This is a genomic window from Emticicia fontis (genome assembly GCF_054779675.1).
The window spans coordinates 1-115343 of the sequence record NZ_BAAGXU010000002.1 but is presented as its reverse complement, the minus strand read 5'-3'; the positions used below and the strand labels follow the sequence as shown (position 1 = coordinate 115343).

Genomic DNA, 115343 nt, shown 5'->3' with positions numbered 1-115343 from the left:
TTTCTTTTACTTCCTCATTCAGGCTTTCAATGTGTTGAATGTTTACAGCACTAATCACATTAATACCTGCTTCCAGAATCTCCAGTACATCCTGCCAGCGCTTTTCATTTTTACTGCCTTCAATATTGGTGTGGGCTAATTCATCAATTATTACCACTTCGGGTCTAAGATTGATAACAGCCTGCACATCTAATTCTTCGAGTTCTTTTCCTCTGTAAAAAATCTTCCGGCGTGGGATAACTGGCAAACCATCTAATAAATCATGTGTTTCTTTACGGAAATGGGTCTCAATATAACCTATTTTTACATCAATGCCATTCCTTAGCAAAGAATGGGCTTCTTGCAGCATACGAAAAGTTTTACCTACACCGGCACTCATACCAATATAGACTTTAAACTTCCCTTGCCGTGATTTTCTGATTAAATCCAGAAAATGCTGTACGTTTTCTTCTTTGTTATCGGTTGTTGACATGATTGTAATCTGGCTGTTTTGAGGCCTTCTCAAAAGTTTTTCTGACCAAATAATATTTGGCTATGCTTCGACCCCACACCCCAACCCCTCTTCATTGTTGGGGAGGGTTAGGGTGGGGTAGACGCCACGTGGTCTTTTCCAAATATTATCGCTATGGCGCACCGTTTGGTCAATTTTACTTTTGAGACAGCCGATATTGAGAATTTTATTAGAAACTAAAACATAATGCACTAGTGAGATAAAAATTCTGGTTTTTATCGGCAAATATTTTGTCTTTGCTATCGAAAATTCTTGCTTCTGTGCGCCATAATAGATTATCCATAATGGTGTAATCAAGATTTAAAGAATAGCCAAATGTCTGGAAACCGTTTGGTGTGCCAGTGGCAATAATCACTCCGTTTTTATCCTGATAATATTCAGCACGGGCGGCGATTCTGAAATTATCATTAACCGAATAACGTGCAATGATTACAGGCGTAAACCAGGCATTGTATTCAGAACTTTTATACGTTTTTTGTTCATATCCAAAATCAAAACCTGCTAACAATCCAAACTTTTCATTCAACTGAAATTGGCCGTAGAGATTATTAAAGTATCTCCATTTGCTTACACTGTCCGGCTGTTCATTACCCATGTAAGTACTCCAGTTAAGGCTTATGTTCGAATTAGGTTTATAAGTCAGCTGTGTGCCGAAAGCAGGCGTTTGATTACCTGACAACCTTTGAATCCGTTGCCAGCCATTTAAAACCAACCCAGCCAGATACCATTTTTCATTGGCTGAGGTATAAGATAATCTAATACCTGATTCATAATAAGGTGAATTTTCAGCCAACAAACTTCTCGTAAGATTCCAGTCGTCTTTGCCGATGGCACTTTCAAAACCAATATGAGATGACATGATTCCGGCATCAATCCATAGATTGTTTTTCCTTGATATTTTCACTCCGGCATTGGCTTCATACAAATTTTTCAATAACCCCTGTTCAGCCGCCAAATTATATTGGGCGTACGTTCCTACCATTACGCCTAAATTGGCTCGTATTTTATCCCTATTATAACTGGCTTTTAATAAGCCTAAATTCAGATTTAATTCGTTGTGTCGGTTGTGGTTATACAAAAACGGTGATTTCTCATGATTTCCCGGATTACTGAAATCATAGCTATAATACGTTTCTATATAACCTGAAAATGTAAGAGGTTTTGTTGTTTCCTGAGCATTTGCTTTCAAAACCATGAAAGCAAATGCAGTTAAAATTAGTTTTTTCATTCTATTTGGCCTTAAAAAGGCTGTTGTTGTACTTGATTAATTTTCTTTGGTTTTTGTCTTTGTCTTTGTGATTAACCACGGAGCAACTCAGAGTTTGGCACTGAGTTTCACTGAGCTTTTTATTTAAACGTGTGATACTCCATGATTAAAAGTTCCAATTATTTCAAAGCATCCAGAGCCACATTCAACTCTAACACATTAATGGTTTCAGTACCAAATAAGCCCAATAAAGGGTTCTGCGTATGTGAATCAATCAGCGCCAGAATTTTATCTTCTGAAATTTTTCTTGTGTCCGCAATACGTTTTGCTTGTATTTTAGCTGATGCCGGAGAAATATCAGGATCCAAGCCACTACCCGAAGCCGTTACCATTTCAGATGGAATCTGTGATTTGGCCGCTTCAGGATTATGTACCATAAACGTGTCTATTCTTGCCTGAACAGTTGCCAGATAATCAGGGTTTGTTGCGCCTTTGTTACTTCCGGCCGAACCTGCAGCATTATAACCAACTGCTGAAGGACGACTCCAGAAATATTTATCATCCGTAAAAGATTGTCCTAATTTCTGATAACCAACGATTTTACCGTTTGCTTGGATAGTTTCTCCTTTTCCCTGATTAGGTGCCAGCCGAGCAATACCTGTAATAAGAAGAGGATAGATGACCGCGAATAGTACCATACTTGTCAAGGTAAGTCTGATAGCTGAAAATAATGTTTTCATGATTGTATTAGATAAAAAGTGAGACAGCAAGGTCGATGATTTTGATACCAATGAATGGCACAACTATACCGCCCAGGCCGTAGATTAATAAGTTGCGGCGAAGAATGGCGCTTGCACCGATAGGTTTATACGCAACGCCTTTCAAAGCCAGTGGAATTAATAATGGGATAATGATTGCATTAAAAATGACAGCCGAAAGAATCGCACTTTCAGGACTATGCAGATTCATGATATTCAGACCCTGCAATGCAGGTATTGTGGCAATAAACAAGGCCGGAACAATGGCAAAGTATTTGGCTACGTCGTTCGCGATTGAGAAAGTAGTCAATGTGCCACGAGTCATTAATAATTGTTTGCCAATTTCCACAATCTCAATCAGTTTGGTGGGGTCATTATCCAAATCAACCATATTTCCTGCTTCTTTGGCAGCTTGAGTACCACTATTCATTGCTACACCCACATCGGCTTGAGCCAGGGCAGGAGCATCGTTTGTACCGTCACCCATCATGGCTACCAGTTTGCCCGATTGTTGTTCTTTACGGATGTATTGCATTTTATCTTCCGGTTTTGCTTCTGCAATGAAATCATCAACTCCGGCTTTTTCTGCAATATATTTAGCAGTTAAAGGGTTGTCACCGGTTACCATCACGGTTTTTACACCCATTTTACGCAAACGTTCAAAGCGTTCCTGTATACCGGTTTTGATAATATCCTGCAATTCAATTACGCCTAAAACCTTTTCATTTTCTGATACAACCAGAGGTGTACCTCCATTGCTTGAAATGCTTTTTACTCGTTCGGCGGTTTCATCAGGAAAAACATTTCCGGCTTTTTCAACCAGCTTTTTAATCGCATCATAAGCCCCTTTCCGAATTCTTGTATTTTCTAAATCAATACCTGAGCTACGGGTTTCAGCAGTGAATTTGATAAAAGTAGGCTTGGTGATTTTATAGCTGGATGGATTTACATCAGCCAGTTCAATAATTGATTTACCTTCAGGCGTTTCATCGGCCATCGAACTCAACACCGCGGCTTTAATAAAATCTTGTTCGTTTATACCTTTAATAGGATAAAAGTGTGTGGCTTTACGGTTACCGATCGTAATTGTACCGGTTTTATCCAAAAGCAATACATCAATATCTCCGGCGGTTTCAACGGCTTTCCCTGATTTGGTAATTACATTTGCTCTTAAAGCTCTGTCCATCCCGGCAATACCGATGGCAGAAAGTAGACCTCCGATAGTAGTTGGTATCAGACATACAAAAAGCGAAATAAAAGCCGCAATCGTAATAGGTGTCTGAGCATAATCTGCGAAAGGTTTTAAGGTTACACAGACAATAATAAAGATGATGGTAAAAGCAGCTAATAAGATTGTCAAGGCAATTTCATTAGGTGTTTTCTGGCGACTCGCTCCTTCAACCAAAGCAATCATTTTGTCTAAAAAGCTTTCGCCGGGTTGGGTAGTAACTACTACCTTGATTTTATCAGACAATACCTTTGTGCCTCCAGTAACGCTACTTTTATCTCCACCTGCCTCACGAATTACCGGAGCAGATTCACCCGTAATAGCACTTTCATCAATTGTAGCCAGACCTTCAATGATTTCACCATCAGTCGGGATAATATCGCCGGGCTCACATACAAACACATCTCCTTTTTTTAATAAAGATGAAGGAACAATTTTAACTTCGTTTAAATACATTTCACCAACGGTCTGAACCACCTTGGCAGGTGTTTCTTCACGGGTTTTGCGTAAACTATTGGCTTGTGCTTTACCACGTGCTTCGGCAAGCGCTTCGGCGAAATTGGCAAAGAGCAAAGTAATCAACAGAATCAAAAAGACAATAATATTATAGGTCAGACTACCCTGATTCGTAGCGCCTAAAAAGATAGTAACACAGACAATGAACATCACAAGAGTTCCGATTTCGACGGTGAACATAACAGGGTTACGAAACATCAATCGAGGGTTCAGTTTGATAAAAGACTGGCCGATGGCTTCTTTTACCAATTGTCTGTCAAATAGCGAGATTTGATTATTTCTGGTCATGAGAGTACTTATTTAAATAGCGTAAAATGTTCTGCTAATGGGCCTAGTGCCAAAGCAGGGAAAAATGATAAGGCAGCAATGATGGCTATCACGGCAAAAGTCATGATGGCAAAAGTGGATGTGTCAGTTTTTAATGTTCCTGCACCTTCAGGAATATACTTTTTGTTGGCAAGTAAACCAGCAATGGCAACGGGGCCAATGATAGGAATATAACGGCTTAGCAAAAGTACAATACCAGTTGTAATATTCCAGAATGGGTTATTGTCGCCTAACCCTTCAAACCCGCTACCATTGTTGGCTGCACTTGAAGTATATTCGTAAAGCATTTCAGAAAACCCATGATACCCCGGATTGTTTAACCAGCCACTGGCATTTCCATTAAACCACCAACCCATAGCAGCATCTCTGGCAGCCAGGTATGAAGATAAAGCAGCACCAACCAGAATTAAAAATGGGTGAAGTATAGCAATAATCGCAGCAATTTTTACTTCTCTGGCCTCTACTTTTTTGCCAAGAAATTCAGGCGTACGACCCACCATCAATCCTGAAATAAATACCCCCAGAATGATAAAAATAAAATAGTTCAGAATCCCGACACCACAACCACCATAGAAAGCATTTATCATCATAGCCAACATCTGCATAGCACCTGAAAGTGGCATACTGCTATCGTGCATACTATTAACTGATCCTGTTGAAATAACCGTGGTTGCGATACTCCAGTAACCCGAAGCTGCCGTACCGAGCCTTGCTTCTTTTCCCTCCATACTTCCGGTTGGTTGCGAAACGCCTAAGTGTTGGATTGCAGGACTACCATTTATCTCGGAAATAACAGTCGGAATTGTGAGGAGCAAGAACCCAATTGTCATGACTCCAAAAATTGACCAAGCTAGTTTTTTGCGTTTTAAGTAATAACCCAAAGCAAAAACAAAAGCGAAAGGGATAATCATTTGAGAAATCATTTCCAAGGCATTAGTAAAGTAGTTTGGATTTTCGAGCGGGTGGGCTGAATTTGCTCCAAAGAAACCACCACCATTCGTGCCTAAGTGTTTAATGGCAATAAATGCTGCCGCAGGTCCTCTGGAAACCTGCACCGAATCACCTTGCAGCGTAGTTATCGTATCTTTCCCTTCGAATGTCATAGGAACACCATTGAATACCAAAAGCGTTGATACTACAATCGATAGCGGTAATAAGATGCGTGTACAGCTTTTTAAGAAATAATTGTAAAAATTACCCAGTTTCTCGGCCTGACGTTCACGTAATGCATTAAAAACAATTGCACCGGCGGCCATACCAGTAGCTGCCGAAACAAAATGCAGGTACATCAGACCGATTAATTGTGTGAGATAAGAAACACCAGTTTCACCTGAATAGTGTTGTAGATTACAGTTAACAATGAATGAGATAGCTGTATTAAAAGCCAAATCAGGCGACATGGAAGGATTGCCATCAGGATTAAGCGGTAACCAGCCCTGATTCATCAAAATAAACATACTCAGAAAGAACCAGATGAAGTTGATGCCTAGCATGGCAACCAGGTGTTGTTTCCAGTTCATTTCCTGAGTAGCATCAATACCGCTGATGCGGTAGAAAAGCTTTTCTATAGGATTAAAAACAGGGTCTAAAAAAGTTTTTTCGCCTGTGTAAACCCTTGCAATATATTTTCCGAAAGGAATGGCTAGCAGAAGCGTAACCACAAATAGGGCAATAATGCCTGATATTTCAGTATTCATAAGATTTAAAATTTTTCAGGTTTAAGCAATACGTACACGAGGTATCCGAAAACCAGAATCGATAAAATAAGTAATGCTGTCATGGGTTTATATTTTTTCAAAAAAGTGAATTGATTTATAGCATATTCCGAAAAGGATTACACCAACAATAATTAGAATGATCGTTACCATCGTTTTTAAAAATTTAGTTCTGGTAACTATATGCCAATGTTTATGCCGTTTCGAAAAGGAATTTTGCAAGTAGTTGATAGATAGTTGATTGTGGTTGATATGCCAAGATATAGACAAAAAAAAAGCCTATCAAAATGATAAGCTTTTCTCAAAATGGAGTAGTAATTGTTAGATGATTTAATTGAGAAGAAACGATTCATCGCTCGATGAATTACGTTTTCATTAATCTATCAAAACCATAAATGTATTTGAGATAAGATTTATAGGGAGTAAATAATTATTTTTCAACTACAACCCATACTCCTCAATCTTCCTATAAAGCGTGGCAATCCCAATTTCTAATAATCGTGCTGTCTCAGCCTTGTTGCCTTTGGTATAATTCAATACTTTCTGGATATGGAGTTTTTCTACACTTGCCATTGAAAAGGCAGAAAGTGTACCTTTATTTTGTTGTCTGGGCTGCTGAATATCAAATGGCAATAAATCGGCAATTAAAGTGTTGGTATCAGCCAAAATAACGGCTCTCTCAATGATATTTTTCAATTCACGGATATTACCTACCCATTCGTAGCTTTCTAATTTTTCCAGACACTCATCATCTATTTTTTCAACCCGTTTATTGGTTTTCGCTGAAAACTGTTGCATGAAATACCGGGCTAGAAGTTCAATATCCTTTACTCTTTCACGCAGAGGTGGTAAATGAATCTCAAATACACTTAAGCGGAAATAAAGATCAGAGCGGAAATGATTGGCTTCATACTCCTGTTTTAAATCTCTGTTGGTAGCAGCAATCAACCGGAAGTTTGATTTGGTAGGTTTGGTATCGCCCAATTTAATAAACTCACTGGTTTCCAATACTCTAAGTAATTTGGCCTGGAGTTCTAAAGGCATTTCTCCGATTTCATCCAATAGGAGAGTGCCGCCATTGGCTTCTTCAATCAGTCCTTTTTTATCTTTGATTGCCCCTGTAAACGCCCCTTGTTTATGCCCGAATAACTCGCTTTCCAGAATATCTTTGCTGAAAGTACTGCAATTGAGTGTTACAAAAGTCTTGCCGGCTCTTGAACTCGCCTGATGAATGCCTTGCGCGAAAACCTCTTTGCCTGTTCCGGTTTCACCAGTCAATAAAACAGTGGTATCAATCGGAGCAACTTTCTTGGCTAAATCAATGGCTTGTTGAATGGCTTTAGACTTACCAATAATGGCATCAAAAGAAAACTTTTCACCTACCCGCTTTTCAAGGTCTCTGACTTTCTTTTGTAATTGTACTTTCTCAATAGCCCGATGGAGTAGGGGGATAATCTTTTCATTATCATCACCTTTCACAATATAATCAAAAGCCCCATTTTTCATGGCCTGCACGCCGTCAGTGATATTTCCATAAGCTGTTAATAAAATTACCTCTACCAATGGGTGTGAGGATTTGATTTTAGGTAATAAATCCACCCCATTGCCATCTGGTAGTTTCACATCTGAAAGTACTACATCAATGGCAAATTGCTCCAATTTCTTTAAACCTATTCTGCAATCTCCTGCCTCTACTACCTCAAACCCTTCTGACTCAATAATCCGGGCCAGTAAGTTTCTGAGTTTTTCCTCATCATCTATTATTAATATCGTTTTCATTATTTTTCTGATAGTTCACTATCATTTCATCTACCTGCAGCCCAGAAAATAGCATTTTTAAACAAAGTCGTATAAGCCTCATTATCAAATAATTCGGGAGAGTGCCCCATGAAAATATACACGTTCCGGGCTTTTATTTTTTCATTCGTCCAGATTACCGGATGGTCACCCATTTTAATTTGAGTATCAGGTGTATACGAATTTTCATCAACACTCGCTATGACATGCACATTGGGTCTCGGACTTTTATTATAGATATACCATTCTTCTTTATTAATCTTAAAAGGTATGGGTACCCCTTTCATGATCGGATGCTGTTTGTCTTCCACATTTACAGTTCCGGCCACAAATGTAGCAATGTAATTTTTATATCTGATACTACCCATAAAATCAGAAAACCAGTTCCACATCGGAAACCCATCAAATTCGCCAAGCAAGGTAGCATGATGAAAACCAATCCATCCACCTTTGCCTTGCTCAATATATTTAATAAATGTTTGTGACGCTTTCTCCTTCCAACCATAAGGAGGATAATCTAACTGGATAAATAATTGATATTGATTCAGATAGGCTTCGCCAAGGCTATCAATCACATCTGTATTCTGAATGTAATCAATCGAAAAACTACTATCCGCTGCCAGTTGATTGAGCCATACCTTTGCACGAGTTGAATACTGAATATGATGCCCTCCTTTTTCAGCAATGGCTAATATTTTAAATTTGCTTTGTGCCTGAGCAATGAGGCAAAAAAGAATTAGAAAACAAGTTAAAAATATGGTTCTCATTATAATTTCATTTTTTAGTTCCAGCCCATAAAACCGCGTCACGCACCAGCGTCGTATAATCTTTATTCTCACAAAGCGAGGCATCATGCCCGATACCAATATAAATAGTGCGAGGGTATTTCTCATTACACCATATAATCGGATGGTCTCCCATTGGTTTATTCTGTGTATAAGTCGATTCATCTGCAGTAGCTAATACCCTTACATTTCCTCTCGGACTTTTGTTAAATTCATACCATTCATCCGAAACCTCTATTCGCTTTGGTAAATGTTTGGTGGCAGGATGCGTTCGGTCTTCTATCACAAATGTACCTTTCTGAAATTTTGGATGAGGCGAGTAAGCAATCCCTCCCATAAAATCCTCAAACCATTGCCAGTATACTCTTTTGGGAGATTTAAACATATCACCTGTTAAGCCGGCAGCATGAATACCTACCCAACCACCTCCGTTTTCAATATATTGCTGTAAGGCTAACTGCTGGGCAGGAGACATATCAAAAGGTGCCAGATGTAACTGGATAAACACTTTATATTGCATCAGATTCACTTCGTTTACTTCACTTGTATCATCTGTAAACTCCAGGTCGAAATTATTTTCAGTAGCCATCTTTTCGAAAAAAGGTCTGGCAGCGGCAATCATTTTAAGATGGTCTTTCGCACGGGAGGCAACAACTAAAGCTTTAAATTTAGGCTTACGATGAAAAGATAAAAAGATGGTGAAGACAGCACCTGAGAGCGCAAGGAGACAACAAAATTTTAACAGACGATTCATAGGTTTTCTGGTTAAAAAATGCCATTTTATATGGATAAATATCGACGTATAGGCAATATTTTAAGGAATTATTAATTATAATGTACTGGTAAAAGTCCCTGATAATGATTATCTTCGCTTTTACCCACCAAAGATAAAACTTATGCGAAAAGAAAAAGAAAATGTTTTCCTCCGATTACCTAAAATTATTTTAAATGCGCTATTAAATCTACTTAAAGACGACGATGAAAAATATGCTGACCGTTCCAAATATCAGATTGCCAAAGAGGTTCGTGAGATAAAGGTCACTATCAGACGATTGATTAAAGACTTTTTTTTAATCTCAGTTGGTGTACTTTCAGCCGGTTTTGGATTGGATGGTTTTCTTTTGCCTAATGAATTTATAGATGGTGGCGCTACTGGTATTTCGCTCCTTATTACAGCCGCTCAGGACGTACCCCTGTCTTTGATGCTTATCCTTGTAAATATACCCTTTGTTATTATAGGTTTAAGAGTAGTAGGCAAAGAATTTGCCATTAAAACTGCCATAGGTATTACCGCCCTGGCACTAGCGGTAGCTTTTATTCCCTATCCAGAAATCACACACGATAAATTATTAACTTCTGTTTTTGGCGGTTTCTTCCTTGGGCTAGGGATTGGTATGGCTATGCGAGGCGGCGGAGTGATTGATGGAACTGAGGTATTGGCTATTACCCTTAGCCGTAGAATGGGGCTAACCATCGGTGATGTAATCCTGGTTATCAACGTAATTATATTCTCAGTAGCTGCTTATGTACTATCTATTGAGACCGCTTTATACTCAATGCTTACCTATCTTTCAGCTTCTAAAACGGTAGATTTTGTAATCGAAGGGATTGAGGAATATACCGGAGTGACGATTATTTCCTTAAAGGCCACTGAAATCAAAAAAATGATTATTGAAGAATTAGGACGTGGCGTAACAGTTTATAAAGGCGAAAGAGGCTTCGGCAAAACAGGTTATACAGAAGGTGAAATGAAAATAATCTATACAGTTATTACCCGTTTGGAAGTAAGTAAACTGAATCTGGAAATTGAAAAAATAGACCCTAATGCCTTTGTAGTCATGAACAGCATTAAGGATACCAAAGGCGGTATGATTAAAAAACGCTCAGTGCCACACTAGGAGCAGATTTAGTGAATGAGTGATTTAGTGAATGAGTGAATGAGTGATTAATTTCTTTGATTTTTGATTTATCACTCTGGCGTCAATTAATTAGTGGATTTCGTTGCTATTAATTACTCACTAAATCACACATTCACTAAATCACTCAATAGATTCTCCCAACTCTTCACTACTTTTGTGCAAATACATTCATGCACAATATTATCAATCAAGATGCCGCTTATATTACCAGTAAAAGGAGTTAGCCCGACCTGGGGCGAAAATTGTTGGTTTTCACCTAATTCAACAATCGTAGGTGATGTAACTATGGGAAAAGATTGTACCGTCTGGTTCAATGCCGTAATCCGGGGCGATGTGAATTCGATTATTATGGGGGATAGGGTAAATATTCAGGATGGAGCCGTGATACACTGTACTTATCAGAAAACCAAAACTACGATTGGCAACAATGTAAGCATTGCCCACAATGCCATCGTTCATGGTTGCACGATCGAAGATAAAGTGTTGGTAGGCATGGGCGCAATCATCATGGATGGAGCCGTGATAGGCACAGGTTCAATCATTGCAGCAGGAGCTATTATTACCCAGAATACAGTTGTTCCACCTAACTCTATTTATGCCGGAAATCCTGCAAAATTCTTAAAAGCAGTAAGCCCCGAATTAGAAGAAGTATTTATGCGCACAGCCAACAATTATGTGATGTATGCAGAATGGTTTAAAGTGTCAAATTGACAGGTTTTCAAAGGCTTTTTAGCTAAAACGCTTAACTATGCAAATTTTGACCTAAACTGATACAAAATAGCTGAAACTGTATAAAAACGACTGTTTTTTGTCCTGTTTTTCTTTAAAAAAGCTATATTTGTACCTAAAAAAAGGCTCAAATAGTGGAGTACGCAAGTTTAGGTGATGACATATTGGTCAAACTGATGAGTTTGGGAGACAAAGAGGCCTTTGGCGAGATTTATCGTCGATATTGGCGTAAATTATTCCAGAAAGCTCACCGAAAAATCTATGCAAAGGAAGAGGTTGAAGAGTTGGTTCAAGACCTCTTTGTAACTCTTTGGGAAAAGCGTGCTACTCAGAAAATCCAGACCTTAGAGCCTTACCTTTTTACGGCACTCAAATATCAGATTATCACCCATATCAAAAAGCAGGTGCTGGAAGAAAAATTCGTTGCTTATGCCACTACCGAAAGCGACGAAGAAGAGAATAGTCTGGAAGAAAAAATAGCTTATGACGATTTAACCCAGTCTATTGAGCAGGCTATTGAGCAACTGCCAGAAAAAACACAACATATTTTTCGCCTCAATCGGCTAGAGGGTAAATCTACTAAAGAAATCGTAGAGATTCTCAATATCCCTGAGCGCACAGTCGAATATCATATCTCACAATCTCTCCGTTTCATGCGCGAGCATCTGAAAGAGTTTTTGACCTGGTGCTTAGTCATTTTAATGAATTAATAGGTTTTGGAGAAAGAAAACCTTTCTCCATTCTTCATTTTCCTCTCTCCAAAGCGCATTGCATTTTTTTAAGAATTTTTTATAAAAACCCGTTTTTTGTGGTATTATTCATAGAAATTACAAAACTATTTGCGGTTTTCTGTGGCTTTGTTAGACATAGTTAATAAAGACAAGAAACGAGACCCTATTCTGATGAAAAGCCGTAAAGCGTTTGGTAAACTTCTTCAAAAATATCTGGAAGGAAAATGTAGTGAGTCTGAAGTGGCTTTGGTTGAGCAGTGGTATGAACTGATTGACGAAGAGCCCAGACAAAACTATACCGAAAGTGAATGGCAGGAATTGGAATATAAATTATGGCGAAAAATTGAGGAGCAATCATTAGAACCTGCCGATCTATCGCCTGAAACCGCTCCAGGTTTTAGTATCTGGCGTTCGTACCGAATTGGTATTGCTGCATCTGTTACCCTTTTATTAGGGGTTGGTGCGTGGTGGTACCTTAATAAATCAGACGGCCAATCCACTATTGTATCTACACAACAATCAAAAAATGAATTAACTTCCATGGGCAACACTTCAGCTAAACCTATCAGGATAGCTTTAGAAGATGGAAGCATCGTAACACTAAGTCCACACAGCCAACTTCAGTATCCCAATCACTTTGCTGCGAACAAAAGGGAGGTGCAACTCAAAGGCGAAGCCTTATTTGAGGTGAGTAAAAATCCCGAAAAACCATTTTATGTAATCACAGAAAAACTCGTTACCAAGGTTTTAGGTACCAGTTTTTATGTACGAACCGTTGAAGCTACCAAAAAGGTAGAGGTAGAAGTACTGACCGGAAAAGTATCAGTCTATGAAAAAGAAAAAGTAAATAATGAGAATCCGGGAGTAGTACTAACCCGTAATCATAAAGTAACTTTTTTTATTGCTGAAAAACATTTCATTACAGGATTGGTACAAAAACCACTCCCTCAGATTCAGACGATTACCAACACGCCTGAAACCTTTGAATTTGATGATGCACCAATCGGAGACGTATTAGATAAATTAGAAAGAGTATATGGAATTGATATTGAGCTCGAAAACGACAAACTGAAAACTTGTCCGATCACAGCCAATATTACGCAACAGCCATTATATACCAAGCTTGACATAATATGTGCAACCATCAACGGCAAATACGAAGTGAAAGGAACGACGATTTTAATTAGTGGAAAAGGATGTGAGTAAGAAAAGCCGGATTACCCAATATAGTATCTATTCAACCTTAATAAACTAACCATCTATTCAGCTACGGGAGTATGTTTAAATGTATGTAGCTTAGCTATTGGCAGGCAGGCGTACTCCCGATTTAACTAAGCCATCTATTTAACTTTGACTATATAAAATAAACGCTAAATCTATTTAACGCTAACCCAACTGTATGTATATGATTAAAAAATAAAAAAGTGTATTCATCTTACTAATAAAAAAAGCTGACAATGGTACCAGCATTGTCAGCCCTAAAATGCCCTTAAAACTTTTCGCTGCGCGTGAAAACCAGGGCTTCTTTTGTCAAATTCTTACCTCTAACAAAATTGTTCAAATGTATGAAAAAAAGATTACAAACAAGTAAAATCTTGCTACTTGCTATGAAAATTTCTGCTGTTCAGCTTGTATTGGCAATGATTTTCGCTTCTGTTTCGTATGCTTATGATTCGAGAGCACAAGAGTTCTTGAATAAGTCCGTTTCATTTAAAGCCGAAAATCAAAGTCTTCGCATAGTATTGGGAATGATTGAGGAGCAGACTGATGTGAAATTTGTGTACAGCTCTAAAGCCATTCATGCCAATCGTAAAGTGAGTTATACAGTCTCTGAACGTAAACTATCAGATGTATTAGAGTCCTTATTAAAACCAATGCAGGTAAACTACCGTGTTATTGGCGGGCAGATTATTCTTAACTCAGAAGATAAACAGGCTTTTTTAGAAAATATTGAAGCCGCACCCAATCCTGAAAACGAAAGTACTGCAATCGCAGTTGTTGACCAACCTATCAAAGGAAAAGTTACTGATAAAGATGGTGGAGAAGGATTACCGGGTGTAAGTGTTACGATTAAAGGCACAACAAAAGGTATAACAACCGATGCGCAAGGTAACTATTCAATCACGGTTCCAAACGATAAATCAGTATTGGTATTTAGCTTTTTAGGCTACGAAAAACAGGAGATTACTGTTGGAAACCAAACGACAATTGACATTGTGTTAGGCTCTGACCTGAAATCGTTGGAAGAAGTAGTGGTAGTAGGTTACGGTACACAGAAAAAAGCGAATATGACAGGTGCCGTATCAAGTATTGATGCAGCAGCTATTGAAAATCGCCCTGCAAGTAATCTGGCAACTGCTATGCAAGGGATGAGCCCGGGTTTAATGATTACCCGTACAAGTGGCCAGCCTGGTAGTGAAGACATCGGTATTCAGATTCGTGGAGCCACTACTGCCAATGGTTCAGTAAGTCCATTATTAATATTAGATGGGGTAGCAGTTCCAAGCAATACTTTGCAAACTATGAACCCGAATGATGTAGAAAGTATCAGTATCCTTAAAGATGCTGCTGCAGCGGCTATCTATGGTGCTCAAGCAGCAGGTGGAGTTATTTTGGTGACAACCAAAAAAGGGAAAGCTGGCAAAATTTCTTTCGATTATTTAGCTCAACAAGGAACCGACTGGTCTATCAACGTACCTGAAAGAATGAGTTTATTGCAGGAAGCAGAATTTGCTAACCTGGCTCGGGCTAATTCAGGTAGTGGACCTGAGTACTCGGCTGACGATATTCAACGTATAAAAGATGGTGTTCCCTACGTAATAAATCCGGCAGATACAAGTACTTATCTTTTCTATAACCAGGTTCCATTAGCTGATCAGATTTTGAGAAAATACTCATCAATGCGTACCCATAACCTGACCATAAGAGGTGGAACAGAGAAGTTGAATTTCTTGCTTTCAGGTGGGTATTATGGCAAAAACGGGGTGTTTAAAGTTGGGCCAGATAGCTATAACCGCTATAATCTTCGGTTGAATCTGGGTGCGCAATTAAATAAAATCTTCTCTATCGATACTCGTCTTTCTTATACAAACGATAAACAAGAAGCATCGTCTGCCGGATTGAACGGACAAGGATTGATTTATCAGATTTATCGCTTACGTACGCGTACGCCATTCTTTACGCCGGAAGGCCGTTATAATGGTGCTGGTTCTGCTGCTACTGCTTATGCCTCTTTAGAATCAGGCGGGTATAATGAATATAAACGCAATTTCTTTGACGGCGTATTTACCTTAAAGGCTTCTGAAATCATCAAAGGTCTGAACCTGAGAGCAGTTTTAGGAACACAATACCGCTTGGGCGATAGAGAGACATTCTACCGTACTGTACCACTTTGGGGTAAATCAAGAGTTCTCAGTTATTTGAATCAGGTTAATTCATTCCAGGTAACCAATGAATTGACGACTAATAATAACTTACAGTTTTTGGCTAACTACGACAGACAATTCGGTAAACATACCTTAGGCTTATTTGCAGGGTATCAATGGGAAAACCTACGTTTTTCATCAACTTATACTGCTGCCTCTAACCTCGTAAGTAACGATTTGCCAACATTGAACTTAGGTGATGATAAAACCAAAAGCAATAGCCAGAACATCTACGCTTATGCTTATCAATCAGTATTTGGTAGAGTAAATTATAGTTTTGCTGATAAGTATCTGGTAGAAGGAACTTTACGCTCTGACGAAAGTTCAAGATTGGCTCCTGGTTATCGGGTGAAAGTATTCCCATCAGCATCAGCAGGTTGGAACATCCACCGTGAAAACTGGTTCTCAAACTCTTTGAAATTTATTTCTGAATTAAAACTGAGAGCTTCATGGGGTCGTTTAGGTGGTGCCTTAGGTAATACATTGGGCTATTATGATTATTTGAATCAGTTAAGCCGTAATAATAACTTAGTATTAGGCGATTCTCGTACCTCATACATCTACCAAAGCTCTATTCCATCAGCACAATTATCTTGGGAAACCATTGAGACTTCAAACATTGGTGCAGATCTTGGGTTCTTTCAGAATAAATTACAGATTACAGGAGACTATTACGTAAAATATAACCGTAATATGTTGACTCCGCAACAATTACCGGCTACGATTGGTATCGGTACCCCTCGTAAAAATAATGGTGAGTTGAAATCGTGGGGATGGGAGTTAGAAGCACGTTATCGTGGCACTATTGGTAGTAATTTCTCTTATAACGTAGCGGCTAATTTATCTGACAACCAGAATAAGCTAATCAATTTCTCAGGCCGTAGAGTAATCTCTGCCGGAACAAACGGTTTGATTGAAGGTTATCCATTAAATACTATCTGGGGATACCAGACTGCGGGGTATTTCACTAGCGCTGATGAAGTGAAAGCCTGGGCTTTCCAGGATAACCGTGCAGGTGCTGGTGACGTGAAATATGTTGACAAGAATGGTGATAACAGGCTAACAATTGGTAATGGAAATATTGCTGACCATGGCGACCTGGTATTATTAGGTACTACCCAGCCTCGCTATCTGTTTGGTGTTACTTTAGGATTCCAATGGAAAAACATCGATTTCTCTGCTTTTATGCAAGGTGTGGGTGAGCGTAGCTATCGTCCGAATACAGAAAATATTGCTCCATTGTTGGTAACCTGGAAACAACCTTTGGCTGTTCACAGCGATTACTGGACTCCTGAAAACCCTGATGCGCTCTATCCAAGACCTTATGTGGGAGCTACACATAACTATGTATCATCTGATAAATGGGTACTAAACGCAGCTTATGCACGTCTGAAAAACTTACAAGTAGGATATACCCTACCTGTTGCCTGGACATCTAAAATTAATATTTCAAGAGCAAGATTGTTCTTCTCGGGTCAGGATTTATTCACAATCTCTGCCTTAGGCAAATTCAAAGGATTATTTGATCCTGAAGCACGGGATGGCGTTGACAACGACTATCCGTTCTTTGCTACGGCATCTGTTGGTTTAAATCTTTCATTTTAATCAGGGGGTATTAGTTTAATTATCCAAAAGAATTTTACATATGAAATCATTCATAAAATATATAACCTTAGGGGTCGCTGTTTTGGTGGGAGTATCGGCTTGTGATGTAAACCGACTGCCTGAAACAAATATCAGTGACGAAACTTTCTGGCGTTCAGAATCTGATCTGAAATCTGCTGCCAATTATTTGTATACGTTTTTACCGGCTTTCAATACGGAAGATGTGTGGTCTGATGATGCCGTTGGTCTGGCATCCAATAATATCAGCGATGGTTCCCGTCTGGCTCCGGCTACTGATGGAAATTATAGTAACCCTTATGTATTAATCAGAGCTGCCAACAATATCATTGAAAAAGCACCTCGTGCCACCTCTGCCGGACAAGCCGTAATTGACCGTTATGTAGCCGAAGCACGCTTTTTCAGAGCCTGGGCTTATTACTCATTGGTTCAGAAATATGGTGATGTGCCTTTAATTCTGAAAACACTTGAAGATAATTCACCGGAATTAACAGCCCCTGCTGCGTCAAGAGCAGAAATTTATACACAGATTTATCAGGATTTAGATTTTGCCGCCAGCAAATTGCCAACACCAACAACTTTGGGCACTGCAGATTATGGCCGTATCTCAAATACTGCGGCCAATGCATTCAAAGCAAGAGTGGCACTTTTTGAAGGTACACGCGCAAAGTTTCATAAATATGGCGATCCTAACGCGCATCTTACCTTAGCCGTAGCTGCCGCAAAAGCAGTAATGGATAGCAAACAGCACGATCTATTTGCAAACTATTTCAATTTGTTCCAATATGAAGGAGAAGGCCGTCAGAATCGTGAGAATATAATTGTAAGACAGTATGGTGTAACCGTAGCTGACCGTGTAAGTACACACGCATATTATAGAGGGAGTCTGGAAAATGGTAACCTGAGCCCAACCAAGAGTCTGGCTGATTCTTATCTGATGAAAGATGGTTTACCAATCACAAAATCGCCTTTATATAAAGCTCCAGTAGCATCTTTAGATGTATTTGCCAATCGTGACGAACGTATGTCGGCTACTTTTATGAAAAGAGGTGATGCTTATATGGGTACTAAACCTGTGTTTGATATAGCTCCATTGGTATTTAACAAAACCGGTTTTACTTTCCGTAAGTACTCAAACATCGATGACTGGACAACGCAGGCGTCTTTGATGGACCGTGATATTTTACGTTATGGAGAAGTTTTAGAAACTTACGCAGAAGCCAAATTTGAATTAGAAAACCAGATCAGCGATGCCGATTTAGATATTTCTGTCAATCTATTGCGTAACAGATCAAAAGTAGCTAAACTTACTAATGCATTTGTTGCCGAAAATGGTCTGGATATGAGAGAAGAACTTCGTCGCGAGCGTCGTGTAGAATTGGCACAGGAAAGTTTACGTTACTGGGATCTTATCCGTTGGAAAACCGCTGAAATTGAATTGCCAAAACCAGTTTTGGGTAACTATTTCTTCAAAGACGAATTCGGAACTACTACCACTGTAAACGTTACGCCTGAGAATTTTATTCTGGTGCAAGCCGCCAGCTTCCGTAAATTTGATCCTACCAGAGATTATTTATGGCCGCTACCAATCAATGAAATCTCATTGAATGGAAATCTGAAACAAAACCCTAAGTGGTAATGAAATGATAGGAATAATCCCGAAGCAATTCGGGATTATTCTTTATTCTGATTTTGAAGAAGTAGATTTGTTATTATAAGCAATCAAAGTAAGTAGTTATATACTATTTAGCCTTGTCCGATAAAATTACCACACCAGCAAAACATCAAATTCAACCCCAACCAAACAAACCAATGGAGAAAAGATTTTTCATTTTTCTGCTTTCATTGCTCTTTGTATTTAATGCCTCGGCGCAATTGGTTTATCTGAAAGAGGAGACAAAAATGCCGAATCACCCACGCCTCCTATTGCTGCAAGGTGAAGAAAAAACTATCCTTAAAAACATTGCTTCTGACCAGAACTGGACAAAGATTCATCAGGTTATTCTGGCAGAAAGCGACCGTCTTCTCACGCAACCAACTTTAGAACGTATTCAGATTGGCCGCCGCTTATTAGATAAATCAAGAGAATGTCTTCGAAGAGTATTTTATCTTTCGTACGCTTATCGAACAACAAATGATAAAAAATATTTCAATCGGGCAGAACAGGAGTTACTAAAAGTCTCACAGTTCACTGATTGGAACCCGACTCACTTTTTAGATGTAGCCGAAATGACTATGGGTGTTGCCATCGGTTATGACTGGTTGTTTAATGATTTATCCCAATCATCCAAAGACATAATAAAAGAAGCCATTCTTAAAAAAGGCATAGAACCCTCATTAGACAGTAAATATAACTATTGGTTAAAAGGCTCAAATAACTGGAATCAGGTTTGCAATGCCGGAATGAGTTATGGAGCTTTGGCTATTTATGAAGAAAACCCGACCCTGGCCCGACAAATCATTGACAGAGCCGTTGGCTCTATTCAACTCCCGATGGCTGATTATAAACCCGATGGTGCTTATCCCGAAGGATATAGTTATTGGGGCTATGGCACAAGTTTCAATGTGATGTTTATCAGTGCCATTCAAAAAGTGTTCAATACAGATTTTGCTTTATCACAAACGGAAGGTTTCCTGAAAACCGCTGGTTACTTTCAGAATATGGTGGGTACATCTGGTAAAAACTTTAATTATTCAGATGCAGGTAGTGGCGCTAGTCTGAGTCCTGCGATGTTCTGGTTTGCCAATCATAATAAAGATAACAGCCTTTTATATGTAGAGAAAAACTACCTGAATGACAGCAAATCTATGGGGAAAGACCGTCTGTTACCGGGGGCTATGATCTGGGGAAAAGATATGTCGCTCGATAAAGCCAGTACACCTAAGCAATTAGTCTGGGTAGGGCAGGGGAAAAACCCGGTAGCATTAATGCGTACCTCATGGACAGACCCCAACGCTATTTACGTAGGCTTCAAGACAGGGTCTCCATCTATTAGTCACGGGCATATGGATGTGGGCTCGTTTGTAATGGATGCCAATGGCGAACGCTGGTCAATGGATTTTGGGATGCAGGAATATGAATCGCTGGAATCAAAAGGCGTAAATCTTTGGGGCATGGCACAGAATTCTCAGCGCTGGCAAGTGTATCGATATAATAATCTCGCGCATAGTACTTTGGCTTTTGATAATGAATTTCAACGGGTAGAAGGGAAAACAGCCATTCAGCAATATACTACTCAGCCCAAATTCCTAAGTGCAGTCAGTGATATTAGTGCGGTTTATAAAGGCAAAGCCAATGAAGTAAAGAGAGGCGTAGCTATTATAGACCAGCAATATGTAGCTGTAAAAGATGAGATAGGCACTGCCGAAAATCCGACCACTGTTCGTTGGGCAATGCTGACACCAGCAGAGGTAAACATTGAAGCCAATGGTATGGCCACCTTAACGCAGAAGGGTAAGAAATTACAGATAAAAGTACTGGAACCTGCCAATGTTACCTTGAAAACATGGTTGACTCAAGGTTCACACGATTATGATGCCCCTAATCCTGGAACTACTCTGGTAGGCTTTGAATCATCCTTACCTGCCAATACAAAAGTGAATTTAACCATTTTATTAATTCCCGAAGGAGCGAAAACTGGCACTAAACAAACCATTCCGGCCTTGAAAGACTGGAAATAAAATATATTGAGTGATTGTTTGAATTAGTGATTGAGTGATTAGAAATAAAATATATTTGGTCAACACAATTTTAATCACTCAATCGCTCATTCACTCATTCACTAAATTCTTAACTTATGAAAACCTTCCTCTCATTTATATTCATATGCCTCAGCCTGTTTTGTCAGGCACAGGTAACACCACGAAATATTATTGGCACTAAATACTCAAAGGAATCTTATCAATCTGGTATCATTCCTAAAATTCAATGGAAGCCGTATCCTAAAACTCCTGAAGAATGGAAAGCAGCGTTACCTGACTCATTGATTCAGTCGATTATTAAAGCAGGTGAAGCAACTGCTAAGAAAGAAATGCCTCAGATGTCGGCAACCATTCTGATGAACTATGTACGCTCGGGAGACCGTGAAGAACATTCAAAAATATCCTTTGGACGTCGTGTCAATCTGATGGATTTGGTATTGGCCGAATCTGTTGAGGGAAAAGGACGATTCACAGAAGACATTATGAATTATGTATGGGCTATCTGTGAGGAGACCTTCTGGGGTGTTCCGGCTCACTTAGGTGTACAAAAAGCCAAAAATGGTTTGCCCGATTCTGAAGACCCGATTGTAGATTTATTTGCTGCTGAAACTGCTTCTGTCTTAGGATTAACAGATTATTTCGTTGGCGAAAAACTGGATAAGATTTCACCACTTATCCGCAAAAGAATTTATGCTGAAACCAATCGTAAAATATTTGAGCCAATCAAACAGGTAGAAAGATATGGTTATTTAAGCAAAAAGAATCCGGTTAATAACTGGAATCCGTGGATAGTCTCTAATCTGCTAATTGCTGATTTATTTCTGGAGACAGACGAAACCAAAAGAGCGTCCAATGCTTATACCTATTCTACTTTCATGGATGCTTATTTGAATAGCCTTGGTGATGATGGTGGTTGCGACGAAGGCCCAAGCTATTGGTTTGCAGCGGGAGCTTGTGTGTTTGATGCACTAGAAACTTTATCAAGTGCTTCAAATGGCAAGATAAATATCTACGACCAGCCCATAGTTCAGAAACTGGCAGCTTATATCTATAAAACGCATATATCCGACGACTACTTTGTGAACTTTGCAGATGCTGACCCAAAACTCCGCCCTGACGGACTCATGCTGTATCGCTTCGGACAAGCACTGAACGATGATAAGCTGACTCAATTTGGTTTATGGGCTTTTGATAGATTCCCCACTACGGCTACTTCAAATGGTAGTTTCCATCGCATGAGAAGAATCGCCAATATCCTGACACTAAACAAGATGCCAAAGACTACGGTAACGTATAAACCAAATGCCGATGCATGGTTTAATGATATTCAGGTATTGACAACCCGTGCTTCAAATGGCTTTTATCTGGCTACTCATGCAGGCCATAATGCTGAAAGTCATAATCATAATGATGTGGGCGATTTCCTGCTTTATGCCAATGGAGAACCAATTATTATTGATGCGGGGCGTGGCAATTATACTGCCCGCACTTTCTCATCAAAGCGTTACGAATTGTGGTTTACCCAATCGCAATACCATAACCTGCCTATCATTAATGGCAAAGGGCAATTAGCCGGACGCCAATACGAAGGGATAAATGTAAAAAGCACTGTAAACGACAAAGAAGCTACTTTGAATATGGATATTGCGCCATCGTACGATAAATCAGCAGGTGTGCAATCATGGAACCGTACGGTAAAATTGAATAAAACTAAAAATCAGGTTGAAATTACAGATGATTATGCTTTAGCCCAGAAACCAAGCTCTTTGGAGCAGGTGTTTATGACGGTTTGCGAAGTAAACACTGATACACCGGGTAAGATTATATTATCTACTCCCAAAAAACAGAATGTAACACTTTTGTATGATGTCAAAAACTGGACAGTCTCAACAGACCTGCCATCGACAGAAGGTATGGAGTATAAAAGTTTTAAAACCAAATGGGATAATCACCCCGTTCGTCGGATTATCCTGACAAACAAAAGCTTGTTGCAAAAAGGTAAAAATGCCTTTACTGTAATAATGAATTAGTACAATACAAATAATTATTCGCTATATATGCCGACTTCTTTTAGAATCGGCATATTTTTTTATATCATACTACTTCTCCTTAAAAGTAAAAGCTACTATCAACAACAAAATACTCACTAGCCCAAGAGCCAATGGCAATGAAGTAATTTCAGCAATAAAGCCAAGTAGGGCAGGGCCAGCCAATTGTCCTATATAGCCCAATGTAGTTACTCCTGCAATGGCAGCACTTGGTGCCATATCCGGTAGATTTCCGGCAGTACTGAAAAATACCGGAACAATATTCGCACAACCAATACCGACTAATACAAAACCAATAATTGTGGCAATGCCGATAGGAATAATGACTGCCATTAATAGACCTGAAGCCGCAATAAGCGCCCCATAAAGCACCACCGTTTGAGGATTGAATCGGTTAATTAACTTATCACCTGATATACGCATTGCCGCCATTGCCACCGAAAAGGCTGCAAACCCAATACCAGAGGTAGATTCCGTAAAATTTCTGTGAAATTTCAGAAATACTGCACTCCAATCTAATATGGCCCCCTCAGCCAGAAATGCCACAAAACACATTAAACCCAAAATCAAGACTCTGCCTTTTGGAATAATCAAGGTAGAAGTTTCCACTTGCTTCTCTTCTGAATGAGGCAATAAATTGCTGTATTGGCTAACTGAAATTAGCACTAATAAAGCAGAAATAGAGAAAATGGCAACAGTAGAAGATAAACCTAAGCCTAGGAAAAAGCCTAATCCTAAAGAGCCAATCAGTCCGCCCAGACTAAAGAATCCATGAAAAGAAGACATAATATATTTGCCTGTCCGCTCCTGAATAATTACTGCCTGTGCATTCATAGAAACATCAATGGCACCAATAGCCACTCCAAATAAATAAAGCGAAATTGCTAGTTCAATACTTGTGCTGGCAAATAGGAGTAAGGGTAATACAGAAGCAATCATTAATGCAGCTATGAGCATAATCAATCGGCTGCCATATCTATTAATTAATGAACCTGTAAAAGGCATTATTGTCATAGCACCCGCACCTAAACATAATAATATCAATCCAAGGGCAGCATCATTTAGTTGAAGCCGGATTTTAGCTAATGGAACCATCGGTACCCAGGTAGCTAAGCCAATACCGCAGACCAGAAAAATAGCCAGGGTGGAAATACGGGCATTACGGAGTTTTTTTTGTGTGAATAAATCTTCTGTTACGGAGCTTTTCATAAAAATAAGGTAAGGTTCAAGTATTCATTCGTCAAAGAAATGAACATTTTTAGAAACAAGCGCATATTTTAAAAAAAATTATTAATTGCTTTTTAATCTATGATTAAATTCTCAATTTTACGATGAGTATTAACTAGCCCGTGAAATCTAATTGACCCCGTCTGGTAAAATTTTCAGTGTACAAACTTTCCCGAAAAGTCTTGATTAAGTTTAATCTTTTTTAATTGGAATTCACACTTGTCAGAAGATTAGGCACAAACTGTCATCGATAGAATAGGATTATCCAAAGAATTTTTAAAATATTTTAAAAATCTTTATTCCTTTTTTTTCAGTATTCAAAAAAAAGCTAAGTGTTTGATTTTTAGAGAGTATCTTCTTGAAATTACCCTTTTCATTGAATGATTTTTTTAGAAATATTCTATGGTGGAAGAATTTGCTAAACCGTTTTTGTTTGTATTTTTCTAAGAATATTTAAAATGATTTAGGGATTTTTGCGAGTTAATTGACTATACATATTAGAATTCATACGTTGAAAACTGACCTACCTATAATGAAGTACCATAAACTTAGTGATGAAGAATTGGTGGATTTCCTAAAGAGCGATAATGAAACCGCTTTTGAAGAAATATATAATCGGTATTGGTATAAATTGTTTGGTGTAGCCTATCATGAAATTGGAACCAAAGAAGAGGCCGAAGAATTAGTGCACGATTTATTTGAGAGTCTATGGAACCGCCGTCAGTCAAGTACAATCAGGCATTTAAGTTCTTATTTAGTAGTTTCTATCAAGCATTTGTCAACAAACTACATCAAGTCGCAAATTACACAAAGAAAATACCAGGAGTATCTGATATTCAGTCAGTTACAACAATCATACTCAACAGACGAAACCATTCATTTTACTGACCTGTCAAAGGCAGTAGAGGAAGCTATGAAAACGCTCCCTGAAAAGAGTTGCGAAATCTTTAAGTTAAACCGTTTTGAAAACCAGTCAGTAAAAGATATTGCCAGCCGGATGAATCTCTCTGAAAAGGCAGTTGAATATCACCTGACCAAAACGCTTAAGGTCTTAAAAGAACAGCTCAAAGCTTACCATAGCGATAATTGATTTTTTGTTAAAATTAAAGATTCCGTAATCTACGGGCCCTAGGTCTATGAACCAGCACGAATTCGACAAACTCTTAGAAAAATATTTAGCGGGTGAATGTGATGCGGAGGAGGAAAAACTGATTTGGGAATGGCAGGAAAATATGCTTAAAAATAGTCAGTTACTTTTAAACTCGGAAGAAAAAGAGGCAATTAAAAAACGCTTGTGGAGCAGAATTTACAGTAATACTATTGGCCTATATGAAGAAGAGATACCTAGCACTAAAGGTAAAGTATTTACAGTTCTGAAATGGGGTATTGCAGCCATGCTTTTGATTGGGTTGGTTAATATTTTTCTGGTCATGAAAAATAAGAAAGAAGAAGCATTTGCAGATGCATCTTCTTCTCAACATACCAGTGGTATTGAGGTTAAAAATACCTCAGGCACCGACACCGAAATAAAGCTGGAAGATGGTACAGTAGTAAGACTAAAAAAGAGTAGCAGCATCAGCTATCCAAAGCACTTTGGAAAAGAAACGCGTGATGTTTATCTGAAAGGAGAGGCTTTTTTTAAAGTGAAGAGAAACCCTAATTCACCTTTTATTGTGCATACCGGCGATCTGGTAACGGAGGTTTTAGGAACAAGTTTCAATGTAAAATCGTATGATAACGCTAAAGCCATTGAAGTATCTGTTACCTCTGGTCGGGTATCAGTCTATGAAATGACTGAGAAGATATCAGATAAGAAAAACGGAGTTATCCTTACACCTAATCAGAAAGTAGTTTTTGATAAGAGTTCGAAGAAAATAACTCCGGGTATTGTAGAACACCCGATTGCTCTTACTTCAATTGCTGACAAGATAAGCTTTGTTTTTGAAGATACCCCTTTACCACTGGTATTACAGAAACTAAAAGATGTATACGGTATTGAAATAATTGTAGAGAATCAGGATCTGAATCAATGTGCTTTTACTGCCGATTTAAATGATTTACCATTAAGTACACAATTGGAATTAATCTGTCGGACAGTTAACGCAAGATTTGAGCAAAGAGGCACTAGTTTCTTTATTAGTGGCGAAGGGTGTAAATAACAAAGCGACCATCTATTCAACCTTAATAAATCAAAACAATCACCAAAACATTAAAATAACAAAACCTAAATGAAAACATGAAACGAAAAAAAGCCGACAATGTTCGCACATCATCGGCCTTGCTAAACTCTCAATCGAACGGCAATTCGGTATCTGAGAGCTGAGTTTTTACCTATCACAAGTATAAAAACAACCTAAATGTATGAAAAAAGACGTACGTAGAAAAAATTTTTTGCTCAAAGCAATGAAAATTACGTTTACTCAACTCTTGATGGTCGCCCTCTTTAGCGGACTTTCCTACGCCTACGATGTGAACGGGCAGGAAGTTCTTAAGACGAACGTTTCGCTAAGGATAGAGTCACTTGAAGTTAAAAAAATTCTGAGCCAAATAGAAAAACAGGCTGATGTGAAGTTTGTGTATAGTTCGAATACTATACGATTGAATCAAAAAGTATCAATAGTGGTAAGTAACAACTTAGCGCAGGTACTGAATGATTTATTTGCACCGCTTCAGATTTCTTATGAGGTTATAGGCGACCGCATTTTACTGCGTAAAAAGTCTGAATTGAAAAAAATGTCCCACATTGATGAATTAAGAATGCAGAATGGGGAGATAATTGAGCAAACAGTAAAAGGAAAAGTAACCGAAGCCGATAAGAGTGATGCGTTGCCAGGTGTAAGTGTATTGATTAAAGGTACTACAAAAGGAACTACTACCGATGCCGACGGTAATTATTCCTTGGTTGTGCCAGATAACCAGGCAGTATTGGTTTTTAGTATTGTTGGTTTTGAACCGCTTGAAGTAATTGTTGGCAACCGTACTACTATTGATATTGCTATGAAACCTGACGTAAAGTCTCTGGGTGAAGTAGTAGTAGTGGGTTATGGTGTTCAGAAAAAAGAAACTGTAACTGGTTCGGTTGTAAGTGTGAAAGGTACTGAATTGGTTAAATCACCTGCAGTAAACTTAAGTAACTCATTAGCTGGCCGTCTTCCGGGTGTTGTTGCCGTCAACAGAAGTGGAGAGCCAGGTGCTGATAACTCTACTATCCGTATTCGTGGGGCTAATACCCTTAATAATAGCGAAGCCCTTATTGTAATTGATGGTATTCCTAACCGTGCCGGTGGTTTATCTCGTTTGAACCCGGCTGATATCGAAACCATCTCTGTATTGAAAGATGCTTCTGCTGCTATCTATGGTTCACGTGCGGCCAATGGTGTTATCCTGATTACTACCAAAAGAGGTAAAACAGGTAAACCTGAATTATCATACTCATATAATCAAGGATGGGCACAGGCGACAGTTATTCCTAAACTGGCAAATGCTTCACAATATGTTCAGATGTTGAACGACCTTGATATTTATCAATTACCAGTAACTGAGTGGGCTGCGGCAAATCAGGCATACAAAACAAATGGTGTATTCAACAGACCTAATGGTGAAGTAAGAAAGGCTCCTTTCTCACCAACTGATATTCAGAAATATGCCGATGGTTCAGACCCTTGGTTATATCCGAATACAGACTGGTATAAAGCTACTTTGAAAGATTGGTCTCCTCAATCACGCCATAATGTACAATTGAATGGTGGTACAGAGAACATCAGATACCTGACTTCATTAGGTTATCAGAAACAAGATGCGTTCTACAAACAATCAGCGACTGCTTACGAGCAATATGACATCAGAGTAAATCTAGATGCGAAGATTAATAAATATATCAACGTACAGGTTGGTTTAATGGGTCGTGAAGAGTTCAGACGTTATCCAACAAAACCTGCAAGTGCTATCTTCCGTATGCAAATGCGTGGTAAACCGCATCAACCAGCTTACTGGCCAAATGGCTTACCAGGTCCGGATATTGAAAATGGTGAAAACCCTGTGGTAATTACTACTAACCAAACAGGTTATGAACATGACAAACAAGATTATTTCCAGACTAACGGACAAATAGAAATTAAAATCCCTGGTATTGAAGGTCTTAAATTTACAGGAACAGCTGCTATTGACAAACGTATCCGCTCACAAAGACGTTGGGAAACACCTTGGACTTTATATGAAAAAGGTACAACTAATAACCCTGATGGTACACCAACATTGGTTGCCAGCAAACGTGGTCCGGCTGAGCCTCGCTTAACATTAGGTAACGAAACACAGTTGAACGTATTATTAGGTGCTATTGGTACTTATGAGCGTAAATTCGGCGATCATGGACTTACTGTGTTAGCAGGTACAAACCGCGAAACTATTGATGGTACAAACTTCAACGCCTTTCGTCGCTACTTTATCTCTACAGCTATTGATCAACTATTTGCCGGTGGTGACTTAGAGAAAAACAACGGTGGTGGTGCTTATAAGACTGCCCGTTTGAATTATTTTGGTCGTGTGGCTTATAACTTCCGTGAAAAATATCTGGCTGAATTCTTATGGCGTTATGATGGTTCAGACATCTTCCCTCCACAAACACGTTATGGTTTCTTCCCTGGTGTGATGGCAGGTTGGGTATTGTCTGAAGAAAACTTCATCAAGAAAGCACTTCCTATGGTTAGCTATTTGAAATTACGTGCTTCATGGGGACAAATGGGTAACGACCAGGTATATCTACCAGGCACAACTACTGCTGCTACCTATCAGTACTTATCAACCTATGGATTCCGTAGTTATATCATCAATAATACAGAAACCAAAACTTTGTATGAAACACGTATCCCTAATAACAACATTACTTGGGAGATTGCAAACAATGCTGACTTAGGTTTAGAAGGTTCATTGTTCAATGGTAAATTGAATTTTGAATTCGATGTTTTCTCAAACAAACGTACCAACATCTTATGGTTCAGAAACGCTTCTGTTCCTCAATCAACTGGTTTGACACTTCCTGCTGAAAACATTGGTGAAGTATCTAACAAAGGTTGGGAGTTCAACATCGGTTACCGTAGCCAGGTTGGCGATTTCAAATATAGTGTGAGTGTAAATGGTGGTTATGCGAAAAACAAAGTATTGTTCTGGGACGAAGCTCCGGGAGCACCAGATTGGCAACGTACTACTGGCCGCCCGATGAATACCTACCTTGTTTATCAATATGATGGTGTATTCAAAGATCAGGCAGAAATCGATGCTAACCCAATTAATTACAAAGCTATCGTAAACCAGTTACGTCCTGGGGATATGAAATACAAAGATGTGAATGGTGATGGTAAAATTACGCCAGACGATCAGGTTCGTAACGATAACACAACATTGCCATTGTTTCAGGGTGGTGCTAATATCACAGCCTCATACAAAAACTTCGACCTTGCTATCTTATTTCAGGGTGCAGCAGGTGCGAAACAATATGTAAGTGCTGGTGAGTCTGGTAACATCGGTAACTTCTTGCTGGATATTTATGAAAACCGTTGGACAATTGATAATCCAAGTAGTGTACACCCACGTATTGCTAACCGCAGTGACCAATACTATTCAAATGGAAATACTTATTGGTTAAGAAGCACAGACTATATCCGTCTGAAAAACTTCGAGGTTGGTTATACGCTTCCTGCTACAATAGGTTCAAAAATTGGTATGACTAATTTTAGAGTTTATGTGAATGGACTAAATATGTTGACATGGGATAAACTGAAAGTGTACGATCCTGAAACTGATAACTCAACTGGTCAGTACTATCCGCAGTCAAAAGTTATTAACGTGGGTCTAACAGCAACATTCTAAAAAAATTAAATTGAACAGCAATGAATAAATTTAAGAAAATATTAACAGCGGCTGTTATAGCGGGATTTGCTGTAGCCAGTTGTAATGATGACTTTGTGAATACCAGCCCTCTTGATCAGGTATCGGAGTCAGCGGTATGGTCTGATGCTGCCTTGGCTGAGGCTTTCGTAACTGAGATTTACGGTGGTTTGCAGATGGGCGGATTTAGTGAAGAAATGCAGGCATCGTTAACCGATGAGGCTTCATTTACTCACCCTGGTCGTGGTATTACTACAATCACAGAAGCGCGTTCAAATCCGGCTGAAATCGGTTGGAATCAGGGTACAAGTGCTACTGGTAATAACCGTAGTATGAGCTGGGGTAATATCTATATCCGTCTGAGAGCTTGTAACCTTGCGCTTAAAAACCTTGAGACTGCCAAGTTTACTAATACTAATAAAATAGTAGAACGCCTGAAAGGTGAGGCAACATTTATGCGTGCATATTATTATCATCAATTAGTACGTGTTTATGGTGGTGTACCTATAGTTGACCGCCCTTATGCTTTGGGTGAGGCTGATTATCTGGCTCCTCGGAATACAATGCAGGAATGTATCGACTTTATCGTAAAAGATTGCGATCAGGCAGCTACATTACTTGAAGGTATGTCAATGGCAAATGGACGTGCTTCAAAAGCCGCAGCATTGGCATTGAAAGCTCGTATTTTAACCTATGCAGCTAGTGATTTGTATGATGCGACTACTGCTAAAGCAAAATCTACTGTCATGGCAGCATTCAGCAAACCTGAAATTCTTGCATTGACAAGCGGTAGCCGTGCTGAACGTTGGACAAAAGCTAAAGCAGCTGCTAAAGCTGTGTTAGATTTATCAGGTTATGGCTATAACCTGGGTCTGTCTGCTCCTGCCAGCAAAGAAGATGGTACTACTAACTACATGAATATCTCACTTGCAAGAAATGGTGGTGAAAAAGATTTACTTTTTGCCCGTTACTTTATCAATGCAAAACAAGAAGATGGTGGTCGTCAAGGTTTGTTCAATGGCCCTAATGGTTATCATAACTGGGCTGGTAACGCACCGATCCAACACTTTGTAGATGACTATGAAATGATGGATGGAACAAAATTCAGCTGGTCGAATCCACAACAGGCATCTAGCCCTTATGTAAACCGTGACCCACGTTTCTATGCTTCATTATTATATGATGGCGCACCTTGGAAACCGCGTACGGCTGACGTTGCGGCAAAAGACCCGGCTAACCAGATTCAAACAGGTCAATACGAGCTAGGCGATGGTTCTGGCACTAAAACACCTTACTTTGGTTTAGATACGCGTAAGAGTACAGTTGAAGACTGGAATGGTAGTTATACAGGTTATTATCTTCGTAAATTCATCGACCCAAGCCCGGCTATTGTTGACCAGAATACATGGCAACAAATTCCTTGGCCTCACTTACGTTATACAGAAGCCATATTTAACTATGCGGAAGCTTGTATCGAATTGGGCGAAGATGCTGAGGCTCGTACCTGGTTGAACAAAATCCGTTTCCGTTCAGGTATGCCTGCAATCACTGAGTCTGGAGACGCATTACGTCAACGTTACCGTAACGAACGTCGTATTGAGTTAGCATTTGAAGAGCACCGTTATTACGATGCCCGTCGTTGGATGATTGCCCCAACAACTTTGGGTAGAAAAGCAAACATTATTACCGTAATAGGTACATTGAAACCAGGTAAAACAGTTACATTGTATAAATATGACCCAACCAGTTATAATTATGAGTATAAAGTAACCGATATGGACCCTGGTAAAGAAAACCGTGCCTGGTTAGATAAAATGTATTTCTTACCAATACACCGTGACGAAATAAACCGTAACAAAAACTTGGTTCAGAACCCTGGGTTCTAATCAATTTTAATAAATTGGGTAGTTGAGCGCCTATTAGGTGTTTAACTACCCAAATTTTTTGTTTTAAAGCCTAATACCTATCCGATGAAATCCCTGAACCTAGTTCTGCTAAACCTATTGTTATTTTTACTGGCTTGCAAAAGCGACAAAAAAACTGCTGATGATCCTGCCTCAGATACTTCAAATGAACCTCAGCTTTTCACTTTGTTGACTCCCGAAAAAACGCACGTTGATTTTCAGAATATCATCAATGAAGGGCTTAATACCAATGTGTTGATGTATGAATATTTTTACAATGGGGGAGGTGTGGCCGTAGGTGATGTAAACAACGATGGTTTAGACGATATTTATTTTACGAGTAATATGCAATCCAATCACCTTTATCTGAATAAAGGTGCAATGGTTTTTGAAGATATAACACTCGCCTCTGGAGCAGCTGGCCGAGAAGGACCGTGGAAAACCGGAACCACAATGGCTGATGTGAATGGTGATGGCTTGCTTGATATTTATGTATGTTATTCCGGAAACTTATTACCAGAAAAGCGTACCAATCAGTTATTTATTAATCAGGGAAAAAATGCCAATGGCATCCCGACATTTATAGAAAAAGCACACGAGTATGGTCTGGATAGCCCAGCTACCAGTACACAAGCTGCTTTTTTTGATTATGACAAAGATGGAGATTTGGATATGTTTTTGTTGAACCATAATCCTAAATCGTTACCTGTACTAGATGAAGCCACAACTGCTGAGATTTTAAAAAAAGAAGACCTCGAAAACGGTATGCGTTTTTTCAGACACGATAAAGGAAAAAACGGAGAACCTGTCTTCAAAGATATTACCAAACAGGCAGGCTTACAAAGTTCTGCTCTTTCTTATGGATTAGGGATTGCCATTGCCGATTATAATAATGACGGCTGGCAGGATATGTATGTTTCCAACGACTACACCATCCCTGATTTTCTTTATATCAATAATAAAAAAGGCGGGTTTATTAACCAGATAAGTGAAGGTGTTGGGCATTTCTCGCATTTTTCGATGGGTAGTGATGCAGCCGATATAAATAATGATGCCCTGACAGATATTTTTACGCTGGATATGCTTCCTGAAAGCAATCAGAGACAAAAATTATTGATGGCACCTGATAATTACGAAAAATTTGATTTCAATCTGAAAGTAGGTTTCGGGCATCAGTATATGCGCAATATGCTCCAACTGAATCAGGGAGTACTCAATTCAAATTCAGCAACTAAATACCCTCAGTTTTCAGAAATCGGGCAATTATCAGGTATTTCTAATACTGACTGGAGCTGGAGCGCCCTTTTTGCCGATTATGATAACGATGGCTGGAAAGACCTTTACATCACCAATGGCTATCTGCGAGATTATACCAATATGGATTTTCTGAAATATATGAGTGACTATATTCAGAACAATCAGGCAAATATTCAGCGCCAGAATGTACTGGATCTGGTGATGAAAATCCCTTCGTCGAATCTGACCAATTATATGTATAAAAACGGTCAGAATCTGCAATTCAAAAATGTAGTAAGTAATTGGGGTATGAACCACAATGCCAATAGTAATGGAGCGGCCTATTCAGACCTTGACAATGATGGAGACCTTGATCTGGTAATCAACAATATCAATCAACCTGCTTTTATTTATCAGAATGATGCTGATAAACAACTGAAAAATCATTACCTGAAAATCAAACTGAATGGGGAAGGGCTGAATAAACTAGGAGTAGGGGCAAAGGTGTCTTTATACAAAAACGGAAAAGTACAATTCCTTGAGCAAATGCCAACCAGAGGTTATCAATCTAGTGTATCACCCATTTTGCATTTTGGCTTAGGCAATGATTCTGAAATCGATTCATTAAAAATAGTATGGCTAAGCGGCAAACAACAATTATTGGCTAAAGTGGCTGTTGACAAATTATTAATTGTTGAAGAAAAAGAAGCTAAATCAGCTAATCAGATAAATCAATCACCTGGGCCATTATTGAAAGAAACCAATACCGGTATTAAGTATATAGCAGTAAATAATGCAATCAATGATTTTAAGAGACAGACATTGCTCGTAAATCCTCTATCATTTAACAGCCCTTGCATGGCCAAAGCTGATATTAATGGGGATGGATTAGAAGATGTTTTCGTAGGTGGGGGAAGTGGAAAAACCGGAGAGGTATATATCCAATCTAAAGCAGGAACATTTACAGTAAAAGCTCAAACCTCATTCGAGGCAGATAAACAAAGTGAAGATGCAGATGCTATTTTCTTTGATGCAAACGGAGATACTTTTCCTGATTTATATGTGGTCAGTGGGGGTTATGGAAATATGATGCCGGATGATGCAGCATTGCAAGACCGTCTATATATCAATGATGGCAAAGGTAATTTTACCAAAGCGGCTAATGCATTACCGAAAATGCTTGTTAGTAAAAGTTGTGTAAGAGCTACTGATATTAATCAGGACGGAAAACCTGATTTATTTGTGGGCGGAAGAGTAATTCCGGGTCGTTATCCCGAAACACCTCAGAGCTATATTCTTATGAATCAAAGTAGTGCAGGAGTACCTCGTTTTGTTGACCAGACAGATAATATTGGTGCCGAAATCAAAAATATAGGCATGGTAACTGATGCTGCCTGGTATGATTTAAACAACGATAAAAAAGCTGAATTAATAATTGTAGGAGACTGGATGCCAATTCAGGTGTTTGCACTGAATAGTGGAAAATTAGCCAATGTAACTACTACTTATTTTGAAAAACAATATGCTGGTTTATGGAATAAACTGCTGGTAGATGATTTCAATAATGATGGGAAAGTAGATTTACTGGCAGGTAATCTGGGTTTGAATTCTCAATTGAAAGCCATTGAAAATGAACAAGCAGAATTATTCTATAAAGATTTTGATGATAATGGTTCTCTTGATCCGATTCTTTGTTTCTACATTCAGGGTAAAAGCTACCCTTATGTAACGCGCGATGAACTGTTAGATCAGATAAGTATCATGCGTACCCGTTTCCCTGATTATAAAAGCTATGCTGATGCGGGTATAAACGAAATTTTTACAAAAGAAGAACTGACAGATGCTAAAAAATTAACTATTAATACGCTCAAAACAACGCTTTTTATACGTGACTCCCAGGGCAAGTTCCAGGAAAAGAGCTTGCCTTTACAAACACAGTTTTCACCGGTGTTTGCAATGTCAGCGATAGACATTGATGCCGACGGAAAAAAAGATTTGGTATTGGCCGGAAACATTAATCGTGGGCGTTTGAGATTTGGTAAATATGATGCTAATTTGGGACTCATTTTAAAAGGAGACGGAAACGGACAATTCAGCGCATTGACCCAACAACAATCAGGATTATGCCTGAAAGGAGACGTGAGAAGTATATTATCGATTAATAACCTGGTGCTTTTTGGCGTTAATCAACAGGCATTGAAAAGCTATGCTTTTAAGAAATAACAACCTTAATACTATTTTGCTCCAATGAGATTTGCAGTAATATTAATAATTTGTGCTTACATAACTCTTGGTTGTACAAATAAAACCGGACAATTACCCAGGCTGAATAGTAAGGAAGTAAGCAACGTAATAAACCGAATGACCGACATCATGATACATGATGTATCTAATCCTCCCCTGGCTTCACGCTTTTTCTCTTATGCTTGCCTGGCAGGATATGAAATTGCTTCACAGAATAATGATTCTATCCCTTCGATGAAGGGTAAATTGAACGGTTATCCTGATATAAAGAAAATGAAGACTTCGGGTGCATTTTCTCCTGATGTAGCCTCAATTCTGGCTATGATGGAAACGGCAAAGAAAATGCAACCGTCAGGAAAACTATTAAGTGATTATGAGAAAAAATGGATGGATTCTTGTCAGACGCATCTGGGGTTTTCGCAAGAGGTCATAGAAAATTCTCTGAATTATGCGCAAGACATCAGCAAACAGATATTAGCCTATGCCAAGGCCGATAAATATAATCAGATAAGCAATTATCCACGCTATACGCCCGGTGGCAAAGACGGAGACTGGTTTCCGACGCCGCCAGCCTATTTCCCTCCGGTCGAGCCGTATTTTCACACTGTTCGCTCTTTTACGCTAGATTCCGCCAATCAGTTTGACCCTATCAAACCTATTCCTTTTTCAACTGATAAAAAATCTGAATTTTATCAGTTAATGCTTAATCTTTATAACGATAAATTATCAGAAGAGCACAGAGAAATAGCCGCATTCTGGGATTGTAATCCATTTGCATTGCAAGATAATGGCCACCTGATGGTAGGAGTTAAAAAAATTTCTCCTGGTGCTCACTGGATGGGCATTGTTGGGATAGTTTGCCAGCAAAAGAATCTAAGCCTTGCTAAAACATTACAGATTCATACGGCAGTGGCTATCGGCTTAATGGATGGTTTTATTGGCTGTTGGGGAGAGAAATATCGCAGTAATCGGGTTCGCCCTGAAACTGCCATCAGAAAATATATTGACCCTAACTGGCGACCAATTTTACAAACTCCGCCTTTCCCTGAATATCTGAGTGGGCATTCAACCATTTCAACTACTTCGGCAGTAATACTCACACACTTTCTGGGAGATAATTTTGCCTATACTGATACCGTTGAAAAAAGATATGGCTTGCCGCCTCGCGCGTTTCCTTCATTCAATGCAGCGGCAGAAGAAGCAGCTATTTCCCGTTTCTATGGCGGCATTCATTTTGTTGATGCCATTGAACATGGGCAAACCCAAGGAGCAAAGGTCGGTCAGCAGGTTTTAAAGCGTTTGAATTAAAATTGAATATTTTCAAGAAAAAATATTGACCTTTTGGTCGATTTTTAGAATATTTACACAGGAAAAAACGTATGATAGGTGTAATTAACCTTCAACCTGTTTTAACTAATAAACCCTAACCGAAATTTCCTGATGTCAAATCTGAATATAGACAGTGTAAAAGAACGCACTTTTGATGCCATCGTGATAGGCTCTGGTATGAGCGGTGGCTGGGCAGCCAAAGAACTTACTGAAAAAGGACTGAAAACCCTTGTTCTGGAACGAGGCCGAAACATTGAGCATGTAAAGGATTATCCTACTACTCTGAAAAATCCATGGGAGTTTGAGCATCTGGGACAGGTACCTAAAGCGATTATAGAAGAATATAAAATTCCGAGCCGACATTATATTTTTAGCGAGAGTACTTTGCATTTTTTGGTAAAAGATGCAGAGCAGGAATACATTCAGGAACAACCATTCGACTGGATGCGCGCGTATCAGGTGGGAGGGCGCTCTATGCTATGGGCGCGCCAGACCCAACGTTGGAGTGACTTCGATTTTGAAGGCCCTGCCCGCGATGGATATGCTACCGACTGGCCAATCAGGTATGCCGATATTGCTCCCTGGTATAGTTATGTAGAAAAATTTGCAGGAATCTCAGGTAATAAAGATGGTGTTCCAACTTTGCCTGATGGAGAGTTTTTGCCAGCGCATGAAATGAGTTGCGTGGAGAAACACTTCAAGCAACAGATGGCTACTCATTACAAAGATCGTTATGTGGTGATGGGTCGCGCAGCGCATCTGACACAACCTAAAGAGATACATTATAAACAAGGCCGTGCTCAATGCCAGAATCGGGTGATTTGTGAGCGCGGATGTCCCTATGGTGGTTATTTCAGCAGTGTGGCAGCGACAATTCCTTGGGCAAAACGAACAGGTAGACTTACACTTCGTCCGCATTCAGTAGTGCATTCGGTTATCTACGATGATAAAAAGCAAAAAGCAACGGGTGTGCGTATTGTAGATGCTAATAGTAAAGAGATGATTGAGTATTACGCTAAAATCATTTTTGTTAATGCTTCAACAGTCAATTCTAATCTGATTTTGCTGAATTCCATTTCCAATCGTTTCCCGAATGGCCTAGGGAACGATAGCGATATTTTGGGTAAATACATGGCATTTCATACTTTCAGAGGACGAATAACTGCCGAGTATGACGGTCTTCTGGATTCTACTACTGAAGGCAAACGTCCGAATTCTAGCTACGTTCCGCGCTTCCGCAATGTATACAAACAAGAAACAGATTTCTTACGTGGCTATGCCGCAGGTTTCAGTACTTCAAGAGGGTTAGTCCCTGAGGGTACGGGGATAGGAGAAGATTTGAAGAGTCGGCTAATGCAACCTAAATTAGGCTTATGGCAGATAAACTCTCATATGATGGGTGAAACAATCCCTAAAGAAGTAAGCCGTGTTTGGTTAGATAAAGAGTTGAAAGATAAATATGGCATCCCGCAATTGCATGTATCAGTTAAATATGATGATAACGATGATAAGATGCTGAAAGATTTCTGGGAACAATTTTCAGAAATGTATGCAAAAGCCGGATTCAAGAATATTCAGACACACGATACTAAACGGAATCCTGGAAGTGAAAATCATGAAATGGGAGGAGTACGTATGGGTAAAGATCCTAAAACATCTATGCTCAATAAATGGAATCAGATGCACCATTGTAAAAATGTATTTGTAACCGATGGCGCTTGTATGCCCTCAACTTCAACTCAAAACCCTTCATTGACTTATATGGCACTCACGGCCCGCGCGGTTGACTATGCCATGAAAGAAATGAAAGCACAAAGATTATAAATTAAGTATTTTTCAAAACCCAATAGATTAAGTATTCAAATTCTCATGAAAAAAAGCCTTTTGTTAGTATTAGTATTGGCATCCTTTTTTGCCAGCGCACAACAACGATGGACAGTAGAAAAAGCCAATGCCTGGTATGCCAAACAACCACAGTTTGTAGGTGCCAATTATATTCCGAACACAGCAATTAATGAATTAGAAATGTGGCAGGCAGATACATTTGACCCTGCAACAATTGATAAAGAATTAGGCTGGGCAGAAGGCCTGGGCATGAATATCATGAGAGTTTTCTTGCACAATATCCCTTACGATACAGATAAAGCAGGGTTTATCAGCCGAATTAATCAGTTTTTAGAAATAGCAGACAAGCATCATATCAAAATTATGTTTGTTCTATTTGATTCTTGCTGGAATGATAACCCTAAAGCCGGAAAACAAATGGAGCCAATCGTTGGCAAGCATAATTCAGGTTGGGCGAGATGTCCGGGTACAAAAATGTTATTCGATTCAAGAACATGGGGTAGCCTCGAAGCGTATACTAAAGGAATTATTGGTGCATTTGCTAACGATAAAAGAGTGATTGCATGGGATTTGTTTAATGAGCCAAGCAATTCAGGCTATAACGATGCCGTAATGCCTTTATTAAAGAAATCATTTGAATGGGCTAGAGCAGCTAAACCTTCTCAACCAATTACTGCAGGCTGGTGGACTGATCACCCTATGAGTAATGAGTTTATGTTTGCTAATTCAGACATCATTACTTTTCATAATTATAAAGATCCAGAGAATTTGGAAGCACAAATCAAAGATTTGCAAACGAGATTTAAAAGACCTTTGATTTGTACTGAATACATGGCTCGTAAACACAAAAGCACCTTTGAAACTTGTCTTCCGGTATTTGCCAAATACAAAGTAGGTGCCATTAACTGGGGATTGGTACAAGGTAAAACGAATACTATTTTTGCTTGGGATGAACCTATGCCTAATGGTGGTGAACCAGCTTTATGGTTTCATGAGGTTTTTCGTACGGATGGTTCAGTTTACAAACAAAGTGAAGTAGACGCTATTAAAGCCGTTACGAAGAAATAAAATATTTTACATCACTAAAGAGTATCATAAAGCTTATATGGTTTTGTGATACTCTTTAGTGATTTTAACCATTTCGTTCATCACCTATACCTACCATTTGCCATGAAAATCATCATTTTATTCCTGCTTATTTGCTCTTTAGGACTGCAAGCGCAAAAAGGTAAAAAGCCTAATGTGATTTATATCTATGCAGATGATCTAGGGTATGGTGAATTAGGGTGTTATGGGCAAACAAAAATCAAAACGCCAAATCTGGATAAACTGGCCAAAGAGGGTATAAGATTTACGCAGCATTATACTGGTGCCCCGGTTTGTGCTCCTGCCAGAACCATGCTCATGACCGGTAAGCATAGCGGGCATTCTTATATCAGAGGGAACTATGAATTAGGTGGTTTTGAAGATCAGAAAGAGGGTGGCCAGATGCCTTTGCCTGAAGGAACCTTTATCATTGCTGATTTAATGAAAAAAGCGGGGTACTCGACGGCTGCTATCGGCAAATGGGGCTTGGGTATGAGTAATACAACCGGAGACCCAAACAAACATGGTTTCGATTATTTTTACGGCTATCTGGATCAGAAACAAGCGCATAATTTCTACCCTACTCACCTTTGGGAAAATGGAAAATGGGATACACTTCGTAATGCCTATATTAAAGTGCATGAACCTTTACCAAAAGATGAAACGAATCCTCAGGCATTTGACAAATTCAAAGGAAATGATTATTCTCTGACCAAAATGGCGGAAAAAACAATAGCCTATATCCGTCAACATAAAGACCAACCTTTCTTCCTGTATTTACCATACACCGGCCCGCATCTATCTCTACAAGCACCTGATGAAGCAATAAAAGAATACATCGGTCAATTTGAGGAACAACCTTATAGAGGTGAAAAAGGGTATGCTTCAACGCTATACCCAAGGTCAACTTATGCAGCCATGATTACTTATATGGATAAGCAGATTGGGCGAATTATGGCATTGTTGAAAGAACTAAATCTGGATGAAAACACCTTGGTGATGTTCAGTAGTGACAATGGCGCAACTTTCGAAGCCGGAGGAGCTGATACCAATTTCTTTAATAGCGTAGGAGGACTTCGGGGAAGAAAACAGGATTTATACGAAGGCGGTATCAGAGAGCCGTTTATTGCCCGATGGCCCAAGAAAATCAAGGCCGGACAAACCTCAGATTTAGTCTCTACTCAATACGATCTGATGGAAACCTTGGGTGAACTTACCGCGACAAAACCTCCACAAAACGATGGTATTTCCTTTCTGCCAACTTTGTTAGGCAATTCACAACTCCAAAAACAACATTCATATCTCTATTTTGAATTTCCCGAAAAAGGAGGACAAGTAGCTGTTCGCATAGGCAATTGGAAAGGTGTGAAAAGCAATATGAAAAAAGACAAAGATGCAAGATGGGAAATATATGATTTAAAAAACGACGTAAAAGAAACAACCAATCGTAGTAGCCAATACCCTGAATTGATAAAGCAATTTGAAGCGATACTTAAAAAAGAACATCAACCTTCACATATCAGAGAGTGGGAGTTTATTGACCCAAAATTCTGACCTCCCCAAGAATACTGAAAGGCCTCTATTGATTCATATTTGATTATGCAAGTGCATTAAAAGAAGAGTATTACAACAATAAGTCAGCTAGGAGATTATGTAAACGTGACTTATGGAAGCGATAAAGGTTCCAAACTGAATTCCGTAATTGTTGTAAATAATGGAGCAGTTCTTAGAACTGAATTTGGTAGATGTAATTAATCAGAGAGCGAACCCGTTTTATGACTGGTTCGCTTCATTATGTTCTTTACTTTCATTCAGTTCTTTTCTGGCATTAATGTAGCCTCTTACGACAGTAAAAGTAGTAACGGCCAGAAAGAAAATGATTACATATTCTACGTAGTTAATAATACCCGGGAATTTTTCACCAAAATAGAAACCACCACCCACTAGCGTAATCACCCAGATTGCACCACCCAGAATATTGAAAATTGAAAATTTATAGAATTTCATTTTTACAATTCCAGCCAGAATAGGAGAGAAGGTACGTACTACTGGTAAAAAACGAGCAATGATTAATGTCTGGCTACCATATTTGGCAAAGTATTTACGCGTGCTATCGATGTGCTTCTTCTTAAAAAATATAGAATCCGGCCTTGCCTGTATCTTGTCGCCAAAATACCAACCGGAGAAATAACCCACAAAAGAGCCAATAACCGCTGCTAAAAATATGCAGGCCAGTAATAAAGGCAAAGGTACGGTCAGTATTTTAGTGCCGCAGAAAACGCCTGAAAGAAACAAGAGATAGTCACCAGGTAGAAAGAAGCCAAAAAAGAATCCGTTTTCAATGAAAATAATAAGGGTAATAGCCACAAGGCCACCCGTTCGGATTAATTCTTCCGAATTCATTAAATATTGCAACCAACCACTTGCCTGTTCCATTGAAATTTCTTTTTTAGCTTTTCTGAATAGATGTTTATTGTATTTTTGGCTCGTTTAGCTCAATCACATAGCCATCTGGATCTGTAATATAAATCTGAAACGCTCCGTCAAATCTTTGTTGACGATGATAGGCCACTCCTTTTTCTTTTAAATAAGCCTCGATACTATCAGCCGATTTGGCAGGAATTGTCCACGAAAAGTGGGCACCATTTTTATCATTATTAGCTACCGGATCTTTTCTTCCTAATAAAAGGTGTAATTCCTGACCTGGGGCAATCTGAAACCAACGACGAATCGCCAACATATTATCGGGTACATTAAGCGGTTGCAAACCCACAATTTCGCGATAAAATCTGGCACTTTCCTGTAGGTCTTTTACAGCCAGACCTACGTGGTTATATGATTGAACCGGAATACCTTTGGTCTGAGCAAAACTGGTAACAGAGACGCCTAACAAAAGAACAAGAATGCATTTAGAAAAATTCATAGGTACGGTGTTTATATAAGGGTTGAAAATAGTTTTAATATTTACTTAATAAATCACATAAATGGTTAATACATTTGGTGCAATCTATCATGCCAGTTCTGATAACTCGAGCCAGCGCATTTCTTTTTCCGCAATAGCATCATTTATCTGCTCAAATTCTTTAGCCCACGTTGCCAGTTCTTCGTGTGAACCATTGCCTGAATTCATTTTTTCGACTAAGATAGCTTTGGTAGATTCCAGCTTTTCAAGCTCTTTTTCCAGTCCCTCGTATTCCTTTTGTTCTTTGAAACTTAGTTTACGTTTAGCTTCCGGTTTCTGAACCTGTGGAGCAATGGTGGCTTTAGTGGTTGAATCATTGTCAGTATTCCCATTAACTGCCTGAATTGGTTGTTCATCTTTCCAGTTGCGATAGTCTGTATAATTACCCGGAAAATCTCTGATATAACCATTGCCCTCAAAAACAAAAAGGTGCTCAACTATTTTATCCATAAAATAGCGGTCGTGAGATACTACCAGTAAACACCCTCCGAAACTGATCAGGAAATCTTCCAATACATTCAGCGTCGAAATATCCAAATCATTCGTAGGCTCATCAAGTATCAGGAAATTCGGATTTTGCACCAATATCTTCAATAATTGCAGGCGTCGTTTTTCTCCACCACTCAATTTATGAACAAAGCTATATTGCATAGCCGGAGGGAACAAGAAAAGTGTCAGGAAGTTGGAGATAGAAAGTTCACTGCCATCAGCCATTTTTACGTACTCTGCAATCTCGCGCACCACATCTATTACCCGCTGCCCATCTTCAAAGTCGAGTCCTTCTTGTGAATAATAACCAATCCTGATAGTGTCTCCCTTTACCACTTTACCCATATCCGGTTTCAATTTTTCAGTAATTAATTCCAGAAGGGTAGTTTTGCCCATCCCGTTTTTACCTACAATCCCGATTCTATCGCCTCTCTTGAAAGTATAAGAAAACTCTGAAATTACTTTTTGAGTATCAAAAGCCTTACTCACGTGCTGAATCTCAATAATCTTACTCCCCATCCGCTCCATCTTCATACTCAGTTCCAATTTCTCTTCCGGGCCTTTTTTTATAGTCTTGCTCTTCAAATCATAGAACGCATCAATACGGCTTTGAGACTTTGTTCCACGCGCCTTAGGCTGGCGTCTCATCCACTCCAATTCTTTTCTAAGTAGATTGCGGTAATTCTTTTGGGTAGCAGCATTAACGGCTTCCTGTGCTTCTTTTTTCTCAAGGTAATAATTATAATTACCTGTGAATTTATAAATCTGATTATCGGCTATTTCAAGAATTCTGTTGCAGACCTTATCCAGAAAATAACGGTCGTGAGTAACTAAAAGCAAGGTAATATTAGATGAAGATAGATAACCTTCAAGCCATTCAATGGTATCCAGATCCAGATGGTTGGTAGGCTCATCCAGAATCAGGAAATCAGGTTCTTCAATCAATACACGCGCCAAGGCAACGCGTTTCTGCTGTCCACCTGATAAATTACTGATGAGCTTATCAAAATCAGTAATCCCCAATTTGCCTAAAATCTGTTTTACTTTCACTTCATAATCCCAGGCCTTCAGGGTATCTACTTTTTCAATCGCATCAGCCAATCGTTTATCATCATGTAGATTCAGCGCAATTTCATACTCTTTAATAGCCAGTGTAAGGGCATTTTCAGAGGCAAAGATGGTTTCCAATACTGTTTTTCCGGCTGGCAAGTCAGGATTCTGGTCGAGATAACCTGTTCTTATATCCTTACGGATACTAATTTCGCCACCATCCACATCTATTTTGCCCACCAGCATATCTAATAAAGATGATTTGCCCGAACCATTCGCACCAATCAATGCCACTCTTTCGCCTTGTAGAATTCCAAAGGTAAGATTTTTAAAAAGCCAGCGTTCCCCTAAATTCCGTCCTATATTTTCGGCTGATAAATAATTCATAAGTTTTATAGATAATCCGTTTCCTCTCCGTTCATTTTTGTGTGGCAAAAATACATTTAATTTTTGGTTAATCGTTCAGCCAGTTCTTCCCATTCTTGATCAAGCGAGATTTTAGGCATGGTTTCTCCGGCACGTTTATACCAGTAATTCGCATTCCAGTTATCACCTTCTTTGCGATGCAGATAAGCATGCAGACGATCGTAAGGCTGTGTGCCTTCTTTACTTTGAGCGATATTATGTGAAGCTTCCCAGTCACCATTATAATCATACCAAAGGGCTTGCAATAAAGGAGATATATCTTGTGGAACTTTTGTGGCCGAAAGTGTGCTTTTAAATGTCTGGAGGTTCATATAATAATTTTTTATATAGATGGCATCTGTGCTCTGCCAAAACCAATAATTTTGTTCAAATTTACAAAACCAATATGAATTTTTTACATTTAATTGTCTGGTTCAAAAGATTAGCCTGGCTTTTAATTATTTACTTTATTTTAAGAGTCTTATTTGTCTTTTTTAACCTTCATTCCTTTCAGACAAACTCCATTGCCGAAATACTGGAATCATTTCTGGTGGGTTTGCCCTTTGATTTATCTGCTATTTTTATCAGCAATTCCTTATTGACGGTTTGCTCCTTATTACCATTCCGGTTTGTAGACACGGCATCGTATCAGCAATTCCTGAAATATCTCTATTGGATTCCCAATAGTATTTTCTTCTGGCTCAATATAGCTGACCTGGAATATTATAAATTCATAGGCCGCCGCACTATTTTCGAAATCTTTGGTATTATTACAGACATCGGTCAGCAAGCATTCAATCTGATGGGAGCCTACTGGTATTTATTTCTGATTTGGGCAGCAATCAGTTATATTTTTGTAAAAGGCACACCTGTTACTGCACGTATCAATATGGTAAGAGTTTATGCCGAAAACGACATTATTTTCAGGAATAAATATGTAAAACCAATCGTCTGGATTCTGGCTTTAGGTATGAGTGTGCTTATTTTCAGAGGAGGTTTCCAAACAAAACCATTGCGTATCAATCAGGCATTCAGCCAGCATGACACACATTTAGGGAATCTGGCCTTAAATACCACTTTTACATTCTTGACCACAATTGATGCGAAAGGCACAGAAAAAGTGAATTTTTTTACCGAAAACGACCACCAATTATCAAAGCGAATCAGCAGAGAGCGAATTTCGCATATTGATTCTACCATTATTAATTCAGATAAACCGCAAAATGTAGTTGTAGTAATATTAGAAAGTTTTGGTAAAGAATACATGGGCTATAAGAATCCGTATAAGGGTTATACGCCTTTTCTGGATTCATTGGCAAAGAATGGTATTTTTTACGAAAATTGCTTTGCAAACGGGCGGGAGTCAATCATTGCTATGCCCGCCATTACTTCGGCTATCCCGCAACTGATAGACGAGCCTTTTATTACTACTTCCTACCAGTCAAATAATTTCTATGGGCTGGGTACATTACTGAAACCTAAAGGATATGCTACCTCATTCTTTCATGCAGCACATAATGGCTCAATGGGTTTTGAGGGTTTCTCACAGCAAGCAGGTTTTGACAAATATTATGGTTTAGATCAATACCCTGAAAATCTGAAAGAGCGTGATTATGATCATAACTGGGGGATATTTGATGAGCCATATCTTCAGTATTTCGCCGGAGAATTGTCAAAAGAAACAAAACCTTTTGTAAGTTGTGTGTTTACTATTAGCTCTCACCATCCATATACTATTCCCAAACCTTATAAAGGTAAATTCCCCAAAGGCAGTTCTAAGGTGCACGAATGTATTGGGTACTCAGATTTTGCTTTGAAGCGTTTTTTTGAAACAGCATCAAAGCAACCCTGGTTTCAGAATACCTTATTTATTATTACGGCTGATCACACGCAAATTAATACCGAGCCACAATATGCCAATGCTTTAGGTGCCTATCGGGTACCCTTGATACTATTTCATGGAGATAAACAAATTTTGCAGAACCTTCAGAAAGTTGCCAATCCTCATAAAGTTTGTCAGCATACTGATATTCTCCCAAGTATCCTTGATTTTCTTCATATAAATCAGGATAAAGTTTTGTTATTTGGTGAATCTGTTTTTGCCAGAACCAGTGGTATTGCCTTACAATATGAATCAGGCACTTATCGCATGATTACTGATTTTGGAGACAATAACCTTATCTATTTTGAAAAGAATGCAGATAATCATATAAGACTTTTTGATGCAGCAAACAACAGCGAGACGTTTATTAAAAACAATAGTGCATATGATGATAGATTAAAAGCCTATATTCAGTTTTATAGAAATGGTTTAATAGAGAACGACTGGGTTAGTTTCTGAAAAATGACCAATTATTGAAATTTATGGGGAATATTTTCCTCGAATTTATGTATATGGCTTGCCACATTCATTATTTAGTTAATATTTAATGGTTAGTGGAATGGTATTTTAACAGGTATAAACGTTGACAGTTTTTTTACACACAGTTTTACTAATAAATACCATTATCATGAAAAACAAATTGTTTTTGTTAGGTGCTTTACTTACCATGTCTTTAGCAAGTTATGCTCAACCAACAACTTCGTGGGGACCGAAATTAGGAGTTAACTTTACATCGTATGCACCAAAAGCCGAAAGTTTCGACGTATTAACAGGTTTAAACGCAGGTTTATTCTTAAACCACAGTATCAACAGTAATTTTGGGGTAACTATTGAAGGTAATTATTCGCAGTTTGGAACAAGAGTTCAGAATGGGGGTAATATCGAACGTATCCACTACATTCAAATTCCAGTATTAGCTGTCTATTATTTCGGGCATCAAGGCGAGGCTTTCCGTCCTAAATTATTCGCAGGTCCTTACTTAGGAATTTTAGCAGGATCGACAGATAAAGGTGGGAACGAACTTTCAAATGGGCAACAAGTATTCAATTCAGCCGATGTAGGTGGGCAGATTGGTGCAGGGTTTAACTTCCGTCTTAAACGCGAAACATGGTTAAATACCGACGTTCGTTACATCAGAGGTTTTGGTGACATTACCAAAGAACCTTCAACAAGCTATCAGAATGCAGGGGTAAATATCAATGTAGGTATTAGTTTCCCTATCAAATAAAACTAATCAAAACACAGAAAATCTTATGGGATTCACCTCCCAGAGCCTACACCCCTCTTCGGTTTTTACTGAAGAGGGGTTTGTGGTTAAAATAACACACCTCTTTAGGGGCTAGGGGCGCGTTTTATTTTTTTTCTCTACTTTTTTTATACGCTCTTGCAGCCAGAAACAACAAAAAACCAAAGGCAATAACACCTAGAAAAAGATAAAGAAAATTAATAAGATTTTTTACCACTGCCAACATTACAATAGACACCAGAAATAATGTAGGCAATTCGTTTAACAATCTGTATTGAAAAGAGTTAAATACCATATATTTTTCTCCTTTTTCCAATCGCTCAATGGTTTTTTTGCAGAAAATATGGTAACCCGTTAATAAAACCAAAAGAACCAGCTTGACGTGCAGCCAACCTTGTTGGAGAAAGGACGGAGTGTTTATAAGCATCAAAATCCCGAAAGTCCAGGTAATCATCATGGCAGGATTACAGATAATTTTATAGGCTCTTTTCTGCATCAGAATATAGTCTTGTTTAAAAGCCTCGCGTAGATGCTCAGGCTTTTGATCGGCTTCAGTATAATAAACAAACAGGCGAACCAGATAGAACAATCCGGCAAACCACGACACGAAGCCAACGATATGCAATGATTTGAGATAGAGATGAAGCATTCAGGTGTAATTTAAAACTGACGTATTTTATAAGCCCTCAAAAATAAGCAACAAAACCATACGTTAAACTATAAAAACTGATTTTTAAAATGAATAAGCTGTTTTCGTTACTTTTAATTATAGGTATTTCAGGTGCGGCAAAGGCACAGGATGCCAAAGCAAAAGAGTTTTACGATAAGGGTATAAAGAGTTTTGTAGCCAGAAAATCAGATGATGCTACCGAGAATTTATTAAGAGCTATTGAGAAAGATTCTACCTATGCAGATGCTTATTTTAAGTTAGGTCAGATGAGTGAAGGCGCTTTAAACGAGGCTAGTGCAATGAAGTATTATGATAAGGCTATCAGGTTTAAACCTAATGATCCTAATTATCGTCAGGCATATGCCTATACGGGTACCCGTGCTCTAAGGAGTGGGAATTATGAAAAGGCAAAGCCTCTTCTCGAATTTGCGCTAAAAAGTTCTCCACCTAATAGCATGATACTAAAACAACTGACTAAGCAATTAGAAAGCTGCAATTTTGCAATTGAAGCACAGAAGAAAAAACTAAGTTTTGATGCCAATGATATGGGGGAGGTTATTAATTTTAAAAAAAATCAATACTTCCCGGTATTGACAGCTGATAATGAAACTTTGATTTTTACAGCCCTTGCAGAAGAAGGAGATGAGAATTTATTTTATTCAAAGCTAACTAATGGTAAATGGACAAAGCCTCAAAGCATTTCGTCTAAAATTAATACGCCAGCCAATGAAGGCACCTGTAGTATTTCTGCTGACGGTAGAACCCTTGTTTTTACAAGTTGTGATGCCAAAGATAGTTTTGGGAGCTGCGATTTATATATTTCTCGTAAGGTGGGTAACGAATGGAGTGCTCCCGAGAACTTAGGCGCAAATATCAATACCCGAGAGTGGGAGGCTCAACCCAGTCTTTCAAACGATGGTCGTATATTATACTTCTCTTCAAAACGTCAGGGAGGTTTCGGTGAGAAAGATTTATGGGTTAGCGAATTAAAGAATAACGTATGGTCACCCGCGATGAATCTGGGTAATATCATTAATACTTCAAAAAACGAGGTTTCTCCCTTTATTCACGCTAATGGACATACTCTTTTCTTCGCTTCAGATGGGCATGTCGGAATGGGAGGATTAGACCTGTATATGACTGAGCAGAAATTAAGCATTTTTTCAAAGCCTGAAAATCTGGGCTACCCCATTAATACTTTTGAGAATCAGGCAGCATTATTTATTACTTCTGATGGCAAAAAAGGTTATTATTCATCAAATGTAAAGAGTGATATCCGTCTGTATGAGTTCGATATCCCACAAGAACTAAGTAATCGGTTCAGTCGTGTAAATTTTGTGAAAGGTATTGTACAAGATGCGCAAAGCAAGAAGAATATTTCGGCTGAAATTGAACTGATAGATTTAAAGACAGGTAAAACCATTGAAAGTGTACAATCAGATGCCATGACTGGCGAATACACAGCTGTATTACCTAATGGTAGTCATTTTGGTTTGTTTATTAATAAACAGAATTATTTCAACAAAAGCTTGTCGTTCGATTTCTCCGAAAAAACAGATGCCAACGGAAAGGTGGTAAATATATCTTTAGAACCTATCAGAAAAGATGTAGATATTGTATTGAATAATATATTCTTCGATTCTGGAAAGGCAGAATTAAGACCTGAGTCGTTTGCAGAATTAGATAAACTGCAAAAACTGTTATCCCAGAATAATACACTTAAAGTGGAGATTTCCGGACATACGGATAATGTAGGAAAAGATACAGATAATCAGGCTTTATCTCAAAAAAGGGCTGCTGCGGTAGTTGAATACCTTGTAGCAAAAGGTGTAAATGCGGCTAATATTAAAGCCATTGGCTATGGTGAAACCAAACCAATCTTATCGAACGATACCGAAGAAAACCGCCAGTTAAACAGAAGGATTGAAATGAAAATCCTCTAGGCTTGCCTATCCCGCCAAATTTGATGAACTTTGTGGCTTGGAAACTATGTTCATTTATCAAGCATGGCTATTTTGAAGGCTATTGCAGATAAATTTTACTATTTACATTCACGATTATCAATATAATGGCACAAGAAAAAGTAGAAGTGTTGATTTTAGGGTCAGGTCCGGCTGGTTATACGGCAGCTATTTATGCAGCAAGAGCAGGTCTTAAACCTGTTATGTATCAGGGAGGCCAACCAGGAGGACAATTAACGATTACCACCGATGTTGAAAATTTTCCGGGTTATCCAGAAGGTATTATGGGACCCGAAATGATGGAAGACTTCAAAAAACAAGCCGAGCGTTTTGGGACAGACAATAGATGGGGGATGGCTACCAAGGTAGATTTCTCAACACCAATGGCGCATAAAGTTATTATTGACGACACACACGAAATCATTGCTAATACCGTTATTATTGCTACGGGTGCTTCGGCCAAGTGGTTGGGTTTAGAATCAGAGCAACGTTTAAATGGCTATGGCGTTTCAGCCTGTGCTGTTTGTGACGGATTCTTTTTCAGAGGACAAAATGTGGCTATAGTAGGGGCAGGAGATACGGCTTGCGAAGAAGCACATTATTTATCAAAACTCTGCAAAAAAGTATATATGCTGGTGCGTAAGGGTGAGTTCAAAGCATCGCAGATTATGCAGAAACGTGTGGAAAACACTCCAAATATTGAGATTTTATTCCATACCGAAACAATGGAAGTATTAGGAAATGATGGAGTGACAGGAGTAAGAATTAAAAACAATATCACACAGGAAGAATCCTTTTTAGATGTAACCGGATTTTTCGTAGCGATTGGCCATCAGCCAAATACCCAAATATTTGAAGGATTTCTGGATATGGACGAGGCGGGTTATCTGGAAACAATTAAGGGTAGCTCAAGAACAAATGTGGAAGGAGTATTTGCCTGTGGTGATGCACAAGATAAAATCTATCGTCAGGCCGTTACGGCAGCCGGTTCGGGTTGTATGGCAGCTTTAGACGCCGAGAGATATTTAGCAGAGCAAAGTTTGCATTAGACAACAAAAATGCCTAATATTGTTATAGAGATGTGTCAGGCTGCTTGGTCTGATACATTTTTATGGGGCAACCTAAAAACAAAATACAAAATGAGAAAGGCTTTATTTACCATTATTGCTATATTTTTTCTTTTGAGTGCGGGCTACGCCCAGACAAAAGAAAGGGGAATAAGATTGAATAAACCCACTATTCCTTCTACTCAGAAAGAAACTAAGAACAAAAACCTTAATAAACCTCAGAAACAGGACGACGAGTTTAGTTTTGAAGAAGAACCTAAATTGCGTTTTATTAATGAGTTTGAAGCACCAAAATCAGATAAAAATGCTGGGCTGAAAAGCGAACCTATTAAGGAACTGAATGCGGTTGTGCATGACGACACTTCATCTATTGACGAAGGAGAGATAGAGATTGTAGAAATTGAAGAACAGGCCCAATTTGCAGGGAGTGATGATATGGTGAAAATTGCCAGTTATTTCTCGGTTTGGAATACAGATTTTGTTGACCCTTATGGCATTGATGCCAAAGATTATGATGAAGTAGTTCCGATTCAGTTATACGATATTTCACAAGGCAGATATTGGGCTGGCCCTATGGCTAAAGGTGTAACCAATTCACAGTTTGGCTGGAGATGGCGCCGCTGGCACACAGGTATTGATCTTGATTTAGATACTGGTGAGCCAATTTATTCTGCGTTCGATGGGATTATCCGTGTGGCAGGCGTACACGGTGGTTATGGTCGTTGTGTGGTTGTTCGTCATTACAATGGATTGGAAACCCTTTATGGTCACTTATCAAAGATTAATTTCGAACCGAATACAGTGGTGAAAGCAGGTGACGAAATAGGAAAGGGTGGAAGTACAGGAAGAAGCTCTGGTCCTCACTTACATTTCGAAACACGTTATGAAGGAAATCCTTTTGATCCTAAAAATATCTTTACTTTCAACCCTGAAAAAATAGATATTAATTCGGCAGAATTTACTATGACCTCACGCGTGTATGATTACTTGAGAGGTGGCGCCAGCAAAGGAGACTTCGAGTTTGACGAACCACAGGTTATTACGCGTAAGGCTTGGATAAGAGTTCGCTCAGGAGATACACTTTCTGAAATTGCAGACCGTAATCATACCACAATTAGTAATCTGGCAAAATTGAATCGTATCAAAACAAACACCAGATTGCGTCCGGGTTATCGTTTAAGAGTAAAATAAGAATTGTATAAAGATATTTTAATTGCGGCGTGAAACTATTTACGCCGCTTTTTTTTTATGATTAAGAGATGTCTTGAACTTTGATTTACCTGATTTTAGGATTTTCCTGATACTATTTGATATTGCTTTAGTTATATGAACTGAATTAAATGAATATCAATGCAATCATAAAATCAGGTAAATCAAAGTTCAAGGCTCAATCAATCACTCATTAAATACACATGAAGCTAGATATACTCGTAATGGCAGCGCACCCCGATGATGCCGAAATGTCGTGTGGTGGAACAATGGCAATCGCTATTGAAAAAGGTAAAAAGGTAGGTATTGTAGATTTTACAAGAGGAGAGTTAGGTACACGCGGTACACCTGAAATCCGTGCATCAGAAGCAGCAGCGGCTTCTGAGATTTTAGGTATATCTGTTCGCGAAAACCTTGAATTCAGAGATGGTTTCTTCAAAAATGATGAGGAACATCAGATGAAATTAATCAGAACCATTCGCCGTTATCAACCGGATATTGTATTGGCTAATGCCATTGAAGATCGTCATCCTGATCATGGCAAAGGAGCTGCGCTTGCAGTAGATGCCTGTTTTCTATCGGGTTTACGTATGATAAATACCTATGAAGAAGATGGAACCCAACAAGCCACATGGCGACCTAAATTCCTCTATCATTATATTCAGGATCGCTACATTAAGCCTGATTTAGTGGTTGATATTTCTAAATACTGGGATTTAAAAGAAGCTTCTATCCGCGCGTATAAAAGCCAGTTCCATGATCCGAATAGTACAGAGCCGGAATCATATCTGACAAGTCCAGAATTCCTTGATTTTCTGAAAGCACGTTCGCAGGAAATGGGGCATAGTATCGGTGTCAGATTCGGAGAAGGATTTACCAAAACAAGAATCTTAGGTGTGAAAGACATTTTTGATTTAATATAAGAATAGCCGTATTTTGGTCGAAAATTTGTGTCTATGATTAATTTTCTTTTGTCGGTACAGCAATCAATCAATCTTTTTATAAATAGCATCTTGTCTCTGATAAAGGTGCTATTTTTATCTGACTTTTCTCTTAAAACTGCGAAAGCAACCAACCCGAAGTGTGGAATTCTGGGTAATGGCCCATCTTTAAAAACAACTTTAGAAAAGGATATAGAGTTCTTAAATCAATTGGAACTCATTGCCGTTAATCTTTTCTCTACAACTCAAGAGTATACACAACTTAAACCCAAGAATTACTTATTATTGGATTGGTCTTTCATGAATCCAGACCACTGGCATGGACGAACCGGTTTGAGAGGTATTGTAGAAAATACTACCTGGGATTTGAATTTATTTGTTCCTACAAAAATGCTGAAATCGACTTATTTCAGAAATGAACTCGCACAAAATAGCCACATAAAACCAATTCCTTTTAATTATACTATTGTTTCTGGTTATACAAGGCTTACTCATTGGCTTTTCAAAAAAGGTTTAGGAATGCCACAATGCCAGAACGTACTAGTCGCCACATTGTTCTATGCCCTGAATATGGGTTTTAAAGAAATATATCTCTTTGGAGCGGATCACTCATGGCATGAAATGATTAAGCTGGATGAGGACAATAATCTGGTGGTAAGTGATACGCATTTTTATGGTCAAAAAGATTATGATATAGCCATCCGAGAAACATCTTATATGAGTCAGCAGCTATATTCTTTACACAAGGCTTTCTATGGGTATGAAGTGTTGGCGAAGTATGCGAGGAGTATAGGTATAAAGGTTTATAATGCCAGTGCAAAAAGCTATGTTGATGTTTTTGAAAAGGCGAAAGTAAAAGATTTGATGAAAAAGCCTATTTAGCTTATAATAAGCTAGGATTTGAAAGCGATTAACTATCTGAGACTTTAATGTAATTGTGTGGAACAGTTTTTTTAGATTAAAGATCTGGTATATACGAAACTCAAGTATTCTAAACTTTAAATAGCTTTTATTATGAGAAATCCTCGCTTAGCTGGTTTTGGCAAACGGTTTGTCGCTTTTATAATAGATTTTATAGTAGTCAGTATCATTTTTGCTTTGATTGTAGGTGCTGCAATCTCATTAGGATTCTACAGTATTTTAGGCCTGAGCGATTCAGAAGGAGAGTTTACGGTGGGCAGTATTATTACATTAATTATGACGGGTATAAGCCTTCTTGTAATTTTTTCGTTTACGATGGTAATACCTTTTATTTATGAACTATTAATGACCGGGTCTTCAAAACAAGCGACTGTAGGGAAATTGATAATGAATATAAAAGTGATAAAAGAGAATGGTCAAAAACTAACCATGGAAGATGCGCTTATAAGAGTATTGGTAAAATATATCTCACTCAATTTCTGCTTTTTATTATTCCTGGCTTGTTTATTTAATAAAGAAGAACAGAACTTACACGATTTAGCCGCAAGGACATTAGTAGTTGAAGATGAAATCGAGAGCTTTAAAACCAGATAAGTTTGGATATAAGATTATATTAGCGGTAATAGTATTCACTATTACCGTTTATTATTTTTATTACCCATCTCTTGGCCATTTTCTGGGGATACAATGTCTATTCAATAAAACTACTGGATTATATTGTCTGGGGTGCGGTGGTCAAAGAGCATTCCATGCGCTATTACACGGAGATTTTATAACTGCCGCTCAGGATAATCTTTTGATTTTTTTAGTTTTGCCTTTGATAGGTGTTAAGCTGTTTGAAGAATTCAGTAAAAGAAAAATCATTCCTGATGTGTTCTTTACCCGAAAGTTTGTTCTGCCGGTATTGCTATTTGTAATTCTCTTTACAATACTTCGAAATATCCCAATTGAACCATTTACATATTTGGTACCTTCTACTATGCTAAAATATTAAAATGTAATAATAGCTAAAATTGGTTTTTAATTGTACGAGTTTAAATGATGGCTGCTTTTTTGGTTACTTTTTTTCAGATAAAAAAAGTAACACCCGGGAAGTAGGAAGTTTAGAAAATAGAAAGTGTCATAAAAAATGCTACCCGTAAAACAGGTAGCACCTATCAAATAACAATATATCTTATTTCGCATCAACGACTGCAATAGCTACCATATTTACAATCTCGCGAACTGAACTGCCTAGCTGCAATACGTGAACAGGTTTTTTCATCCCTAATAATATCGGTCCGATTTTCTCAATATTGGCTATTTCCTTCACCAAGTTATAGGCAATATTCGAAGCCGATAGATTCGGGAAAATAAGGGTATTTGCTCCGCCATCTACCAAATCACAGAATGGATGATTCTCACGCAATAAATCCAGATCAAATGGTAAGTGTGCCTGCATTTCACCATCTACAATCATATTTGGATGCTTTTCTTTCAGAATCGCTACTGCCTTCTGCATTTTTACGGCATCATCACCATCAGCACTACCAAAGTTAGAATAAGTCAATAAAGCAATTCTTGGTTTGATATTAAATTTTTCAACCTCTTTGGCGGCTAATTCTGTAATCTCAACAATCTCTTCAGTAGTAGGGTTGAAATTAACAGTCGTATCGGCTAAGAATAAAGGGCCAAATCGACTCATCAGAATATACATTCCTGATACTTTCTTCACGCCTTCCTGACGACCAATAATCTGAAGAGCCGGACGAATCGTTTCAGGGTAATTACGGGTCATACCCCCAATCATCGCATCAGCTTCTCCATTTTCTACCATCATTGCACCAAAGTAGTTACGATTCAGCATCGACATCTTAGCCTCAAATTTATTCGAACCTTTACGTTTGCGCTTTTCATATAAAATATCCCCGAATTTCTGCAAACGGGATTCTTCTTTGCCCGAACGTGGATCAATGATTTCAACGCCTGCAACATCAATGTGGTTTTCCAATACTAATTGATTAATCCTGTTTTCATTACCTAATAAAATAGGAATGGCAATACCATCGTCAATCACCTGTTGAGCTGCTTTCAATACAGTCAGGTTCTCAGCATCAGCAAATACCACACGTTTCAGGTTTTGCTTAGCCTTAGTGATAATTACCTTACTAAGCGTATTATCTTGCCCTAATCGTTTAGATAATTGCGTATCATAAGCCTCCCAATCAATAATAGGGAATTTGGCTACTCCTGTTTCCATTGCCGCTTTAGCAACTGCCGGAGCAACCGTTGTCAATAAGCGAGGGTCGACTGGTTTCGGAATAATATATTTTTTGCCAAAAACCATGTTATTTTCACCGTAGGCCAGGTTTACAATATCTGGTACTGGTTTTTTTGCCAAATCAGCCAAGGCTCTCACTGCAGCTAACTTCATTTCCTCATTAATCACTTTCGAGCGCACATCTAAGGCACCTCTGAATATATAAGGGAACCCTAATACGTTATTTACCTGATTTGGGTAGTCTGAACGACCTGTTGCAAAAATAATATCTTCCCGTGCGGCCATCGCTTCATCGTATGAAATCTCAGGCGTAGGATTAGCCATTGCAAATACAATACAATCTTTCGCCATCGATTGTACCATTTCTTGCTTTAAAGTATTTCCTTTTGATAATCCTATGAAAACATCAGCACCCACTAAGGCATCTGCCAAAGTAGTTTCAGCCGGCAACGCATCATTAGCAAATTCTATTTTCTTTCCATCCAGATTTGTACGGCTTGGGTGAATCAACCCTTTGCTATCAAACATAAAAATGTTTTTCTTCTGAGCGCCTAAGGAATTATACAAACGGGTACAAGAAATAGCCGAAGCTCCTGCACCATTTATCACGATTCTTATATCTTCAAATTTTTTCTCTACCAACTCCAATGCATTTAATAAGGCAGCAGCAGAGATAATAGCCGTTCCATGCTGGTCGTCATGCATTACCGGAATATTCATCTCGGCTTTCAGACGTTCTTCTATTTCAAAACACTCAGGTGCCGAAATATCTTCCAGATTTACCCCACCAAAGGTAGGCTCAAGAATTTTTACGGTTCTTACAAACTCATCTACATCTTTTGTATTCAATTCAATATCAAATACATCAATATCAGCATATATTTTAAATAATAGCCCTTTCCCTTCCATTACAGGCTTGCCGGCTTCGGGGCCGATATCACCCAAGCCTAAGACGGCCGTACCGTTAGAAATCACTGCCACCAGGTTGCCTTTGGCTGTGTATTTATAAACGTCTTCCGGATTTTCAAAAATCGCCATACACGGGTCAGCAACCCCTGGCGAGTAGGCTAAAGTCAGGTCTCTTTGAGTGGCTGTTTCTTTTGATGGAATTACCTCAATTTTGCCCGGTCGACCCTTGGCATGATAGTATAAGGCTTCTTCTTTGAGTGTTTTCTTCGTACTCATTTTCGAATAAGTTTTGTTTTCTAGCCCCAAAGGTACGCATAGAAAATTGTTAGATAGAAAGAAAATGTTGTTTTTAGCCTATAAATAGGCTATGATGAAAGTATAATTGATATAATATATGTGTGAAATCGCTAGTTTCTGATATTATCAGTAATGATGTCTTCAACCTTATTGACATTCCTGAAAGCCATCTCCATTTTCTTGCGATCGAATTCATTTTCATTGTTCGAAAGCCAGACAGTGGCTACCCCATTCCCGATAAAATTAGTAATCGCACGTGCTTCTGACATAAATCTGTCGACACCCAATAACAAAGCCAGACCCTCAACCGGAATTACCTTAATCGCTGTCAGTGTAGAAGCCAAAACAATAAATCCACTACCCGTTACGCCTGCGGCTCCTTTTGATGTTACCATTAGAATACCAATGATTGTCAGAATCTGCTTAATATCCAAATGTACATTAAATACTTGTGCTAAGAATATAACGGCCATTGAAAGGTAAATAGTAGTTCCATCGAGATTAAAAGAATATCCTGCCGGAACAACCAGACCTACCACAGATTTAGAACAACCCATCTTTTCTAATTTTTCCATTAGAGAAGGTAGAGCGGCTTCCGACGATGACGTACCCAGCACAATTAATAGTTCTTCTCTGATATATTTCAGGAAACCCCAAAGGCTGATTTTATAATAGCGCAGAATAAAATAAAGCACCACAAAAATGAAAACGGCCATAGTTGTATAAACCGTTGCCATCAGTTTAGCTAAAGGCAATAGAGTCTTAATGCCATATTTGGCGATTGTAAATGCCATTCCACCGAAAGCACCAATCGGAGCAAATAGCATCACTTTATGCAGCGCCCAGAAAACTTTTTTGGAAATAGGAGAGAGAAAATTAACTACCGCCTGACGACCGGAATAATTACTTAATACTATACCTAATATAATAGCTACTACCAATACTTGCAGTGTTACATTGTCCCAAAAGAATTTCATCCAGCTAAAGTGATCGGCACTCTGTGTATATTTTGAAATATCACCACCTTTTATATCCTGAGTAACTACGCCATCGCCCGGACGAAGAATATTGGCTACAAAAATACCCACTATTAAAGCAATTGTTGTCACAATCTCAAAGTAGAGTAAGGCTTTTGCACCTACTTTACCTACTTTTTTCAAATCTCCCATGGAGATAATCCCCAAGGTAATGGTAAGGAAGATAATGGGGTTGATAAAAAGCTTGACAGTGCTAATAAACATACTACTTAGAAACTCACTGAAAGTGGTTTTGATTTCAAATTCTGAGATAAACAGATTGAATTTGACACCTTTTTCGAGGATAGGTTTTAAGGCAAATTCAGGATTGTAATGCCCTAATAAAATACCACAAATAATGGCAGTTAATACCCAGAAGGTAAGGTTGGTAAAGAGTTTTTTCATGCTGTTTAGGCTATAGTTTTTTCCCACTGAGGAATAGGGTTTCTGTTATATTTTTACTCGTATCGCTATCCAGCACGATTTTCCAACGATCATTGATTTTACGAAGCACAACTGTGAATTTTCCGTAAAAACTACCGGTTTTGCCGTTGGCATCTGTTGTGGTAACTTTATAATAACCTACTTCAAAAGCAGAGGTTTCGTTATGAACACGTTCTTCAAAACTGAATTCAATGGCCTGTCTCCTTTTATGTCTGAAATTATATTCATTGTTTTGCTGATTATTCAGACTATATTCATCATAGGTATAAATCTTTTTCGAGTCAACAGGTATCCGAAGCAAATCTCTTGAGTGCAGATTCATAAAGCCAATCGCATCCATATTACCATAAGTCTTTATAAATGGTAACCATACTTGGGTATTAATCTCAGCTTCAATTATATCTGTTTGAGCAAAAGTGGTAAAAAAACTACACATCAGAAGGGCACAGAGTAGCGTTTTCATGCGTTTTGTGGCAATAGTGCTTGATAATTAGGTTCCAAAACAAATGTAAGCATTTAATTCAGTTGCGTAAATGAATAGACTTGTTTTCTTTAAATTCATAAATTTAACAATAGATTGTTATGAGTTTTTATGTTATGATGCCACACTAATATATAAAGTTGGCGGTTAAATAAAAATGGAAACTCTTGCCCCAAAAAAAATTGAACCTAAAATAGAGTAATAGCTGTTTCTAATTCAAATGATACCAGACCAAATGACTAGAACCACAAAGGAAGAAAAAGAGGATAAAATAGATATACGTCAAAGACTTAAAGCACTCAATAATCTACCCATATTTATTAAAGAAGTTTATCAGACTTCGCCTGCTTTGGCATCTGGTAATATTATTCTCAGGCTTATTCGCTCAGCAATTCCTTTGCTGGTTTTATATATCGGGAAATTATTGATTGATGAGGTGATTTTTATAATCGATAAGAAATCTACTGATTATAATCATCTATGGCTTTTGATTGGTATCGAATTCGGTTTGGTAATCATCAGTGATTTATTGGCAAGAGGCATCAGTCTGACAGATAGTTTATTGGGGGATATGTTTGCCAATAAAACTTCTATTAAATTAATGGAACACGCCGCGTCTCTGGATTTAGCACAATTTGAGGATGCAACCTTTTATGACAAACTGGAAAGAGCCAGGCAACAGGTAATGGGACGAACAGCTTTGCTTTCGCAGACATTAGCGCAAGGACAAGATGCTATTACGATGGGTAGCTTATTGATAGGTCTTTTTACGTTTAATCCATGGTTGATATTATTGCTTTTAGTGGCTGTAATTCCGTCTTTTTTAGGGGAGTTACATTTCAATGCCCGAAGTTATTCACTCCAAAGAGGCTGGACACCTCAACGGCGAGAACTCGATTATTACCGATATATAGGTGCCAGTGATGAAACCGCCAAAGAAGTAAAACTGTTTGGGCTGTCAGGTTTTCTAATTGAGCGTTTTCGTAATTTATCTACCCGTTATTTTAATGAAAACAAAAAACTATCCATTCAAAGAGCATCATGGGGAAGCCTTTTAGTTGCCATTGGTACAATCGGTTACTTTTCTGCTTATAGTATTATTGTTTTCGAAACTGTGAAAGGGGTTGTTAGTATTGGTAGCCTTACTTTCCTAACGGGCTCATTCCGTCAATTACAATCATTATTAGAGGGCATTCTTGGCCGTTTTACCAGTATTTCGCAAGGATCCTTATATTTGAATGATTTATTTGATTTCTATAAAATCGCTCCGACAATTGTTTCACCTGCCAAACCAAGACCCGTTCCTGATCCTATCAGAGAAGGTTTTACTTTTGAGAATGTTGGTTTTAAATATCCAAATTCAGAACGTTGGGCCAACCGAAATTTGACTTTTACATTGAACGTGGGTGAAAAACTGGCATTAGTAGGAGAAAACGGTTCAGGTAAAACAACACTTGTTAAACTTCTGGCACGTTTATACGACCCGGATGAAGGAAGAATATTGCTCGATGGATACGATTTGAGAGAATATGATTTGGCTGAGCTTCGCCAACAAATAGGTATTATTTTTCAGGATTTTCAACGTTTTCAGTTTACGGCCGGAGATAATATTGCCGTAGGTGATATTGACTCGTTAGATAATCTGAATCATCTGGAAAGAGCCGCCGGGCAAAGTCTGGCTGATACAGTCATTGAAAAATTACCGCTCAAATATAAACAACCCTTAGGCAGAAGATTTGCCAAAGGCATAGAGTTATCAGGAGGAGAATGGCAGAAGGTGGCTCTCGCCAGAGCTTATCTGAGAGAAGCCAATGTAATAATTCTGGATGAACCTACGGCCGCTCTTGATGCCCGTGCTGAGTATGAGGTATTCCGCCGATTTGCTGAGCTGACTAAGGGCAAGACCGCAATTTTAATTTCTCATCGTTTCTCAACCGTAAGAATGGCAGATCGTATTCTGGTTTTGGACAAAGGTCAGTTGCTTGAAATCGGCAGCCATGAAGAATTACTGGCTAAGAATGGGAGATATGCTGAATTGTTTTATTTGCAGGCTGAGGGGTATAGGTAGAGTTATTGATGATGAAGAATAAATTTTAAAGTAACATGCTCCATTCTTTCAACGCAAAAATCTACCAAACCGGAATAAACTGGGCCGTTGATGTGCCGGAAGAAATTACTGTGCAATTGGAGAAACAAAAAGGCTATATCAAAATCAAGGGGCAGATAAACGATTTTGATTTTGCACAAACGCTGGTGCCCGTTAAGAATTCACCTTATAGACTCTTTGTCAATGCAATCATGATGAAAGGGGGGAAGACCGCTTTGGGAGAAGTAGCAATGTTTATGATTGAACAAGATTTTACTACAGAAGATAAAAGATACCCAATGCCTGATTTACTGGCAAAAGCTTTGCTTGAAAACGAGTTAGAACCTATATTTGAAAATCTGACGGATGCTCGCAAAAAAGACATTCTTAAATATCTCTTCTATGTAAAAACGGAAGAAACGATGCAGAAGAACATAGAGAAACTGATTGCTCAATTGAAAGATAATGTGAAAAATGTGAGAATTCCATGAAAGTCAGATTGATAGTTATTCGTACAAAAGAACCCCAGAAATTGGCGGAGTTTTATAGTTTAATGGGTTTGGCTTTTGAATATCATAAACATGGCAATTCTCCTTATCACTATTCTGCCACAGTTAATGGATTGGTTTTTGAAATATATCCACTCACAAAAACTCAAATAGAGGCAGATAAGCATATGAGATTAGGTTTTGAAATAGATAATTTTGATGAAACCTTAGTCTTGTTAAGAGAAAGAGGCTTTTTATTGTCAGAGCCTACTCAGACAGACTTTGGGACAATCGCTATTGCCTCCGACCATGATGGAAGAAAGATTGAATTGTATAAAAATTAAAACCAGCTAAGCCATTTTCAAAAAGCAGGATATCTATTGAAGAAGAATGCTTAAAAAGCTTCTTAATATCTTACACTTACATTATCCTTCCCAAAGCGCCAAAGCAATCCGTAACTTTCCATAATCATATAACCCTTCCAAATCATCAAATAGCGGTTTCAAGGCATCTCCTTTTTGCATATTCAGGCGCATGGCCGAGGCTATAATCTGATTATATTCATAGCTTGGTATTAAATCTCTTAGATTAATCTCATTCCCTTCTTCTTTTAGTTTTACCAGATGGCTGATAATTGTAACTGGGCTAAGATTTCTCCTTTGTGCAATATCTTCAACCGATAGCCCCTTTTCATAAAGGTCTAAAGTTTCAACATAAGTAAAGCCTTTTACAATCCTTGTTTTGCCTGGTTCTGTGTTTTCTCTAGCAAAGTCTAGAATTTCATTGATAAACCGCTCACCGAATTGCTTAAACTTCTGTTCTCCTACACCCGATACCGCCAACATCTGAATCTTATTAATCGGCTTTTTCTGAGCCATGTCTGACAAAGTGGCATCTGAGAAAACCACAAAAGGAGGGAGGCTCAACTCATCCGCTATTTTCTTGCGTAATATTCTTAGTTTTTCAAACAGTGCATCTTTAATAACTTCTTTCTTCGATTTCTCTTTTGGTGCTTCTTCTTCCTGACGAGCTTTTTTGACCTCATAAGGTTCAAACTTCACCAACTCAACCTTTCTCTCACTCTTCAATACCTGCCACGATAAAGCATTCAGTTTTAAAGAATGCCTTTCATCATAAGCAATATCAATAATGCCCGAATTAAGCATTTGGGTAATATAATCGGCCCATTCTTCATATCTAAGTTCTTTACCTACACCAAAGGTTTTGAGCAGATGATACTGATGCTCAAAAACATTTCGGTTCTGTGCGCCTCTTAAAATATCAATTAATAAACCCATCGCTACTTTTTCCTCAGCTCTGGCAATAGCAGATAGGGCTTTTTGCGCAAAAATAGTCGCATCAAATTTCACAGGTGGGTTTTGGCATACATCGCAATTGCCACAATCATTCTGGGCTTCTTCGTTAAAATAGCTCAATAATACGCGACGTCGGCAAATCTCTGTTTCGGCATATTGCTTCATCCGGTCGAGTTTCGCCAGTTGTACCTCTTTCATTTCAGGAGGCAATTCAGATTTGTCTATCATCTCCTTGCGGGTGACAATATCTGCAAAACTATAAAACAACAGCGTTTCAGAAGGCAAACCATCACGACCTGCCCGACCAATTTCCTGATAAAAACTCTCTACGTTTGAAGGCAGGCTATAATGCACCACAAATCGCACATTCGATTTATCTATCCCCATTCCAAAAGCAATGGTAGCTACTATTACCTGAATTTCATCTTTGATGAAAGCATCCTGTACTTCTGAACGAGTTTTTATGTCAACCCCGGCATGGTAGTGCATGGCTTTAACTCCTAGTTTTCTTAATCCCTCGGCTACTTCCTCTGTATTCTTACGACTCAGACAATAAATAATCCCTGAATCCTTTGGTCTTTGGGCTATGAACTGATGAATTACTTTTAAACGATTCCGTCCGGGAGATACGGCAAGTCTTAGATTCGGTCTGTCAAATGAAGAAATAAATACCTTGGCATCTGGTACGCCCAATTGTTTCAGAATATCTTTTCTGGTAATTCTGTCAGCTGTTGCTGTTAATGCTACCATAGGCTTATCTGGAAAAGCCTCTTTTAAAACATATAACTGGGTATATTCTGGTCTGAAATCATGCCCCCATGTAGAAACGCAATGTGATTCATCAATGGCAACCAAGGATATATTCAGTGTTTTAACAAAGTCAAGATAGTTGGGAGTCAGTAGTTTTTCAGGCGAGACATACAATAGTTTTAATATTCCTGAACGACATTGTAATTCAATATCCCTTTGTTCGCTTGCCGTCAAAGTACTATTAATAAAAGCAGCCGGAATGCCATTCGCTTGCAGTGCCTGAACCTGGTCTTTCATAAGAGCAATTAGTGGAGAGATTACCAACGTTAATCCATCCAGAACCATTGCAGGCACCTGAAAGCAGATAGATTTACCTCCACCAGTTGGCATCAGTACCAAGCAATCCTGTTTAGCTAGAATAGTGTCAATAATATCAGATTGAAGAGGGCGGAAGGTATCGTAGCCAAAATATTTTTTAAGAACCTGTTCTTTAGTCATTCTTAGTGTAATGCAATTTTTAACAAAATAATAAATAATTCTCCTAACTCCATAAAATCCTCTTAATTTTACAAAAGTATAACTCAACAAACCTAAAATATTGTATGAAAAAAAGCTTCATAGCCCTTATTTTTCTTAGTTCCTCGTCATTTGTTTATGCACAAAATAGCCCCTCTTCAGAAAAAGTAAAACAATACGCCGCTACGATTTCTGCCGATAATCTTAAAAAAGACCTTACCTATATCGCCTCTGATGAGCTCGAAGGCCGTGATACGGGCTCGGAAGGGCAAAGAAAAGCGGCCGATTATATCGCCAAACGCTTTGCTGATTTAGGCTTGCAGCCATTAGCTTCTGACGGAAAGGATGGCAAAGGATATTTTCAGTTTTTCAATCTTTATAGAAAAGGCTGGAAAGATGCTTATATTAAAATAGGAAATAAGAAAAAAGAGTTTTTCAAAGACTATTATCCTAATGGATTGACAAGTATTCCACAGGAAGAATCGTTAAAAGTAGTTTTCGCTGGTTATGGTATTGAATCTGATACTTATAATGATTACAAAGATATTGATGTAAAAGGCAAAGCCGTAGTAATTTTAGATGGTGAGCCGAAGAATGCTTCAGGCAAATATTATCTCACGAAGGATGGCGAAAAATCTGAATGGGAAGATAAAACCGGATGGCAGAAAAAAATGAATATAGCTCTTAATAAAGGCGCTAAAATGTTTTTTGTGGTGACAGATTCAGACGAGTCTCAATTCAAAACATTAGCAGCTGAAAGAAAAGCTGTGCTCTCTCGTTTCAACCGTATGTCTTTTACAGAGGCAACTGGCCCTGAACAAGCGACATCTAATCCTACTTTTTACATTTCAAAAGCAATGGCTGCTGAAATGATGGCTACCAAACCTAAAAAATTTGAGAAGCTGGTAAGCAAAATCACCAGCACTGGTGAAAGCACAGCCGGAAGCGCTAAAGAATCAACCGTCTCAGTAAAAGCCGAGAGAGGAGAGGTGCCGATACAAACACAAAACGTACTGGGCTTTCTTGAAGGAACTGATAAGAAGGATGAAGTTATCCTGATTACAGCTCACTACGACCACGTAGGCATCCAGAACGGACAGATTCACAATGGCGCTGATGATGATGGCTCAGGTACTTGTGCGGTATTAGAATTAGCCAGAGCATTCTCTCAGGCTAAAAAAGAGGGTAACGGCCCACGTAGAAGCATTTTGTTTATGACCGTAACGGGTGAGGAAAAAGGCTTATTAGGCTCACAATATTATGCAGATAAAGCTCCGGTTATTCCGATAGAGAAAACAGTTTGTGACCTGAATATTGATATGATTGGCCGTATTGATAAGGAACATGCCCCTAAAGAAGATTATGTATATTTGATAGGTTCAGATAAATTATCTTCTGAGTTACATAAAATAAGCGAAGAAGCAAACAATAATTCTGTCAAATTCCAGTTGGATTATACATACAACGATCCTAAAGACCCTAATCGCTTTTACTATCGTTCAGATCATTACAACTTCGCAAAACATAAAATTCCCGTTATCTTCTATTTTACAGGAGTTCATGCCGATTATCATCGTCCGGGGGATGATGTAGAAAAAATACTTTTCCCGAAATATAGGCAGATAACTGAATTAGTGTTTACAACAGCATGGGAAGTAGCAAATCGTGAAGAAAGAATTAAGGTAGATAGTAATAAGCCTTAAATTGGGCGTATATAGATAAATTTAGCTTATTTTTTGAAGAATTCTTTGTGAACGAAATCTTTAGTTATAGAAAACAAACTTGATTATTTAACTATCTGATAATGAAAAAGTTATGTTTTTATACTTCACATTAAAAAGAAATAAATAATCTTTAAAAAGTGCAAAAGTTTAATTTGCTAATAAAAAATTATCATTGCGGATATTTTTTGTTTCGCCGAATTTGCTTAAACTTGTCCCATGATTGAAAAGAATATAAGACAGGTTTTTACAAAATTTTCTATTAATAATATTCTTTCTTTTAAAATTTTCACTTTTATTTACCAAAAAATTCATTGTTTCATTTTTTAAAACCCTAAAATTTTCAAAGCTAATGGAAAAAAAGACTACAGCCCCAGCAGCAAAACCAGCAGCCCCTAAGTCTTCAAGTGGTGGATTGAATCCAGCGTTCGTTATCCCAATTTTACTCGTTATCGGTTTCTGTTTATGGTATTTCATCTTAGGAGATGCTTCAAACTTCTCTGACCCAGAAACAAAACACAAACCAACTACTGCTATGGGTATAGTTTATTCAGGTGGTATTATTGTACCTATCCTATTAACCTTTATGCTTTCAGTATTAGTGTTTTCAATTGAGCGTTTCATCACGATCAATAAAGCTTCTGGAACTGGTGATTTAGATGCTTTTGTACGTAAAGTACGTTCATTAGTAGACTCAAACAACATTGCTGAAGCGATTAAAGAATGTGACAAACAAAAAGGTTCAGTAGGTAATGTTACTAAAACTGCTCTTCAAAAGTATAGCCAACTAGCTGCTGATGATTCAATGGCTAAAGACCAGAAATTGGTTGCTTTACAAAAAGAAGTTGAAGAAGCTACTACTTTAGAGCTTCCAATGTTGGAGAAAAACCTAACAATCCTTTCAACACTTGCATCAGTATCAACACTTGTAGCCCTACTAGGAACTGTAATCGGTATGATTCGTTCATTCTTTGCACTTGGTTCTGGTGGTGGTGCTCCAGATGCATCTGCTCTTGCAACTGGTATTGCTGAGGCCTTGATCAATACGGCCTTAGGTATCGGTACATCAGCAATCGCTATCATCATGTATAACTTGTTTACCTCAAAAATAGATACGCTTACTTACAAAATTGACGAGATCGGAATGAGCCTTCAGCAAAACTTCGCTGCTCATCACTAAGATAAAGCAGTAAAGTAAAATAGTTTGTTTAATTTAAACTTTCGAACTAAGCTATGGCAGCACCGAAACCAGCCAGAAAAAGTCCATCAATGGATATGACTGCGATGTGTGATGTTGCGTTCCTACTCCTTACATTCTTCATCATGACTACACAGTTCAAAAGTCAGGAGTCTGTAACAGTAGATACGCCCTCATCAGTCTCAGAAATTAAAGTTGAAGACAAGGATATGGCTACAATTACAATTGACAAAGACGGCAAATATTATTTTGGCGTTACAAACCCCGCTGACAGATACTCACTTATTCAGAAAATGAATGAGAAGTATGGTGCTGGGCTATCAGAATCGCAACAAGCGAGTTTTACAAAATTAGCTGAAACTGGTGTTTCAATTAATGCATTAAAACAATACTTGTCGTTACCTGATGCTCAGAAAGGACAAGTAAGAATTGACGGTATTCCAAACGACAGTACCAAAAGTGAATTAGTTGACTGGGTTAAAACATATTTGACCGATATCAATAAAAAAGCTAAATTGGCTGTTCGTGGTGACGTGAAAACGCAATACCCTGCAATCAAGAAATTGTTTACTGAATTAGGTAAAAGTGAAATTAACAAGTTTCAGTTAATTACCGACTCAGAAAACAAAGAAGATAAGTAATATTCATTGAACCCTTAAATTACCAGATAGAAAATGGCAGAAATACAGGAATCCGGTGGTGGTGGGAAGAAAGGCGGTGGTAAGGTTCGGTCCAAAAAATCAGGTGGTAAACCTGATATGACACCTATGGTGGATTTGGGCTTCTTACTTATCACATTCTTTATGTATACCACTACGTTCGGCAAGCCCAATATGATGAAGCTGAATATGCCTGATAAACCAAAAGAGAATGATCCGCCGCCACCAGAAGTAAAGGTAACCAATACCATTACTGTTTTGATGGGCAAAGACGACAGAATATTTTGGTATCAGAAACCTCTTCCAGAATTAACATTGGCTGATATTAACGAAACAGACTACTCTCCTGAAGGTATCAGAAAATCTGTTTTAGTGAAAAAAGCAAATGCACTTGATATTAGTAAGTTTACAGTAATCATTAAACCAAGTGATGAAGCAAACTGGAAGAATACAGTAGATATTTTGGACGAAATGGCAATTACAAAGTCTGACCGCTACGCAATTGTTGATTTAGCTCCGAAAGAAAAGGAACTGCTTGATCAAAAACTGGCAGAACCGAAGAAATAAGTAATCTAAGGAAAAACAAACAAACCAATGGAAGCAAAAAATGCTAAAAACATCACCTTAGATGAAATCGTATTCGAAGGACGTAACAAGGACTACGGTGCATATTCACTAAGGAAAAATTACTCAAAGTACCTGACAAGAGCAGCACTTATAGGTATTGGTATTTTTGGTGGAGCATTGCTGGCAGCTTGGAGTATCAACAAATTTGGCGCTAATAAAGAAGAAGATCTTCAAAGCGTTGAAATTGACCTCTCTAAGTTAAAGGAAGAAGCCCCGGAAGAAAAGAAACCGGATATTCCTCCTCCGCCGCCAGAGCCAGAACCACCAAAACCAGAAGTGGCTCAAATCAAGTTCATTCCGCCTGAACCTAAGGCCGATGAAGAAGTAAAGAATGAAGAACCGCCACCAAAAGTGGAAGAGGTTGAAAATAAGGTTATTTCAAACGTAACCAAAGAGGGTGCTGAAACAGAAGAGGTAGCTGCAGCTCCCCCTCCGGTAGAAGCTCCAAAACCTGCTGAAATCGAGCAACCAAAAGAAGACGAAATCTTTACAACGGTTGAGCAAAACCCTGAGTTCCCAGGTGGTATCAAGGAAATGTATGCCTATATTGGTAAAAACCTTAAATATCCATCAGCGGCGCAACGTGCAAACGTTTCAGGAAAAGTATTTGCAAAATTCGTTGTTGAAAGAGATGGTCGTATCGGTGACGTTCAAATTTTGAAGGGAATCGGATTTGGTTGTGATGAAGAAGCGCAACGTGTAATTAAGTCGATGCCAAAATGGAATCCAGGTAAACAAAATGGTCGTAGCGTACGTGTATTCTTCACTATGCCGATCAACTTCCAACTTGAGTAATAATAATGGCAACACGACGTAATTCATCAGATAAGCAGCGTCAGGTATTTCAAAGAGTCCTGCAATTATCTATGGGTTTATTCGCCTTAGTTTATATTGCATTAGGATACTTTGTAATCAAATTGAAGTGGTTGATGGTACCTCTGGCTGATAATCTTGCTTATGCAATGGGTGCACTGCTTGTTGTGTATGGGATTTTCAGAGCCTGGAGAGCGTATATTTCAATCAAGGATTCGATGAATGACTGATTAAATCTTTTTGATATTAGCATGCCACTTTGTATTACAGAGTGGCATGTTTTTTAATTTAGTTTTAATTTTTTTTTAATAATATACCGAATCGCTTGACTTTATCGTTCACTAATACTTAAATTTACATTGTTCATACTTAAACTATAATAAATAACTACCATGAGAAAATTCCTTCTCTTGATAACGTGTGCTTTGCTTTTTTTTAAATGTTCCAAGCCTGAAAAGCCAGATTTACCCAATGACGGCGAAATAACGATTGCAGCCGACGAATCACTAAAACCTATTGTTGAAGCGCAGATAATGGCTTATAATGCCCATTATCCTAAGGCTATTTTGCATGTTAAATATATGCCTGAGCAAAAAGCAATGACTTTACTGATGAAAGACTCAGTAGATATAGCAATAGGCACTCGTGAAGCAACCGACAACGAAAAAGCTATCTATACATCACGAAAAATAGCTTATTTACCTGCAAAAATGGCTCTTGATGGTGTAGCATTAATTGTTAACCCAGGAAATCCGATGGAACATATTTCTTTAAAAGAACTGAAAGAAATATTTGATGGCAATGCGTACTCAGATTATAAGCTGGTTTTTGATAACAGTAATTCGAGTAACCTCAATTATATGATTCAGAAACTGAATATTAAGGATATAAAAAGAGCGAATATTTTCGCGGCCAATGGTAATAAAGATGTAATTGATTATATCGAGAAAAATCCGAAAGCCATAGGTTTGATAGGGGGTAACTGGATTAGCGATTTAGATGACAGAAACAGCCGTACTTTTATCAGCAGAGTAAAAGTGCTCGGTGTATCCGCTTCTGATAATCCAGGCGAAACTGATTATTATAAACCAACTACCGAATCTTTAAAAGCCAGAAAGTATCCATTAGAAAGAAGGGTGTATCTGCATACATTTGATCACTTTGGGCTTACAAAAGCATTCATTCGTTTTTGTTGTGCACAGATAGGTCAGCTGGTAGTAGAAAAGTCCGGATTGATACCTTATTATATCTATCCAAAAGGGGTGGTTATCAATAGAGAACAACCTTTATAGGATAATACAGTGGTAAAATAGAACAATACAGACAAATTTTTTGTTGTATTGATTTACGCTAAAAAAACTTGCATTAACAACTTATTAATAAACCTCGAATAAAAGATTTTGTCTTAATCAATAAATGCAAAAGATTTAAAAAGTTTATATGAACAACAACAAATTTTTTTCTGTTTAAAATAGATTTTTTAACTTTGCTTAATTTTTTTTTAATACAAAGAATTCGTAAACCTAACTTTCAGAGTGAAAATGAACAAGATTTTGAGATCTTTGTCAGTATCAGCGGTGGCGGTGCTGGCGTTGACGTTCCACACTATGGCACAGACAGTGCAGGATGGACTGAGAAATTTGGATGCCGAGCGATACAACGCTGCTGGTACAGTTTTCAATCAATTAGCAACTTCTGCACCAACAGCAGAGAATTTTTTCTATCAGGGATATTATTATCTGAACTTGCCTGAGCCAGATTTAGCTAAAGCGAAAGATGCTTTTACTAAAGGCGCAGCTGTTGATAAAAGACCTGATCCACTCAATCGTGTTGGTTTAGCAGCTGTAAAATTACTTTCGGGTGATAAAGCAGGAGCAAAGGCAGATTTTGATTTGATTAAAAAGGACACTAAAAATAAAAATCCTGAAGTATTATTCAGAATCGGAGAAGCCTATGCGATTTCAGAAGACCCGAAATTGAATGATCCTGCAGAAGCAGTTTTGACTATTCAGGCTGGTTTAGATGTATTAAAAGTTAAAAACAATCCTGACTATTACATTGCTTTAGCAAAAGCTTATTTATTGAAAAATGATGGCGGCGCCGCAATGACAGCCCTTGAGAATGCTTTGAATATGGGACAAAAAGCTGCTATAATTCATACTTTGATGGGTAAAGTGTGGTTTCAGGGTAAAAACTATCAAAAAGCTCAGGGAGAATTTAACGAAGCTATCAAAGCAGATGCAGACCATGCTCCAGCTTATGAGCTTCTGAGTAAATTGTTTCAGGTATTTGGTAAGTATGACTTGGCAGCAAAAAATGCAAAATTGTATCTTGAGAAAAGTGAGCCTTCAGATGCTTCTAAATTAAGATATGTAAAGCTAGCCTTTACCGTAAAAGATTATGATGGAGCTAACAAAGTTTTGAATGAGATTTTTGATAAAATTCAGGATCCGGTTAAATTCCGTTTGAGAGGTTATACACAAGTAGAAAAAGGTGAGTGTGCTGAAGGTATTAAAAACATTCAGGAATTCTTGAAACTAGCACCTCAGGATCGCCATCTGCCACTAGATTATGGTGAAATCGGTCGTGGTTATATCTGTATCAAAGATGATGCAAATAAAGCAGCTAACGATTCAATCGGTATTACTTATATGGAGAAAGCCGTTGAATTGGGCGATACTACAACCAACTACATGAACGACATCGTGAATGTATACAAAGCATCAAAAAGATGGGATAAATTAGCAGCTACTTACGAAAAAGTAATGGCTAAAACTGGTAAAGGTACAGCTACCGACTACTATAACCTGGCGGATGCTTATATGCGTTCGAAGGATTATGTAAATGCTGACTCAGCTTTATCTAAAACTATTATATTGTATAAAGACAGCTGGTTGTATCCTTACATATTGAAAGCACGTGCGAAACAATATGCAAATCCAAACGATTCAACATTTGCAGCTGCACCGCTTTACGAAAAGTATATTACTCTATTGCCAGAAGCAGAAAAAGCTAAAGACAATAACAAAAAATATCTAGCAGAAGCGTATGGTTATTTAGGTGTGAAAGCGCTATTGGTAGACAAAGACACTGCAAAGGCGAAAGAATACATGAACCTTGTATTGACTTATGATCCAACTAACCAACAAGCAACGAAAGTATTGGAAAGCATAAATGGTACAGGTACAACTCCTCCTGCCAATGGTGCAGCTACTCCTCCGGCTAACAACAATCCGTCAGGTAGTGGGCCAAAGGGCTGATAAATTGGAATGAATATAAAAAAACAGCCTGATTTACATTAAATCAGGCTGTTTTTTTTGCCATTAGATAAATTATTTATCCCGATACCATACAAAATATAAATTTTGCTTTTAATTTTGCCGACTTGCTCAAATCAAAACACCATAGAAGCAGTTATTGACCTATCATTTTACTTATGTTTAATCTTGTAATATTTGGACCTCCAGGTGCCGGAAAAGGTACTCAATCAGCTAAAATTATTGACAAATACAAATTGGCTCATATTTCAACCGGCGATATGTTCAGAATGCATATTAGCCAGGATACTGAATTAGGGAAACGAGTAAAGCAGATTCTTGCAGATGGATTATTAGTACCTGACTCTATCACAATTGATATGTTGGAGGAAGAAGTACAAAGAAACCCTGATGTGAGTGGCTTTATTTTTGATGGATTTCCTCGTACAGTGAATCAGGCTGAAGCATTAGACTCATTTTTAACTGGTAAAGGAGAGAAGATTGACCTGGTATTACAATTGGATGTAACGGAAGCCGAAATCAAGAACCGTATTGCAGAAAGAAAAAAAGTAAGCGGCAGAGCTGACGACGACGAAGATAAACTATTGAAACGCATAGACGAATATTTCAGCAAGACTATTCACGTATTACCATTTTATCAGGAACAAGGTAAAGTAGTAAAAGTAAATGGTATTGGCGAGATTGAAACAATATTCGGCACGATTTGTGAAGCAGTAGATAATGCAAAGGTAGATTGAAATTTATTTAGTGATTGAGTGAATGTGTGATTGAGTGATTATACGCACACTTACTGATTTACTAATTAATGAAGTGAAGTCAATCTATAATATAGCTATTTAATCGTCATTATAAATTTTGTAAAGAGCGATAAAAGTTTAATCACTCAATCACTAAATCGCTCAATTCACTAATTGAAGTTATGACAAGCAATTTTATAGATTATGTAAAAATAAATTGCCGTTCTGGCAATGGTGGGGCTGGGTCAAAGCATTTTCGCAGAGAAAAACACGTACCTAATGGCGGCCCAGATGGAGGCGATGGTGGTAGAGGTGGCCATGTAATATTAAAAGGCAATTCTCAACACTGGACACTCCTGCATCTCAAATACCGAAAGCATATCAAAGCGGAAAACGGTATAGCAGGTGAAGGAGGAAGAAGAGCCGGAGCACAAGGTAAAGACGAGATTATAGAAGTACCACTTGGCACAATAGCCAGAGATGCCGAAACGGGCGAAATCATTGGCGAAGTAACCCAGGATGGGGAAAGAATAGTTTTATTGTCGGGAGGAAGAGGTGGCTTAGGTAACTACCATTTCAAAAACTCGACTAATCAAGCTCCTGAACACGCACAACCAGGCGAATCAGGAGAAGAAGCCTGGCTCATTTTAGAGCTTAAAGTATTGGCAGATGTGGGCCTTGTAGGCTTTCCTAATGCCGGAAAATCAACTTTACTGTCGGTAGTTTCGGCTGCAAAACCAGAAATTGCTGATTACCCTTTCACAACCCTTACGCCTAATTTGGGCGTAGTAGCCTATCGTGATTTTAAATCTTTTGTAATGGCCGACATACCGGGTATTATTGAAGGTGCATCTGAAGGAAAAGGCCTTGGACTACGTTTTCTTAGGCATATCGAGCGAAACCCAATATTGCTGTTTCTGGTTTCGGCCGATAGCGAAAATCCTGCAAAGGAATACAAAACCCTGCTCAAAGAATTAAAACAGTACAACCCAGAACTACTCGATAAAAAGAGAATTTTAGGTATTTCGAAATGTGATTTAGTCGACGAGAAACAAATCGCAAAAATTAAGAAGAAAATCCCGGTCGATTTGCCTTATGTATTCTTCTCTTCCTTTTTAAATCAGGGAATTGACGAATTAAAGGATCTTATCTGGAATAATATTTATGAGGTCAATTGATAATTAACCAATCGATGTCTGGAAATATTTTTCATTAATCTTAGTTGATTAGGGGTAATACGCCAGTTAAGGTTCAGATTAAAGAAATTTAATCTGGTGCTCAAGGAATAATTCTTAATTTCGGAATACAGAAAATAGCCTATGCCGTACCATGATAAATATATCATGGAGATTTTGTTATGGATTTATTTGTAGCACAACGTGACTAATAAATAAATGGACATGAAAAAGAATAGCTTATTCCACAAGACTAATTATTGATTGAGTGAACCTTTACTATTTAACTAAGACCATGAAGAAAATACTTGTGGGCTTATTCCTCTTGGCAAATTCAAGTGTTTTTGCACAACTCATGATTACATTCCCAATGAATCGGGCCGTTTTTCAGCGGAATAACTCGGGGGGAGGAGTGATACCTATTGCCGGAACTTTTCAGACCAGAGTCGACAGGATTGATGCCCGTCTGGTTTCGATAAAGGGAGGCTCAACCGTTGATTGGATACCAATCTCAGTCAATCCAAACTTTGGAAGTTTTTCCGGAGGCATTTACGCAGTCGGCGGTTGGTACAAATTGGAAGTTAGAGCCATTTACGGTAACAATGTCATCAGTACTGTTTCGATTGAAAAAGTTGGTTTAGGTGAAGTCTTCTTAATTGCAGGCCAATCAAATGCACAAGGCTATGAAGGTCGTGGAAATCCACCATCTCTTGACGATAGAGTAAATATCGTTACCAATTTCTACTCTTATGGACAAATAACCGAAGTGCCTTTTCCTGTTGTAGGGCATTTGGATGAAAATATGAAAATTGCTCCCCTGGGCAATGGTTCATGGTGTTGGGGCAAATTAGGCGATTTACTAACCACTAAGCTTGATGTTCCGGTTATGTTTTTTAATGCAGCTTTTGAGGCATTGGGCGTTGAAGAATGGAGCAAAAGTGCCAACGGCGAACGTGGACAAGATTTCTATTCCGGGAATTATGCGATGCCGGGCTATCCTTTTGAGAATATCCGTAAATCAATGCATAATTATGCCAATATGTTCGGAGTAAGGGCAATACTCTGGCATCAGGGCGAAACTGATAATGATAAGGGAACAAGTTTTGATACCTACAAGAATGCACTGCAATACGTAATTCAACGAAGTAGAAATGATAGTGGAAGAGAAATAAGCTGGATGGTCAGTAAAGCTTCTCGGACCAGAAGAGGCACTTCGCAGACGATTATTGAGGCTCAAAGAGCCATTATAAGAGAATATCCCAATGTATTTAATGGCCCTGATACAGATGAAATTCTTCATCGCTCAGATGGTGTGCACTTCGAAAGTTTTAGTTTAATACAACTCGCCGAAGCGTGGAGTGATAGATTGAATGATGATTTTTTTATACGTTCAAACCCTATTCCAGCCTCTTCTCCTTTGTCTTTCCAGATGTTTTGTAGTCCTGATAATGTAAATACCCCATTAAACATTTTTATGCCTGATGGTTTTAAAGAATATTATTGGACCAATGGTTTTGGCAATATCAACAGCAATTCAAATATTCAGGTTAAGAACGGTTATTTCAGAGGGAAGGCCGTTGATTATCTGGGCAATGTATATTATACAGCAGGAGTAAATTATGTAGGGGAGGTGGTTCCTGAAAGACCTTCACTGTCTGCCGAAAGTGCTACTGATTTTTGTCAGGGTGGAAGTGTGCGACTAACTGCCTCTACCGATCAGGAAGTAACCTGGAGTACTGGTGAATATGGTAAGTCAATTATTGTTTCTCAACCCGGATACTATGTGGTAAACAGAAATAATTACTTAGGATGTTTCAATACCTCTAATGGCATTAATGTGACAGTTTATCCGAATCCGGAAGCTAAAATAGTAGCCGAAGGGCCAACAACTTTCTGTCAGGATAATTCTGTCAATCTTCGCTCTACCAATCAAACGGGAAACCTTTGGAATACAGGGTTAAGCAATCAGACTATTAATGTAGATAGATCCGGTGAGTATTTTCTGAAAGTTAAAAATGACTTTGGTTGCGAAAGTATCTCAGACAAAGTAATTGTTACGGTGAATCCTAAACCTAGAAAACCTACCGTTACAGCCGATGGTCCAACGGTTTTCTGCGCCGATACCAGTGTGAATATTGCATCTGACGTGCTGGATGAAATTGCCTGGAATACCGGACAAACAGCTCCTCAATTGAGAATTGCCAATAGTGGAGATTTCTTTGTGACAGCCACTAACCAATTCGGTTGTCAGGAAATTTCTAATACTATTTCAATCAAAGTCAATCCCAATCCGCAGAAGCCAACGATTACCACCGATGGGCCAGCCATCTTTTGTCATGGAGATAGTGTTAACTTATCAGCAACGCAAAGTGTTGGATATATCTGGAATAATAACCGGACGACACAGAGTTTTAATGTAGGATTGTCAGGTGTATTCTCAGTAAAAGTCAGAGATGAAAACGGATGTGTATCTCCTGTGTCAGATGAAGTGAGTGTGACAGTAAAAGATAATCCATTAAATATAGGCATTTTCCAATCTGGCCCTTACACCCTTGAAGCACTCACGAACGGCCCATTTGATTCAACCTTTGAATGGTATAAAGAGGGTACAGCGTTAATTAAGCAAGAGCGTGTGATAAAAGCCAAAGAATCGGGGACTTATACACTAAGAGGTTCTATTTTGTATTTACTCGATAATGGTGAATCACTCCGCTGTTATTCAAAAACTTCTGAACCCTATATCTTCAAAATAGACTCATCTGACGATGGTGCGCGAATTTTCCCAAATCCAGCTACTGGTGATCAAGTGAACATTGAGACATTGCAGGATCTGGAGGATGTTCAGATAACCTTCTATGATGTAAGAGGAACAATTGTCAGGGAATTCAAAGTTTATAAGTTTGACTCAAGAAAAACTTTAAAACTTGGGAGCCTCCCGACAGGCAATTATATAGTGACCATTACAAACAAAGATTTCAAGGTACTAAAACGTGTTTTTGTAGAACAAAACTAATTTTCTCGCCATTAAATAAAATTTTAATACTTTTATTAGGCATACTCTGTTGTTAATCTTTAAGTGCATTAGTAAATTTGTTTCTCCATGCAATAAATTTTAACTCAGGTATATATGCTTAAAAAGAAATGGTTGGTAATAGTATGGAGTTTTATTGCTTTCAATACCTACTCACAAATACAAATTACCTTCCCTGTTTCGCGAATTGTCTTTCAGCGGAATAATAACAATCAGGCCAATGTAAACATTACGGGAAGTTATTTCCAACAATTAGACCGTATCGATGCACGTGCTTATCCTGTTTCTCCTGGCCAGGGCAATGAAGTTGGCTGGACTACCATACAGGATTACTTAACTACCGGTATTTTCAACGGATTTCTTCAATTGAGTGGAGGCTGGTATAATATCGAAGTAAGAGGAGTTTTAAACGGACAAGTAGTAACCTCTTCTACACTTGAAAGAGTGGGAGTGGGTGAGGTATTTATCGTGGCCGGACAATCAAATGCGCAAGGTGATGCCAGCTATTCAGGCGGTGCCATTGGCGCAAGTGATGACCGTATTTCTACGATTGATTACTACGATGCTAATCTGAACGAAACTCAACTCCCGTTCCAGTTCACTCACATGAATAATTTCTCCCGAATGGCTCCATATAATTATGTACCATGGTTCTGGGGGCGATTAGGAGATAAATTGGTGCAAAAATACAATGTTCCTGTTTTGTTTTACGGCGCAGCCCTGGGTGGGATTGGTGTAAGTGCATGGAGTCGCTCTTCAAATGGTGAAGACTTACGTAAAGAATTACCTTCCTTTATTGCTGTTCCGGGAATGCCTTACCGGGCTTTGAAAGCCACTTTGCAACAATATGTGACACGTACCGGAGCAAGGGCAGTGCTTTGGCAACAAGGCGAAAGCGATGACCAGACTTCCTCGAATGCTTATTTCAATAATTTGAAAATAGTTATCGAAAAAAGCCGTAATGATTCGGGTAAAGGAGATTTGGCCTGGGTGGTTGCACGTTCTTCCCGAAACCCAAGTCCACATCAGAATGTAATAGATGGGCAAAACGTTACTATTGGTAATGTGCCTAATGTATATCCCGGTCCTAATACAGATGAAATTTTTGGGTCTAATTTCAGAGCTGACGGTGTTCACTTTCACAATGAAGGTTTAAACAGAGCGGCCGAATATTGGAATGAGGCTTTGAATGATGGCTTTTTTTCAAATTCACGCCCATTAGAGTCAAGAGGGTTAGTCAATGTAAGCTTATCGTGTAACCCTGCCAATCCTAATAATAGATTTACTATTCAGGTAAACGGTGATTATAGCAGCTTTAGCTGGAGTAATGGAGTAAATGGACGTTCGATAACGGTAAATAACGGAAGCTATTCAGTAAAAACGACGGATTGGTCAGGTAATACACTTTTCTCACAGCCTATTCCTATTTCTCCAAACAATCCGGTTGTTCAGCCTTTTATAAATATTAGTGGGCCAACTACTTTTTGTGATGGGGGTAGTGTAGTGCTCACATCAAGCGAATTCGCAGGTAATATCTGGAATACAGGTGAACGGGGAAATACGCTTATAGTTCGTAATTCAGGCACTTATTTATTGACAAATTATAGTCTCAATGGTTGTCCATCGGTATCTGGTTCAATCAATGTGAATGTCAATCCATTACCACGGAATAATATTATTGCCATGAAAGAATTACCCATTTGTCCTGACGATAGCGTGATGTTGGTAACAGATAATTTCGATAATGTTTTCTATGAATGGAATACCAATGCTAACTCACAGAATATTACTGTAAGAGATGCCGGGACATATAGCTTAAAACTTAGAGATCAGAATGGTTGTGAATCTACCAGCTTTATCAATGTCGGGCTTCGTGAACGTCCGGTTACTCAGATAATTCCGGATGGACCAACCGTGTTTTGTTTAGGGAAAAGTGTAAATCTGAACCCTAATGGTGATTTTAGCGGCTATTTCTGGAGTAATGGTGTGACTGACAAAGCCAATAATATCAGAGCGAGCGGAGATTATTCTTTGAGAGTTAAAGACGGGTTTGGGTGTTTCTCATTACCTGTATCTCAAAGTGTAACAGTCAATCCTTTACCTAGCATAAAAATTGCGGCCACTGGTCAGGAACAGTTCTGTCCGGGCAACGTAGTAAATCTTACGGCTGCCTCAGACGAGAACTATGTATATATGTGGAACACGGGAGCAGATTCAAAATCTATAACCATTGCTGATCCTGGCTTATATACCTTAAGAGTAAGGGATAATAATGGTTGTGAATCTACTGCAGATTCAATTGCTTTGAGCTTTATTCCACCTCCATCGGTTTCTATCTCTACCGTAGACAATATTAACACGATTTGTGATGGATTGAGCGTGACATTGAATGGTAGCAATGCGGTAAGTTATGCCTGGAGTACAGGCGCAACTTCAAAAGATATAGTAGTAGAAGATGCCGGAACGTATACACTTAAAATAAGAGATGATAAGAATTGCGAATCAAACCCGGTTTCTTTTCAGGTTTTTGTCAAAGATTCGCCACCTATGCCAACGTTAGAAAAAGATGGAGCTTATCAGATAATAGCCATTCCGGCAACAAATATTGCAGGGCAATACTATAACTGGAAAGTAGAAGAATCTGCCTTACCTGATACATCAGCTATTCTGAAAGTACCTCAGCAAGGAAACTATGCTGTGCGTACCACCCTAAAGTATAATAATACCAACAATGGTTCTTTGGTTTGTTATTCGCCGTTTTCACCAGTGCTTAATTTTCTGATACCGGTCGGAGATAATGGTTTAAGGGTATATCCCAACCCTAACCCAACCGGATTATTTACTATTGAAACCTTTGGTGATAATCCCAATGCCCGGATTGATGTGTATACTTTAAAGGGAATCAATGTTTTTTCAGGAACAATAGCCGAATTAAAACAGAAACGGGAATTAAACCTAAAAACGCTTGAACCGGGTGTATATATTATCAGGCTTACCAGCGGAGACTTTAAGGCGACACAAAAACTTTTCATTAAATACTGAAAGGGCTCAGAGCCTGTTTAAAGATTGTTTTCTGACTACCTGGCTTCTATCTGAAAAAAGCCTTTAAGGGTGAGGCTATAATTTTGAACAGGCTCTTAATATTCAACCTTTTTTATTTTGTTTCTAAACTTTCCTTAGTAATTTTGAAACGCGAATGGTATGCAACCATACGACGCGTTTAATTGTTGTTAGTATAGGCAGAAAATCAGTATAATTCCTATATTATTCATTACTATTACAGTTATCATGAAAGAATACTTGCCTTCAGATTTTCTCCCGATTTTGGTGCAGTTAATCGCTGCCATTGGTTTTATAGTCTTTACAATGATTGTTACTCACTCAATAGGTCCTAAAAGACATAGTGCAAAGAAAGACGACCCTTTTGAGTGTGGTATCGAGGCACAAGGTGATGCCAGAACACCTATTTCAATCAAATATTTTCTTATAGCCATTTTGTTTGTTCTTTTCGACGTAGAGATTATCTTTATGTATCCATGGGCTGTAAACTTTATGAAGCTAGGTTGGTTTGGTTTTGTCGAAATGGTGGTTTTTGTAACTTTATTAATGGCTGGTTTTTATTACATCATTAAGAAGGGTGTATTAAGCTGGGAAAAAGAATAAGCACCAGTCGGATTATACCAATCCGACAATTTTGTTTTAGGGTATATACCATTGAGTGAATTAGTGATTGAGCGACCGACGCCCGGCGATTTAGTGATTAATTTTTTTACTAATTTGTTTTTTCTAAATAATTTCCTGAAGTTAGAGACAGAAAAAACTCTAATCACTCAATCACTAATTCGCTCAATCACTAATTATTTATCACAGATTTCTCAAAATTGTTTTGACTTAAAAACGTTTTAAGTTACTAAACAAGAACAGATAACGAATATGAGTTCAGTAAAAATGGTGGAAGCACCGGAAGGATTAGAAGGAGCAGGTTTCTTCGCCACCTCACTAGATAAAGTTATAGGTATGGCACGTAGCTTCTCGTTATGGCCATTGCCTTTTGCCACTTCTTGTTGTGGTATCGAGTTCATGGCAACTATGGGCTCCCACTACGACATTTCACGTTTTGGCTCTGAGAGACCAAGTTTCTCACCTCGTCAGGCTGACCTTTTGATGGTAATGGGTACTATTGCCAAAAAAATGGGTCCTGTCGTAAAACAGGTGTATTTACAAATGGCTGAGCCACGTTGGGTAATTGCCGTAGGCGCTTGTGCATCCAGTGGTGGTATTTTTGATACATATTCAGTATTGCAGGGGATCGACCGTATCATTCCGGTTGATGTATACGTTCCGGGTTGTCCGCCTCGTCCAGAGCAAATTCTGGATGGTTTGATGCAGATTCAGGAATTGGCAAGAAACGAATCTCTTCGCCGCAGAAATACCCCTGAATACTCAGCCTTATTAGAGTCTTATAATATTCAATAAAAAATTGAGTGATTGAGCGATTTGGTGAATGAGTGATTAACTTAAAACTCTTAGGTTAGTCCCTGTAAAAAAAAATCACTAAATCACTCATTCACTCAATCACTCAATAAAATTGCATGTTAAGTAGTCAACAAATAGCAGAAGATTTATTAACTCATTTTGGTGAAAATGTGAAGAATTTCGAAGAACCTTATGAGTTGCTTACTTTCACAACCAATCGCCAGAATATAATCAATCTGCTGGTATATCTCAACAAGCACGAAACATTCCGTTTCCGTTTCCTTACCGATATTTGTGGTATCCATTTCCCTGATAATACAGGTGAAGAGTTTGGTGTAGTATATCATCTGCATAGCCTGGAAAACAATAAGCGTATCCGAATTAAAGTATTTCTTTCGGCTGATGATATTCATATTCCTACGGCTACTACATTATATCCTACTGCTAACTGGCTGGAAAGAGAAACGTATGATTTCTATGGAATTATTTTCGACGGACATCCGAATCTGAAACGTATCCTGAATATAGATGAGATGGATTACTTCCCGATGAGAAAAGAGTATCCTTTAGAAGATGCGACACGTAACGATAAGATTGATGCACTTTTCGGAAGATAGTAGCACAGTTTGTTAATCCGTAAATTTCGGAAGCAATATAAATTTGAACAATTAGCATAGCGATACAAACTATTCGAGGTTAATTGAAAATAGTATACAATGGCAGAAGAACTGATTATCCCTAAAAACACTACTGATGCATTGGCTTTGAACAGGCCAATTGTTGAAGAGACAGAATATACTACACTCAATCTGGGGCCTACTCACCCCGCAACACATGGTATCTTCCAGAATGTGTTGAAAATGGACGGCGAAAAAATTGTATCAGGCGAACAAACAGTTGGATACATTCACCGTGCCTTTGAAAAAATCGCAGAACGTCGCCCTTTTTATCAGATTACCACCCTTACCGACCGTATGAACTACTGTTCGTCGCCTATTAATAATATGGGCTGGCATATGACAGTGGAAAAATTGTTGGGTGTGACCGTACCTAAACGTGCGCAGTACATCAGGGTAATTATGATGGAGTTGGCTCGTATTGCTGATCACTTGATTTGTAACTCTATCCTTGGTGTAGATACAGGAGCTTATTCAGGCTTCCTATACCTGTTTCAGGAAAGAGAGAAGATATACGAAATCTATGAAGAGATGTGCGGTGCCCGTTTGACAACCAATATGGGTCGCATTGGAGGAATGGAACGTGATTTATCACCAACGGCGCTGAAAAAAATCAAACAGGCCGTTTACCATGACCTACCCAAAGCCCTGGCTGAATTTGAAAAGCTCTTCAACAGAAACAGAATATTTATTGATAGAGTAGTAAACGTAGGGCCAATCACTGGAGAACGCGCACTGGAATACGGCTTTACTGGCCCCAATCTACGTGCTGCCGGCGTTGATTATGATGTGCGTGTAATGGAGCCTTACTCATCTTATGAAGATTTTGAATTTGATATTCCGATAGGACATAATGGTGATACCTACGATCGTTTCATGGTGCGTAATCAGGAAATGTGGGAGAGTATCAAAATCATCAAACAAGCGATTGAAAACCTGCCGGAAGGCCCGTATTACGCCAACGAAGACCATTACTATTTACCTCCAAAACAAGAGGTATATCGTAATATGGAAGCCCTTATCTACCACTTTAAGATTGTAATGGGCGAAATCGACGCTCCAGTAGGAGAGGTATACCATGCAGTTGAAGGCGGCAACGGTGAATTGGGCTTTTATCTGGTAAGTGATGGTGGCCGTGCTCCTTATCGTTTACACTTCCGTCGTCCTTGTTTTATTTATTATCAAGCTTACCCTGAAATGTGTAAAGGTGTTGCCATTTCAGACGCCATTGCAATTATGAGTAGCCTCAATGTAATTGCCGGGGAATTAGATGCCTAAAATTTGATTACACAAAATGACTGAAACCAAAAATACAATAGCTTTTACTCCTGAACGCTTGGCAACAGCCAAAGAAATGATTGCGCGTTATCCGGAAGGAAAACAAAAATCAGCTTTGATGCCTATTATGCACTTAGCCCAAGAGCAATTTGCATGGATGAGCCAGGACGTAATGGATTATGTTGCTTCATTGTTAGATATTACTCCGGTAGAAGTATATGAAGTAGCTACTTTTTATACCATGTTCCACTTAGAACCAGTTGGCAAACACGTGATTGAGTATTGCCGTACAGGCCCTTGTGTGTTAATGGGTGGAGAAGAAGTATATGCACATTTGACACAGAAATTGGGGGTAAAAAAAGGACAGACTACTTCAGATGGTCTTTTTACCTTAAAAGAAGTTGAGTGTCTGGCTGCTTGCGGCTGGGGGCCTTGTTTCCAGATTCGTGAGAAGTATTACATGCATTTGACAAATGATAAAGTTGACGAGATAATTGCCGACTTATCTAAATAATATAGCCGTTTCATTTACTGAAACAGCAATCAATATAAGTTTTTGATTTTCTAATATAGAATCATGAAGATATTAACCGAACATATTAACACCCCGGGTATTGAAACCTTCGATGTTTATCGCAAAAAAGGTGGTTATACGGCTGTTGAGAAAGTAATCAAGAAAATGACGCCTGAGGAGGTAGTGGAAGAGGTAAAGAAATCAGGTGTGCGTGGTCGTGGAGGTGCAGGTTTCCCGATGGGTATGAAATGGTCTTTCCTTGCAAAACCAGAGGGTGTTCCTCGTTATCTGGTTTGTAATGCTGATGAATCAGAGCCAGGTACTTTCAAAGACCATTATCTGATGAAAAATATTCCGCATCTATTGATTGAAGGAATGATTATTTCAAGTTATGCCTTGGGTGCCAATAAATCGTTCATCTATGTAAGAGGCGAGTTAATGTATGTGATTCGTATACTCGAAAAAGCTATTGAAGAAGCGAAAGCAGCAGGCTTTTTAGGAAAAAATATTTTAGGTAGCGGTTATGATCTTGAATTAATCGTTCAACCGGGTGGTGGGGCGTATATTTGTGGAGAAGAAACAGCCTTGTTGGAGTCATTAGAAGGTAAAAGAGGTAATCCAAGAAACAAACCTCCTTTTCCTGCTGTAAAAGGTCTGTATCAATGCCCAACTGTAGTGAATAACGTAGAGTCTATTGCTACCACTTCTTGGATTATCAACAACGGTGGAGAGGCTTATGCCGCTATCGGAATCGGTAAAAGTACAGGTACTAAATTGATTTCAGCTTCGGGCCATATCAATAACCCGGGTGTATATGAAATCAACTTAGGTGTATCTTGTGATGAATTCCTGAATTCAGATGAATATTGTGGTGGTGTTCGCAAAGGGCATACCTTAAAAGCAGTAGTTGCAGGAGGTTCATCAGTACCTATTGTACCGGGTTCATTATTCTTGAAAACTGCTAATGGTGAAGATCGCTTAATGAGCTACGAATCATTATCAGATGGTGGTTTTGCAACAGGAACGATGTTAGGTTCTGGAGGATTTATTGTATTTGACGAAACGGCTTGTATCGTTCGTAATACATGGAATTTCGCGCGCTTCTATGAGCATGAATCTTGCGGACAGTGTTCGCCATGCCGCGAAGGAACTGGTTGGATGCAGAAAGTATTGAATCGTATTGAGCACGGAAAAGGCTCTATGCATGATATAGACTTATTGGTAGATATTTCAAAGAAAATAGAAGGGAATACAATTTGCCCGTTAGGTGATGCAGCGGCCTGGCCGGTTGCCTCGGCTATCCGCCATTTCCGTGATGAATTTGAATGGCATATTAAAGAACCAATAGCAGCCACAAAACCAGGTGCAGTGTATATGAAAGACATTGTGTTAGCCTAAGCCACCTGTTGTAACTGAACAAAGAAAATTGATTTTATGGAAAATACAGCCCCTCAATTATTTAAAGTAACCATTGATGGTGTAGAGGTTGAAGTACCACCGGGAACAACCATTTTGCAAGCGGCACGTAAAATTGGGCCTGAGGTTGCACCTCCTGCCATGTGTTATTATGAGCCTTTAAAAGGTTCAGGTGGAAAATGCCGTGCTTGTTTAGTGAAAGTTTCAGCAGGTTCAGCTAAAGACCCTCGTCCGATGCCTAAACTGGTTGCTTCTTGTATTACACCTATTCAGGATGGAATGATAGTAGAAAACTTCACCAACCCGCAGGTAGTAGATGCAAGAAAATCGGTAGTTGAATTCTTATTGGTTAATCACCCATTGGATTGCCCTATCTGTGATCAGGCAGGAGAATGTCACTTACAGGATTTCTCTTATGAGCATGGTGTGGGTACGACCAGATACGAAGAAGACCGTCGTACATTCGAGAAAGAAGATATAGGCCCTTATATTCAGTTGCATATGACGCGTTGCATTCTTTGCTACCGTTGTGTTTATACAGCTGACCAGATTACAGATAAACGCGTACATGGAGTAATGGGTCGTGGAGACCACGCCGAAATCTCAACATATATCGGGCAGGCGATTGACAACGATTTCTCAGGAAATGTAATCGATGTATGCCCGGTAGGTGCCTTGACTGATAAAACCTATCGTTTCAAAAACCGTGTATGGTTCTCTAAACCGGTCGATGCCTATTGTGATTGCGAAAAATGTAGCGGAAAAGTACAATTGTGGTATCGTGGTGATGAAGTAATCCGTGTAACTGCCCGTAAAAACGAGTGGGGTGAAGTAAAAGAATTTATCTGTAACACCTGCCGTTTCGAAAGAAAACAAACCAGCGACTGGACAATAGAAGGACCAACAAAAGTTTCTCGCGCTTCGGTTATTTCTGCTAACAAATACGGTAAAAACTTAGTGAAGAAACCTGATTTTGCCCTGAAATTAGCCGAATCACAATATAAGAAAATTTATGATGACCGCCCTTATCTCCACGAAATGAAGGAGATTGAGAAATCAGAAGACTATAAGGCTTTAATGGCGACAGACGAAAAATATTTTGGGCATAAGTAATTGATATTCTATGAACGGATTTATTCAATGGGCAAACGAAACCATGTTTCTTTGGAAAGCCCTTATCATTTTAGTGATTTTTGCAATTACCCTCGGCATCGCAGCCTATTCAACCTGGGCAGAGCGTAAAGTAGCCGGATATATTCAGGATAGACCCGGCCCAAACCGTGCAGGATGGGGTGGATTATTGCAACCATTAGCCGACGCAGGTAAAATGTTCTTCAAAGAAGATTTTATTCCGGCACAGGCTGATAAATGGTTATTTATCTTAGGTCCTTGTCTTTCGATGCTTACAGCCTTGATGTCGAGTGCAGTAGTACCATTTGGTGGAGCTTTTCTTATTGATGGAAAAGAAGTAACTGTACAAGCAATAGAAATTAATATCGGTATCCTTTATGTATTTGGTGTAGTTTCTTTGGGTGTTTATGGTGTAATGATTGGTGGTTGGGCATCTAATAACAAATTTTCGTTGTTAGGCGCTATCCGTGCTGCTTCTCAAAACATTAGCTACGAATTAGCTATGGGTATGTCAATCATCGCTATTCTGATGATGTCAGGCTCATTATCGTTACGTACCATTGTTGAGCAACAACATGGATTTAACTGGAATATTTTCTATCAACCACTAGGTTGTTTAATATTCATAGTTTGCGCCTTTGCAGAATGTAACCGTACGCCTTTCGACTTACCCGAGTGTGAAACTGAATTAGTAGGTGGCTATCATACTGAGTATAGCTCAATGAAACTAGGATTCTATCTATTTGCTGAATACATCAATATGTTTGCTTCATCTGCCGTAACCGCTTGTTTGTTCTTTGGTGGATACAACTATCCGGGTATGGATTGGGTGCAAACACAATTAATTGGTGCTTTTGGTCAAACTGTAGGACAAAACCTGGCTACTTTTGTAGGTATAGGAAGTATGTTTACAAAAATTCTTTTCGGAATCTTCTTCTTTATGTGGGTGCGTTGGACTGTCCCACGTTTCCGCTACGACCAGTTGATGAACTTAGGCTGGAAAGGCTTGATTCCATTAGCTGTCGGAAATATGATTATCACAGCTGTTGCCATGCTGTCAGGCTATAAATTAGCCGGAATCTGGATTGGCTTAGCTGTATTGATTCTGATTATTTCTGTTTTCTGGGCGATGCGTCCAAGAAAGAAAGCCGCAATTTTAGGTGCTTAAAACACATTGGGTTATTCAACCTGATTACTGTATCGAAATATTAAGATTATGCAATTAACTAATAGAGCTAAAAAAACTGATAAGAGTGAGCTGAGTTTATTCGAGCGCAGCTACTTACCATCTTTAGCAACAGGTTTAGGAATTACGATTCGACACTTTTTTATGAAAAAGCCGACGATTCAGTATCCTGAGCAAAAAAGATATTTAGGACCTGTTTTTCGTGGACATCATATCTTGAAGCGAGACGAAGAAGGACGCGAGCGTTGCACTGCCTGTGGTTTGTGCGCCGTGGCTTGTCCTGCTGAAGCAATTTCAATGGTGGCACAGGAAAGAAAAAAAGGCGAAGAGCATCTATACCGCGAAGAGAAATACGCAGCGGTATATGAAATCAATATGCTACGCTGTATTTTCTGTGGTCTTTGCGAAGAGGCTTGCCCAAAACAAGCGGTTTATCTGCGCCATGACAAATTTGTACCTGTATTTACAGACCGCGAAGACGTGATTTATGGCAAAGATCAATTAGTAGAAGATCCGAATAACCGCTATCGCCGTGATGCATGGACGAAAGAGGATGCAATGAAACTTTGGAAAAACGATTAACTCAAATAAAAATCATTTGAGATACATATACTATGGAATACATTAAAAACATACTAAACCTTCCGCCCATTTATTACACTTTTGCGATTCTATCGGTTCTAACGCTTTTTGGCGCACTAGGCACTGTCATGTCTCGCAATCCTGTGCATAGCGTGATTTACATGATTGTGACATTCTTTTCACTTTCTGCGCACTATATCTTATTAAATGCACAGTTTTTAGCAGCGGTTAATATCATCGTGTATGCAGGTGCTATCATGGTCTTGTTCTTGTTCGTTATCATGTTCCTGAATATGAGACAAGAGAGCGAAGAAATGAAAAAAGACAAGGTTATTTACACGGCAGTGATAACAGCAGTAATTTTGGGAGGTATATTGATTATCTTCTTACGAAGAGCCGATCGTGAACCTGTAAATCCATTGTCTTATAACTCACAAAGTGGGATGATTGAGGTATTGGGTAAATCTTTATATGGTGAGTATTTATTGCCTTTCGAGCTAATCTCAATTCTGCTTTTGGTGGCAATGGCAGGTGCTGTAATGTTAGGTAAGAGAGAAACCGGAGAAAGACACTTCTAAGATTTAGAATCAGATTGTATATGAAAAATCCCTTTTCTAAGCAGGAAAGGGATTTTTATTTACCGCGATTATAACATATCGCATCTATTGGAATTCAATCATCAGATTGTCGATTCTTTTACAGGTATCACAATGTTATTCTTCTTATTATATTTTTCTATAAACTGCTGCCACGTCTCTTTTTTCTTGAATATATAACGATACGCCCACAAAATGGTAGCCGTTGGAATAATATCAGTAAAGGGAATTATCTCCTCTAAAAAACCAAAAGCAGCACCAAAAGTAGTGCGGTGCACAGCAAAAATCAAGGCGGCAATGACTGGTGCTAATACCAGATCAAAAGTTTCGCCCAAAGCAGGTAGCAAAAAGGTTGCCATACCTAACGCATCAATGGCCAAACTTGCCAATAAATCGAAGCGACGTCTTTCTGCAAACTTTTCGTTCAATTCAACGTTGTTTTTGTTCATTTCAAATACGTTTGATTAATTCATACATTTAAACGTAAAATCAATCAAAAAGTATCATAAAAATAAATGTTTTTTTGAAAAATGGACGTTTGATAAAAAAATGCCTATTTTCGCGGCTTTTACTGGCTTGTATTAGCCTTTTATAAAAAAGTATTATATCTTCATTTTTTAATCGATATAACCAGATTAAAATTATCAACAAAGCTATTTTACCCTATAAAATCATTTTTAGAGACGATGACGACCTATACAGCCAACCTTGTAAATGTGTTTGACGGAACAATCGAATTTGGAGAATTAACGGTAGAAAATAAGAGAATCCAGCAGATAAAGTATTTAGGAGAAGAGAGGGCAGGAGAGAAATACATATTGCCGGGTTTGATTGATGCCCATATCCACGTAGAAAGTTCTATGTTGACACCTGCTCAATTTGCACGACTGGCGGTAGTACATGGCACAGTAGGAACTGTCTCTGATCCTCATGAAATTGCCAATGTGCTAGGGGTAGCCGGTGTAAAATATATGATAGAGGATGGCCGCAAAGTGCCTTTTAAATTCTGCTTTGGTGCGCCCTCTTGTGTGCCTGCCACTACTTTTGAAACCGCAGGTGCTACGGTAACAGCTGACGACATTGCCCAATTATTTACTTACAAAGAAGTGGGCTATCTGGCTGAGATGATGAATTTCCCGGGAGTATTGAATGAAGACCCGATTGTAATGCAGAAACTGGCTTTGGCCAAAGCCTTTAATAAACCGATTGACGGGCATGCGCCAGGATTGAGAGGAGCAGCAGCGAAAAAATATGTGGAAGCAGGTATAGAAACCGACCACGAATGTTTTACTAAAGGAGAGGCCTTGGAGAAACTTAAATTGGGAATGAAAATCCTGATTCGGGAAGGAAGTGCTGCTAAAAACTTTGAAGAGTTAATTCCATTAGCAGACACCTATTATTCAGAAATGATGTTTTGCTCTGACGATAAACACCCTGATAATCTGGTAGAAGGACATATTAATCAGCTGATTAAACGGGCTATTGCTAAAGGTATAGATAAGTTTAAAGTGCTACGCATGGCTACGATTAATCCCGTTTTGCACTACCGTATGAATGTGGGTTTATTAAGAGAGGGCGATTGGGCTGATTTCATCATTGTAGATAACCTGGAAAACTTTGAAGTATTGGAAACTTATATTGATGGCGAAAAAGTAGCAGAAAAAGGTACTTCATTAATAGAGAATCTGAAAAGCGAAGTCGTTAATAATTTTAACTGCCAGCCACTCGACCCACAGGATATTGTAGTTGTGGCTCCTCATAAAGGAAACCTGTTAAGAGTAATCCAGACTATAGACGGACAGTTAATTACAAAAGAGATTCTGATTGAACCCAAAATTGCAGAAGCGAAAGTAGTTTCCGATATAGAGAATGATATATTGAAAATTGTAGTTTATAACCGCTATTCTGAGGCAAAGCCTGTAATAGCTTTCATTAATAACTTTGGCTTAAAGGAAGGGGCAATTGCCTCCTCAGTTGCTCATGATTCTCATAATATTATTGCCGTTGGGGTTGATGATGAGTCTATCTGCGAAGCAGTTAATCTGATAGTGAGAGAGAAAGGTGGAGTATCTGCCGTAAGTAATCTGAAAAAGGGCGTTTTAGCCTTACCGGTAGCCGGATTAATGAGTAATGAAGATGGATATAAAATAGCAGAAAGCTATACTATGATTGATGCATTTGCCAAAGAGCAATTAAAAAGCACCCTTATATCACCATTTATGAGTTTGTCGTTTATGGCATTATTGGTAATTCCTTCTTTGAAACTCAGTGATTTAGGTTTGTTTGATGGGAATACCTTTAGTTTTGTGGATTTGTTTCAGGGGCAAGAATAATAAGGGAAAGGTTAATTCCTTTCCTTAGTTCTTAATAGTAATTCTGGAATATACCTGAGTATTGATAATAAATTAATCATTCATTCACCGCGCGGCGGCCGCTCAATCACTAAATTCTTCAAAACGGCAATTTCCCCAAATCAACATTTCCCCCTGTCAATATAATACCAACGCGTTTACCTGCAAAGCGTTCTTTTTCTTTGAGTAATGCCGCAAATGGTACAGCCGAAGATGGCTCAATCACAATTTTCAATTGCTCCCAAATCAAACGCATTGCTGCAATGATTTCTTCCTCACTAACAGTTATAATATCCTTTACATACGTACGGATAATCTCAATCGTCTTATCACCTAAAGTTGTCAGTAAACCATCAGCAATAGTTTTGATATAAGGTGCTTTTTCTATTTTTCCACTTTTGAAGGATAATATGGCATCGGCAGCACCTTCCGGCTCTCCGGCTATTACTTCTGCATTTGGTAATAAATAATGGGTAGCTAAGGCTGTGCCACTTAACAAGCCGCCGCCACCAACTGGTGCCATTACTACATTCAGGTCTCCGGCTTGTTCAATCAATTCTACGGCTGCTGTTGCCTGTCCGGCTATTACATCATAATTATTGAAAGGGTGTATAAAAGTAGCTCCTTTTTCATCAATTACCTTTTGCACATTCGTTTCTCTGGCTTCGAGTGTAGGCTCACATTCAATGATTTCACCACCGAGATATTTTACCCCGTTTTTCTTGATTTCAGGAGCATTGCTTGGCATCACGATATAAGCCTTTGTCCCAACAGCTTTAGCTGCAAGTGCAATTGCCTGTGCATGATTCCCGGACGAATGTGTGGTGATTCCTTTTTGTTGCTCCTCTTTGCTTAAAGATAGTACAGCATTCATTCCTCCTCTTGCTTTAAAAGCACCAATTTTTTGTAGATTCTCGCATTTAAAGAAGACATGACAACCAGCCAATTCATTAATTGCATCAGAGGTAAGTACCGGAGTTTTATTAATGTATATGCTGATTCTTTCGTGGGTATCCCTGATGTCGTCGAATGTCGGAATATGATTCATATGGGTGTTGATGATAGAACTCGTATTAACGGTAATAAAAAATATAATCGGTGGCTGGAAGTTTTTCCACCTGACCTTTGATTAATAAAATGATTTGTCCACGATGATAAGAAGCATGCATAGCCATATGTGTCAGTATATCTCTTAGTAGGCTGCTATGATGCTCCCCACGTGAATTAGTATAAGAGACCGTACGGCTAAAATCTTCTCTTTCCAGAATTTGTTTAATCGTCTCATAATTGGCATCAAACAACTCTTTTAACGCTTCTTTCTCGTAGATTGACCATACCTTGGTATCAGATGGCGTGTTATTCAGGCGCGCTATCCAGATGGTCTGGGCGGCTACCATATGAGATATAATTTCGTGAGTTCTGTCAGAAACTTCTCTAGCCTCGAGATATGCGTCTAAAACCTGAACATTTGCCCAATGCTCATGTTCGAAAAGTCTCTGAAAATAATCTTTCATATCAGCGTCTTAGTTTTTCAATCTCATTTATAACCTCTACAATGCCTTTCAGCGGAATTTTTACCCAGGTTGGTCTGTAATTGACCTCATAGCCTAACTCGTAAATCGCTTTCTCCAATAAATGGAAAAGGAGCAAATAGTTTACCTCATTTGCGTCTTTGAATAGGGGATGAGGCGAACCAAACATAGAAAGATATTCCTCCAGATAAGTATCTTTAATTAATTTATACCAACGGTCGGCAGCTCTCTGTAAAACAATGGTTTCTCTGGTACTGGTTTCAGCTGAATTAAATAATTTGGCTGAAACGGCATAATGATAAGAGCGAATCATTCCGGCTACATCTTTCAAGGGTGAGTGCTTTATTTTGCGCTCAGTAATACTACTTTCCGGCTCTCCCTCAAAGTCAATAATCACCAGATCATCATTCGTAGCCAGAATCTGCCCTAAATGAAAATCACCATGAATACGGGTTCGGTAAGAAGAGAGTGGGCGGGTAAGCACCTGATCAACAAAATCCAGAATCAAATCTTTGGCTTCCATAAAAGTCCAGGCCAGGTTTTGGGCCTGTTCATCCAGCTTAAGATAATTATCGGTAAGGAGGTTATAACGGCGCTCTAATAAGGTTTCAAATTTTTCATGCAGATATCTTCTGTAAGGGCGATCGAATGGCTCGGCATTGAAACTATCAGCCCCGCGCAAAGCAAAAAGTGCTAAGTGCATTTGAGCCGTGCGGTGCGCTAATTGCGTAACCTTATCGAAAACTGATTCTTTAATCTGGAAATTTCCTTCTACAAAGGCTTCAAGAAAATCATTCAGGTAATCACCTGTCATGCTCCAGTCGTCTTTGATATTCTCTACCACCTGAACCATTACCCCAAAAGTAACCGCGGCATCACTCTTTCTGTTCCAGGTGATACTTCCTGCAAAAAGTGGGATATTTCTGAATTCAGAATATTGTGTGATAAACTCAACCATTTCTACTTCCGGATTGGTTTCTGAAAATAATTTCCGATAGAGTTTCAGGAAATATTTGCCGCCAAAAATCATGGCAGAATTAGAAGAGTCAATATTAGGTAGATAAGAATCAATTTCACCAGATTCTTCCACAAAAGCTTTTCCTTTTGCAAACGTCAATAAATCATTATTATACTGAGTTATTTCCGATTGAGTATAAATATCTTTGAAGATTGCACTACGGAAATGAATATCATAAATCGCATCAACCAGATGGCCCGTTTTATCATCCATTGAAGCCTTACTCAGAATTCCTTTTGCTGGAATATCCTGCGTGTTTTCTTCAATAAAGGAAAGAGGTAAAAGGTATTGCTCCATATCACCTTCTTCATAGCGTGCTTCGAAAATCATGAAGATAAATTCTTCGAAGTGTACTACGTGCCTTACCTTCAATTGCTTAATTTTTCGAGCTTTTCCTGCAAACCAGCGACATTGCTTGATATAGGGAGGAAGAATATTGTCTTCTAAAACGGTGTGTACATACTTATCCTTCTCAAATCCTTTCCACTCAATAGTTAATACGAATTCGGTCATATGGTGAAGATGGTTAAAGTAATATTCGCGAAGATAGCATTTAGCCTTTCATTTTTTTAATAAATTATCATATTTCATGTTTTATTAATAATTTGAGAAAACCTAAATAACTGTATTGCTAAAATTCAGAATCAGGTTATCTTAATGTATAAAACCACCTATGTTCTGGATACCTTTCTCCTGAAAATAGGTGGTTTAAAGCTATTTGATTAAGCTAATATGAATATTCTTAAGCCTAAGTAGAAGGGTTTTCAGGTTCCGATGATGCCGTATCTTTATAAGTATTATCTTCTTTTTTACCAGTAAAGAATTTCCTGATAGCACCTCCACCTACAATCAAAGCTCCGATAATCACTTTCCAGAATTTGGCTAATAAGGCAAAGAAACCAACTTTAGCGAGCACTTTTCCGGCTACAAGTCCACCGATACCCACGGCGGCCACCTCATCAAGGTTAGAGTCAAAATCTTCGTAGCGGTTGCCTTCCGAAAACGCTATAGAAGCTATTACTTCATTGATTCTAGGTTTAATCTGAGATAGTTCTTCCATATTTCCAACTGCATTCAATGAGAATAAGCCCTTTCTTCCCAAAACTCTAACATCATAGTTCAGCGTATTATTGGCCTGACCCGTAAATTTCAGGTTTTTAGCCCAATGTAATGTTTTACGGGTTTTATCGTAAAATGGTGTAGAAGCCCAACCAACCAGGCTTACAGTTCCGTATCCCAGTTTTTTGCGTTCAACATTTGCCTCTTCAGTTTCCTTCTGCATTTGTTCAAGCAGTTCTTTATAATCTACATCATCTGCATCGGCATCTTTAACGTATCCGATGGGGTCATACTGAATGATAAATGCCCAACTGCTAACTGAATCTAATGGAGAACTGTTTTCCAGAAACAACATACCCAATGGTGCTTCTGATGGTGGATTTCCCCAGACATCTTCCAATACCTGCTTACTTAGTGCTCCATTCAGATATTTAAAGCCTTTTGGAACAGTCATTTTGCCCATGCCTCCCAAATCAATTACTTTGCCCGAAGGCTCGTATTTGAGGCTTTTCATGACGTTGATAATTTTGAGGAAAGATGAATCAATTGGAGCTTCAGATTCTTTATCTTTTTGGGCAAAAACAGCGTTTGCGTGTACAATAAATAGTACAGCAACGAGAGTGAAAAATTTAGTCATTGCAAACTTAAGTTTTAGTGTTTAGAAATGGTAATTAACGCAATTCCTTGCAATAAACCAAAAAACGCTGCCAGATTTATTCAATAGAGGTATTTAATGAAAAAAGCGCTGATAACAGTAAAACTACTGAAATCAGCGCTTTTTATATTCAACTAAAGAATTTATAATTTCCCATCAAAAACCCGAACTGCCGGGCCAATCAGGTGCACATTCTGAAAATCCTTATCAAATGAAACCTGCAAATTACCTCCATTTGTAATGATTTTCACAGGGCTTTGCATACTATGTCTTAAATATGCTGATAATGCGCTGGCAGTTACACCTGTGCCACATGAATAGGTTTCGTCTTCAACCCCTCTTTCATAGGTACGCACATAGATGGTCTCGTTGTCGAGTATTTCTACAAAATTTACATTCGTGCCTCCTCGTTTTACCCATTCATCAGCGTATCTTATTTTTCTGCCTTCATTAAAAACATCCACGTTTTTAATATCAGATACATAAGTTACATAATGAGGTGAACCAGTATTCATAAAATCATATGCCTCATGCTGTTCCAGGCTATGAACTTCGCCCATCTTTAAAGAGACAACATCCGAACTGGCAGAAGCGTCATGCTCACCGTCAACCGCAATGAATTTTGTATTACCACTAAAAATGCCTAAGTCTTCCGCAAAACGAACGGTACTTCTGCCTCCATTTCCGCACATACTACCCTCATGTCCATCGGCATTGAAATAGACCATTCTGAAATCGTAATCAGGGTCGTTTTGTAGTAAAATTAATCCATCTGCCCCAATTCCGAAACGGCGGTGACAAAGGTGTTCAATATAAGGCTGGTCCACAGGAAATTGTCCATCACGGTTATCAATCATCACAAAGTCGTTGCCTGTGCTCTGGTATTTATAAAAGTTTCCGGTATATTTTTGGTCGTTCATAATGCTTCAACAAATTCGACTCAAACTTAATTCTTTTCTGAGAAATTTTCTGTTTAAGTATCAGATATTCTTAGTAAATGCTCAGATACCAATAAATCAAAGATAATCTTTAGTAATGATGGGGTTTGTTTACAAACAAATTGATTAAAGAAGTGCTGACTTTTTGCATTTGATTAAAAAGAACGGGAAATTCTCTTCAATTTCCATGACTTCAAACAGCCCAAAAGCTCCGAACTCTTCCTGTATGGACTCCCGGTCATAAAAAAACATTTTTACTCCTTCATGTATCTCATACCGATCTTTGCTGATAAATTTACCTTTGCCATAAGTATGCGCTTCTTTAGAGATAGCAGTGAAAATCATATAGCCACCTTCCGGTAATTGGTGATAACAATCACGAATAAGCCCTTTTCTTTCATTACTATCCAGCAGGTGAATCAGTCCATAACAAAATATTCCATCGTATGGGACACTATCAAATGGCATATCCGTTACAGAACCATGATAGATAGTCATATCCGGGCCATAATGTTTCCTTGCCAGTTCGATAGCCGTTTGAGATATCTCGATACCAGTTACAGTGATGCCATTATCTCTGAAAACCTGCGCATTCCTTCCATACCCAATCCCGGGAATAAGCATGTTTCTTATAGATTTTTCAAAGAAAAAGTCTTTGGTTAGCACCGCAGATTTAGCGGGTTCTAAACCCCACATTTCCTGCTTTTCAATAAAATTAGTTTCCCAGAACTCTGCCATTGTATTGTTTGCTTAAATACATACCTTATCTTCTAAAATCTCACACTTGTAACCTGATTTATTGAGTACTGAGATGATGCTTTCTGTATCAATCATTGCACCTTCTGCTCTTAATATGCTATGTCCGCACGGAAAAGGCGCTTCTGAATTATCTAAATCAAAATTGAACTTTAGCCTTGGAAATTGGCCTGTAAGGCTTTTTAATACAGATTCAGCTTGAATCCGATTGCTGATACTGGTGATAAAAACTTCTATCATGTTTATGGTATTCAAATGAGAATTGTTCATTTAGGTTTGGGAGGCTTTTCTTATCATACCTACAAACCTTTTCGCAAAGTTAATACTTAAACTTATTATTGCAACATTGTTGCAATAATAAGTTTTTAGCAATAAATAATCATGCAATGAATAGTATTGGGATGCCCGGTGGCCAATATTTATCGATTATATATGTTAAATCCTATTCAGTAAAAAAATATTGCTAAATTATTTGTCATGACAAATAATTTATTTTAATTTGCATAGCAATAATTGTTATAGCAAATATATGCCTATCTATCATAAACTAGGAAAAATACCTGCTAAACGCCATACACAATTTGAAAAACCGGATGGGAGTGGGCTGTACTACGAACAGCTTTTCGGAACCATCGGTTTTGATGGAATGGCTTCGCTAATGTATCATATACATCGGCCTACACAGGTTATGCAAATACTGGATAGCAAAGATGTGAGCCCTAAAATAGCTGAGACACATCAGTTAATGATGCGTAAGCTGATTGGGTTTAATGTTCAACCCAAAGAAGATTTTTTAGAGAGCCGGGTACCGCTTTTAGTTAATAAAGATTGTATCATTGGTCTGGCTGCTCCTCAAAAATCACTCAGAGATTATTTTTATAAAAATGCAGACTCAGACGAACTGCTGTTTATTCATAGAGGCTCGGGTACGCTGCGGACACAACTGGGGAATATTTCTTTCGAATATGGCGATTACCTGATTATTCCTCGCGGAATGATTTATCAGATAGATTTTGATACGTCTGAAAACCGTCTTTTCTATGTAGAATCGTATTCACCCATTTATACGCCTAAGCGATACCGTAATTATTTTGGGCAATTACAAGAACACTCACCTTATTGTGAGCGTGATTATAAGCTGCCTGAAAATCTTGAAACGCATGACCAGAAAGGTGAATTCATCATCAAAATAAAGAAACAAAACCAACTGCATAGTCTGGTTTATCAATATCATCCTTTCGATGTTGTGGGTTTTGATGGATACAATTATCCATGGGGGTTCTCGATACATAATTTCGAGCCAATCACCGGTCGGGTTCATCAACCTCCGCCAGTGCATCAGACATTCCAGACCGATGCGTTTGTGGTTTGTTCTTTCTGCCCAAGGTTGTTTGACTATCACCCAAAAGCGGTTCCGGCACCATACAATCACTCCAATATAGATTCAGACGAAGTAATTTATTATGTAGATGGTGATTTTATGAGCCGGAATGACATTGCTCAGGGGCATATTACCTTACACCCTGGCGGTATTCCACATGGGCCAGCACCGGGAGCAATGGAACGTAGTATTGGTAAAAAAGAAACACAGGAGCTAGCCGTCATGGTAGATACTTTCAGACCGCTGATGCTGACAGAGGAAGCCTTAAAACTGGACGACGGTAAATATTTCCATAGCTGGATAGATTAATCAATTCCACCAGAAACACATACAATTATGCTTCATCAACAATCAACTATGATCGACAAGGTAGAAAATACTGATTTTCTGCCTATTAATGGAACAGATTACCTCGAACTCTATGTAGGTAATTGCAAACAAGCCGCCCATTATTATCAATCGGCTTTTGGATTTCAGCCCATAGCTTATGCAGGCCTGGAAACTGGTCTGAAAGACCGTGAAAGTTATGTGTTACAACAAGGTAAAATCCGCTTGGTACTTACTTCTCCGCTACATGGTGGTACAGAAATAGGCAAGCATATAGACACCCATGGCGATGGGGTAAAAGTAGTGGCTTTGTGGGTGGATGATGCCCGCGATGCTTTTTATGAAACGATCTCACGAGGAGCAAAACCTTATATGGAACCTGTGGAGGAAAAGGATGAATATGGCACTGTTGTTCGTTCGGGCATTCATACATATGGCGATACCGTTCATATTTTCGTAGAGAGAAGCCAATACAATGGGGTATTTTTGCCGAATTTCCGTGCCTGGACACCGGCTTATCATCCATCTCCTGTTGGTCTGAAATATGTTGACCACATGGTAGGAAATGTAGGCTGGAATGAAATGAACGAATGGGTAAATTTCTATTGCAAAGTGATGGGATTCAACCAATTGGTCAGTTTTGATGATAAAGATATTTCGACAGATTATACTGCGCTTATGAGTAAGGTAATGTCAAATGGGAATGGCAGAATTAAATTCCCAATTAACGAACCTGCTGAGGGGAAAAAGAAATCGCAGGTAGAAGAATACCTTGATTTTTATGAAGGCGCAGGTGTGCAGCATTTAGCCGTAGCAACCGATGATATTATTACAACCGTAACCCACTTGCTTGAAAGAGGAGTGGAGTTTTTGCGCGTACCTGATAGCTATTATGAAGAACTAAAAGGACGCATCGGAGATATTGATGAAGAAATAGAGCAATTACAATCATTAGGCATTCTGGTAGATAGGGATGATGAGGGCTATCTCTTGCAGATTTTCAGCAAACCTGTTGAGCCGCGCCCTACCATGTTTTTTGAGATTATTCAAAGAAAAGGAGCTAAATCTTTTGGTAAAGGAAACTTTAAAGCACTTTTTGAAGCCATTGAGAGAGAGCAGGTGTTGAGAGGCACTTTGTGATAAACCATTAAAAATGATGAATCAAGCATATTCGATTTATACGGCTGACGACCATGAAGTGTGGCGTCTGCTGTTTGAAAGACAATTAGATAAATTGCCCACACTGGCAAGCAGAGATTATTTAGAGGGCATTGATAAAGCTGGTTTTACCGCTAGCCATATACCGGATTTTGAAAAAAAACTCAATCCCAAATTACAGGCTTTAACAGGCTGGTCGGTGATTGGTGTGCCAGGTTTAGTGCCTATCAAAGAATTCTTTGAACTGATGGCAGCCAAACAGTTCCCGGCTTCCACCTGGTTGAGACGCAAGGACCAACTGGAATATCTGGAAGAACCGGATATGTTTCATGATACTTTCGGCCACGTACCTTTATTGACAAATAAAGCATTTTGCGATTTTCTGGCGGAATTCAGTAAGATTTCTTTGAAATATATTGATGACGAAGTGGCGATTAAAATGATGCAAAGACTCTATTGGTATACAGTGGAGTTTGGATTGGTAAGAGAAGATAATCAGGTGAAGATTTATGGTGGTGGTATCCTATCTTCAAGTGGGGAAAGTGAGTACAGCCTCCATAGTGATATACCTGAAAGAGTGCCTTACAATATGGAAGAAATCATTGCAACAGAAGTGAAAATTGATGAATATCAGAAAAAATATTTCATCATAGAATCTTATGAGCAATTATTTCATTCATTGCCCGAATTTGAAAAAGTTTTAGAGCAACAATTATTAGTATGTCAATAATTGACGGTTTTTTCTACTTTTGTAAAATATTTTATCGCCTGGGAGCATTATAACAAAATATTTGCTTACAAAAGGATTGACCGACAACAAACGATGACGCACTCTGACCAACGCTCTTACTTTTTTAAAATTGATACGACCATCAAGCGTATTCGTAGTTTTATGCAGAAAGGGCTGACTGATAATGGAATTGACCTGACTGTTGACCAATGGGTGGTGCTCGACCACATTAAACCCAAACCTGGTATCAGTCAGAATGATTTAGCAGTAGATACTGCCAAAGATGCCCCGACTGTAACCCGTATTCTGGACTTATTGGTTGAGAAAAAGCTCGTCAGACGCCAGATGGCCGACGATGATAGAAGAAAATTTAATATATACCTGACAGAAGAGGGTGATGAACTACACATCAAAGCATTGGAAGTGATTGGCGAAATCAGAAGAAAATCGTGGGATGGATTGACTGATATTGATTATGATGAGCTGGTTCGCATCATGAATACCATTCATAAGAATGTGAGTTAGTGCCTTTCTGTTTACTATTTTTAATTTATTGCAAAGTATAATGAACCCTTGGCTGAATATTCCTGTAGACTCAGATTTTTCTATTCATAATCTTCCCTTTGGAATATTTAGTGTAGGTAAAAACTCTCCAAGAGTAGGGGTTCGCATAGGTGATTATGTGATAGAACTCGAGCAATTACGTAAGGTTGGCCTGCTAGTGGTGCCTCGTAATGTATGCAATCAGGCTTACCTGAACACTTTTATTGCTTTGGGTAAGAATAAAACAAAGGCTATCAGGCTTCAATTGCAGGGATGGCTGACGCAAGAAAAATCTCCGCTCAAACGATATTTTAATCAGGCTTTTCATCCTGTTGAAAAAGTAAAAATGCACTTACCCGTCAGGGTAGGTGATTATACTGATTTTTATTCCAGTCTCGAACATGCCACGAATGTCGGCAAAATGTTTCGCCCTGATAATCCCTTGGTAGCAAACTGGAAACATATTCCTATTGCTTATCACGGTCGGGCAAGTTCAATTGTGGTTTCAGGAACCCCCATTATTCGCCCCAAAGGGCAGGTAAAACCTGTTGATAGCTCAGTACCTATCTTTTCTGCTACGAAAGAAATGGATTTTGAAGTGGAAATCGGTGCGATTATCGGTAAAAACTCCGTTTTGGGTGATAGCATCAGTACTACTGAGGCAGAAGAATATGTATTTGGTTTAGTACTATTTAATGACTGGTCAGCAAGAGATATTCAACGATGGGAATACCAGCCATTAGGCCCTTTTCTGGGTAAAAACTTTGCGTCTTCTATTTCTCCATGGGTAGTCACTTTAGAAGCTTTGGAATGTTTCAGAACTGAAACTCCTCAACAAGATCCGCTACCTTTGCCATATTTAGCCTTTGGAGGGAAAAAGAATTTTGATATTGCTTTAGATGTGAGTATAGCCCCTGAGAACGGGCAAGATTATACAATTTCCCGTACCAATTTTAAGTATATGTACTGGAATCTGGCACAACAGATAGCACATCATACCATCAATGGTTGTAATCTGAAAATAGGAGACCTATTAGCTTCGGGTACTATAAGTGGTCCTCTGCCCAATAGTAATGGTTGTTTATTAGAGCTAAGTTTAGGAGGAAAACAACCAATAGCTTTGGATAATGACCTGCAAAGAGCCTTTTTAGAAGATGGTGATACATTGACTATTAAAGGTTCTTGTGAAAAAGATGGTATTAAAGTGGGATTTGGTGAAGTAAGTGGCAAGATTGTAGCAAGTCGTTGATTTTTTTGTAATTTACCACGCATTAACAAACGTCAACAGAATTGCTAAACACCATTACCCATGACTAACACGATTATAATAATCATCTGCTCCCTGATATTAATTGCTTATTTGTTTGACATTTCTGCTAAAAAATCCAGAATCCCAGGTGTTGTTCTATTATTATCAGTGGGCATTCTTGCCAAATTTATCACAAATTACCTCAATTTCCGTATTCCAAATCTCGAACCTTACTTGCCTGTGATAGGTACAGTTGGCTTGATTCTTATTGTATTAGAGGGGTCTCTGGAATTAGAGATTGAGGTGCAAAAAAGAAAACTATTTGTTTCTACCGTAAAGAGTGCTTTGCTGGGCCTAGCTTTGTTCAGTGTTCTTCTGGCAACCGGACTATATTATCTGACCCATAAACCATATCTCAGTTGTCTGATTAATGCCATACCCTTAGGTATTATCAGCAGTGCAATTGCTATTCCAAGCGTAAAAAATCTGACAGCCCATAATCGGGAATTTGTGATTTATGAGAGTTCGATGTCAGATATTCTTGGTATTGTTTTCTTTAATTTTCTGGTATTGCATAGCTCGTTTGGCCTCAGTACTTTTACTTCTTTCCTATTCGATATTATTATTATCATAGCTTTATCAATTGTGGCTAGTATTGGTCTGGGAAGCATGATTAGCAAATTGAATCATCATATCAAATACATTCCAATAGTTACGATTCTGATATTATTGTATGCGTTGACCAAAATATACCATCTGCCATCTTTAATGCTCATTCTGATTTTTGGCCTTTTTCTGAACAATGTGCATCTGATTAAATTTGAGTTTGTAAAAAAATGGATAAACTCTGAAACGATTAAAGCAGAAGTGAATTCATTTGAGCATCTGATTGCCGAAGTAACTTTTGTCATACGGTCATTCTTTTTTATTATGTTCGGCTACTATACCGACCTTAATGCTTTGTTGAGCCTACCTGATTTTGTGAATGCCTTGCTGATTCTGCTTTTCATTTTTGCGGGCCGTTACCTAATTTTCGCTTTGTTAAAAATTAAAACAGAGCCATTATTATATATTGCCCCCAGAGGACTCATTACGATCTTATTATTCCTGGCAATACCGGAAACCAATCAGATTCTTGAAATTAATAAAGGCTTGCTTACTCAGGTTATATTCCTGACGGCATTCGTGATGATGTTTGGTTTGATTCGAAATAAAAAGACTGTTTAATTTATATTCATATGCTTACGCTTAATCCTAAAGATTTAGATTCAAGAGTTTTTTATAGTTACCTGACCGGAACTGTTGCACCACGCCCTATTGCCTTTGTAAGCAGTATTGATAAACAAGGGAATGTAAATCTGAGCCCTTTCAGTTTTTTTAATATTATGGGTATTAATCCGCCTTTGTTAGTGTTTGCGCCAAATAACAGAGGTAGAGATGGGTCAAAAAAAGATACGACACTTAATATCAGCGAAGTGCATGAGGTGGTGATTAATATGGTAGATTATGCGATGGTCCACCAGATGTCACTTGCAAGTGTGGAGTTCCCCCGAGGTATCAATGAATTCGTTAAATCTGGCTTTACACCTGAGCCTTCTGTATTGGTTACACCTCCAAGAGTAAAGGAATCACCTGCGCAATTTGAATGTAAAGTATTGGAAGTGCGAGAGATTGGCACAATGAACCTCTATATATGCCAGATATTACTAGCGCATTTTTCTGAAAATATTATTGGCGAAAATGGGAAGATAGACCAACGCAAAACAGATTGGGTAGCACGGATGGGTGCAGACTGGTATGCCCATATCAGCGAAGGAGCGATGTTTGAAGTAGAAAAACCGAATACAAAAATCGGCATAGGCTATGATGCTATTCCTGAGAGTATAAGATTATCTAAAATTCTTACAGGCAATCATTTAGGGCAATTGGGGAATATTGAAATAGTACCAACGAAGGAAGAAGTCTTAGCATTCCGCCAGACTCCTTTGATGAAAGATATTTTTGACCAGGCCATTAATGGCTGTGCTTATCTGGATAATCTACTACATGATGAAGCACAAAGGTTGCTGGCACAAAATAAGGTGAAAGAAGCATGGCTGGTACTCTTGCAAGGCCAGCCGGATTTTTTGAAAGAAGGGTAAAAGTATGAGACAAAGAAAACCCCACTCCTTAAATCAGCAAATTTGACGATTCAAAGAATGGGGCTAAAATCTATAAGGATAGTTTAAATCAAGTAGCGATTAAATGTTTCAGCCTTTATTTCCTCCTCCGCCGAACATTTTAAACAAACCTACAATAATCAATACAATCACAATTAATACAACAACAATTCCGGTATTAAAACCTGCTTTAAAAATGCCTGCAATGGCTTCACATGAAGAAATAATCAATACGAAGCAGATGACTAATAAATAATTTATCAATTTCATGGCTGTTAAAAGTTTTAGTGAATTATGTATGAGTAACCATTAAAAAACTGTGCCAGTCGACTCTTAAATTGATTAAATGGTAATTATGGCGTAGGTCTCCATCTGAACGAAGCTGAATCTATGGCTCGCATTGTACATAGCACCCCATTCAGATGGTCATATTCATGTTGTAATAATTCAGATAAGGCGTCTTCCGCATTCCAGCTTTGTTCTTGCCAGTTCTCATCTAAATATTTCATGACTAATGATTTATGCCTTTGTACCTTAACAAGCAGATTCGGGAAACTCATGCAATCATCCCAAAGCTCAAACATTTCTTCGCTCAGATTTTCAAAGACAGGATTGATAATTACCACGGGATGGTCAATATTTACATAAATCAGGCGTTTCATAATACCTAATTGTGGCGCGGCTATGCCTCTGCCAAATTTGTATTTTGTCCGTATTTCTTCCATCACATGGTGTAAATTGCTTACCCACTCTTTTACCTGTGGTAATTCTTCTTGTGTGACAGGCTCACAAACCTCATATAGTCTTGGATCACCTAATAAAACTAAATCTTCTAAGTGCTTCATAATTTCTTTGATAAAATAGGATTTCAGAATTATTGCATAATATGTTCAATAAAAAAATATCAGCAAAATCTCTAATCTGAAAGATATATAATAATTTTCGGCTATGTTTCGTAATATATCCGAAACTGATTTTAACAAATAGGATGTTTTTGTGTTAAACTAATTATAGAACCTGTTTCGTTAAAGTCTGTGCAATAAATTTTACACCCATGAAAAGAATATTCCAGTTAATACTCTTCTTTTGCGCCATACAGAGTTTTGGTCAGACTATCACGCATACGCCCGAAATTGATGATCAGGTAACCTATGATACCGACATTGAAAAAGTAGAACTTCGTGACGAATTTACCATTATTTCTTTCACTTACCATTATACCAATCGTAGAAGTCAGAATTATAATTTCCCTATTCCTTTGCCTAATCAAAAGCAACAGACCTCAACTGCAACGATTTCTATCAATCCGAAAAGTTATCTCAATGGCAATGGTAAACGGTTCAAATATATCAAATCAACCGGAATCCCCGAATTGCCCGATTCTAAGCCTGTTTCACCAGGGCAAGTGTATCGATTTACGGTTTATTATGAAAGATTAGACCCGGGTATTGAACTTTTCAATCTGATTGAGGGGAAAAACTCACCGGAACAAACCCTGCAATTCTGGAATTTTTATGGAGTTCATATCAAAAATCCATTGAGAAAAACTCCTCAGGCTCCGATTGGACCAGTAACCCTGATAGTAAAAGGAAAAATACTGGATGCGAAAACTCAGAAACCTGTTTCAGGCAAGGTAGTATATGAATTTGATAAAAACGCAGCCAAAACCGGCTCAGTATTAGTATCTGCTTTGGGAGATTTCTCTTTTGAGTTGACTCCTGATGCGTATACATTTACTGCAACAGCCAAAGGTTACCATTCAGAGCAAGCCAGCCTGGATTTATCAAAAATTAAACGCAACCAGCAGTTTACTCAGAATATCTATCTGAATCCTGTTATTCAGAAAGCTAACCCTAAGCCAGTTCAAAAAGAGGAACCTAAGAAAGAACTCCCAACGATTGATTCTACTGGTGTTATCACTCCTAAAGAAGAAACTGCCCCTGTGAAAGTAGAAGAAAATAAATTCAGGCTGGATAAGGTCTATTTTAATATTGGTGAATCAGGGTTATTGCCAGAGTCGTCTGAACAATTAGATGGTTTATTGAAAATGATGAAAACCAGCCCATCGATGAAGATTATTATTGAAGGACATACAGATAATATCGGAGACTCTGAGCAAAATAAACGCTTATCCTTAGAGCGAGCCTTTAATGTGCGTGAATACCTTATCAAAAAAGGCATCAATGGCAAGCGTATTCAGTTTAAGGGTTATGGTGATAGTAAGCCAATTGCTGATAACAATACCGAAGATGGTAAAAAACTGAATAGGAGAGTAGAGTTTGTGATTGTAAACCCATGATGCTCATCTAACCGATAGCAATCTTACTACGTAGTTTTAATTTTCTTGACTATTAATTCTTTTCAGTATACCTTTGCCTCGGCTTTAGGGGTATTCTGAAAAGAATTGAGAGAGTCCCTTTGAACCTGATACGGTTGATACCGACGTAGGGAAAAGCGAATAATAGGGCGCATCGCGCATTGCATATTATCCTCTTTTATTTCAAAGAAATCTTCTTTAGCCATTGTATTTAAATTTAAAAACAATGGAAAAAAATCTCTGGAAACACATTGAAACTGTCCGCACACAATCTCCATTGGTGCACAATATTACTAATTTCGTGGTCATGAATAATACCGCCAATGCCCTATTGGCCGTTGGAGCATCTCCTATTATGGCTCATGCTCATTCTGAGGTACAGGATATGACAAGTATTTGCCAGTCGTTAGTAGTTAATATTGGTACGCTCGATGAATATTGGGTTAAATCGATGCTGTTAGCTTCAGAAAAGGCGCATCAAATGACTAAGCCCTGGATACTTGACCCTGTTGGTGCAGGAGCAACTAACTATCGAAATCAAACTATCAGTGCTTTGTTAGGGTATAAACCAACTGTAATCAGGGGGAATGCTTCTGAGATAATGGCATTGGCGAAAGACAATACCACCCCAACCAAGGGTGTTGATAGTACCGCCGAAAGCAATGAAGCTATTGTTTCTGCTAAACTAATAGCTGATGAATATGATACATTAGTATGTATTTCAGGCAAAACAGATATTATAGTGGGTAAAGATACGCTCGTTTATCTGGATAATGGAGATGCTCTCATGACAAAAGTTACAGGCTTAGGTTGTTCGTCTACGGCTGTTATCGGCGCGTTTATAGCGGCCATTGATAATAAAGCGGAGGCAGTTGTAGCGGCAATGGCATTATTTAGTATTGCCGGAGAATTAGCTGCCAAACAAAGCGCAGGACCTGGAAGTTTACAAATGCAATTGTTGGATAAACTGCACAATATCACCAAGGAAGAGTTTGAATCAACCTTGAAAATCTCCTGAAATGGCTAAGCACCCATTATTTCCTTATCAACTATATCTGGTTATTTCAGAAGAGGCCTGCAAAGGCCGTAGTTTTCTGAAAGTAGCTGAGCAGGCAATTGCCGGAGGTGTAGAGATAGTACAGATGCGTGAGAAAAACCTGGATACTGCTGTTTTTCAGGAAAGAGCTTTACAGTTAAAAGAAATCACCGATAGATATAATGTCCCTTTGATTATTAACGATAATCTTGAAGTTGCCAATGCTGTGGAGGCATTTGGTATTCATGTGGGCAATAATGATACTCCTCCAACGGAAATTCGCTCCAGATGGGGTGAAAAACTACAAATCGGTTATTCTATTGAATACCTAAGTCAATTGGATAATGCTGAAGCTGCAACAGCCAACCATCTGGGAATTAGTCCCGTTTTTGCTACAGCCACAAAAACGGATACCGTAACCGAATGGGGTTTAGAAGGTATCAAGCTCATCAGAAGCCTCACAGATAAGCCGCTGATTGCCATTGGTAATATGAATAAAACTAATGCGAGTGATGTAATCAAAGCCGGAGCAGATTGTATTGCAGTGGTTTCTGCTATTTGTTCAGCCGAAAACCCTGAGAAAGCAGCTTATGAACTTAAAAATGAAATGCTCAAATGAATAAAAAATATACATATCCATCTGTCCTGACCATTGCCGGTTTTGATGGAAGTGGTGGCGCAGGGATTCAGGCCGATATTAAAACTTTCTCGGCTTTAGGTTGTTTTGCTACCTCTGTTCTTACCGCTTTGCCTGTGCAAAATACGCAAGGCGTACAAAGTATTTATCCTATCCCATATCAGGCCGTAACAGAGCAGATAGAAGCTATTCTGGATGATATATTTCCTGATGCAATCAAAATAGGCATGGTACATACTTCTGAACTGGTAAAGGCCATTGTTTCCACGCTTAAAAAATATCCAGCCACACCTATTGTTTTTGACCCTGTAATGGTTGCTACCAGTGGACATAAACTGATAGAAGAGTCCACGATACAGACTATCATTGATGAATTATTTCCGATAGCATCAGTCATTACCCCTAATATGGATGAAGCGGCTATTCTAGCCCAGATACCTGTCAGGACACTGGATGATATGTATCTTGCTGGCGAGAAGATTCTGGCTTTAGGTTGTCAATCGGTTTTATTAAAAGGTGGGCATCTGGACTCGTCGTTGATTACTTCCTTGTATTTTGATGTTCACGGTGAGGTACATTCTTTTGAATTCGAAAAATTCTCTACAAATAATACGCATGGTTCGGGTTGTACGTTATCGTCAGCCATTGCTGCTTATATCGCACAAAATAAAACTTTACAACAAGCTGTTTCTCTTGGACAAACCTATGTACATGAAGCCATCAAACAAGGAGCAGATGTGGCAATTGGTAAAGGCAATGGCCCTTTGAATCACTTCTTCAACCCTCAAAAATTGATTAAAAATGAAATGGTCTGAACAAGCCTGGCTAAGCATTGAGCCTATTTATGAATCCATTCTGCAAATGCCTTTTATTCAGGAGTTGATTGATGGTACATTACCCCTGGAGAAATTTCAATATTATCTCATGCAGGATTCCATCTATCTCGAACATTTCGGTCGGGCTTTGGCTATTATAGGCGCAAGAGCCACTCATATCTCTGATATGCTGGCTTTCTTTCGTTTCGCTGAAACTACCATTATTGTAGAGAATGCCTTACATGAATCCTACTTTAAGGACTTTAGCATCGTTGATAGAGATAGAATTCAGCCGGCTTGCCATCATTATGCTCATTTTTTGAGAAGCACTTCGGCTTTAGAAGCTGTTGAGGTAGGCATGGCAGCTGTTCTCCCTTGTTTCTGGATTTATAAGGCTGTTGGCGACTATATTTATCAGCATCAGACAGGTGATAATAATCCGTACCAGAAATGGATTGATACCTATGCCGGAGAAGAATTTGGCATTGCAGTAAAATCAGCAATTAATATCTGTGATACCAATGCCACACAAACCACCCTTGCGATACAGGACAAAATGATAGAGGCGTTTATTATGTCATCACGTCTGGAATACGATTTCTGGGAGGCTGCTTATGTTAATCGTCGGTGGAAATAATTGTTTGTTAATCAATTGCCTCCAGCTTGAGCTGGAGGTAACAAAAGAATCTAACCTGATTGGCTTTAGCCAAAATATCTACACATCTATGCAATGTCTAGATATAAATTTAAAAGAACCCTTATTTCTAAAACCAAATAAAATCCTCAAAACCGAATACTATCAATTATATCGGTAGCAATCATGGCGGTCATACCTTTGAGTTGAGCGGCACGGTCTCCGGCTAGTCCATGTTCGTAGACTCCTAAAATAGCTGCTTCTTCCGGGGAATATCCCTGAGCCAGGAGCGCCAGAATCATACCCGTAAGTATATCTCCACTGCCACCTTTGGCCATACCCGCATTGCCGGTAGAATTAAAATGAATGGTTCCATCTGGTAAAGCAACTGCCGTAAATGCTCCTTTCAAACAGACAATACATTGATATTTATTTGTAAATTGTCTGAGAATCTCTAGTTTTTCATAATCATTCTCCCATTTCTTCCCAATCAGGCGCTGAAATTCTTTCGGATGTGGAGTGAGTATTGCTCCTTCTGGTATCGTTTTTAAGCGTTCATTGTCAGCGGCAATAATATTCAAGGCATCTGCATCTATGACAATGGGTACTTTTACATTTTTCAACACTTGTTCAACCAATGAAACAGTTTCTGGTTTCGTGCCTATACCGCAACCAATTCCTATAGCTTGGTAGTTTTCCAAACCAGGTAATTCCTCTAATAAATCCTCACTCTTATTCGGCAAACACATGGCTTCCGGAATAGAAGTCTGGAGAATCTCATAACCACATTTTGGCGCATAAACGGTTACCTTACCCACACCAGACCGTAAACAGGCTTTGGTAGACATCACAGCCGCGCCAACCATTCCATAATTACCTGCCATCATCAAGGCATGACCGAAATTGCCTTTATTAGCAAATTTGGCACGGGGTTTTATGAGGGCTTTCGCTGTTTCACTATCTGTATAAAAATATTGGCTTTTAACAGTATCAATAAAATCTTCATGAAGGCCAATATTCACTATTGTCCAATCACCTACAAATTCAGCATTTTGTGGAAGGACAAAAGCTAATTTGGGTGTTTGAAATGTAATCGTGTGAGTAGCTTTTATGATTACATCATTCTTGGTATTTAAAGAATCTGCAAATAAGCCTGTCGGAATATCAACTGCGACAATCTCAGTTGTAGATTCATTCAGTTTTTCAACTACCGATTTTATTAATCCTTCTATTGGACGCGAAAGACCTGCTCCTAATATGGCATCAATTACTAAATCATTTTTCTTGAATTCAGGTATTTCATTGACATCATTAATCCATTCCGGCTCAATCTTATTTCTTAATCGTTCAAGATTTATCTGAAAATTAGCAGACTGTTTAGCCGAATAATTGATCACAAACACAGCCACTTCATAACCTGAAGCATATAACATTCGGGCAATTGCCAGGCCATCTCCTCCATTATCACCAAAGCCACATAGGACAATTATTTTTTTATAAGCAACCGGAAAGTGCTGAATGAAATTACTGATAAATGCCCTGGAAGCACGTTCCATTAAATCAATTGAAGCGATGGGTTCATGCGCAATAGTATATTCATCTGCTTCTTTTATCTCAGATATATAATTACCTTCCTCGGTCTGCTTTCTTGTTAATAAAATTTTCATCAATTTTGCATTAAATAATTTAGTGAATGAGTGATTGAGTGAATTAGTGATTATATTAATTTACAAAATTCACAAATAAATTACACGGTTTCTTAACAAATTGTTTTTTGGAAAACTTGTACTTTTATTATAAGAGAGATTTAAAATAAAAATTTAATCACTCATTCACTCAATCACTCATTCACTCAATCACTAAATTATTAAAATCATGTCAGAATTTATTAGTGGCATTCAGCAGGTGGGGATAGGCGTAAGAGATGCAGCGAAGGCCTTCAATTGGTATAATAAAGTATTGGGACTGAATGTTCCGCTTTTTGATGATGTGGCAGAAGCCAAACTCATGACCCCACATACCAATGGTGTTGTCAGACAGCGCCGTGCGATTCTGGCCTTGAACATGGCCGGTGGTGGTGGTGCAGAAATCTGGCAATCGAATCGCCCTGAACCTTTAGCTCCTGACTTTTCACCTGAATTAGGTGATTATGGCATCTTTGCGCTTAAAATTAAATCTTTAGATGTAAAGCAATTTGCTGAGAAGCAGAATGTAAAAGTAGAGAATTCGCCCGAAAATAAAAGCCATAGCTGGTTGAAAGATCCTTATGGTAATCAATTGCAGATAGTGTCAGACAATTCGTGGTTTAAGCCTAATGGAAGCCTGACTGGTGGGGTAGTGGGTGTGATTATCGGTGTGAGTGATATTGATAAAGCCTTAAAGCTTTATAAGGATACTTTAGCTATCAGTGAGATCGCTTATGACAAAAGCGGGAAGTTTGAAGATTTTGCTGCTTTAGGCAAAGGTGATGTGAAATTCAGAAGAGTATTGCTGCGCAAAGCCATGAATGAAAACGGGGCATTCAGCCGCTTATTGGGCAATGTAGAAATTGAGTTAGTTCAGAATTTAGAGACTGATGCCAAGCCAAGAAAACTGTTTGCAGGTCGCAGTTGGGGTGATTTGGGATTTATCCATTTATGTTTCGACACATTAAATATGGATAAATTGAAACAACTTTGCCAAAAAAATGGTTTTCCTTTTACAGTCGATAGTAGTGATACTTTCGATATGGGCGAGGCCGGAGGGAGATTTACTTATATAGAAGACCCTGATGGTACGCTGATAGAGTTCGTTGAAACGCATAAAGTGCCGATATTGAAAAAAATAGGCTGGTATCTTGATTTGAAAAAAAGAAAAACGCAGAAACCTTTACCAAACTGGATGGTAGCTACTATGGGTTGGGGAAAGGTAAAAGCAGAGGATTAAACGGGTTTAGCGGGGGTAACGAATATTTTTATACGAAATTGAAAATTTTCTGAAATTTTTTTCAATCAAATTTTACCCAAGTAAATTTTTTTTATATATTAGCACCTAGAAATACAACAAATGAAAAATCCAGACGTTTTTTGGATTTTACAGTTAGAATTATTAATTTTGCACTCCGATTAGGAGAATGCTGGATTTGTACGATTCAGCCGCTTCACTAAACGATTAAATTAATAATCAAGTAAATAACAAAGACAATGGATTTGATTAAATTGGTTGAGTCAGAATTTACTGGCAAAAGAGAAAGTCAACCGGAATTCAAAGCAGGTGATACCGTAAACGTTCACGTTAAAATTAAAGAAGGTAACAAAGAACGTATTCAGGTTTACACTGGTACAGTTATTCAGCGTCGTAACGCTGGTACAAATGGTGAGAGTTTTACCGTTCGTAAAATTTCAAACGGCGTAGGTGTTGAGAGAATTTTCCCTATTTTGTCACCAAGCATTGATAAAATCGAGGTTGTTCGTCATGGTAAAGTACGTCGCGCGAGATTGTTCTACCTACGTGGAAAACAAGGTAAAGCCGCCCGTATCAAAGAATTAAAGAAATAATGTACATCAATCCGGCGATAGTTAAACTATTTAGGGTTTTAGATGTCTAAAGATAAAAGTAATAGCTTTTTCATAATTTTGTATGGGAAAAGGTCGCTTCTTTGAAGCGGCTTTTTTTGTTTATAGCAGTTGAGAATTTAGTTGCTTTATGGCAAAAAATAAACCCCTTCTTATTGAAAGAAGAGGTTTATAAACAGATCATATTTTAATCTTATCGGCTCAAGCGAAAAAGTTGGGGACTAAGCATAAATCTTAGCTAGCCTGAAGAGGAAGAAA

Annotated in this window: 96 protein-coding genes and 1 riboswitch (1 of these 97 running past the window's edge); of the genes, 66 read left to right on the top strand and 30 right to left on the bottom strand. The window is 38.5% G+C overall.

All coding sequences use genetic code 11. From position 1 onward, the window contains the following. The 9 genes from ACYVFA_RS01660 to ACYVFA_RS01620 form a co-directional block, all read right to left on the bottom strand. Positions 1 to 472, bottom strand: partial view of a sensor protein KdpD gene (locus ACYVFA_RS01660; protein ID WP_460470047.1) — the start only. 662 nt of this gene lie to the left of the window's left edge; the window shows 472 of its 1134 coding nt (coding positions 1-472); the start codon lies at positions 470 to 472; the stop codon falls past the left edge of the window. A 208-nt stretch (positions 473 to 680) separates the two neighbouring features. Next, on the bottom strand, positions 681 to 1739 hold the full coding sequence (locus ACYVFA_RS01655; protein WP_460470046.1) for a porin: 1059 nt from the start codon (positions 1737 to 1739) through the stop codon (positions 681 to 683). 158 nt (positions 1740 to 1897) lie between these two features. Then, complete coding sequence (locus ACYVFA_RS01650) at positions 1898 to 2458, bottom strand: potassium-transporting ATPase subunit C (protein ID WP_460470045.1); 561 nt, start codon at positions 2456 to 2458, stop codon at positions 1898 to 1900. A 7-nt stretch (positions 2459 to 2465) separates the two neighbouring features. Further along, positions 2466 to 4508: a potassium-transporting ATPase subunit KdpB gene (kdpB, locus tag ACYVFA_RS01645; RefSeq protein ID WP_460470044.1), complete on the bottom strand. Its 2043-nt coding sequence runs from the start codon at positions 4506 to 4508 to the stop codon at positions 2466 to 2468. An 8-nt stretch (positions 4509 to 4516) separates the two neighbouring features. After that, positions 4517 to 6244 (bottom strand): potassium-transporting ATPase subunit KdpA, encoded by a 1728-nt coding sequence (gene kdpA / locus ACYVFA_RS01640; protein ID WP_460470043.1) that lies wholly within the window; start codon positions 6242 to 6244, stop codon positions 4517 to 4519. Between the two features lie 5 nt (positions 6245 to 6249). After that, the gene (gene kdpF, locus ACYVFA_RS01635) at positions 6250 to 6327 is read right to left on the bottom strand and encodes a K(+)-transporting ATPase subunit F (RefSeq protein WP_130019697.1); all 78 of its coding nucleotides are present in this window, start codon (positions 6325 to 6327) and stop codon (positions 6250 to 6252) included. Between the two features lie 376 nt (positions 6328 to 6703). Then, positions 6704 to 8041 (bottom strand): sigma-54-dependent transcriptional regulator, encoded by a 1338-nt coding sequence (locus ACYVFA_RS01630; RefSeq protein ID WP_460470042.1) that lies wholly within the window; start codon positions 8039 to 8041, stop codon positions 6704 to 6706. Positions 8042 to 8067: 26 nt separating this feature from the next. Further along, on the bottom strand, positions 8068 to 8826 hold the full coding sequence (locus tag ACYVFA_RS01625; RefSeq protein WP_460470041.1) for a ThuA domain-containing protein: 759 nt from the start codon (positions 8824 to 8826) through the stop codon (positions 8068 to 8070). A gap of 7 nt (positions 8827 to 8833) precedes the next feature. Continuing rightward, positions 8834 to 9598 carry a ThuA domain-containing protein gene (locus ACYVFA_RS01620; protein WP_460470040.1) on the bottom strand — a complete coding sequence of 255 codons (765 nt, stop codon included), beginning with the start codon at positions 9596 to 9598 and terminating at the stop codon, positions 8834 to 8836. 142 nt (positions 9599 to 9740) lie between these two features. Here ACYVFA_RS01620 and ACYVFA_RS01615 point away from each other — a divergent pair, with 142 nt between their 5' ends. The 8 genes from ACYVFA_RS01615 to ACYVFA_RS01580 all read left to right on the top strand — a co-directional run bounded on the left by ACYVFA_RS01615 (position 9741) and on the right by ACYVFA_RS01580 (position 23003). Then, positions 9741 to 10742, top strand: coding sequence for a YitT family protein (locus ACYVFA_RS01615; protein ID WP_460470039.1), 1002 nt, complete (start codon positions 9741 to 9743; stop codon positions 10740 to 10742). A 213-nt stretch (positions 10743 to 10955) separates the two neighbouring features. Beyond that, complete coding sequence (locus ACYVFA_RS01610; protein WP_460470038.1) at positions 10956 to 11474, top strand: gamma carbonic anhydrase family protein; 519 nt, start codon at positions 10956 to 10958, stop codon at positions 11472 to 11474. A gap of 194 nt (positions 11475 to 11668) precedes the next feature. After that, on the top strand, positions 11669 to 12202 hold the full coding sequence (locus ACYVFA_RS01605) for an RNA polymerase sigma-70 factor (protein WP_460470037.1): 534 nt from the start codon (positions 11669 to 11671) through the stop codon (positions 12200 to 12202). A gap of 141 nt (positions 12203 to 12343) precedes the next feature. Further along, the gene (locus tag ACYVFA_RS01600; RefSeq protein WP_460470036.1) at positions 12344 to 13429 is read left to right on the top strand and encodes a FecR family protein; all 1086 of its coding nucleotides are present in this window, start codon (positions 12344 to 12346) and stop codon (positions 13427 to 13429) included. 359 nt (positions 13430 to 13788) lie between these two features. Beyond that, positions 13789 to 17253: a SusC/RagA family TonB-linked outer membrane protein gene (locus tag ACYVFA_RS01595; RefSeq protein WP_460470035.1), complete on the top strand. Its 3465-nt coding sequence runs from the start codon at positions 13789 to 13791 to the stop codon at positions 17251 to 17253. 40 nt (positions 17254 to 17293) lie between these two features. Further along, positions 17294 to 18910, top strand: a complete 1617-nt coding sequence (locus tag ACYVFA_RS01590; protein ID WP_460470034.1) for a RagB/SusD family nutrient uptake outer membrane protein — start codon at positions 17294 to 17296, stop codon at positions 18908 to 18910. A gap of 173 nt (positions 18911 to 19083) precedes the next feature. After that, positions 19084 to 20952 carry a heparinase II/III family protein gene (locus tag ACYVFA_RS01585; RefSeq protein WP_460470033.1) on the top strand — a complete coding sequence of 623 codons (1869 nt, stop codon included), beginning with the start codon at positions 19084 to 19086 and terminating at the stop codon, positions 20950 to 20952. A 116-nt stretch (positions 20953 to 21068) separates the two neighbouring features. Further along, positions 21069 to 23003, top strand: coding sequence for a heparinase II/III family protein (locus ACYVFA_RS01580; protein WP_460470032.1), 1935 nt, complete (start codon positions 21069 to 21071; stop codon positions 23001 to 23003). A 69-nt stretch (positions 23004 to 23072) separates the two neighbouring features. Here the strand turns inward: ACYVFA_RS01580 and ACYVFA_RS01575 are convergent, their stop codons facing one another. Then, entirely contained in the window at positions 23073 to 24230 is a 1158-nt protein-coding gene (locus ACYVFA_RS01575; RefSeq protein WP_460470031.1) for an MFS transporter, read from the bottom strand. A 550-nt stretch (positions 24231 to 24780) separates the two neighbouring features. Here ACYVFA_RS01575 and ACYVFA_RS01570 point away from each other — a divergent pair. The 9 genes from ACYVFA_RS01570 to ACYVFA_RS01530 all read left to right on the top strand — a co-directional run bounded on the left by ACYVFA_RS01570 (position 24781) and on the right by ACYVFA_RS01530 (position 41329). After that, entirely contained in the window at positions 24781 to 25338 is a 558-nt protein-coding gene (locus ACYVFA_RS01570; protein ID WP_460470030.1) for an RNA polymerase sigma factor, read from the top strand. A gap of 46 nt (positions 25339 to 25384) precedes the next feature. Continuing rightward, positions 25385 to 26407 carry a FecR family protein gene (locus ACYVFA_RS01565; protein WP_460470029.1) on the top strand — a complete coding sequence of 341 codons (1023 nt, stop codon included), beginning with the start codon at positions 25385 to 25387 and terminating at the stop codon, positions 26405 to 26407. A 202-nt stretch (positions 26408 to 26609) separates the two neighbouring features. Continuing rightward, positions 26610 to 30113: a TonB-dependent receptor gene (locus ACYVFA_RS01560; RefSeq protein ID WP_460470028.1), complete on the top strand. Its 3504-nt coding sequence runs from the start codon at positions 26610 to 26612 to the stop codon at positions 30111 to 30113. 20 nt (positions 30114 to 30133) lie between these two features. Next, positions 30134 to 32017, top strand: coding sequence for a RagB/SusD family nutrient uptake outer membrane protein (locus ACYVFA_RS01555; RefSeq protein WP_460470027.1), 1884 nt, complete (start codon positions 30134 to 30136; stop codon positions 32015 to 32017). 84 nt (positions 32018 to 32101) lie between these two features. Beyond that, positions 32102 to 35494 (top strand): VCBS repeat-containing protein, encoded by a 3393-nt coding sequence (locus ACYVFA_RS01550; protein WP_460470026.1) that lies wholly within the window; start codon positions 32102 to 32104, stop codon positions 35492 to 35494. 138 nt (positions 35495 to 35632) lie between these two features. Continuing rightward, positions 35633 to 36823 (top strand): vanadium-dependent haloperoxidase, encoded by a 1191-nt coding sequence (locus tag ACYVFA_RS01545; RefSeq protein ID WP_460470025.1) that lies wholly within the window; start codon positions 35633 to 35635, stop codon positions 36821 to 36823. Between the two features lie 132 nt (positions 36824 to 36955). Then, on the top strand, positions 36956 to 38668 hold the full coding sequence (locus ACYVFA_RS01540; RefSeq protein ID WP_460470024.1) for a GMC family oxidoreductase: 1713 nt from the start codon (positions 36956 to 36958) through the stop codon (positions 38666 to 38668). A 45-nt stretch (positions 38669 to 38713) separates the two neighbouring features. After that, complete coding sequence (locus ACYVFA_RS01535) at positions 38714 to 39757, top strand: glycoside hydrolase 5 family protein (protein ID WP_460470023.1); 1044 nt, start codon at positions 38714 to 38716, stop codon at positions 39755 to 39757. Between the two features lie 102 nt (positions 39758 to 39859). Continuing rightward, positions 39860 to 41329: an arylsulfatase gene (locus ACYVFA_RS01530; protein WP_460470022.1), complete on the top strand. Its 1470-nt coding sequence runs from the start codon at positions 39860 to 39862 to the stop codon at positions 41327 to 41329. Positions 41330 to 41548: 219 nt separating this feature from the next. Here the strand turns inward: ACYVFA_RS01530 and ACYVFA_RS01525 are convergent, their stop codons facing one another. The 4 genes from ACYVFA_RS01525 to ACYVFA_RS01510 all read right to left on the bottom strand — a co-directional run bounded on the left by ACYVFA_RS01525 (position 41549) and on the right by ACYVFA_RS01510 (position 45013). Beyond that, positions 41549 to 42211, bottom strand: a complete 663-nt coding sequence (locus ACYVFA_RS01525) for a DedA family protein (RefSeq protein WP_460470021.1) — start codon at positions 42209 to 42211, stop codon at positions 41549 to 41551. Between the two features lie 34 nt (positions 42212 to 42245). Next, a complete protein-coding gene (locus tag ACYVFA_RS01520; RefSeq protein ID WP_460470020.1) occupies positions 42246 to 42698 on the bottom strand; it encodes a VOC family protein in 453 nt (150 codons plus the stop codon). Positions 42699 to 42785: 87 nt separating this feature from the next. Next, complete coding sequence (locus ACYVFA_RS01515) at positions 42786 to 44663, bottom strand: ABC-F family ATP-binding cassette domain-containing protein (RefSeq protein WP_460470019.1); 1878 nt, start codon at positions 44661 to 44663, stop codon at positions 42786 to 42788. Positions 44664 to 44719: 56 nt separating this feature from the next. After that, positions 44720 to 45013 (bottom strand): hypothetical protein, encoded by a 294-nt coding sequence (locus ACYVFA_RS01510; RefSeq protein ID WP_460470018.1) that lies wholly within the window; start codon positions 45011 to 45013, stop codon positions 44720 to 44722. A 74-nt stretch (positions 45014 to 45087) separates the two neighbouring features. Between ACYVFA_RS01510 and ACYVFA_RS01505 the strand changes: the two genes are divergently transcribed. Then, positions 45088 to 47022 carry an LTA synthase family protein gene (locus tag ACYVFA_RS01505; RefSeq protein WP_460470017.1) on the top strand — a complete coding sequence of 645 codons (1935 nt, stop codon included), beginning with the start codon at positions 45088 to 45090 and terminating at the stop codon, positions 47020 to 47022. Positions 47023 to 47191: 169 nt separating this feature from the next. Next, entirely contained in the window at positions 47192 to 47791 is a 600-nt protein-coding gene (locus tag ACYVFA_RS01500; protein ID WP_460470016.1) for a porin family protein, read from the top strand. Positions 47792 to 47915: 124 nt separating this feature from the next. Here ACYVFA_RS01500 and hemJ read toward each other — a convergent pair whose 3' ends face one another. After that, the gene (gene hemJ / locus ACYVFA_RS01495) at positions 47916 to 48458 is read right to left on the bottom strand and encodes a CopD family protein (RefSeq protein ID WP_460470015.1); all 543 of its coding nucleotides are present in this window, start codon (positions 48456 to 48458) and stop codon (positions 47916 to 47918) included. 89 nt (positions 48459 to 48547) lie between these two features. Between hemJ and ACYVFA_RS01490 the strand changes: the two genes are divergently transcribed. From ACYVFA_RS01490 to ACYVFA_RS01460, 7 genes are all read left to right on the top strand, one after another. Then, a complete protein-coding gene (locus tag ACYVFA_RS01490; RefSeq protein ID WP_460470014.1) occupies positions 48548 to 50422 on the top strand; it encodes an OmpA family protein in 1875 nt (624 codons plus the stop codon). 125 nt (positions 50423 to 50547) lie between these two features. After that, positions 50548 to 51489 (top strand): NAD(P)/FAD-dependent oxidoreductase, encoded by a 942-nt coding sequence (gene trxB / locus ACYVFA_RS01485; protein ID WP_460470013.1) that lies wholly within the window; start codon positions 50548 to 50550, stop codon positions 51487 to 51489. A gap of 90 nt (positions 51490 to 51579) precedes the next feature. Next, on the top strand, positions 51580 to 52698 hold the full coding sequence (locus ACYVFA_RS01480) for a peptidoglycan DD-metalloendopeptidase family protein (RefSeq protein WP_460470012.1): 1119 nt from the start codon (positions 51580 to 51582) through the stop codon (positions 52696 to 52698). A gap of 221 nt (positions 52699 to 52919) precedes the next feature. After that, the gene (gene bshB1 / locus ACYVFA_RS01475) at positions 52920 to 53639 is read left to right on the top strand and encodes a bacillithiol biosynthesis deacetylase BshB1 (RefSeq protein WP_460470011.1); all 720 of its coding nucleotides are present in this window, start codon (positions 52920 to 52922) and stop codon (positions 53637 to 53639) included. A gap of 33 nt (positions 53640 to 53672) precedes the next feature. Beyond that, complete coding sequence (locus ACYVFA_RS01470; RefSeq protein ID WP_460470010.1) at positions 53673 to 54539, top strand: motility associated factor glycosyltransferase family protein; 867 nt, start codon at positions 53673 to 53675, stop codon at positions 54537 to 54539. Between the two features lie 132 nt (positions 54540 to 54671). Then, positions 54672 to 55172: an RDD family protein gene (locus ACYVFA_RS01465; RefSeq protein WP_460470009.1), complete on the top strand. Its 501-nt coding sequence runs from the start codon at positions 54672 to 54674 to the stop codon at positions 55170 to 55172. Then, complete coding sequence (locus tag ACYVFA_RS01460; protein ID WP_460470008.1) at positions 55144 to 55572, top strand: DUF2752 domain-containing protein; 429 nt, start codon at positions 55144 to 55146, stop codon at positions 55570 to 55572. The genes ACYVFA_RS01465 and ACYVFA_RS01460 overlap by 29 nt, the downstream gene beginning before the upstream one ends. Before the next feature lie 180 nt (positions 55573 to 55752). Here ACYVFA_RS01460 and ACYVFA_RS01455 read toward each other — a convergent pair whose 3' ends face one another. The 3 genes from ACYVFA_RS01455 to ACYVFA_RS01445 form a co-directional block, all read right to left on the bottom strand. Further along, complete coding sequence (locus ACYVFA_RS01455) at positions 55753 to 58023, bottom strand: NADP-dependent malic enzyme (RefSeq protein WP_460470007.1); 2271 nt, start codon at positions 58021 to 58023, stop codon at positions 55753 to 55755. Positions 58024 to 58154: 131 nt separating this feature from the next. Next, positions 58155 to 59465 (bottom strand): cation:dicarboxylase symporter family transporter, encoded by a 1311-nt coding sequence (locus tag ACYVFA_RS01450; protein ID WP_460470006.1) that lies wholly within the window; start codon positions 59463 to 59465, stop codon positions 58155 to 58157. Between the two features lie 10 nt (positions 59466 to 59475). Beyond that, entirely contained in the window at positions 59476 to 59967 is a 492-nt protein-coding gene (locus ACYVFA_RS01445; RefSeq protein WP_460470005.1) for a YybH family protein, read from the bottom strand. 253 nt (positions 59968 to 60220) lie between these two features. Between ACYVFA_RS01445 and ACYVFA_RS01440 the strand changes: the two genes are divergently transcribed. Genes ACYVFA_RS01440 through ACYVFA_RS01430 form a run of 3 tightly spaced genes read left to right on the top strand, consistent with a single transcriptional unit; the run spans position 60221 to position 62903 of the window. Beyond that, the gene (locus ACYVFA_RS01440) at positions 60221 to 62053 is read left to right on the top strand and encodes an ABC transporter ATP-binding protein (protein ID WP_460470004.1); all 1833 of its coding nucleotides are present in this window, start codon (positions 60221 to 60223) and stop codon (positions 62051 to 62053) included. 35 nt (positions 62054 to 62088) lie between these two features. Next, entirely contained in the window at positions 62089 to 62562 is a 474-nt protein-coding gene (locus tag ACYVFA_RS01435; RefSeq protein ID WP_460470003.1) for a YdeI/OmpD-associated family protein, read from the top strand. Beyond that, positions 62559 to 62903, top strand: a complete 345-nt coding sequence (locus tag ACYVFA_RS01430) for a VOC family protein (protein WP_460470002.1) — start codon at positions 62559 to 62561, stop codon at positions 62901 to 62903. The genes ACYVFA_RS01435 and ACYVFA_RS01430 overlap by 4 nt, the downstream gene beginning before the upstream one ends. A gap of 81 nt (positions 62904 to 62984) precedes the next feature. On the opposite strand, the gene recQ is transcribed toward ACYVFA_RS01430, so the two are convergent. Next, on the bottom strand, positions 62985 to 65123 hold the full coding sequence (gene recQ / locus ACYVFA_RS01425; RefSeq protein WP_460470001.1) for a RecQ family ATP-dependent DNA helicase: 2139 nt from the start codon (positions 65121 to 65123) through the stop codon (positions 62985 to 62987). A gap of 104 nt (positions 65124 to 65227) precedes the next feature. On the opposite strand from recQ, the gene ACYVFA_RS01420 reads away from it, so the two are divergent. The 22 genes from ACYVFA_RS01420 to ACYVFA_RS01315 all read left to right on the top strand — a co-directional run bounded on the left by ACYVFA_RS01420 (position 65228) and on the right by ACYVFA_RS01315 (position 90218). Beyond that, complete coding sequence (locus tag ACYVFA_RS01420; RefSeq protein ID WP_460470000.1) at positions 65228 to 66844, top strand: M28 family peptidase; 1617 nt, start codon at positions 65228 to 65230, stop codon at positions 66842 to 66844. A 370-nt stretch (positions 66845 to 67214) separates the two neighbouring features. Then, positions 67215 to 68042 (top strand): MotA/TolQ/ExbB proton channel family protein, encoded by an 828-nt coding sequence (locus tag ACYVFA_RS01415; protein ID WP_460469999.1) that lies wholly within the window; start codon positions 67215 to 67217, stop codon positions 68040 to 68042. A 53-nt stretch (positions 68043 to 68095) separates the two neighbouring features. Beyond that, positions 68096 to 68701 carry an ExbD/TolR family protein gene (locus ACYVFA_RS01410; protein WP_460469998.1) on the top strand — a complete coding sequence of 202 codons (606 nt, stop codon included), beginning with the start codon at positions 68096 to 68098 and terminating at the stop codon, positions 68699 to 68701. A 33-nt stretch (positions 68702 to 68734) separates the two neighbouring features. Next, entirely contained in the window at positions 68735 to 69286 is a 552-nt protein-coding gene (locus ACYVFA_RS01405) for an ExbD/TolR family protein (RefSeq protein ID WP_460469997.1), read from the top strand. Between the two features lie 27 nt (positions 69287 to 69313). Then, the gene (locus ACYVFA_RS01400; RefSeq protein ID WP_460469996.1) at positions 69314 to 70141 is read left to right on the top strand and encodes an energy transducer TonB; all 828 of its coding nucleotides are present in this window, start codon (positions 69314 to 69316) and stop codon (positions 70139 to 70141) included. Between the two features lie 5 nt (positions 70142 to 70146). Next, positions 70147 to 70389 carry a hypothetical protein gene (locus ACYVFA_RS01395; RefSeq protein ID WP_460469995.1) on the top strand — a complete coding sequence of 81 codons (243 nt, stop codon included), beginning with the start codon at positions 70147 to 70149 and terminating at the stop codon, positions 70387 to 70389. A 162-nt stretch (positions 70390 to 70551) separates the two neighbouring features. After that, entirely contained in the window at positions 70552 to 71451 is a 900-nt protein-coding gene (locus ACYVFA_RS01390) for a PstS family phosphate ABC transporter substrate-binding protein (RefSeq protein WP_460469994.1), read from the top strand. Between the two features lie 249 nt (positions 71452 to 71700). Beyond that, entirely contained in the window at positions 71701 to 73419 is a 1719-nt protein-coding gene (locus ACYVFA_RS01385; protein WP_460469993.1) for a hypothetical protein, read from the top strand. Between the two features lie 176 nt (positions 73420 to 73595). Next, the gene (locus ACYVFA_RS01380) at positions 73596 to 74174 is read left to right on the top strand and encodes an adenylate kinase family protein (RefSeq protein ID WP_460469992.1); all 579 of its coding nucleotides are present in this window, start codon (positions 73596 to 73598) and stop codon (positions 74172 to 74174) included. Between the two features lie 182 nt (positions 74175 to 74356). Next, entirely contained in the window at positions 74357 to 75352 is a 996-nt protein-coding gene (gene obgE / locus ACYVFA_RS01375) for an Obg family GTPase (protein ID WP_460469991.1), read from the top strand. A gap of 292 nt (positions 75353 to 75644) precedes the next feature. Further along, positions 75645 to 78362: a T9SS type A sorting domain-containing protein gene (locus ACYVFA_RS01370; RefSeq protein WP_460469990.1), complete on the top strand. Its 2718-nt coding sequence runs from the start codon at positions 75645 to 75647 to the stop codon at positions 78360 to 78362. Positions 78363 to 78476: 114 nt separating this feature from the next. Beyond that, positions 78477 to 81422 (top strand): sialate O-acetylesterase, encoded by a 2946-nt coding sequence (locus ACYVFA_RS01365; RefSeq protein WP_460469989.1) that lies wholly within the window; start codon positions 78477 to 78479, stop codon positions 81420 to 81422. 243 nt (positions 81423 to 81665) lie between these two features. Continuing rightward, positions 81666 to 82043 carry an NADH-quinone oxidoreductase subunit A gene (locus tag ACYVFA_RS01360; protein ID WP_460470193.1) on the top strand — a complete coding sequence of 126 codons (378 nt, stop codon included), beginning with the start codon at positions 81666 to 81668 and terminating at the stop codon, positions 82041 to 82043. 270 nt (positions 82044 to 82313) lie between these two features. After that, on the top strand, positions 82314 to 82856 hold the full coding sequence (locus tag ACYVFA_RS01355; protein WP_460469988.1) for an NADH-quinone oxidoreductase subunit B: 543 nt from the start codon (positions 82314 to 82316) through the stop codon (positions 82854 to 82856). Between the two features lie 116 nt (positions 82857 to 82972). Next, on the top strand, positions 82973 to 83473 hold the full coding sequence (locus ACYVFA_RS01350; RefSeq protein WP_460469987.1) for an NADH-quinone oxidoreductase subunit C: 501 nt from the start codon (positions 82973 to 82975) through the stop codon (positions 83471 to 83473). A gap of 99 nt (positions 83474 to 83572) precedes the next feature. After that, positions 83573 to 84811: an NADH-quinone oxidoreductase subunit D gene (locus ACYVFA_RS01345; protein ID WP_460469986.1), complete on the top strand. Its 1239-nt coding sequence runs from the start codon at positions 83573 to 83575 to the stop codon at positions 84809 to 84811. A 16-nt stretch (positions 84812 to 84827) separates the two neighbouring features. Continuing rightward, positions 84828 to 85325: an NADH-quinone oxidoreductase subunit NuoE family protein gene (locus ACYVFA_RS01340; RefSeq protein WP_460469985.1), complete on the top strand. Its 498-nt coding sequence runs from the start codon at positions 84828 to 84830 to the stop codon at positions 85323 to 85325. Positions 85326 to 85388: 63 nt separating this feature from the next. Further along, on the top strand, positions 85389 to 86723 hold the full coding sequence (gene nuoF / locus ACYVFA_RS01335; RefSeq protein WP_460469984.1) for a complex I 51 kDa subunit family protein: 1335 nt from the start codon (positions 85389 to 85391) through the stop codon (positions 86721 to 86723). 36 nt (positions 86724 to 86759) lie between these two features. Then, the gene (locus tag ACYVFA_RS01330) at positions 86760 to 87854 is read left to right on the top strand and encodes an NADH-quinone oxidoreductase subunit G (RefSeq protein ID WP_460469983.1); all 1095 of its coding nucleotides are present in this window, start codon (positions 86760 to 86762) and stop codon (positions 87852 to 87854) included. A 10-nt stretch (positions 87855 to 87864) separates the two neighbouring features. Further along, a complete protein-coding gene (gene nuoH, locus ACYVFA_RS01325; RefSeq protein ID WP_460469982.1) occupies positions 87865 to 89040 on the top strand; it encodes a complex I subunit 1/NuoH family protein in 1176 nt (391 codons plus the stop codon). Between the two features lie 48 nt (positions 89041 to 89088). After that, on the top strand, positions 89089 to 89640 hold the full coding sequence (locus ACYVFA_RS01320) for a NuoI/complex I 23 kDa subunit family protein (RefSeq protein ID WP_460469981.1): 552 nt from the start codon (positions 89089 to 89091) through the stop codon (positions 89638 to 89640). Between the two features lie 32 nt (positions 89641 to 89672). Then, positions 89673 to 90218, top strand: coding sequence for an NADH-quinone oxidoreductase subunit J family protein (locus tag ACYVFA_RS01315; RefSeq protein ID WP_460469980.1), 546 nt, complete (start codon positions 89673 to 89675; stop codon positions 90216 to 90218). A 101-nt stretch (positions 90219 to 90319) separates the two neighbouring features. Here ACYVFA_RS01315 and ACYVFA_RS01310 read toward each other — a convergent pair whose 3' ends face one another. Beyond that, positions 90320 to 90685, bottom strand: coding sequence for a hypothetical protein (locus tag ACYVFA_RS01310; RefSeq protein ID WP_460469979.1), 366 nt, complete (start codon positions 90683 to 90685; stop codon positions 90320 to 90322). 237 nt (positions 90686 to 90922) lie between these two features. Here ACYVFA_RS01310 and ade point away from each other — a divergent pair, with 237 nt between their 5' ends. Further along, entirely contained in the window at positions 90923 to 92569 is a 1647-nt protein-coding gene (gene ade / locus ACYVFA_RS01305) for an adenine deaminase (RefSeq protein ID WP_460469978.1), read from the top strand. 118 nt (positions 92570 to 92687) lie between these two features. Here the strand turns inward: ade and ACYVFA_RS01300 are convergent, their stop codons facing one another. The 7 genes from ACYVFA_RS01300 to ACYVFA_RS01270 all read right to left on the bottom strand — a co-directional run bounded on the left by ACYVFA_RS01300 (position 92688) and on the right by ACYVFA_RS01270 (position 98785). Then, on the bottom strand, positions 92688 to 93635 hold the full coding sequence (locus ACYVFA_RS01300) for a threonine ammonia-lyase (protein ID WP_460469977.1): 948 nt from the start codon (positions 93633 to 93635) through the stop codon (positions 92688 to 92690). A 25-nt stretch (positions 93636 to 93660) separates the two neighbouring features. Next, positions 93661 to 94101, bottom strand: coding sequence for a DinB family protein (locus ACYVFA_RS01295; protein WP_460469976.1), 441 nt, complete (start codon positions 94099 to 94101; stop codon positions 93661 to 93663). 1 nt (position 94102) lies between these two features. Then, positions 94103 to 95650 (bottom strand): putative maltokinase, encoded by a 1548-nt coding sequence (locus ACYVFA_RS01290; RefSeq protein WP_460469975.1) that lies wholly within the window; start codon positions 95648 to 95650, stop codon positions 94103 to 94105. Between the two features lie 235 nt (positions 95651 to 95885). Beyond that, complete coding sequence (locus ACYVFA_RS01285) at positions 95886 to 96833, bottom strand: DUF2167 domain-containing protein (protein WP_460469974.1); 948 nt, start codon at positions 96831 to 96833, stop codon at positions 95886 to 95888. A gap of 161 nt (positions 96834 to 96994) precedes the next feature. Then, the gene (gene dapF, locus ACYVFA_RS01280) at positions 96995 to 97771 is read right to left on the bottom strand and encodes a diaminopimelate epimerase (protein WP_460469973.1); all 777 of its coding nucleotides are present in this window, start codon (positions 97769 to 97771) and stop codon (positions 96995 to 96997) included. Between the two features lie 144 nt (positions 97772 to 97915). Further along, complete coding sequence (locus ACYVFA_RS01275; protein WP_460469972.1) at positions 97916 to 98527, bottom strand: class I SAM-dependent methyltransferase; 612 nt, start codon at positions 98525 to 98527, stop codon at positions 97916 to 97918. A 12-nt stretch (positions 98528 to 98539) separates the two neighbouring features. Further along, positions 98540 to 98785, bottom strand: coding sequence for a hypothetical protein (locus ACYVFA_RS01270; RefSeq protein ID WP_460469971.1), 246 nt, complete (start codon positions 98783 to 98785; stop codon positions 98540 to 98542). A gap of 289 nt (positions 98786 to 99074) precedes the next feature. Here ACYVFA_RS01270 and ACYVFA_RS01265 point away from each other — a divergent pair, with 289 nt between their 5' ends. From ACYVFA_RS01265 to ACYVFA_RS01235, 7 genes are all read left to right on the top strand, one after another. Then, the gene (locus tag ACYVFA_RS01265) at positions 99075 to 100235 is read left to right on the top strand and encodes a homogentisate 1,2-dioxygenase (RefSeq protein WP_460469970.1); all 1161 of its coding nucleotides are present in this window, start codon (positions 99075 to 99077) and stop codon (positions 100233 to 100235) included. Positions 100236 to 100262: 27 nt separating this feature from the next. Further along, positions 100263 to 101393 (top strand): 4-hydroxyphenylpyruvate dioxygenase, encoded by a 1131-nt coding sequence (gene hppD, locus ACYVFA_RS01260; protein ID WP_460469969.1) that lies wholly within the window; start codon positions 100263 to 100265, stop codon positions 101391 to 101393. A gap of 16 nt (positions 101394 to 101409) precedes the next feature. Then, on the top strand, positions 101410 to 102141 hold the full coding sequence (gene phhA / locus ACYVFA_RS01255; protein ID WP_460470192.1) for a phenylalanine 4-monooxygenase: 732 nt from the start codon (positions 101410 to 101412) through the stop codon (positions 102139 to 102141). Between the two features lie 93 nt (positions 102142 to 102234). Continuing rightward, positions 102235 to 102666: a MarR family winged helix-turn-helix transcriptional regulator gene (locus ACYVFA_RS01250; RefSeq protein WP_460469968.1), complete on the top strand. Its 432-nt coding sequence runs from the start codon at positions 102235 to 102237 to the stop codon at positions 102664 to 102666. A 40-nt stretch (positions 102667 to 102706) separates the two neighbouring features. Then, on the top strand, positions 102707 to 103933 hold the full coding sequence (gene fahA, locus ACYVFA_RS01245; RefSeq protein WP_460469967.1) for a fumarylacetoacetase: 1227 nt from the start codon (positions 102707 to 102709) through the stop codon (positions 103931 to 103933). A gap of 60 nt (positions 103934 to 103993) precedes the next feature. Further along, positions 103994 to 105160: a cation:proton antiporter domain-containing protein gene (locus ACYVFA_RS01240; RefSeq protein WP_460469966.1), complete on the top strand. Its 1167-nt coding sequence runs from the start codon at positions 103994 to 103996 to the stop codon at positions 105158 to 105160. 11 nt (positions 105161 to 105171) lie between these two features. Continuing rightward, on the top strand, positions 105172 to 106074 hold the full coding sequence (locus ACYVFA_RS01235; protein WP_460469965.1) for a flavin reductase family protein: 903 nt from the start codon (positions 105172 to 105174) through the stop codon (positions 106072 to 106074). Between the two features lie 108 nt (positions 106075 to 106182). Here ACYVFA_RS01235 and ACYVFA_RS01230 read toward each other — a convergent pair whose 3' ends face one another. Further along, on the bottom strand, positions 106183 to 106362 hold the full coding sequence (locus ACYVFA_RS01230) for a hypothetical protein (RefSeq protein ID WP_460469964.1): 180 nt from the start codon (positions 106360 to 106362) through the stop codon (positions 106183 to 106185). 83 nt (positions 106363 to 106445) lie between these two features. After that, positions 106446 to 106937: a peptide deformylase gene (locus tag ACYVFA_RS01225; protein ID WP_460469963.1), complete on the bottom strand. Its 492-nt coding sequence runs from the start codon at positions 106935 to 106937 to the stop codon at positions 106446 to 106448. 209 nt (positions 106938 to 107146) lie between these two features. On the opposite strand from ACYVFA_RS01225, the gene ACYVFA_RS01220 reads away from it, so the two are divergent. The 5 genes from ACYVFA_RS01220 to tenA all read left to right on the top strand — a co-directional run bounded on the left by ACYVFA_RS01220 (position 107147) and on the right by tenA (position 111534). Next, positions 107147 to 108391: an OmpA family protein gene (locus ACYVFA_RS01220; protein WP_460469962.1), complete on the top strand. Its 1245-nt coding sequence runs from the start codon at positions 107147 to 107149 to the stop codon at positions 108389 to 108391. A 76-nt stretch (positions 108392 to 108467) separates the two neighbouring features. Next, positions 108468 to 108560, top strand: a riboswitch (TPP riboswitch). A gap of 75 nt (positions 108561 to 108635) precedes the next feature. Then, positions 108636 to 109427 carry a hydroxyethylthiazole kinase gene (gene thiM / locus ACYVFA_RS01215; protein WP_460469961.1) on the top strand — a complete coding sequence of 264 codons (792 nt, stop codon included), beginning with the start codon at positions 108636 to 108638 and terminating at the stop codon, positions 109425 to 109427. A gap of 1 nt (position 109428) precedes the next feature. Beyond that, entirely contained in the window at positions 109429 to 110064 is a 636-nt protein-coding gene (gene thiE / locus ACYVFA_RS01210; RefSeq protein WP_460469960.1) for a thiamine phosphate synthase, read from the top strand. Next, the gene (gene thiD / locus ACYVFA_RS01205; protein ID WP_460469959.1) at positions 110061 to 110897 is read left to right on the top strand and encodes a bifunctional hydroxymethylpyrimidine kinase/phosphomethylpyrimidine kinase; all 837 of its coding nucleotides are present in this window, start codon (positions 110061 to 110063) and stop codon (positions 110895 to 110897) included. The genes thiE and thiD overlap by 4 nt, the downstream gene beginning before the upstream one ends. Further along, positions 110884 to 111534 carry a TenA family protein gene (tenA, locus tag ACYVFA_RS01200; RefSeq protein WP_460469958.1) on the top strand — a complete coding sequence of 217 codons (651 nt, stop codon included), beginning with the start codon at positions 110884 to 110886 and terminating at the stop codon, positions 111532 to 111534. The genes thiD and tenA overlap by 14 nt, the downstream gene beginning before the upstream one ends. 146 nt (positions 111535 to 111680) lie before the next feature. On the opposite strand, the gene ACYVFA_RS01195 is transcribed toward tenA, so the two are convergent. After that, positions 111681 to 113198, bottom strand: coding sequence for a bifunctional ADP-dependent NAD(P)H-hydrate dehydratase/NAD(P)H-hydrate epimerase (locus ACYVFA_RS01195; protein ID WP_460469957.1), 1518 nt, complete (start codon positions 113196 to 113198; stop codon positions 111681 to 111683). A 208-nt stretch (positions 113199 to 113406) separates the two neighbouring features. Between ACYVFA_RS01195 and ACYVFA_RS01190 the strand changes: the two genes are divergently transcribed. Then, the gene (locus tag ACYVFA_RS01190) at positions 113407 to 114456 is read left to right on the top strand and encodes a VOC family protein (RefSeq protein ID WP_460469956.1); all 1050 of its coding nucleotides are present in this window, start codon (positions 113407 to 113409) and stop codon (positions 114454 to 114456) included. Between the two features lie 257 nt (positions 114457 to 114713). Next, positions 114714 to 115067 (top strand): 50S ribosomal protein L19, encoded by a 354-nt coding sequence (gene rplS, locus ACYVFA_RS01185; protein ID WP_460469955.1) that lies wholly within the window; start codon positions 114714 to 114716, stop codon positions 115065 to 115067. Positions 115068 to 115343: the final 276 nt, after the last annotated feature.

What these genes read in the sequence shown, in the direction of transcription:
- ACYVFA_RS01655 (WP_460470046.1), bottom strand. Translation starts at nt 1,739, where the DNA reads ATGAAAAAACTAATTTTAACTGCATTTGCTTTCATGGTTTTGAAAGCA.
- ACYVFA_RS01650 (WP_460470045.1), bottom strand. Translation starts at nt 2,458, where the DNA reads ATGAAAACATTATTTTCAGCTATCAGACTTACCTTGACAAGTATGGTA.
- kdpB (WP_460470044.1), bottom strand. Translation starts at nt 4,508, where the DNA reads ATGACCAGAAATAATCAAATCTCGCTATTTGACAGACAATTGGTAAAA.
- kdpA (WP_460470043.1), bottom strand. Translation starts at nt 6,244, where the DNA reads ATGAATACTGAAATATCAGGCATTATTGCCCTATTTGTGGTTACGCTT.
- kdpF (WP_130019697.1), bottom strand. Translation starts at nt 6,327, where the DNA reads ATGACAGCATTACTTATTTTATCGATTCTGGTTTTCGGATACCTCGTG.
- ACYVFA_RS01630 (WP_460470042.1), bottom strand. Translation starts at nt 8,041, where the DNA reads ATGAAAACGATATTAATAATAGATGATGAGGAAAAACTCAGAAACTTA.
- ACYVFA_RS01625 (WP_460470041.1), bottom strand. Translation starts at nt 8,826, where the DNA reads ATGAGAACCATATTTTTAACTTGTTTTCTAATTCTTTTTTGCCTCATT.
- ACYVFA_RS01620 (WP_460470040.1), bottom strand. Translation starts at nt 9,598, where the DNA reads ATGAATCGTCTGTTAAAATTTTGTTGTCTCCTTGCGCTCTCAGGTGCT.
- ACYVFA_RS01615 (WP_460470039.1), top strand. Translation starts at nt 9,741, where the DNA reads ATGCGAAAAGAAAAAGAAAATGTTTTCCTCCGATTACCTAAAATTATT.
- ACYVFA_RS01610 (WP_460470038.1), top strand. Translation starts at nt 10,956, where the DNA reads ATGCCGCTTATATTACCAGTAAAAGGAGTTAGCCCGACCTGGGGCGAA.
- ACYVFA_RS01605 (WP_460470037.1), top strand. Translation starts at nt 11,669, where the DNA reads ATGAGTTTGGGAGACAAAGAGGCCTTTGGCGAGATTTATCGTCGATAT.
- ACYVFA_RS01595 (WP_460470035.1), top strand. Translation starts at nt 13,789, where the DNA reads ATGAAAAAAAGATTACAAACAAGTAAAATCTTGCTACTTGCTATGAAA.
- ACYVFA_RS01590 (WP_460470034.1), top strand. Translation starts at nt 17,294, where the DNA reads ATGAAATCATTCATAAAATATATAACCTTAGGGGTCGCTGTTTTGGTG.
- ACYVFA_RS01585 (WP_460470033.1), top strand. Translation starts at nt 19,084, where the DNA reads ATGGAGAAAAGATTTTTCATTTTTCTGCTTTCATTGCTCTTTGTATTT.
- ACYVFA_RS01580 (WP_460470032.1), top strand. Translation starts at nt 21,069, where the DNA reads ATGAAAACCTTCCTCTCATTTATATTCATATGCCTCAGCCTGTTTTGT.
- ACYVFA_RS01575 (WP_460470031.1), bottom strand. Translation starts at nt 24,230, where the DNA reads ATGAAAAGCTCCGTAACAGAAGATTTATTCACACAAAAAAAACTCCGT.
- ACYVFA_RS01570 (WP_460470030.1), top strand. Translation starts at nt 24,781, where the DNA reads ATGAAGTACCATAAACTTAGTGATGAAGAATTGGTGGATTTCCTAAAG.
- ACYVFA_RS01565 (WP_460470029.1), top strand. Translation starts at nt 25,385, where the DNA reads ATGAACCAGCACGAATTCGACAAACTCTTAGAAAAATATTTAGCGGGT.
- ACYVFA_RS01560 (WP_460470028.1), top strand. Translation starts at nt 26,610, where the DNA reads ATGAAAAAAGACGTACGTAGAAAAAATTTTTTGCTCAAAGCAATGAAA.
- ACYVFA_RS01555 (WP_460470027.1), top strand. Translation starts at nt 30,134, where the DNA reads ATGAATAAATTTAAGAAAATATTAACAGCGGCTGTTATAGCGGGATTT.
- ACYVFA_RS01550 (WP_460470026.1), top strand. Translation starts at nt 32,102, where the DNA reads ATGAAATCCCTGAACCTAGTTCTGCTAAACCTATTGTTATTTTTACTG.
- ACYVFA_RS01545 (WP_460470025.1), top strand. Translation starts at nt 35,633, where the DNA reads ATGACCGACATCATGATACATGATGTATCTAATCCTCCCCTGGCTTCA.
- ACYVFA_RS01540 (WP_460470024.1), top strand. Translation starts at nt 36,956, where the DNA reads ATGTCAAATCTGAATATAGACAGTGTAAAAGAACGCACTTTTGATGCC.
- ACYVFA_RS01535 (WP_460470023.1), top strand. Translation starts at nt 38,714, where the DNA reads ATGAAAAAAAGCCTTTTGTTAGTATTAGTATTGGCATCCTTTTTTGCC.
- ACYVFA_RS01530 (WP_460470022.1), top strand. Translation starts at nt 39,860, where the DNA reads ATGAAAATCATCATTTTATTCCTGCTTATTTGCTCTTTAGGACTGCAA.
- ACYVFA_RS01525 (WP_460470021.1), bottom strand. Translation starts at nt 42,211, where the DNA reads ATGGAACAGGCAAGTGGTTGGTTGCAATATTTAATGAATTCGGAAGAA.
- ACYVFA_RS01520 (WP_460470020.1), bottom strand. Translation starts at nt 42,698, where the DNA reads ATGAATTTTTCTAAATGCATTCTTGTTCTTTTGTTAGGCGTCTCTGTT.
- ACYVFA_RS01515 (WP_460470019.1), bottom strand. Translation starts at nt 44,663, where the DNA reads ATGAATTATTTATCAGCCGAAAATATAGGACGGAATTTAGGGGAACGC.
- ACYVFA_RS01510 (WP_460470018.1), bottom strand. Translation starts at nt 45,013, where the DNA reads ATGAACCTCCAGACATTTAAAAGCACACTTTCGGCCACAAAAGTTCCA.
- ACYVFA_RS01505 (WP_460470017.1), top strand. Translation starts at nt 45,088, where the DNA reads ATGAATTTTTTACATTTAATTGTCTGGTTCAAAAGATTAGCCTGGCTT.
- ACYVFA_RS01500 (WP_460470016.1), top strand. Translation starts at nt 47,192, where the DNA reads ATGAAAAACAAATTGTTTTTGTTAGGTGCTTTACTTACCATGTCTTTA.
- hemJ (WP_460470015.1), bottom strand. Translation starts at nt 48,458, where the DNA reads ATGCTTCATCTCTATCTCAAATCATTGCATATCGTTGGCTTCGTGTCG.
- ACYVFA_RS01490 (WP_460470014.1), top strand. Translation starts at nt 48,548, where the DNA reads ATGAATAAGCTGTTTTCGTTACTTTTAATTATAGGTATTTCAGGTGCG.
- trxB (WP_460470013.1), top strand. Translation starts at nt 50,548, where the DNA reads ATGGCACAAGAAAAAGTAGAAGTGTTGATTTTAGGGTCAGGTCCGGCT.
- ACYVFA_RS01480 (WP_460470012.1), top strand. Translation starts at nt 51,580, where the DNA reads ATGAGAAAGGCTTTATTTACCATTATTGCTATATTTTTTCTTTTGAGT.
- bshB1 (WP_460470011.1), top strand. Translation starts at nt 52,920, where the DNA reads ATGAAGCTAGATATACTCGTAATGGCAGCGCACCCCGATGATGCCGAA.
- ACYVFA_RS01470 (WP_460470010.1), top strand. Translation starts at nt 53,673, where the DNA reads ATGATTAATTTTCTTTTGTCGGTACAGCAATCAATCAATCTTTTTATA.
- ACYVFA_RS01465 (WP_460470009.1), top strand. Translation starts at nt 54,672, where the DNA reads ATGAGAAATCCTCGCTTAGCTGGTTTTGGCAAACGGTTTGTCGCTTTT.
- ACYVFA_RS01460 (WP_460470008.1), top strand. Translation starts at nt 55,144, where the DNA reads ATGAAATCGAGAGCTTTAAAACCAGATAAGTTTGGATATAAGATTATA.
- ACYVFA_RS01455 (WP_460470007.1), bottom strand. Translation starts at nt 58,023, where the DNA reads ATGAGTACGAAGAAAACACTCAAAGAAGAAGCCTTATACTATCATGCC.
- ACYVFA_RS01450 (WP_460470006.1), bottom strand. Translation starts at nt 59,465, where the DNA reads ATGAAAAAACTCTTTACCAACCTTACCTTCTGGGTATTAACTGCCATT.
- ACYVFA_RS01445 (WP_460470005.1), bottom strand. Translation starts at nt 59,967, where the DNA reads ATGAAAACGCTACTCTGTGCCCTTCTGATGTGTAGTTTTTTTACCACT.
- ACYVFA_RS01440 (WP_460470004.1), top strand. Translation starts at nt 60,221, where the DNA reads ATGACTAGAACCACAAAGGAAGAAAAAGAGGATAAAATAGATATACGT.
- ACYVFA_RS01435 (WP_460470003.1), top strand. Translation starts at nt 62,089, where the DNA reads ATGCTCCATTCTTTCAACGCAAAAATCTACCAAACCGGAATAAACTGG.
- ACYVFA_RS01430 (WP_460470002.1), top strand. Translation starts at nt 62,559, where the DNA reads ATGAAAGTCAGATTGATAGTTATTCGTACAAAAGAACCCCAGAAATTG.
- recQ (WP_460470001.1), bottom strand. Translation starts at nt 65,123, where the DNA reads ATGACTAAAGAACAGGTTCTTAAAAAATATTTTGGCTACGATACCTTC.
- ACYVFA_RS01420 (WP_460470000.1), top strand. Translation starts at nt 65,228, where the DNA reads ATGAAAAAAAGCTTCATAGCCCTTATTTTTCTTAGTTCCTCGTCATTT.
- ACYVFA_RS01415 (WP_460469999.1), top strand. Translation starts at nt 67,215, where the DNA reads ATGGAAAAAAAGACTACAGCCCCAGCAGCAAAACCAGCAGCCCCTAAG.
- ACYVFA_RS01410 (WP_460469998.1), top strand. Translation starts at nt 68,096, where the DNA reads ATGGCAGCACCGAAACCAGCCAGAAAAAGTCCATCAATGGATATGACT.
- ACYVFA_RS01405 (WP_460469997.1), top strand. Translation starts at nt 68,735, where the DNA reads ATGGCAGAAATACAGGAATCCGGTGGTGGTGGGAAGAAAGGCGGTGGT.
- ACYVFA_RS01400 (WP_460469996.1), top strand. Translation starts at nt 69,314, where the DNA reads ATGGAAGCAAAAAATGCTAAAAACATCACCTTAGATGAAATCGTATTC.
- ACYVFA_RS01395 (WP_460469995.1), top strand. Translation starts at nt 70,147, where the DNA reads ATGGCAACACGACGTAATTCATCAGATAAGCAGCGTCAGGTATTTCAA.
- ACYVFA_RS01390 (WP_460469994.1), top strand. Translation starts at nt 70,552, where the DNA reads ATGAGAAAATTCCTTCTCTTGATAACGTGTGCTTTGCTTTTTTTTAAA.
- ACYVFA_RS01385 (WP_460469993.1), top strand. Translation starts at nt 71,701, where the DNA reads ATGAACAAGATTTTGAGATCTTTGTCAGTATCAGCGGTGGCGGTGCTG.
- ACYVFA_RS01380 (WP_460469992.1), top strand. Translation starts at nt 73,596, where the DNA reads ATGTTTAATCTTGTAATATTTGGACCTCCAGGTGCCGGAAAAGGTACT.
- obgE (WP_460469991.1), top strand. Translation starts at nt 74,357, where the DNA reads ATGACAAGCAATTTTATAGATTATGTAAAAATAAATTGCCGTTCTGGC.
- ACYVFA_RS01370 (WP_460469990.1), top strand. Translation starts at nt 75,645, where the DNA reads ATGAAGAAAATACTTGTGGGCTTATTCCTCTTGGCAAATTCAAGTGTT.
- ACYVFA_RS01365 (WP_460469989.1), top strand. Translation starts at nt 78,477, where the DNA reads ATGCTTAAAAAGAAATGGTTGGTAATAGTATGGAGTTTTATTGCTTTC.
- ACYVFA_RS01355 (WP_460469988.1), top strand. Translation starts at nt 82,314, where the DNA reads ATGAGTTCAGTAAAAATGGTGGAAGCACCGGAAGGATTAGAAGGAGCA.
- ACYVFA_RS01350 (WP_460469987.1), top strand. Translation starts at nt 82,973, where the DNA reads ATGTTAAGTAGTCAACAAATAGCAGAAGATTTATTAACTCATTTTGGT.
- ACYVFA_RS01345 (WP_460469986.1), top strand. Translation starts at nt 83,573, where the DNA reads ATGGCAGAAGAACTGATTATCCCTAAAAACACTACTGATGCATTGGCT.
- ACYVFA_RS01340 (WP_460469985.1), top strand. Translation starts at nt 84,828, where the DNA reads ATGACTGAAACCAAAAATACAATAGCTTTTACTCCTGAACGCTTGGCA.
- nuoF (WP_460469984.1), top strand. Translation starts at nt 85,389, where the DNA reads ATGAAGATATTAACCGAACATATTAACACCCCGGGTATTGAAACCTTC.
- ACYVFA_RS01330 (WP_460469983.1), top strand. Translation starts at nt 86,760, where the DNA reads ATGGAAAATACAGCCCCTCAATTATTTAAAGTAACCATTGATGGTGTA.
- nuoH (WP_460469982.1), top strand. Translation starts at nt 87,865, where the DNA reads ATGAACGGATTTATTCAATGGGCAAACGAAACCATGTTTCTTTGGAAA.
- ACYVFA_RS01320 (WP_460469981.1), top strand. Translation starts at nt 89,089, where the DNA reads ATGCAATTAACTAATAGAGCTAAAAAAACTGATAAGAGTGAGCTGAGT.
- ACYVFA_RS01315 (WP_460469980.1), top strand. Translation starts at nt 89,673, where the DNA reads ATGGAATACATTAAAAACATACTAAACCTTCCGCCCATTTATTACACT.
- ACYVFA_RS01310 (WP_460469979.1), bottom strand. Translation starts at nt 90,685, where the DNA reads ATGAACAAAAACAACGTTGAATTGAACGAAAAGTTTGCAGAAAGACGT.
- ade (WP_460469978.1), top strand. Translation starts at nt 90,923, where the DNA reads ATGACGACCTATACAGCCAACCTTGTAAATGTGTTTGACGGAACAATC.
- ACYVFA_RS01300 (WP_460469977.1), bottom strand. Translation starts at nt 93,635, where the DNA reads ATGAATCATATTCCGACATTCGACGACATCAGGGATACCCACGAAAGA.
- ACYVFA_RS01295 (WP_460469976.1), bottom strand. Translation starts at nt 94,101, where the DNA reads ATGAAAGATTATTTTCAGAGACTTTTCGAACATGAGCATTGGGCAAAT.
- ACYVFA_RS01290 (WP_460469975.1), bottom strand. Translation starts at nt 95,650, where the DNA reads ATGACCGAATTCGTATTAACTATTGAGTGGAAAGGATTTGAGAAGGAT.
- ACYVFA_RS01285 (WP_460469974.1), bottom strand. Translation starts at nt 96,833, where the DNA reads ATGACTAAATTTTTCACTCTCGTTGCTGTACTATTTATTGTACACGCA.
- dapF (WP_460469973.1), bottom strand. Translation starts at nt 97,771, where the DNA reads ATGAACGACCAAAAATATACCGGAAACTTTTATAAATACCAGAGCACA.
- ACYVFA_RS01275 (WP_460469972.1), bottom strand. Translation starts at nt 98,527, where the DNA reads ATGGCAGAGTTCTGGGAAACTAATTTTATTGAAAAGCAGGAAATGTGG.
- ACYVFA_RS01270 (WP_460469971.1), bottom strand. Translation starts at nt 98,785, where the DNA reads ATGATAGAAGTTTTTATCACCAGTATCAGCAATCGGATTCAAGCTGAA.
- ACYVFA_RS01265 (WP_460469970.1), top strand. Translation starts at nt 99,075, where the DNA reads ATGCCTATCTATCATAAACTAGGAAAAATACCTGCTAAACGCCATACA.
- hppD (WP_460469969.1), top strand. Translation starts at nt 100,263, where the DNA reads ATGCTTCATCAACAATCAACTATGATCGACAAGGTAGAAAATACTGAT.
- phhA (WP_460470192.1), top strand. Translation starts at nt 101,410, where the DNA reads ATGAATCAAGCATATTCGATTTATACGGCTGACGACCATGAAGTGTGG.
- ACYVFA_RS01250 (WP_460469968.1), top strand. Translation starts at nt 102,235, where the DNA reads ATGACGCACTCTGACCAACGCTCTTACTTTTTTAAAATTGATACGACC.
- fahA (WP_460469967.1), top strand. Translation starts at nt 102,707, where the DNA reads ATGAACCCTTGGCTGAATATTCCTGTAGACTCAGATTTTTCTATTCAT.
- ACYVFA_RS01240 (WP_460469966.1), top strand. Translation starts at nt 103,994, where the DNA reads ATGACTAACACGATTATAATAATCATCTGCTCCCTGATATTAATTGCT.
- ACYVFA_RS01235 (WP_460469965.1), top strand. Translation starts at nt 105,172, where the DNA reads ATGCTTACGCTTAATCCTAAAGATTTAGATTCAAGAGTTTTTTATAGT.
- ACYVFA_RS01230 (WP_460469964.1), bottom strand. Translation starts at nt 106,362, where the DNA reads ATGAAATTGATAAATTATTTATTAGTCATCTGCTTCGTATTGATTATT.
- ACYVFA_RS01225 (WP_460469963.1), bottom strand. Translation starts at nt 106,937, where the DNA reads ATGAAGCACTTAGAAGATTTAGTTTTATTAGGTGATCCAAGACTATAT.
- ACYVFA_RS01220 (WP_460469962.1), top strand. Translation starts at nt 107,147, where the DNA reads ATGAAAAGAATATTCCAGTTAATACTCTTCTTTTGCGCCATACAGAGT.
- thiM (WP_460469961.1), top strand. Translation starts at nt 108,636, where the DNA reads ATGGAAAAAAATCTCTGGAAACACATTGAAACTGTCCGCACACAATCT.
- thiE (WP_460469960.1), top strand. Translation starts at nt 109,429, where the DNA reads ATGGCTAAGCACCCATTATTTCCTTATCAACTATATCTGGTTATTTCA.
- thiD (WP_460469959.1), top strand. Translation starts at nt 110,061, where the DNA reads ATGAATAAAAAATATACATATCCATCTGTCCTGACCATTGCCGGTTTT.
- tenA (WP_460469958.1), top strand. Translation starts at nt 110,884, where the DNA reads ATGAAATGGTCTGAACAAGCCTGGCTAAGCATTGAGCCTATTTATGAA.
- ACYVFA_RS01195 (WP_460469957.1), bottom strand. Translation starts at nt 113,198, where the DNA reads ATGAAAATTTTATTAACAAGAAAGCAGACCGAGGAAGGTAATTATATA.
- ACYVFA_RS01190 (WP_460469956.1), top strand. Translation starts at nt 113,407, where the DNA reads ATGTCAGAATTTATTAGTGGCATTCAGCAGGTGGGGATAGGCGTAAGA.
- rplS (WP_460469955.1), top strand. Translation starts at nt 114,714, where the DNA reads ATGGATTTGATTAAATTGGTTGAGTCAGAATTTACTGGCAAAAGAGAA.